This window comes from Leptospira stimsonii, assembly GCF_003545885.1.
Lineage (GTDB): Bacteria > Spirochaetota > Leptospiria > Leptospirales > Leptospiraceae > Leptospira > Leptospira stimsonii.
The window spans coordinates 1-115,343 of sequence record NZ_QHCT01000004.1 but is presented as its reverse complement, the minus strand read 5'-3'; the positions used below and the strand labels follow the sequence as shown (position 1 = coordinate 115,343).

Sequence of the window (115,343 nt, the reverse complement as noted above, 5' to 3'; positions counted from 1 at the left end):
AAATGGAACAAAGAATGAGTCCGAAAAAGGTGGGAGTTCGAAGGGGCTTGAGTTTGTTGAATAATCCGGGCACGAATAAAGAGGATTTTGTAAAAAGAGTCAGATTTCAATCGAAAAAACGTTTTCGAAAGAGCTTTCCGATTCTTGGAAAGAAATTGAGTAAGGGAAGAATTCCTAAAGTATCTCTCTTTGCTTTTCACAAAGGAAGTTCTTCTTCTATAAAAAGATAGGCTGTTAGAGAGATTGGAAAAAGGAATCGAAAAGGCGAAAGGAACGAATCAGAATCAATCGTCCATCGAATCCATATCGGTTGGGATTTTGTATGCGCCCGTTAGACTTCCGGCGTTGCTTTTGCGCATAAAACCACCCTTCCCTTTCGAGAGAGTTTCCGCAAATTCAACCGTATACCGAGTCCAAGGGATTGCTTTGAGGCGTGCGATCGGAATTTTTTTTCCTGTCCCTTCACAGATTCCGTAGGTTCCGTCTTCGATTTTGTCTAATGCGACGTCGATTTCACGGATCGTTTCGATTTCCGCTTCGGAAAGGACAGAACTCAGGGTCTCTTCGTTGATTTCTGAGGCGATATCGGCGATATCACCCATCTCTTTCAGGCCGGAAGGTTTGCTGTTATCTTCCCAGTGAGCATACTTTTCCAAGAGAGTGCTTTTCTTCTCAAGGAGGAGCTCTTTGATTTCTTGCAGAGCTTTTTTATCGTATGCGGGCGCTGGTTTTTTTGCAGTCATACCTATTTCCTGGAAATCTTAGACCTTGGTTTCCTTGTATTCGGTGTGTTTTCTGCAAAATTTGCAGAACTTTTTAGTAACCAGTTTTTCGGTTTTAGCCTTTTTATTCTTGGTGAGAAGATAAGTACTCTTTCCCTTTGAACATCCCGGTTCCTGACAAACGAGCTTGATAATTTCTCTCATGGCGCTACTGTCTCGATTTCAATAAATTCCTCATAGTAAGACGGAAAATCCCGGATTTTCAGTCCAATTCAGTTCAAAAATTTGGTCCTTTCGTCCTGAAAATGTCGTACTGGAGGTTGTATTCTGCTAGAAAAAGTGAGAGGGCTTAAAAATCAAGGAGGATTAGATTAAATTCTCGAAAAAGGCAGGAAATTTTGTTGTAAAGCAGATATCGGGTTCGAGAGGTAGTTTTTTTCCGATTTAGTTTGCTCAAATTCTCCAGTACTCAAAATAGACTTGTTTTGGAAATATTTTTCATAGTTCCCATTATGGCGGTTCTCGCCAACGTAAGTTGTTTCATTGAAAATATACGTCGCGATCATCGATTTCACAAATTGATGACGGTCTTCTATCTCGCGATCGGAGTTCAAAACGCAACGACAGCGGCGATCTGTGCTTCTACGAGCGAAGAGATGGGTATGGCTTTTTGGGTGTTCAATTGCCATTCTTTTTTTATTCTTTCTCCGGTATTGGTCGGAATGGCGAGTTTCTGTACGGGAAGAAGAATTCTAAATCGGTTTACAATTTTCGTTTTTATAGTCGCGCTTGCTTGTGATTTTTTTTGCTCTTCATTTCCACGGATGATTATCTCCGGCTTTAAATCCTTTCATTTCGGCCTCGCTCCTCTCCTTTCTCCGATTGGAGGCTCACTCGGAATCGGAATTCACGTGCTTGCGATGGGCGTATGTATCTACTTTTTTATAAAGCCCGTTCAATGGAACGTGTTCTTTGAAAAACGGTTCTTCGTGGGAGTTTTTCTTTTTTGGTGGCTCGCGTTATTTACGAATTTTGTTCCTCTGTTTGGAATCGACATTCCTCCCTTACATCCCGTCGCAGACTCGGCGCTTTCCGTGGTTCTTTCGGTCTACTTGAATCGATATAACGTTGGAAAAACGAGTTTGTTAAGAATTGCGGCGAATATTCTGATTTCGATCGCGATCGGAGTTACGATCGGAATGTTCTTCTGGTCCGTTTTTAAATTCCTCCCCTTTCGCGAAATTTACGTAACCGCGATTTCTTCGCTTAGCGCGTGTTCGTTTATGGCGTTTCTTTTTTTCCATTCTTACAAGAGCGAAGAAATTCCTACGATTGTCCAGAGTTTGAATCTAGATGGTTACGGACTTTCCAAACAGGAGATTCGGATTTGTGAACTCTTAGAAGCGGGTCACAGTCGCACGTTCATCCAACTCATCCTGAACGTTTCCAACGGGACCCTGAGAAATCATTTGAAGAACATCTATGCAAAGGTATTACCCGAATCGAAATCCACTTCCAAGGATCAGTTGCAAAGACTGACCATTTTTCTATCAAAACGGAAGGAAAACAACTTCTCTCCTCGTTAATGCGAACGACGTCGTGTTGATTTCAAAACGAGAAGATGGAATGTTCCGTTTTGAACATTCGGGCGAGTTTTGATAGGACTGACTTTTATATCTTATCCGATCCGGAATGGCAGAAAACACAGTTTCTTTTTTCCGATCGCGATTCGTTGTTTGATTGCGTTCTTACGATTCGTAAAACGACATCGTTCGAAGAAAGAAAACTTCTTGAATTCGTTTGCGGATTCGTTTTCGTTTTATCTTCGATTCCGACGGATCGTTTTTTGGTTTCGGGGACGCCTGCGTTCGCACTCAATCCTGCAAATAGCAGTAAGACCGCGATTTGGCTCTTTCTAACCATAGACTTCTTTCAATACCCTTTGCTTATTATAACCGTTTTATAGCTCGGTTTCCCACCCCAGCTGTCATAGATGATTATTTTCTTCTATGACATTTGTCATGTTTTCGAATTTATAAAGATGGAATTCGGAAGGTTTGCGACTTTGATCCTAAATAAGGAAAAGCCGATCGGACCGATGCTTCACAGGTTCGTGGTACTGTGGATTTTCCGTTTTGAAATTTTCGGGGGAAATCCTATCCGGAGGAGCTTTTTGGTTTTGAACGTCTAAGAAGCGTCAAATTAAAGTTAGACGCCATTTCAATAAAAATAAAATTTGAAAAGAAGATTCCATGGACTCGACGACCTACTCGTGTCGAACGGAATATTATTTCATCAAGAACTACCCTCTCCGATTGGGATCCGTTTTTGAGCCAAGGACAAACAACCACGCAGGATTGATACCAAGATGTTAGGAAAAAAAACGATTTCAGAGTTTAAGATTCAAATTCCCGAAGAAGAAATCCAATTTCTCAAAAACCGTTTGAAACAAACTCGTTTTGGTCCGCCGATCGATTCATCGAATTGGTCCGATGGCACGGACGCAGATTATCTGAAGGAATTGATTCGAGACTGGGGTACGAGGTATGATTGGCGCTCCCGCGAAATTCTACTCAATCGTTTCGATCATTTTCTCGCCGAGATCGAAGGAGCGAAAATTCATTTTATCCATGCGAAAGGAAAGGGTAAGAATCCGATTCCCCTTTTGCTCTTACAAGGATGGCCGAGTAGCTTTATTCAGATGTTGGATATCATTCCACTTCTTACCGAGGCGCGAGATGACGATACCCCAAGTTTCGACGTCGTCGCCGCATCCCTTCCCGGGTATTTATTCTCCGAAATTCCTTCAAAGCACGGAATGAGTTTTTCATTCATCGCCGATTTGATGCAGAAGTTAATGGTAGAAACATTGGGTTATAAAAAATATGCGGCTCGAGGTTCCGATCAAGGCGCTCTTGTGCAACAACAACTGGGTTTGAAGTATCCGGAGAATCTGATCGGGTTGCATCGAACGGGAATTACCCCATTCATAAATCCCTTGCCGGCGGATTTATCAGAAGAAGAAATTCAATACCAACAGAAGGTTGCGTCCTGGGCAAAGTCAGAAACCGCGTATGCAAGCCTGCAGGCGCTTAGACCGGAAACGATCACGCCCGCTCTTGCGGATTCTCCGATTGCTTTGGCGAGCTGGGTGATCGAAAAATTCCAAAGGTGGGGAGATTGTAACGGCGATCTGGATCGGCATTTTGGAAGAGACAAGTTATTGGATAATCTTTCTCTTCACTGGTTCTATGGAGCGGGCGCCGCTTCGGTCCGATTGTATCGGGAAGTGCTTCGGAATCCGGGCTTAAACGGTAAACTGAACGTTCCCACTGCGATCATCATGCCGCTTCGAGACGGAATCGCGGTGCCTTTTCCGAAAAGCTGGGCGGAACGTTTTTACAACGTCCAACGTTGGACCGTTTTGGAAAAAGGAGGTCATTTTTCGGAATGGGAAGTTCCGGAAACGATTGCGGAAGACATTCGATCGTTTTTTAAATCGCTTACGGAAAAAAGATAAATGGTTTTTGATAATTCATTTGTTCGTCCTAAGTTTTCGAAAGAAGAATGCATCGAAATTCTTTTTTAGAAGAACGTAAACTTTCCGTTCTCTTGCGGAAGAATAAGAATTTATGTTCGTTGGAAGTTAGAATATTTCAAAGAGCCTATTGAGACGATCCGGACTTTTGTTAAGCGAAGTCGTTTAATTTTAGGAATGTTTGTTGATTCCGGATTCTTTCGCTCAAAGAGGGCGAAGAATTCTTACTCAAAAATTTGGAGCAAACCGGTTCAATTGCAATCGGAGTAAAGAATATTCCGATTCTTTGCCTTCGATTCGATGGTAATCGATCGAGTCAGAGAAATTTCGCCTAACGCTGGAATCGTGGATTTGTCACAAAGCCAGCTGATGACATTTCCTTGAATGGATAGATTTCCGCATCCTCCGATAAATGTTTGATTCTTCCAAGCCATCACGTTTAGATTCCGGAACGAAATCTTTTCCGGTATTCCGTCCGGATAATGCGTTATGCTGATCTTAAAAGAATTTTCTCCCTGAAATAGATAATTCCATTCGTATTCGGGAGAGGTTTTGTCCTCATTCAAATTGACGTCGATTGTTTCCGGGACGGATGCCAACTCGAGTTGAAATGAAACGTCGTTTGTATTCTCATGAACGTTTCCCGATATCAAATCCAGATGACCGATTTCGTTGTTGGGAATATTCAAGAATCCGGCTTTGACGTCCCCGCTCGGGTCTGTAAAGCCGAACGGATTCTTATATGTTTGGGAAACACAGGGAAGGCTGGCCGTCGTGAGAAATAGATACGTTAGATAGTTGTCTCGGATTGGATCGTCTACTTGACTTTGGGAACACCTGGAAAAAATTAAGATGAGTAATAAACAGGAAAGAAATTTTTTCAACGTCAATGACTCCATGGGCAAATCGGAAAACCGGACCCGGACTGATAGGCACATGTGATTCCTCTTTGCAGGGAGCCGTTTTTTATATTTTGTGTTAAACTAATAAGGCTCTGATTGAAATTCAAATCGGTAAAACAGTTGGCTGTGGTCGTCGGTATCAAGGCGAGTTCCGCTTCAAGGCTGTTCAGTTGAACCAATTCCTCCGAGTTTAAGACTCGTGAAAAATTTCCAGGAACAAATTCCGAAGTTTCCAATCCGAGTTCCTTACAGCTAATTTGATTGGTAAATCGGAACTGAGATTCCACATTTGCTCCGTTCAGTCCTAACTGATCCTTGAACAACATCGAAGCCGGCGGAACCAAATTGGAATACTTTACAAAAAGTGGAGTTGCTCCGGTCGTGCAATTTGCAAAATTGATATTGATAAACGTAAGATCGTCTCTTCTATTTTGTAAAGTGGTCGCCGTTGCGATGTTATTGAAAAAGGTCAGATTGCAAGATTCGGCCGTTGTCTCATAACAAGTTGTCACTTTTCCGCTCGGGATTTGATTTGTTACCAAACAAGCTTTGAGAGTGGGAACTGCTACGCCGGAATTCGGCTGGAGTTGCCGATCCACAATCGCCAAAAGAAGATTCGGGTTGGATGCGTTTTCCCGAATACACTGAAACAGGAATATACTTAGCCATAACCCGAACTTGAGTAGATTGGTTTGAATTCTTACCAGCATTTTCCAGTGAAGAGACAAATGAGAAGGAGAAGATCAATTTCTGAAGGTACAATTACAACTTCGTCAGTTCCATGTTCTCCATCTGGGAGCGTTATTACAGTGTCATCTCCTGGGATGGAAACAGCTCCGTTGTATTTTGGAGGACCGTTTTTGAGAGAATTGTGCCAATCTAGTTCGATGACCTTGGCGGATAAGGCGGAAGCCCACACCGTATAGCCCAAGTAGTTCAAATGTCCGACCGGGTCTTGGTACAACCAAGGATTGGCGACCCAACACTGGCCGAACTCAAAACAATCTTTTTGTCGAATGAATAAGTGATACATCGGAAGAAAATGAACCTTGCCCTTGCTTACGTTCATTTCATTTGTTAGTTGTTCCAGAGGACCTTGGGTTAAAAACATACCAATGCTGGAGATCATACTGATATTATTTTTTATCGTATGAAGCCAGATCCAATACCACTCGTCTTTTCCCGTCGGAGATATTCCGCTGTTTTTAATTTGTGAGTGTAATACATTTAGCTCATCCAATCCCGTCTGGATCTCAATCGTACTCAATGCTTCATTGTACGCCTGCTTGATTCCGACGATGGCCTGTGCGAAATCGCCTTGTAGTTTATCCAAATCGATCGGCATATAGAGTAACGCCAACCAACCGAATGGAGGCAGTAGCGTGAGTATAGCTTTTTGTGTATCGTCGTGGAGAGCCGTTGCTTGGCTATCGTGAAGTTGGTTCATATACGATGTGAAATTGTAACCGGGTTGGACGGCACCCACATTGAAATATTGAGAATAATTTCCTAAGGTCGGGCTATACGATAGATTGGGAAAATTTCCCATTACGAGTACATCTTTATCCCTTCTCGGGTGCCTTAATTGAAATAGAATTGCTTTCGTATTGTAAATTACCCGATCAACTACAGAGGGAAATTTCCAAGGCATAAAGGTCAGCATCAAAGAGTTATGCCAGAAATCGTTTCCTCCGATTTCGAATGCAACGTTGGGTGCTGTTTTGAAGTTGAAACGTTTTACATCGCTCTCCGCACATTTCGTAATTAAATTGTAAACGCTATTTGTGGTATATCCGCCGATCGCTAAATTTTGTACATTCCATTCTATACCGAAATTCATCAGAGTTAAAAATTTATCCCAACCAAAATAACCGTAGGCACCTTCATTTACAAAATCACCTAAACTATCCCCGTACATCGTTAGGAAGGTTTTATTGGGTTCAAAGGATTCCGGATTGTTATCATCGAATTGCGTATTACAGTTTGTAACTTTAACAAGATGGTCGTAAGTATGGTTTTCATCCGGGAACCAAAATGTAATGCTATTCTTATCTGCAAGAAGGGTATTACTATAAATAAGAATAAAAAGAGAAATTTTAAATGTGACTGAGTTAAAAGTATTCTTTTTCATATAATTTCCTTTTTTAGTGCGCATTCAAGGAATCAGCTAGGGAAGGTGTTGTAAATGTTATAGTTCCGGATCCAGATACGGCGGTTAGCTTCGTGAAAAAGTTGGATCTTTGCTTAGGCAACGGCGGCGTTTCTAAATCAATGAACACCGTTTCTAATTGTCCTGAAAGATTTGAATCATTATTTGCTGCGAATTCAATTGGACTATTGCCACATTTAGGAGTTACCAACTTAATTTCTTGTCCTGGATTTTCTTGAATAGTGAAGGTGAAAAATCTTGTTGAACTGGAATTTTTATCTTTTGGAGTAGATAGTCTTGCCCGATTATCAAAAATATAAGTATCCCCTGCTTTCATAAATCGTGTATAAGTTCCCGGTTCTAAAATCGGAATCTGGTCAGTCGGTGGACAGAACTGATTGAAGTCGAGATCGGGAACTACGAAAAACAAAGTATAAAATATGAACTGGTCGTTATTGATGCCATTGGTTTTTCCTTTATTCGAATTTTCGAATTCTCCATTGCAATGAAAAGCGAGCCAGCAGGTAAAGGTTAGGACCATCATTTTTTTTAACATAGTGTTTCTCCGTGATTTTCGTCTTTAAGATTGAATGAACTCATAGTGGTCTTTGATTATAAATTTTCTGTTTAAAGTAGATTTTCATGATTTGCGAATATAGCCTGCTTCTTTATTTTTCAATGTGCGTTGAGTGGATCAGGTGCGGTTGGTGTTGTGAAAGATATTGTTCCAGAGCCGGATATAGCGGTGAGCTTAGTAAAAAAGCCAGTTCGCTTTTGAGGAAGCGGAGGAGTCATTAAATCAATGTAGACTGTTTCCATTTGACCGGGCTGTCCTGAATCATTATATGCGCCGTATTCTGTCTGGCTATTCCCGCAAGATGGTGTTTTTAGTTTAATCTCCTGTCCTGGGTTTTCCTGGATGACAAAAGTGAAATACCTTCTTTCGCCCGCTGGAGCTGACTGTTGAAATCTTGCACGATTATCAAAAATAAATGTATCTCCTGCTTGCATAAATCGTGTATGAGTTCCTGGTTCTAAAATGGGGATCTGGTCGGTCGGTGGACAGAATTGATTGAAGTCGAGATTGGGAACGACAAAGAACAAAGAATACGTTAACAGAAAATTGTTATCCAATCCGTTCGTTGTTCCTTTATTCGAATTTTCGAATTCTCCATTACAATGAAAAGCGAGCCAACAGGCAAAGGTTAGGGTTATCATTTTTTTTAACGTTGGGTTCTCCATGATTTTCATATTTAATTGGTATTTCGTTTTCAATTTATCAATAATACTGCTATATCCGCTTTTAGTTTTCATACTTGTTATTTTCATAAAAGATATCTAATGTGGTGGATCTTGTGCAAGAGGTGTTGTAATCGTAAAAGTTCCGGAACCTGAAATCGCCTTAATCTTTGTAAAAAAACCGTTTCGATTTTGAGCAAGTGGCGGTATTTTTAAGTCTATGTAAACATTTTCTAACTGTCCAGAAAGACCTGAATCATCGTAGGCACCATATTCATTCGCACTTGTTCCACAAACGGGGCTAACCAGTTTGATTTCTTGACCAGGGGATTCTTGAATGGCGAAGGAAAAAAATGCGGAAAAACCTCGAGCAACATTTGGATTGCCGCCCGCATTCAATCTTGCCCGATTATCAAAAATAAACGTATCCCCTGCTTGCATAAATCGTGTATGCGTCCCCGGTTCTAAAATGGGGATTTGTTCGGTCGGTGGACAGAATTGATTGAAGTCGAGATTGGGAACTACAAAGAAAAAAGAATACGTTAACAGAAAATTGTTATCCAATCCGTTTGTTGTCCCTTTATTCGAATTTTCGAATTCTCCATTGCAATGAGCTGTGAATAAACAGATCAATCCGAGTAAACCAAGAATCCGTATCATATCGACGTAACACCTCGTTTGACCAATTCTTCGTTTACTTTTTGCCGGATTGAGACGGCCTTCTCTCTTGACATGAGTAAGAAGGAAGTTGGAATTCCGTTTGGCGTATTCCCATAATCCATCATAAATCGAATCATCACAAGACTGAGTGTAAAATTCTCGCGCACCTTGATGAGTTCGGGAACGGTCATTGTTTTGAGATCCCCCGCGATTCTTCCGTAAAACGCGTCTGCGGCTTGACTTTCTGTTTGAAGGATCTGCTGTTCGGTTCCATACGTTGGCACCGGGTAAGACTCTCCTTTGAGTTCCGCTTCGACCTTCGCTTCCAACTCTGTGTCGCTTAACGGTCGATTGAATAGAACGTCTCTGGATGCCATTGAAGATTCCTTTACAAACTTCTGATCCAATTGACCGTTTTCGTTCATCATTTTAAAAGTCTCCTCGATTGCGGCTCTTTCGTTGTCAGAAATTGCGGGTAGAGTGGCAAGAGGTGATCCCGGAGGTGGAGTCGGAATTCCGAGATCTGCGGGCGTATATGGAGTGACACCCGCGGCAAAAAGGGCCGGTAATTTTCCGGAACTCGGTTTTATACAAGCCGAAGAAAGAACGGAGAACATGAGTAAAAACGTATATAGTAAAAAATGAATGGTCTTTTTGGCCATAGATTTCACCAGCATTTCCCAGTAAGGAGGCAAATTAGAATTAGCAAATCGATTGGGACCGGTGTCGGGTCGACGGCATGAGGCGGTATGTCCGTAACGATGTCGTCGGTATCTCCTGGTGGCGTGTAGGCCACTCCTCCGTTACGTGGGATCGTATCCTCATCCCACCCTAATTCTAAAATCTTATTGGATAATCTCTGTGACCATATTACATACCCAAGCATGTTCACGTGTCCCGGTAGGAAATCTCTGTATAAAGGTGGATGTCCTACAAAACAGCTGAAGTAAATATTGCAATCGTCCGGATGTAAAAAGTCGTTATATAACGGTAAGAAATGGACATAGTTTCCCCCTTTTCTGTTCGGAACGATTTTTGTCGGGTGAGATCTATTTTTGCTATACTCGTTCTCTTGTTGAACAACCGCTTCCACAAAGGGTTGTATCATTCCCAAGGCAATGCTTAGTATCGTCGTCGGACTTTTGGATTCGATATACAACCAGCGAACATACCAATCCGCGGCTGAGCTTTGATATTGTTGAAAGACAGGCAACTTCGGATCGTGGGCTTGCGAAGGATCATAAGGTTTAGAATAGAGCGATTCCAGATATTCTCCCGTGTTTTCCACAAAGTCGGTCCACCGGGCGTCCAAAGACGTTTGGTCTTTTAGATAAAAATCATCTAACAGCTTTTTTCCCATATTGAAATAATCGCCCATATGCCCCATGCTAGGGCTCCAAGAAAGGGTGGGAAAATTTCCCATCAACAGCACGTCTTTATCCACTTGTGGATGACGTAATAAGCGGATGATTCCTCTTACGTTCTCAGCGACTTGTTCGGGAATTCCTTTTACGATTGCGGTTTCTGGTTTATTCGGATCCGGAAACGGATTTGGATAGGAAAACAATTTCCACGGCATGATCGCTAACGGTATCGATACAAAGAATACGTCGTTCCCACCGGCCTCAAAGGCAACGTGATTGGAAGTTAGAAATGAGTTTCGAGCATCGATTTGTAAACAGCGACTGATTGCTTCGTAGATGCTTACCGTAGTCCAGCCACCGACCGCGAAGTTTTGGATCCGCCATTGCACTTCCGGATGGTGGTAATTGAGGTATTCGCTCCAACCGTAAATTCCATATCCAAAGAGATCGACAAAATCACCGAGGCTATCTCCAAAGAAAGTAACAAAGGGCAAAGGTCTATCTGGATAAATTGGGTTCGTTGCGAAATGTGAATTTGTATTACAAGTATTGACTGGATCAAGTAGACTTATTGCTCTCGGAAAATCCTCTGCCAAATTAAGGGTCGGCATCGTTAAAAAAGCGAGACAACCTAAACTAAAAAAAATATTCTTCATTTTGATTCCTAATAGATTTATTGTGGCCCAGGTGGGATTGTGATCGTAACGTTTCCGGATCCAGTTGTTGCCTTAATTGTTGTCACTACCCCGCCTTCTGAACTTTGGGAACCGAAAAAAATATTAAATATTTCTAATTGACCGGCAAGGCCAGAATCCGGATTGAAATTCGAATTCATAGTATAGATTGGTTGTGGATTCGAAAAAATGAAATTCACCATACAGCCTTGAATGGACAATTTTACTTCTTGTCCAATGGATTCTTGCAATTGAATTCTGAACGTGTTGTGATTTGGTTTTGCCAAAAGTCTGGTTTTAAAATCGAACCAAAATTCTTCCCCCTGATTCAAGTGCACGGTTGTTGTTCCTGTATCCAAAAGCTTGTAAGGCGGACAATTGTATCTATAGTAGTAGAATTCCGTGGCCATAATGGTCGCGAGTAAGTTGCTCGTTTCGGTCTCATTCTTTTGTTCCTTTGCGTATCCGCAGTGAACTATCAGTATGACTGAAATTCCCATCTTGAGGATTTTTTGGATGTGTTTGGTTTTCATTTTAGCTCTCCCGAAATAAATTAAAAATAATTACAGCGGCCCGTTAGGAATTGTGATCGTAACGTATCCAGAACCAGAAACAGACTTAATAGTCGTTACCCCCTGACCTTCAGGACTTTGTGCAAAAGTGAGATTGAAAGTTTCCGTTTGTCCAGTGAGTCCCGAATCGGCATTGAAGTTGGGATTCATTGGAAAGGTTGATTTTGGATCCGTAAGAATATGGTTAATGAAGCAGTTCCTGATTGAAAGTTTTACATCTTGTCCTATTGCTTCCTGAACCCGAATTTGATACGTTTTGATTATCACTGGCCCTTCAATTCTGGCTTTAAAATCGAACCAGAATTCTTCCCCCTGATCCAAGTGCACGGTTGTTGTTCCTGCATCCAAAAGCTTGTAAGGCGGACAGTTGTATCTATAGTAGTAGAATTCCGTAGCCATGATGGTCGCGAGTAAGTTGCTCGTTTCTGTCTCGTTCTTTTGTTCCTTTGCGTATCCGCAGTGAGATAGGGTGAAAAAGGACAAGAAGAAATAAAATGAAACTTTCGCGCCACTTATCATATCTGAGTCACCCCTCTTTTAATGAGCTCGAGATTTACTTTTTGTCGTAAGGCGACGGCCTTATCTCTCGCCATGAGCAAAAATTCCTGAGGGAGCCCTGCAGGATCATTGTAATCCATTTGGATTCTTGTAATCGCGAGTGTCATGGTAAGTTGTTTGCGAACGTTAATGAGCTCTTGATTGGTGAGTGTTGGAAACTGTGCTTGGATCTTTGTATAAAAATCGTCTGCAAGTTTAGATTCTCTTTGGAATAGATGTTCTTTAGGAGGAGCGGATTTCGGAGTGTAAGAAGTTCCGTTAATTGCATTTTCAATCTTCGCGTCAAGTTCTTGGTCGTTGATTGGAACATAGCGAATGCTTTCCCAAGCGGCGATCGAAGATTTTTGAAAATATTCCTGCGACAAATACCCCATTTCATTCATGGCACGAAGAGTCTCTTCGATTGTGGCTCTTTCGTTGTCAGAAATTGCGGGCAGTGTGGCAAGAGGTGATCCCGGAGGTGGAGTCGGAATTCCGAGATCTGCGGGCGTATATGGAGTGACACCCGCGGCGAACAAGTTCGGCAATTTTCCGGAACTCGGTTTGATACAAGCAGTCGAGAGGATAAAAAATATTAAACAAATTGTATATTTAAAAATGAGAATGTGTTTGAATCGAGTCGGTTTCATTTGGTTTTCCTTAAAAATTTTGTGTGATTCCGAATTGGAAGGATGAGATTCCGGAAAGAGAGGCTTTTGGGTCGATCCAATCGGATACCGATTTGATTTCTCTGCCGGGAATTCTTAGATCTTGATAATGATCGTTTCTTCCGAAGCGAACATAAGCCTTGATCGTCGTAAACGTAAAAAAACCGAGGGTGATTCCGGCTAACGTTTGATATCTTGTGTTTGCGTTTTGAAAGGCCGCTTTCTCGTGTCCGTTGAATCCGGAGTATGAATTTTTTAGAGCGTTATTTTGTTGGACCGCATCCGCATACGCCGCCGTGGTGAGAAGTAAAAGCGCCACTTTGATCCAGCGCGTATAAGAATCTTCCCATTGTCCGTTTGTGGAATTCGGATCTTGTGGAAACCCTTTCCATTGTGTTTCAGAGGACGCGTGAAAATAAAGAATGGATTCCCATGCGCTTCCCATCGAGGAAGAATTTTGAATTTTACGAGCGTATTCTTCCGAAACGAAATCGAGAACTTGATTCTTGGAAATTTTTTTACCGATCCTTGCATTTCGAATAAAATAAGAATCGGAGAGATCACTTACGTCTCCTTGGATTCCCGGCCCTTCCTTCAGGAGAAGAATTCCAGTTCTAAAAGGAGAATTCGGAAGAACTTCCGCGGAAATCGGAATTGAAAATGAGATCAGGATTGCCGCGATCCAAAAAGCAATTTTCAAAACCATTGGACGGCCTCCGCATCCACTTTGGTTTGAACGATCTCTGTTCCTCTTTTCTCATTAAAAAGAATCCAAGATTTTCCCCCGCTTTTTCGGACTTGGTACGAGAGAAAACGAATCTTTCTTCCTTTTAAGAATCCGGGTGGATGAGGGAGAATTTCCGCCGAAGAAATCCATTCTTTTGTTATTTCGTTTTTTGGGACGGAATTCCTCTCCGCTTCCCTTTCAGAGGAATGGTTTGGGGCTTGCGGGATTTTTCTAAAAACAAAGAAGAGATTTAATGTGATGGAAAGAAGGAGAAGCGTTAGGAGAAACATCTCCTTTTTATTAAATTTTGGAAAAGAAGCCATAGTTTTACTATCTTTTATACTCTCCAGACAACAGTTTGAAGACATTGTTTTTAAAAAAAGAGATTTATTTCACACTTTCCTCTAAAATATCCGTTGTTTGATCATTGGATTTGTTTTATAAACAAAGTAGGAAAGATCGGAAAAATTTGTTTTTAAAGAATTCGGAATGGAACGCTTATAGTTCGCTGAAACGTTCTTAGTTTTTCTGACAAAAAGATTTCTTCAAAAAAGTTTTTGAAAACGGACTGAAAGTCCTTTGCGTTTAGAATTACGGCGGAGCTAAATTGGAAATTGTCTTCGGTTCATTTTGTTAAGCGAAGTCGTTCTTAGATTCATTCTGATCGATCCGTTCGCTTTTTTTAAGGATGAAATTTGAATGGTTCCATCCGTTCGATTTCCAATAGAAATAAATTCTTTATTGAGAATTCGATTTCGAAAGTGTTGGGTCGTCATTGGAGGCGGTTGGAACTTGGATCATTTTTCTCCGTCGGATCTTCTCCAAAAAGCCGCCAAAATACTTCCGAGGAGCGAATGCACCAAGCTGGAAATCGCGGCTGGGATGGCGACTAACGGATCCGGAAAATTATTCCGGGAAAGAACAACTCCGAGTCCGGAATTTTGCATTCCGACTTCGATGGAAATCGTTCTCGCCGTTTTTCGATTTCGGATTAATAACCAGGAAAGAACGTAACCGAAGAAGAATCCGGATGCGTGCAAGCTCACAACTCCCAGAATCAAAATCCCTGCCGACTGGATAATTTTTTCTCTTCCCGCTCCCAAGATCGAGGACACGATCATTGTGATCAGGATCACAGCAATCAAAGGAGATACGATCTGAATTTTTTTCGAAAACTTGGGTATATAAGAATTCAATAATACTCCCAATGCTACGGGAAGGATCACCACTTGAAACGTATCGAAGAACAATCCTCCCGCGGATGCTTGTACGCCCTGCCCGATCAAGAGCAAGGTAAGAATGGGAGTCATAAAGACGGAAAGAATCGTGGAAGACGCGGTCATCGAAACCGAAAGCGCCAGATCTCCTTTGGCGAGATACGTGATCACGTTAGACGCCACCCCACCCGGGCAACAGGACACGACAATGAGCCCGGTCGCGAGCGGGGTCGGTAGATCGAGAAGAATTCCGATTCCCCATCCGGAAAGGGGCATCACGGTGTATTGTAAAATCACTCCTGCAAAAACCGGAATCGGCGTTTTGAAAACGTCTTTGAAGTCTTGCGGTAAAAGTGTGATTCCCATTCCGAGCATCGTTACACCGAGACCGTAAGTGATCCAAGGACCCGTGAACCAGGTAAACCACTGCGGATAAAAAAAGGAAAGAATCGAACCGCTCAGAACCCAGACCGGAAACAAAAGAGTTCCGATCTCGCTGATTTTTTGAAATTTGTTTGTTGCCAATGGATTTTTAACTTCCTAAGGATGATTCTTTGTTTCGTTTTCTAAACGTGAGGGAAGAATTTCTTTTGCTTTTTCAATCTTAGAATTCACCACAAGGAACCGAACGATTTATTGTAATAGCTCCTACAATTTCCGGGAGACAGTCCTTTGAAACGGTTTGAAAATTCTCAAACGAACGTTCTTCTTTCCATCTTTTCTCTGAAAAGTTCTCGATTGAATCGTTCCACGAGCCGCCCCTTTCGAACTTGTCCCTGCAACCTCGAAGAGAATCTTCAGAGAAAGGAAATGGAACAGAGGAGCTCCTACAAAATCCATCGAAGTGATCCGTTTCTCACGTTCCGGCCGATTCTTCCTTGCGAGATTTTGTAAGAGTTCCCACAACTTTTCTTTCGAAAAAAATGCCGACTCACAATACGGAATCCGAATTCCTCGGAAGATCTTCGTAAGAGTTTCCACTTTTCGAAACTCGAAAAAACGTTCCGTTCTTTCCTTTAGGAGAAATTAGCGATCAATTCTACAACACGATCCAGTTGGTCTTTTCGATTGTAGATATGAGGGGAAAAACGAACCTTCCCGAGACGAAGGGCGCACATCACACCATTCTTCTTGAGATAGGAAACAAGATCCTCCATCGAAATTCCTTCCTTATATCCGACTACGATTCCGGTTCTGTAATCCGGGAAATGATCGAGTTCAATCTGGAATCCGATTCCTTTCATTCCTTCCGAAAGATAATCGGCGAGTTCGTAGATTCTTTCCATCACCGTATGAAAGCCGATTTTCTGAAGCATCTCAAGCGTGGATTGAAAGTAAACCCAATCCAGAAAGTTCCCGCTCGAGATTTCATACCGATCCGCTCCCGGTTTGAGTTCCGAGCGATAAGGCAAATAAACCTCGTCGTTAATAACGGAGCCGGTTCCTTTGAAAGGAAATGCTAACGTATCGATCTTATCTTGTTGGATGTACAACATTCCGAGTCCTAACGGACCAAGAAGCCATTTCCAGGCGGGAAAGGCTATGTATTTCAGTTTCATCTTTCTTACGTCGATCGGAACCATGCCGACTCCCTGTGCTCCGTCGAGAACGAAGTCGATTCCTTTCGAATCCAAGAAGTTTCCGATTTCCTCCAAAGGAAACGGCATTCCCGTGCACCAGTGAACGGCGGAAAGAGAAACGATTTTCGTTTGAGAAGAAACCGCGGCCTTGAGATTGTCCAGAAATTGATCCGGAGTATTTGCCATCGGAATGGTTCCGATATTTACTCCTTTTTCTTTCCAGTGTTCCCAAGGATAGATATTGCTCGGATATTCGTTTTCTAAAAGAAGAATTTCATCTCCTGCCTTGAGACGAAATCCGAGCGAAAGAAAGTTCATTCCTTCGTTCGTGTTGTGTATAACGCAAAGTTCTTCCGGATCGCAGTGGATCAGTCCGGCCACGATCTTTCGAATCGAATGTTTTACGTTTCCGTATTTTCGAACATCGGTCAATACGCCTTTTTTGGCGTAACCTTCCAAATATTCTTGAACCGTCTGAATCGTCTCTGAATTGCAAGGAGTGGTTCCGCAATTGTTCAACCAGATCATTTCCTGATTCACAGGATAAAGATCTTGGATTTCCTTCCAATCTGTAATCGCGGCGGACTGCATTCTTATCGTTTACCTTTTTTTCTTTGCCTTCGCAGAAGTTTTCTTTTTCGGCGCTAACTTTTTCTTGGGAGCCGCTTTTTTGGGAACGGATTTCTTCACCGTTTTTTTCGGTTTTGCCGCCGCTTTTTTGACGGCAGATTTTTTCTTCGGCGCGGCCTTCTTCGCTACGGGTTTGCTCGCTGATTTTTTAGGAGCTGGCGCTACCGCTTTTTTTGCGGTTGGAGTCGGAGCCGGTTTTGCCGTAGGCGCGGGTTTTGCAACGGGAGCCTTCGTTTTTTTCGGAGCCGAAGAACTCTTCGTCGGTTTTGTCTCCGCCTTGGCTACTTCCTCGGCTTGTTCGTCCCAGAAAAACGTTCCTTGTCCGGAGCCGGATTGATCGAGTCCGTTCAATTCCGTTTCCAGAAGGGATTGGTAGTTGTTATTGTAATCTTTCAATTTGGTGAAGAGAGACTTGATGTTCACGTCCTCGAACTTGTTTGCAAGTTTCTCATAAAAGGAAACACTATTCTCCGCTTCCCGAATCGCGAGTTCGAGCGCCTCGTGTGCGTCCTTACTTCCCGGTCCAGAAATGGTTCTTTCCACCTTGTTCATCATTCTCTGAAGAGTGGAATCGTGAAACTTATGAATCGCGGTGAGTTGTTTTAAATTCGGAAGTTCGGAACCTTCGGCTTGTTCGTACAATTCCGTAATGAATTTGATATGATCGTCGACTTCTTCTGCGAGTCTTTCAAAAAGCTCTTTTGTGTTTCCGGGAGGAAGTTTTTCGTAAGTGCTCATGTAAAACTCGAAGTAATCCTTTTCGTGTTGGATCGCGGCGGCTACCGCTTCTAAAAATGTCGTTTCTTTTAAGGGTTTAATATTCATAATAAAGATTCTCCCGATATCTTTGCTATCTTAGTTATGTTACAGACTGAATCAATAATTATTTAATTTTCTTCCACGGATTCATAGATCAGAAATTGCGCCGCATAATATGTTAGCATAATCCAAACTCCAATCCAAGGAATCGGAAGCGACAAGAACTTTCCCATTGCAATCAAGCTGTCCGAACCGATGAAGATCAAAGAACCGAAGAAGGATTTCCAATATTCGGGCTTTGGACATTCTCTGGAAGAAGCCCTCCAACCCATCACGCAGATCGCGCTGACATAGACCGCGACCGGCACGTATAAGGCCCCGTTCATTCCGGGAAGAATCCAAGTGTAGAATAAAATTCCGAATATAAGATAAGGAATCAACCGTACGATGTGTACCGGATTTCCGACCGAAAATCCAATCGAATACAAAACTTGTGCGACGAGGAAGGAGCCGAGTCCGAAAACAAAGTAGTTTCCGGGAAGAGCCAAGAACGTATCCCCAAAAAGCGAGAAGATCAAACCGATGAAGATGTATTTTCCGGAGCGATCTTTCCAGTTTCCTTCGAAGAGAGAGAAAAAAATTAAGATAAGAATCGGAACAATTTTTGTTCCCAGCTTGAGTGCGATTTCTCCCGGCGCAAAGTAGATTGCGAGCAAATGTGCGAGGGAAGCAACGGAGAATAACAGTAAAATCATCTGAACCTTCTTCTTGGGAATTGGGATTGTAATTTTGTACAGAGCCTGGATTCTGTCATCCAGAATCGGGAAAAACAAGAGGGATAAATGAACCAAGTAAACTCCGGAGAATTGACGCTGATTGGAATCTTTACGGTGGTTTTAGGACTTCTCATCTATCTCGATCTCTTTGTTCTCAACAAACGAGCCCATAAAATTCCTCTCCGAGAATCGGTTTATTGGTCTCTTTTCTGGTTCAGTCTCGCGATTTCGTTTAGCATTCTGATCTACGTTATGGATCACGGCCCGAACGATCCGGATGCGGGAAAAACAAAAGCCCTCGAATTCATCACCGGTTATCTTTTAGAATACTCTCTTTCCGTGGACAATCTCTTCGTCTTTATCATGGTCTTTCAGAAGTTCCGGATCACTCCTCAGTATCAACCTCTGATTTTAAAATGGGGAATCATCGGAGCTTTGATCTTTCGAGCCTTTATGATTTTTGTCGGCGCGGAACTCATTTCCGTTTTCAGTTGGATCCTATATCTTTTCGGAATTCTTCTTCTTTACACCGCCGTGAAGATGTATGTTCATAAGGAAGAAGAGGAAGACTTTCATCCCGAATCTTCTCCGATCATCAAGTTTGCGAAGAAGTTTCTTCCGATGACACACGCGCATCACCCGGAAAAGTTCGTAGTCAAGGAACACGGAAACTATCTTTTTACTTCCACCTTCATCACGTTGCTCGTCGTCGAGTTCAGCGATATCATGTTCGCCTTGGATTCGATCCCGGCGATCTTTTCGATCACGACCGACGCGTTTATCGTATATACTTCGAATATCTTTGCGATCCTCGGACTTCGTTCCCTCTACTTTATGCTTTCGGGTGTGATGGAACTGTTCGTGTTTCTCAAAAAAGGAGTGAGTGTCTTGCTCGCTTTCGTAGGAGTAAAACTTCTTCTTCCTCTTTTTTCACCTTACGTTTTCGGATACGAGGTTCATATCCCGATCCTTGTGTCCTTAGGAGTGATCGTAGGAACTCTTACACTTTCGATTTTGGCGTCCGTTCCCCACTACCTCAAAACCAAAAAGGGAAATTGAGAATGGGTTTTTGACTTTACACCAGGGTTTTGCAAGGTTCCCTAGAAAGAGAACTTTGTAGGGCCTTTTCAAAAAAGAGAAACATTCAAAATGGCAAACGAGAAATTATTTACCGACTTCCCCCCGGTCACTCGGGAAGCGTGGATGGCGGTCATCCAAAAAGATCTCAAGGGCGCGGACTTTGAGAAAAAACTGGTTTGGGAAACTACGGAAGGATTTAAGATCCAACCCGTTTATACAAAGGAAGATATCGCAGACAAACAATGGCTGACATCTAATCTTCCGGGGACGTTTCCTTTCGCGAGATCCACAAGAAAGCTCGTTCAAGACTGGAGCATCCGTCAGGACTTTGATTCTTCTTCCATCGCCGAGGCGAATCGTCTCGCAAAAGACGCCGCGAAAAACGGCGTGACCGCAATCGGATTTATCATCGAAAACAAAACTTCTCCGCAAAGAGGAATCCCGGTAAATTCTTCCAAGGATTTGGAAGCTCTGATCGACGGACTTCCTTTCGATCAAGTCACTCTTCATTTTATCGCGGAAGAAAGATCTCCTGAAATTTTCTCTTGGCTTCCGAAAGGAAAGGTTCTCGTAGGCGGACTCGGCTATGACCCGTTTCGGATTCTTCTCAAACACGGAAGATCGGGAAAACATTCGATTTCCGCGCTCAAGGAAATCTTAGAATCATTCGCTTCTTCTTGGCCGCATTTCCGAGGACTCAGCGTTGATTCTTCCAGCTTTCGAGACGCGGGTTCCACGATCTCCGAAGAATTGGCCTTCACGTTATCCGCTGGAGCGGAGTATGTACAACAACTTCGAGAAGCGGGAATGTCCGTGGATACGATCGCGTCTCAGATGATTTTTGAATTCTCCATCGGTCCCGATTACTTTTTGGAGATCGCAAAGTTTCGCGCCGCGAGAATTTTGTGGGCGGAGATTCTCAAAGAATTCGAACCCAAAGAAGAATCGTCTCTGCACGCGTTTTTATCGGCCCACACTTGTCGCTACAACTACAGCGCCTACGATCCAAACGTAAACATGCTTCGTGCGACGACGGAAGCTATGTCCGCCGCGATCGGCGGATGCGAAGTGATCAACGTTTCTCCGTACGATAGTATATTAAAAACTTCTGATTCTTTTTCTCTGAGAATCGCGAGAAACATCCAGCTCCTCATGAAACACGAATCGCACGTGGACAAAGTGGTAGATCCTTCCGCGGGTTCGTATTATCTCGAATCCCTCACCGATTCGATCACAAAAAAGGCTTGGGAAATTTTCTGCGAGATCGAATCCGCCGGCGGATTCTTAGAAGCCGTAAAAAAAGGAATCGTCCAAAAGAAAATCTCCGAATCCAGAAAGAAGAAGGAAGACAATCTCGCGATCCGAAAAGAAATTCTTCTTGGAACCAATCAGTATCCAAATGGAGAAGATAGAATTTCCGTAAGCGAACTCAACGTTCACGGACTTTCGGGAACGATCGAATCGGTCCCGGGAGAACTTACCTGCGAAGTGATTCCCGAATTCAGAGCCGGAGCCGGAATCGAAGAGATTCGTATCAAGACCGAAGGTTTCGCAAAGAAGAACGGAAAAACTCCGACTGTACTTTTGCTTCCGATGGGAGACTTGAAGATGAAAAAGGCAAGAGCCATCTTCTCCCAAAACTTTCTTGCCTGCGCCGGTTATAAGGTGGTCGATCCGGGAAGTTATGCGACACCGGAAGAAGCTTTGCAAGGTTTAAAGGAACACAACGCGGACGTCGTCGTCTTTTGCACCAGTGACGAAGAGGTTTCGGGACTTGTGGATTCTGTCTTCTCCGTTCTCAAAAAACAGAACTCAAATCTTTTAGGAATCGTAGCCGGGAATCCGGTGGAACAAATCGATTCCATTAAATCCAAAGGAATCGAATTGTTTATCCACGTAAAATCCCAACATTTAGAAACTCTGAAAACCATTCAGAAAAGGCTGGGCATCCAATGAAACGTCCGAGTTTTGATCCAAAACGTTATGCGTCACAGGGAAAGAAAACCGTTTCCAAATCCGACTGGGAAAAGTCAGCTCTTGACGAGTTAGGCTTAGGTTCCATCGATCCGAAGATCTGGAACACTCCCGAAAAGATTCCCGTAAAACCGGTTTATACTGCGGAAGATCTCGCGGGGATGGAACACCTCGACTATGGAGCGGGAATTCCTCCCTACTTACGCGGACCCTATTCCACGATGTATGTCCAACAACCTTGGACGATCCGTCAATACGCCGGTTTTTCCACAGCGGAAGAATCCAACGCATTCTATCGTAGAAACTTAGCGGCCGGACAAAAAGGTCTTTCGGTCGCATTCGACTTGGCGACTCACAGAGGATACGACTCCGATCACGAACGTGTGGTCGGCGACGTCGGTAAGGCCGGAGTTGCGATCGATTCGATCTTAGACATGAAGATTCTCTTTGATCAGATTCCTCTGGATCAGATGTCGGTTTCGATGACGATGAACGGGGCTGTGGTTCCTATATTAGCGTTTTATATTGTAGCCGCGGAAGAACAAGGTGTGAGCGCGGATAAACTTTCCGGAACGATTCAGAACGACATTCTAAAGGAATTCATGGTTCGGAATACGTATATCTATCCGCCTCTTCCTTCGATGAAGATCATCGCCGATATTTTTAAATACACTTCGGACTTTATGCCCAAGTTCAACTCGATCTCGATTTCGGGTTATCACATGCAGGAAGCCGGAGCGACAGCCGATATCGAACTCGCCTACACTCTCGCAGACGGACTCGAATATCTTCGAACCGGAATCAAAGCGGGAATGGACGTGGATACATTCGCTCCTCGGCTTTCCTTTTTCTGGGCGATCGGAATGAATCACTTTATGGAAATCGCAAAGATGAGAGCCGGACGTCTACTCTGGGCGAAACTCGTAAAACAATTCAATCCAAAAAACCAAAAATCTCTCGCGCTCAGAACTCACTGTCAGACATCCGGTTGGAGTTTGACCGAACAGGATCCGTTTAACAACGTCGCGAGGACTTGTATCGAGGCCTTGGCGGCCGCGCTCGGACATACGCAGTCTCTTCACACGAACGCCCTCGACGAAGCGATCGCGCTTCCGACGGACTTCTCCGCGAGAATCGCCAGAAACACGCAGATCTTTTTGCAGGAAGAAACGAACATTCACCGCGTCGTCGATCCTTGGGGAGGTTCCTACTACGTAGAATCTCTCACTCATTCTCTCGCTCACCGCGCTTGGGAACTCATCGAAGAAGTCGAAAAGTTAGGCGGAATCGCGAAGGCGATCGAAACCGGAATTCCTAAGATGAGAATCGAAGAGGCCGCCGCGCGCAAACAAGCCAAGATCGACTCCGGAAGAGACGTGATCGTCGGAGTCAATCGTTACAAGGCGGTCGAGGAAAAACCCTTAGACATATTAGATATCGATAATACTGCCGTGAGAGAATCTCAGCTCCGAAGACTCGCGGAGTTAAAGAAGAATCGAAACGGAGCCGACGTGACCGCCGCTCTCGACGCGATCACAAAATGCGCCGGCGGTGGAGAAGGAAATCTTCTCGCATTGGCGGTGGACGCCGCCCGCAAACGTGCGACCCTCGGGGAAATCTCCTATGCTATGGAAAAAGTTTTCGGAAGATACCAAGCAACGATCCGTTCGATCTCGGGAGTTTATTCTTCCGAAATCGAAGACGATCCGGATTTCAAAAGGGCCAAAGAACTTTCGGATAAGTTCGCGACCCTCGAAGGAAGACGTCCTAGAATCATGGTCGCGAAGATGGGTCAGGACGGACACGATCGAGGTGCGAAAGTCATCTCCACGAGTTTTGCGGATATGGGATTCGACGTCGATATAGGGCCTCTCTTCCAAACACCGGCGGAAGCGGCGAAACAAGCCGTAGAAAACGACGTACACATTTTAGGAGTTTCGAGTTTGGCGGCGGGTCACAAAACTCTCGTACCACAAGTCATCGGAGAATTGAAAAAACTCGGAAGAGAAGACATCATGGTCATCGCCGGCGGAGTGATTCCGCAACAGGATTACGATACTCTATACAAAGCGGGAGTGACTGGAATCTTCGGACCGGGAACCAAAATCTCCAAAGCGGCCGCGGATATCTTAGAACTTCTCATTAAAGATTTAGAATCTTCTAAAGTAAACGTTTAGGAAGAATCTTTTTTGAGCGGGTTAGAATCATCGGGAGTTTCTTCCGGCGGAGTCCGATCCACCGGAATCCGCAGAAAAGCCCTTCCTTCTGCGGAAGAATTTGTAAAAGGAATTCTTTCCGGAGACAAGATGATTCTTGCCCGAGCGATCACGCTTGTGGAAAGTTCTCTCCCCGCTCACAAAGAACTCGCTGAAAAAATCATCGACGCTTGTCTTCCCAATTCCGGAAAATCGGTTCGAATCGGGATCACAGGAATTCCCGGAGTCGGAAAAAGTACGTTCATCGAAGCTTTCGGAATGCACGTGATCTCGCAGGGGAAAAAACTTGCGGTCCTGACTATCGATCCTTCAAGTCAGATTTCCGGAGGAAGTATTCTCGGAGATAAAACGAGAATGTTCGAGTTGTCCAAAAACCAATCCGCATTCATACGCCCTTCTCCTTCCGGAGATTCTTTGGGCGGGGTCGCAAGAAAAACTCGAGAGACGATCTATCTCTGCGAAGCCGCAGGCTTTGATACGATCTTTGTCGAAACCGTCGGAGTCGGACAATCCGAAACGGCCGTGCATTCCATGGTGGATTTGTTTTTACTTCTTTTGATCGCGGGTGCGGGCGACGAGCTCCAAGGGATCAAAAGAGGAATTATGGAAATGGCGGATCTTTTCGCCGTGACCAAAGCCGACGGGGACAACAAGACAAGAGCCGAACTGACCCGCGTAGAAACACAATCCGCGATTCATTTTTTTCCTTCCAATGAGAACGGTTGGACCCCGAAGGTGCTTTCCTGTTCCGCTGTGACTAAGGAAGGAATCTCGGAAATCTGGACACAAATATTAGAATATGAGAAAACTCTAAAGTCCAACGGATTTTTTGAAACCCGAAGAACCGATCAGGCGAAATATTGGCTGGAAGAAACCGTGTCCGAACATTTGATGGGAGACTTTTATGCCCGAATGAAGGACCTCTATCAGGATATGGAAGACAAGGTCAGTCAACACAAGATCAGTTCCTTCCAGGCCGCGGAAAAATTAATTCAAGAATATAGAAAAAGAAATCATAATTAGCCTTTGCGGACCTTTCTTGCATCGGAATTGTTCCCCAAAATCTCCTCGAATCGAGTTTGAATTTTCTTTTTTCGAACCATATTTTTTCTAGAAACGAAACTTTTTTTCTATGATCTTGTCATTCTTTCCTAAAAATGCAGATTACAATGATTGAAGGAAATCGGTTCGTAATTTTCGGTTGAGAATTTATTCTTGCTCCTATATCTGACAGATAGTATCTGGTAGATATATTATCCGATTGGAAGATTCCACAAAAAAAAGGTCTTTCAGAGGATGCTGAATTTACCCCGTTGCAGGCAGGTATCATGAGATCGTTTCAGATTTTCGCTTTTATTCTTTGTTCATTCATTCTTACAAATTGCGCCACTTCCTCGGCGGGACTGGCGACCAGTAATATTCCCGTAGCGGATCGCAAATACAAGGTGATCGGTCCGGTGGAAGGCCACAAAAGTTGGAACACGTTCGACATGGCGATCGTAGGCATTCCACTTTCCGAGCCTCCGATCGACAAACTCGTCAATTCAATGTTAACGGAAAAAGAAGCCGATGCACTCATCAACATTCGGTATTGGACGGACAAATACATTCTTCTTTTTATTACCGTAAACAGACTCCATATCAACGCAGAAGCGATCAAATTCGAGGATCAACTCAATGATCAATCCGGTAAAAAGAGAACTAAATAAGAAGATCATTCGTTTTTTCGGAAACGGAATCTTTTCCACTCTTCTTCTTGCCGCTCTTGCAAATTGTATGGGAGCGACCCTTTTTTCTCCCGGCGGTCGAGTTCGTTCTCCGGGGTTGTATGATTCGGCGACGATCATAAGAACTTCCGGCTACGACGTTTTGGAAGAATCCATCGGAGAATCCTCCACGTTTTTCGTCTTCGGTATGATCCCGATTACCAATCCCATCAGCATAGATTATGCGTTGAGCCAAGCGGTTCAAAAGGTTCCCGGCGGAAGAAGTATCGTAAACATCAAAGTTTGGCACGAAACACACGTTATGTTTCCTTTAGGAACGGTTTCCGTTTTGAAAGTCAAAGGGAGCGTGATCGGAAATCGGGAAGAAGCCGAAAAACTAAAGCTCGAACAACAGAAGAAAGATCTGGAAGTCGGGAAGGATCCAGCTTCGACGAGAGCGGAATCGGACTCCTCTTCTTCCGGAGGAATTTCCGTCGGAGGTAAGAAGTCTTCGGATTCTTCCCAAGATTCCGGAGGGATTTCCGTAGGAGGAAAAAAATCCTCAAACCCTCCTCAGGAATCGGGTGGAATTTCGGTCGGCGGTAAGAAGAATTAGTATGTTAGAATATAATAAAAAACAAAAATTCAGAACATTCTTAACTGCGTGTGTTATCGGCGCGATTTTATTCTCTCAAAATTGCGTTCGGCCTGAGGTGGTTCATCCGAACGATTCACAAAGCCAAATCTATGCCGCCGCGAGTTATTTGGCCAACAAGTGTGGAACTCCGATCCCGGTCCCCTTTCCTATCATCGTGGAGGACGTTCAACAAAAGAATTTGGATCTTTGTAGCATCGCGATTACCAGATCGGAATGCCCTTTTGTTTCTTATCCGTTCGCCTGCGTGTTGCTTTACGTGGACAAACCTCTCGATGATATTCCTTGGTATCTCAACTTTCAAGAGACGTTCGTTAAAACTAAATTATAGAAAGGCAGATGATGAAACTCATTCGAAACTTATTAGTCATTCTTCTTGCTTTTCCCGCCGGGGAACTTTTCGCCGAAGTTTCCTTTCGTGCCCGTATTTATTCTCGAAGTAAGAATTCCGGGGAATCGAATGTAAGCGTTCGTGTTTCGGAGACCAAAAAATTCTACCAAACGGATTCGGAAGGTTACTTCGAAGCGGTCGTTCCTTCTTCGGGAACTTATACGTTTCGTATCTTGAGAGATACGGGAATGCAGGAGATTCGTCAAGAGGTCGGAGAATCTTCGGATACGGTTTTGATTTACACCGATCCGGCTTCCGTTTCCGGAGGCGTAACGAAGGGCGGAATCAACGTCACCGGTGAACGGGAAAAACAACTCATGTCCCGGACCAAACTTCGCTTTGAAGAAATCAAACGGATGCCCGGAACTTTCGGAGAACCTTTGCGTTCTATCGAAACGATTCCCGGAGTCGTTCCCGTTTCCGCTTTCGGAGGCGGTGCGAGCAACTACGTGTTCCGAGGCGCCGATCCGAATACGAACCTTTATCTCTACGACGATCTTCCGATTCTTTATCCGTTTCACTTCGACGGTTTGACCGCGACGATCAACGGGAATTTGATCAAGTCCATGGACGTTTATACGGGTGTTCTTCCTTCTAATTTTAACAACGCACTCGGTGGGGTGATCGAAATCGAATCTCCAGATAAGGTCCAGAAGACTTCCGGAAATTTTTTGACTTCGCTCTGGGCGGCTTCCGCAAATTATCAAACCACTTTTGCGGGCGGGAAAGGTTACGTCCTCGGCGCGGTAAAGGTTGGTTATATCGACAAGACGTTTGAAACGTTAGGCAATCTTTCCGGAGGTAGTCTTCTTCCGGACGGAGTTCGTTTGCCGCGTTATACGGATTCTCAAGTGAAGATGGTCTATAACTTCAACGATCAGCATCAGATCTCATTCTATTCTTTGACCGCAAAAGACGACTTCTCCTTAAATCCTCCGGCGAAACCTCAGAACGATCCTACCAAGGATCAATTGGCCGCGTTTGCGGGTGGAAATCTTTCGGCGGGTCAGGGTTATCGAACACAAGCATTCCGTTATACCTGGAGAGCTTCCGAAAAATTCACGAATCGAATCACGTTCATCAGTTATGATCCGTTCGCGGACGTGAACGTTTCTCTCGGGTCGATCAAAGGGAAACAGAGAGCCACGGGCGCTTACAACAGCATTCGACAAGACGCATATTGGGATCCGAATAAATATTTCTCGGCGGAGTTCGGCTCCGAGGTTCGTTTTCTCAATTACAAAACAACGGGTACTACGATCCAACAAACCGATCCGAACAATCCGGATCCGAACCCGTACGATACGGCGAGTCCCGATTTTAGAACCGTTCCCGATACCAATCGTGTACGCAGTAAAAATTTCAACGCTTACACTACGATGAAATTTAAGTTCGGCGGATTGCTCATCGAACCCGGTGCAAGATACGATTATATTCCTTATATTAAGAATGGGGCCTTGGGTCCAAGAGCGCAGATCTCCTACAAATTCGAGGGACTCGGGAAAGGAACTACGATCTTCGGCGGAGGAGGAGAACACTATAACTTCCCTCTGAGCACTCAATTTTCCGAGCAGAGTGGGAACCCACATTTGAAATTTCAGAAGGCGGTGAAATACGGCGGAGGGATCGATCAACAGGTCACTTCCGATTGGCAGGTCAAAGGAGAGGTTTTTAAACAAGAATTCTCCAACTTGATCGTAACCGATCCGTATATTACGGAAATCATAGGAACCAATCCGGATCAGTACGGAAAAATCACACAACCGTACATTCTCAATAAACCTTTGAATTATTCCAATAACGGAAGTGGTCGTTCCCACGGTTATGAATTTGTGGTTCGTAAAACAGCGGCGCCCGGAACGAGAGATTGGTTCGGTTGGATCTCTTACACTTGGTCTCAAACATTCAGAAATCCTAATCTTTATAAGCCGGACGGTTTGCTCGCCCCCGTTGTGACCGGACCGGAGCAGAGGTTGCTCGCTCAATCGTATCATAACTCGAAGGAAACGTTATACGATTACGATCGGACTCATATCATCAACGTTGTTTTCGGTTGGAGATTCAGCCAAGAATGGCAGTTCGGAGCACGTTGGTCGTATTTGACCTCCACTCCGATTACTCCGATTACGGGAGACGACGGAGGCGCGTTTTCCAATCCGGCGAACGGTCAGATCATTTGGGTTCCTCAGTCCGCAAACAATCCGTATCTTGCGGATTATACGAACACGAAACGTCTCGCCGATTATCATCGTTTGGACATTCGTTTCGACCGATTCTTAAATTACGAATGGGGTTACGTGAATACGTTCTTTGAAGTGATCAACGTATACATGAGACAAAACGTTTCCGGAGAAAATTTTGACGTTACGCGGCCTTTCTCCGCGACGAACCCGAAACCGAGTCAAACATTCGGAACTCTGACATTGCCCGGTGGAACCGTGATTCCATTCTTCAATATCGGGATCGAGGTGAAGTTCTGATGAATCAGAAGAATCGATTATCGCATTGGAAAGAATCGATCGCGAATTTGATCGTGATTCTTTTTGTTTTGCATTGGGTTTGGAACTGTAACAACCTACCGAATGACGACGACAGTTTCAATCGTGACAACGAGAAGAGAGTGATTCTTCAATACTTACTCCTACCTCCTACGGATCCGATTCAATCCTGTGTTTCTTCTTTGCAGGCGGCAAAGACTTGCCTTGACCAGGCACCCGATCTGCCCACCCCTCTTTCCGAAGCAGGAATCGTCACGTTGTTTAGCGGGAGTGCAACTCTCGGGACGTATCAGAATTATTGCACTTCTTTGGTGAACTCGGCGACATTCGTAAAATTTACGGCTCGAGCGAAGGCTTGTCTTATGGACTGCAATCGGTCTTATTGGACAAATCGAAATTCTGCGGGAACCTGTAACCAGAGCGGTCTGTCTCAGATAACGGGACTTTCCACAGGAACGTTTTCTTGTACAAAAACCTGCGTGAGCATTTCAGGCGAATAAACGATCGAAAACTGAGTGACTTCGTCGCCAGATTTAAAAAATAAAGATATTAGAGGATCCACATCATGACCATGTTTTTAGTTGAATACGGCGAAACTTTCATTTTTATTATTATGTTGATTGCAAGTATCGTCGCCCTCGCAGTAGGAACGGAAAGAATTCTCATCTTTCGTAAGAATCTAAAAAATACGGACGCAATTCTTCCGGTTCTTACCTCCGAAATTAGAAACGGAAACTTGGATTCGGTCAAATCTCTCGCGGCGGAAAATCCGGGAAATATCTACGCTAAATTCTCCCAATTCTCCGTCGAAAACTTCAGCGCTGGCCACGAAGGTCTTTCCGAACTTCAGGAAGGAAGAATCATAGGAGAAAGAATCGAACTGGAAAATCATCTTTCGATTCTAAATACTTTGGGAAACAACGCCCCTTTTATCGGTCTCTTAGGTACGGTCTTAGGTGTGATCAAGGCATTTTACGGTTTGGGAACGTTAGGAAGTACAGGAGCCGAGTTCGTGATGAGAAGTATTTCGACGGCGCTTCTTGCGACAGCCGCCGGTTTAGGAGTTGCGATTCCGGTTGTAATGGCCAATAACTATTTTACTCGTAAGCTGAAAGTCATTCAGGCCAATTTGGAAATTCTTTCCAGAGAATTTCTTGCAAGCCTTTCTCGTAAAAAGTAATTCAAGGAGATCGGGACTATGGCAGGAACTACTCCATCCGGCGACGGAGATGAAATAGGCAATATCAATATCACTCCCATGGTGGATGTGATCTTGGTGCTCTTGGTTATTTTTATGGTAACCGCGAACTTTTTAAAAAAAGAATCCATCAATATCAATCTTCCGAAGGTCGCGGCCGCGGACCCGAACGTGGCACAATCCGTACAGGTCGCTTTGACCAAGGACGGTAAAATTCTTTTGGAAGGAGCGGATACTTCGATCGAAAGGTTGAAAGCTCAGTTGGAACGGGATTCTAAGATCAGACCGAATATGCGTCTGACTCTTTCCGCGGATTCTTCTTTGCCTTACGGTAAGATCGCGGAAACGATGGGAGTGATTCGAAGAGCGGGCGTCACAAAAATCGCCCTTTCGGTTAAACGTTAGGCGAAATAGGAAATCAGAATGGTAAGCGTTCCCGAAATCAAACAGAAGATCCTCAAGTTTGGTCTATTCAAATTTTGTCTGATCGCGTCTTTTGTTTTGCATACGGTCACGATCGGCGCCTATTTTATCGCGACCTATATTCCGGACTCGGAAATTTCATCCGATGATTTGGAAGCTCAGGACGTGGAAGTCGATTTGGAAGAAATTCCTCCGGAATTGATCGGTGGAACCTCTTCTCCCGCCCCCGTTGAAAAACAAGAATGGGTAGAAGGTTCCAATCAAAACGCGGACGATCCGATCGACGAAGATTTGAATCCGAACGCTCTTTCCGGAAACGGAACCGATAAGGACGGATATTTATTTTCGTATAACGGCGACAAAACGCCGACTCCGATCATCGACTTTGATCTGAGGGATTTTTTTCCGGCCCAGGCGAAGTCGGCAGGAATCGTATCCAAACAAGTCGTCGTTATCGTTCAGATCGACGAACAAGGTAATCTTCAAGGAGCGAAGGTCGCCTCGGGGAAAGCCGGGTTTGGATTCGACGAGGCCGCGATAAAGATCGTAAAGATGGCTCGTTGGAGTCCGGGTTACGTGCAAGGACGTCCTACAAGAATGTCTCATAGAGTTCCGATTTCGTTTAATCTCGAGGACTGAAATTCTTATATTCTCGCCGTCTTTTTTCGTTTCTTTTCGTCAAAAAATTATAGATTGATTTTCCATCCATTCCTCACCAAATCTATTTCCGTTTCGATCATCGTCGCTTGTTTGTATTTCGTTTTAGCAGAGAATCCGTTTGTAATCGGAGACTCGCAAAGTTCCGTTTCCGTTTTTAAGGTGGATCGGGAAATACCGAAGTTTAGAATCCGAAACGAAAAAGAAGATTTTTTTACGGAAGAGAATTTACAAAACGGGAAATATCTTATTTACTTTGGATACGGAGATTGTAGATCGATTTGTAGAACTGGAATCTCAAAATTGAATCATCTCCTTTCCATGCGCGAATTTTCCTCTTGGAGTTTGGTGTTGGTCAGTTTGGATCCTGAGAAGGATCGAGTGCAGGAATCTTGGTTGAGGAAATACGTTTCTCACTGGGAAAAATCCCCGATTCTACTCTTACCGGAAAATCGGGAAGAATCCAGAAAAATCGCCAAACGGTTCCAGCTTATCGTAAACGAAGAATTCTCCGGGGAGATCTTTCATCAAAATTCGCTTTATATCACGGACACGAAAGGAAAGATCCGCGTCGTTATTCCCGATATGTCCGAGTTTTCCGAAAAAACGTTTCAAACCGTGAACGTCGCGATCGATTAGAGGTTGATAAACTATGTCGAAAAATAAAAAGCAAAACTCAAAAGTCTCTTCCGCACCGGAGGAAATGGTTACCTTTGGAATCTCGCCTCAACAGAAGGCGTTTGAAAAGTTACGAACCGAAATGAAGTCCGCGGACCGTTTTATTTGGATTCTACTTTTGGCGCATATTCCCGCGGCTGTTCTGTTCTCCATCGGTTTTGGAACCTGGAAGTTCGCCTTGTATTCTTCGCTTGTATTGGGAATAGCGGGAACCTTGAATTACATTTCCTTTCGAGGAACTCTTTTTAGCAGAATTTTGAATGCCTTATTGCTTATGATCTTTTCCGGAATCTTCATCCAATCGGAATTGGGAAGAATCGAAATGCACTTCCATATATTCGGAGCTCTCGCGTTTCTGCTCATCTATAAGGATTGGAAGGTGATCGTACCCGCCGCCGGTTATATCGCGGTCCATCATGGAATTCTAAACTACTGTCAAGAGTTCGGATTAAAATGGAACGAAACCCCGATCGTCATTTTTAACACCGGCGCAGGATTGGAAGTCGTCCTTGTGCATGCAATATTTGTAATATTTGAATCCGGAATTCTTATCTATTACTCGGTTCTACTAAAAGGAGAATTTTTAAATTACTGGGAAACTTTCTATTCGAAAGAAGAATTCCACTCCGCCAATCTTGTCATTCAGAAGTCGGTTCAAGCTAAGGTGGATTTTTTGAGGGAGAATATGGCTTCCATGGCCAATAGCGCTCTCAGCGTGGTTAAAAACTCGGACGAGCAGATTTCTAACATCGGCTTGATCGACGCCGCTATGGACAATGCCTTGGGAAATTTGGATCGGGTATCCAGAGCCTCCGAGATTCAATCCGAATCTCATAAAGAATTTTCCAATCTCTACTCGACTTTCGAGGAAAAATTTCAAGTTCTCGAGGATGAGATTCAGAACAGCAAAAAAATCTTGGATAAGGCCGGACAACATACGAGACAAAGTGAAGAATCTTTGCAGAGGATGGACGACTCGATTCGGAAAGTTTCGGCAAGTTATCAGGAGATGTCGCAGAGACTTAGAGTGATCAACGACATCGCAGAGAAAGTGAATCTTCTTTCTCTCAACGCTTCCATCGAAGCCGCCCGAGCCGGCGATCAAGGAAGGGGATTTGCGGTTGTCGCCGATGAAATTTCCAAACTCGCAGATCAAACTGCGAAGACTATCAAGGAGATTCACGGTTTGATTCTTACCGGCAATGAAGCGATGGATAAGAATACGGAGATCGTTCAACATGGAACACAAACCGTTTCCAAAGTAATCGAAGACGTGAACGAAATTATGAAAGTAACGGAATCGTTTTTTGAAACCTTAAAGGATCAGACGAAGGTCAGAGAAAGATTGAGCGGTATTTTTGATCGAGTGATTCGAAACGCGGGAGAATTGGAAGTGGTCATCAAAGAACAATCCGGGGTCATTCAGGAAGTCAAACAAACTTCCGTCTCGATCGTAGGAGCGACGCAGTTCATTCACAAACTGGCGATCGAATCTTCGGAGATCGCAAAAACTTGCGAGGAAGTTTCCGGAGATTTAGGACAAGAAGCCGAACTATTTAAAAATTAAAAAATTCTTGCGGATCGGATTCCGAGACCTATACTGCACCCTTGATCGTAATTAGACTACAGATGGAGACAAAGATGAAATTCAAAGGATCTGCTTTTATCGCTTTTCTTTTTTTAACCTTACCGCTTTTACCACTTTCCACTCCCCCGACTCTCGAAAACCAAATTAGAAATTCGGATTATATCGCGCTCACTCGGATTACAAATGTTCACGAGAAAAAAATTTCCGATACGACCGTTTCCGTAACCGCAACGGTTGAAATCTTAAAACCCTGGAAGGGAGGGGAAAAATTGCCGACGAAATTCGAGATCGGATTTATGATTTTTCCCGAATTGCTGGGTAAGTGGTTGAAGGCCGCTCCTCCTGAGGGAGACTATATTCTATTCTTAATTCAGAAAACGGTAAAAGACAGCAAAGGAAACGAATCCAAGCTGATCGCTTTGTACGAGCCGCATCCGTTCGCGTTCAAAGAATATGCGAGAGAAACGGAAGATCAGATCAAAGAAATCATTCAATCTCAAAAAGGGAATTAGACTAAGTATATGAGAATTTCAAAATATTCTTTAATCACCTTCATTCTTCTTGTTTCGGTCCAGACTTCCGTTTTCTCTCAACCTTCTCTTCGTTCTTTGGGAATGAAACAGGAATCTTCCGAACTCCTTTCTTCTTTAAAGGATACGAACCCGTATGGGATATCCCACAGAGGACTTTCCTCCAAGGTGGATCTTTCCGATTCGATGCCGCCTGTCGGAAATCAGGGCGAACAAGGAAGTTGTGTCGCTTGGTCAACCGCTTACGCGACAAAAAGTTTTCAGGAATATATCGAAAGAAAAGGTTCTAAGGATTGGTCTTTGCGAACTCAGGACGGAAGCCCGAATTATACGAAAATATTCTCGCCGGCTTTTATCTACAATCAAATCAACGGCGGAAGGGACAACGGTTCTCTGATCTCCGACGCGATGAGGGTCATGGTGGAAATGGGTGCGGCTCCTTGGGATCAAATGCCCTACAATCCGGCCGATTATCGAGCGCGACCTTCTCAGGCCGCAATCGCCGCCGCTTCTCGTTTTAAGGCGAAAGAATTTCTAAGAGTCAAAACCACCGATCTTTCGGAAGTAAAAGCCCAACTCGCGGAAGGAAAACCGGTCGTAGCGGGTATATTAGTATATGAGAATTTCTTTAACTTAAAGGGTAGTACAATTTACAAGGAAGGGGTCGGTAAAACCTACGGCGGGCACGCGATCGCGCTCGTCGGTTATGACGATTCCAAAAACGCAGTGAAGTTTATCAATTCTTGGGGAAAGGATTGGGGCGATCAAGGATACGGATATATCGACTATCGCTGGTTTACAAAAATTTGCCAGGGTGCGTTTGTGATGCTGGATCAAGTGGAGGCAGTTACCGACCAAGGGAAACCCGATTCCGCAACTCCGGATCCTGCTACGGTTTCAGGCGATACCAATAACAATCCGGTTCCTCCTTCTACGATTACCGCTTCGCAAGGAAGTTTTAGCGATAAGGTTACGATCAACTGGGAAGTTGTTCCGGGTGCGGTCGGATACGAAGTGCATAGAAAGGCTCCCGGAGATTCCGGTTTTTCCAAGATCGGTCTTTCTGCGACCAATAGTTTTAGCGACGACGGAGTTCAACCGAATCTCGCGTATAGATACAAAATTCTTACGTTAACCGATACATCGGCATCCGATCTTTCTCCCGGAGAAGTGATCGGCTTTGCAAAGACGGAAGAATTAAAACCGCCTCCGAAAGTCTTAGGACTCAAGGCGACACAAGGCCAGTATGATAATAAAGTAGAATTGGCCTGGGAACCAGCGGATGCCTCTGCGGAATACCAAGTCTTTAAGTATAACAAAACGCAGAAGAGATACAATCCGATCGGAAATTCGAAACTGAATAGTTATACGGATACGACCGCGGCAAAAAAAGGGATCGTTGAAATCTACGTAGTTTCCGCAAAACTCAACGGTAAAACCGGCGAACCTTCCGACGCGGCAAGCGGGTTTACTTCACAACCGAAAACGCCTCCCGCAAAACCTCTCGGTTTAGTGGCGACGAGAGGAGCGTATCAGAGTAAGATCGAACTCAGATGGAAAAAAGTATCCGGAGCTTCGAAATATCTCGTATTTCGTTACGTGAAATCCGGCTGGATCGGCGGTGGCGCTTGGGAAAAAATTTCCGAAACGGGTGCGGAAGAATTCGTAGATGAAAATCTTCCTGCACGTTATGCGTATTATTCTGTCACCGCGGTGAATGAGGAAGGTAAGAACGGTCCCTTCTCCAGTTTTGCTTACGGATTTACGGATCCGAACAAACAAAGAGGAGTGAAACTTTCAGCCCCTGAAAACGTAAAAGGTGTGTTGGACGTAAAGAATTCCAAAATATCTCTCACCTGGGATAAAGTAAAAGAGGCTTCGGAATATTATATTTTTCGCAAGAAGAGAGGGGAATCCTCATGGACGTTCCTCGGATCGTCTGGAGATAAGAATTCGTATGTAGCGGATATTCCTGCAAAGGAAACTCTATTTTTGTATTCCGTTACTTCTAAATCGGATCTTGGTGGAGAAAGTAGCAACTCCCTTCCCGCGTCTGCGGTTCTTTCCACTGCGGTCGTTGCACCGAAAAAAAGAACGTTTGGGGGAGATTCTACGCTTGAAAAGTTCAAGGGTCCTTGGACTGCGATGGCTTGGGACGGAAACAACGGAGTCAGTCAAGTTCTGTTGGAAATCGAAAGCCAGGACAACGTAAACTACGTAGTGAAGTTCAATAAGAAGAAAATCTTCGAAGGAAAATACGTAGAAGAATCTCCGATCATAGACAAGGACGGAAAATTTAAGATCGAGATCGAAAAATCCGGAGACGCGCTTTCCGTTACGATGAAAGATCAAACGATCGTAAATCAGAAATCGAATCTTTCCTTCTTAAAAGAATAAGGAAGAATCAAGATCTACAAGGATGTAAAGCCGAAGACCAATCTACGTCGGCCTTACATCCTTGTTGTAAGTTCTTTGCATTTTCAGAGTGAAGATTCATTGCTATATCAGTTTTTTCGATTGTAAATCGGTTTTCGCGCGAAGTTTTCCTCCTCCCTACCCTTGAGGCCGAGATCGAACATCGGAAATCGATCGCAAAATCAGAAATTCGATGATCGGAGTTTTTGCTAAATCAATTTGTCCTTCGATTTGCAAGTCTCTCACTTTAAAATTCCCCAAGTTATGCGCTCATTCCTTTGCACGTTTCTCAGTTAAATTCGAGGTCGCCTTGGTCGAGAGTTTTCTGAGGGAATAGGCAATCCGTTCGTTCTTTGTTCCTTCCGGAAAAATGGTCAATCATTGCTTGCGTTTTTCGATGGAAGGAGGATAAACAGATTTATGAGAAAAGTTGTTTTTGCGATCAATATTTCTACGGACGGATATTGCGGTCACACGGACATGAACGCTGACGAAGACGTGCATAAGTACTTTGCCAATCTAATGCTAACCGCGGGTCAAATTCTTTATGGAAGAATTACGTATCAGTTGATGATCCCGTTTTGGCCGGAAATCGCCAGAGACCAATCCATGTCCAAAACAACTAACGAATTCGCTCTGGCCTTCGATTCGGTCGAGAAGATCTTATTCTCCAGAACTTTAAAACACGTTGAGGATAGAAATAGCAGATTGGCACGGGAGGACATCGCAGATGAAGTGATCGCGTTGAAGCGGCAACCGGGGAAAGATATATTCGTGGGAAGTTTGAGTATCGCTTCCCAACTTTCGGCGCTTCATCTGATTGATGAATATCGTTTCGTAGTTCATCCTGTTCTTGTCGGGAAAGGACCTCGGTTATTTGATGCCGTAAAATTACAAGAGAGTATTCAGTTGGACTTTCTCGGTTCGGAAACTTTTAAATCCGGTACCATCGCGCTTCATTACAAAAGACGTCAGTGAAGTAATTTTTTTCTTTCGATTTGTTTGTGGTTCCTCCATTGAATGTGACGCGTGGTTTCGTTTTCCTTAGGTAGCTCAAAGGATTGCGCGCTCGTTCCAGTTAAGCATTAGTTTCTCTCTATCAAGTTTGGTTTTTGATGTGATGCTCGCGCCGAAATTACATGTACCTTGAATTGCCAATGTGACTTTCGATGTCGGATTCGTGTACTTATTTTGCAATTCGTTTCAGATGTGAGGTGCATCCCAATTCTTTCTCAAGTTACGAACAATTTGCCGATGTGAGTGTTGGAATGTCTGCTCCTTTGGGTTGTGAGCAAAAATGAGGAAGGAATTTTTTTACGAAATCAAACCCAATTCTTTTGAAAGTTTAAAGATATTTCCTTTCGCCTTCAATTTCAAAAGGAGTTCTTCCGAGTTGAGAATCTTATTCACGACCGATTCCGGAAGATCTTGCATTTCCTCGTAGATTTCCTTGTATTCTTCGATCGAAATTTTTGTACAGAAAAGATTGGCTTGGAAGTAATAGACCTGGTGTGCGATGAGGAAGTTGAGAGAATCGATGTCTTCCAAAGCTTCCGCGGTGATAATCGCTTCTCTGTTATCCGAAAGTCTTCTACAATAATCGATAAACGCGAGGTTGTCTAAGAATTTCGTGAGATCCTGATCCGCCTTGAATTTAAAACTGATCGGATCGAGTTTGAATTCTTTGATCATTTCTCCGAGATCCAAAACGATCTGGTGACTCTGACTTTTAACTCCGAAATCATCCGCGGCGAAGCTGATCCCGAAATTCCAAAAACGTTTACAAACACTTTTGAGCGTGATCTCCGCTTCTTCGTATGGTTTTTCGATCAGCTCCATCCTCACGAGAGCCGGACTTAGATTTTGATTGAGAAGAAGGTTGTGAAACCGGGTTACCTTCTCATCCGTGTCGAACGTATCGATGAGAGTCTGTGGAGAAATGTTGAACTTTAAAAGTCCCGGCGCACCGTTACAACACATCGTTAGTTTTTCCAAGATCAGAAGTTCGATCCGATTTAAGTCCTGATCGTGAGGAATATCCCGAATTAGGTCCGCATAACCGGCGTAAGCTTCTCCGCCCACAAAAACCTCCCCGCCCTTCATCGAATACGTGTGAAGTTTGTGGTTGTAGTGGATGATCGGCTGGATTACCGCGTCCGCTTTTTCGCCCGCGAAGTAATCGTTGACTCGATTGAGATACGTCCAACTCCAACGAATGAGATTGTCTTTTAGGTTCTTGAGGGAAGAAACTTCCAGTTCGTGAAAGATTTCATCCACGTAAGAGATATAATTGCACTGGGTTCTCGCGATTCCGAAATCGAAGTTCATCGAACCGTTTTTGATCGAAACTTCTCGGAATCTTCCCAACACGGAATCAAAGTTTAAAAATCCGTTGGATCCGCTGATTTGAACCGGAGCGACTCCGATCAGAAGATTCTTCTTATCCCCGTAACAATAATAAGAATAGTGATTCTCCGCGCCGGGATGAAGTTCCGAAATTTTGATCGGAACCAATTGGAGAAAATCCAAAAAGGAAAGGGATTTGATGTCTTGGAATCTTAGAAGAACGATCGGTTTTCCGCGATTCTCATTGATAAAGACGTTCTTGAATTGTTCAATCTCGCCTTCATCAAAGGAGCGGATCTTCGGACTTTTAGAAGTTGTCATTTCAGCCTTTGTTTGCAAAAGATCCGTCCGTTTCCGGACTCGAGTCCATCATAACAGTTGAGATATTTAGAACCATCGATTCATCGTTCTAATAAAAAGATTCGATGGAGGATTCTCTTTGTAAAGCCTAAAAGGAATATTTTCCGGATTCAAAGTTGGTGATTTTTAATTCCGAAATTCTCTTCACCGTAGAACTCGTGTTTTCAATAATGACCTCACCCTTTACGTCGATTTTCCGATCAAAGAGGACTTCACCTTTTACGATCAGTGAAGTGCAGTGCACTAAAGAAGGTATTTCCGGGAACAATCGATTGAAGTCCTGTATTTTCTTGTAGTATTGTTCATCCAATGTAATCAATACTTCACCTAAGCCTGACTTTTTCCTTTCGTCTGACATCGTGATCGAATAATCGTCTAATAGCTGATATGCGTCCGATCTCCTTACGAGGTAGTCTTCGCATTTTTTTACAGGGGCAAATCGATCTCTCGGAATGATGATTCCCTTGATACGCGTAAAATTTCGTATCGCAGATCCCATCGCGGTTTCCAACTGAAGCACTTCCTTTCCGTCGATCTTCTTCGGATTCACGATTAGGGAGAGTTCGAAGTTTCCTTGGAGGAGTCTTTCCTTAAGTGCTACGAGATTGATCCAGAGATTGTTCGTCGAAAAACTTCTAAACTTTCCCAATCCTTCGAACTCGTGCATGTGTTCACCAGGAACCTGCGCCGTTTCTAAAAGTTGATAATTCTCCGGTTTTCCGTTTAAAATTCTTCTGTAAATCGCCCCACCCTTTTTGTCCGCCAGGGTCTTCGGAGTCATTTCCATACAGAACTCGAGATTTTCTCTCAGAAGATATTCGAGAATTCCCGGATGAACCGTCGCTCCCAGATTGTCACCGTTGGAAACAAAGGCCACTTTATAACCGTCTTCGATAAGAGTATCCAAAAGACCGGTTTCCAAAAGGGAAATCCAGATGTCTCCGTGCCCCGGAGGACACCATTCTTCGTCCGGATTCTTGCATGTAATCGGCGTTAGGTTTTCTTTCAAAAGACGAGGAACCTTGTGTTGCAAAAAGGAAGTCGCAAATTTTTGTTTGAATCCGATTCGTTTCAATTCGGCTTGGCTCTCTTCCTGAGTGTTAAAGCTGTCCATGAGTATCAGAGGAACGGACACGTTATACTTCTTTAAAATGACCTCGGATTGTTTCGCGATGATCTCCAAAAAAGACATTCCATTTTTGAGTTCGATCAATGACTTTGGACCGGAAAGTCCCATCGAAGTTCCGAGTCCGCCGTTCAATTTGATGACGACTAGATTTTTTAAGATCTCGGGTGAGGGAGAAGTTTGTTTTTCGATTTCTTCGAGTGTGATTTCGTCCTTTTGAGGGTCCAAATCCCCGACTTCTTCCCAACGAACCATCCCGGTTTCTCCGTTGCGAACCTGGTCCACTTTCTTAAGAAAATCCTGGATGAACGTTTCGGACATTCCTTCCGCGAGCATTTTTTGCCGGATTTGTTCTTCCGATTTTGATTTTAACGAATCCATCGCACCACCGATTTGCTATTGTATTGTTCGTCGAACTCGGTAAACTCGATTGAATATTTTTCCGTCGGGTGCGTCGGTTCGTAAATGAGTTTGGCTCGGATCTCTCTTCCTTTACCGGGAATTTCCTTCGGGACTTCTTCGTTTTCCGTGTAGAGAGGAAGAAAAACCAGATATGTATAAATATAAACGATTCGTTCCGGAGTTTTTCTATAAACCAGAACTCCTTTGCCCGTTAGATCCTTTTTAAGAATTTTCGTATAAGGAACCGGGAACCATTTTCCCCAGGTCTCTTTGAAATTTTTCTCCATGCCCGCGTGAGTCGGTATATTTGAATAGACAGCCGAAGGAAGGATGAAAAAAATCCCAAGGAAAACAATTAGCTTCTTTGTATTCATGAAAGACTCTGACAGTCTTGTCTTTTCACCCCATAACTTCAAGCCATTCTCATGAAAAAAATCATTTCCTTTTTTAGAACCTTCTTCTATTTCCTTTCCGAAATTTTAGAATTTATCCTTTCTGTAATCTCGTCTTTGATTCCTTCGGGAAAAGATCCGAATCTTTCCAGAGGCGATATTTATATCGTTACCGGTTTTCTTTCCGGTCCTTTGTTCTATCGTAAACTTTGCAAAGCCTTGGAGGCGAAAGGTTATCAACCGAGAATTTTGAAAATCCCTGCCTTCTTTTTAAACACAAAAAAAACGGTGGAAGTTTTGGCGAAACAGATGGATCAGATTCCGGCTAAGTCCGTTTTGATTGCGCACAATACCGGAGGGCTTCTTACACTTTTACTTCCGGACCGAAGCCGACAAAAGATAAGAGGTCTCGTGACTTTAGGAACACCGTTTCGCGGAAGTTATCTCTTTTCGATTTTTCCCGTTTCCGGTTTGCGTTACGGATCTCCGTATTTGCAGGAACTTTTTAAGACCTTCCTCTTTATGGATCGATTTCATCCTCTTTCTCCCATGAAAGAATTTATTTTTCTCCCTGCTTCGTCTTCGATCTACGGCGAGGAACGGGATCTTTGGTTTGATATTCCCGGCAATTACAACCAAGTTCGAAAAAGTGAGAACATTCGAACGATACTGGAATTTCTCGTCTTTCATTATCCAAGCGACGTCGCAAAAGAATCCGAACGGGTGGCGATGGCCGCTCTTCATGAAAAACTGATTTCTCAAAAAAAGCCGCAGATTGCGATCAAAAAGAAACGTGTAACAGCTCCTACAACGAAAAAGAGAACGTCCGCTTCTCCCAAAAAGAAGTCAAAGGTGATTCCTAAAAAAGCCGTCCAAAAGAAAACAAAACGATAAGCGATTTTCTTTCCGAGGATATCGAACGCGGTTTTACGATCTTGCACGGATCCGAACCACAAGGTCGCGATGTTCATTTTCGTAAAAAGGAAAAAGAGAGGAAAGGAACGATTCTAAAAACGAAATCATTTTTTTTTCGAGACGGGAATCGATTCCATCATTTGCAAGAGAACCATTTTGGATTTTGAAAATTCATTATGTAAACCCGGAAATAACATTACGGAGTTTCCGAATCACTGCCGATCGAGTGGGAGTTCGTCTAACGTTGACCGTTTACGGTTGGTGGAGGATTCGGTACTGATCATAGAGAGCGTCGTTCGAATCGAAAACGCCCTCGCCTATCGCCAGAATTTCTCCGGATTGTAAGGAGACGACTCGAAGCTGAAGAACAAAGGTCTGATCGTTGAATTGAACGGAACCGAGGAGAACCAAATCTACTCCGGAAAGTTTTCCGATTTCCAAAGATTTATCCGAAAGTACGAGCCCGGATTTTTGAAAGGTCTGTTCGTCGATCAATCGACTCAATTGGGATTTTTCGACAAGAATCAATTTGCCCGGCTCGTTCATTTGGGTAAGAAGTTGTCCGGAGATATTGGATCCAAGATTGGTGACGGAACCGTTTTCGTTTAACAAAGGAAGGATCGCGAGTTTTAGAGCATTCTTTCGATCCGGCAAAGAAGATTCTCTGTTGGTTTGAATTTGTCTTTTCAATGAAGAGGAAAGTTCCTCTAAAACGACCGGAAGCTCCTTCGGAAGATTTCGTTTCCCTCCGCGACCGGAACCCGCACAACTCGAGAAACAAAAAAAGAATAAGAATATGATAAAAATGGAATGTTTCATTCGAAATATTTGACCAAGGTCACCCGATTTCCCGTTGAATTGAACTTCACTACGTCGAAAGTGGAAAGAGCAAACGCGATCCCTCTGGTTTGCAGAGAAGCGGTTTCGTCCGTCTTTGTGATCGCGTTTCTCACGGTTTTTGCGTGGTTAAAACCTTTCCCTTCGTCCGTAATTCTATAACCTACTTTCTGTCTGGAAAGAAAATATTCCACGAGAATTTTTTTATCCCTGTAATACGGATCGTTCTGACGAGTTAGAATGAATTGAAAATAATTTCCTGATTTTAAGGCTTTTGCCTTGTCCTCGTTTGAAATATTCAAATTTCCGTGTTCGATCGCGTTGATGAGCATTTCCCGAAGACTCGTACGAATCGAAAGTGCGATCGTAGGATCGGTGAAACGGACCAAATTGAAGGTCAGCCTTTGACTCAAAAGCTCCGCGTTCTGAAGATAATTGTTTACGGAGAATACGATTCTTTCCTCGTCCAAAAATCTTCCCATGAGATCCTGATCGGGTTCGTAAGCCCTCCCCAAAATTTCTCGTCCGGATTCGTGTTCGAGAATCTGAAGACGAACCTGGAGTTCTTTCGGTTCTTTGAGATACTTTTGTAAGAAGTCCGCTCGAAAATAAACCGGTTTTCTCGTGTTCGAAAGTTCCTCCATTCTTTCCATTACATACAATTTTTTGAATGCGTCTTCCAGTCCGCCGGTGTTATACATCAATTCAAGAAAATTCTTTCCGATTACGTCTGCAGGTTTGAAACCGAGAAAAGTGGAAACGGCCTTGTTCGTTCCGGTGATGTTTCCGTTAGAGTCCAAATTAAAAAGAAAGTCCTCTTCTCCTTCGTATAAATTCTTATATTGAATCGCGGATTGTTCGTGACGAAGTTTGAGAAGATTCAGGTTTGTGGCTTGTGTTTCCAAACTCAAAGAAAGTTGTTTGATTCGATCCGCGAGTCCCAAAGAAAGAAGAGCGACTTCGATCGCGGAACCGATCTGAAGTCCCCACTGGGTAAAAAAATTATCCGGAAAAATTCCGAAAGCTTTCATCGCATATAAAAAACTTCCGAAAATAAGAACCGCCCAAGCAGTCAAGAAGAATCGTGCCGGTCTGTGCCCCTTCCATACACACTGAAGACTGTTGATCAAAAGAAGAAACAGCGTAAGGAGAAGAACGATCAAACTGGAAACGACACTAAACGTATAACTGAAGAAGCTAAGAGATCCGATACAGCCGAAAATGCAGATCGCAATCAAAGGATAATAGAATTTATCCGTAATCGGAGTGATTTTAGAAGATTCTAAAAAAGATTTTCCGAAGAGACAGGCCGCGAGAAACGCACAAAACATAAAGAAGGGAAGGCAAATGTTTCCCCATTCGGGGCTATTCGGCCAGAGGAATTCATAGGACAATCCGTTCAGAGTCAGTTGAAAGAGAACATCAAAAAAAATGAATATACTATAATAGAGATAACTTTTATCCCTGGTGGTGATCAGAAGAAAAAGATTGTAAACGAACATCACGATCATCGCCCCGTAATAAAAACCGAGGGTCGCGTATTCTTTCGCAGTCTGTTCCAAATATTCCGTCCTCGAATAAGCGGATAAAGGAATGATGATGGAACTTTTGGATTGAATCCGGATAAAGTAATCGGTTTTGGAAAGAGGAGGTTCGCTGAGTTGAAAGGGAAAGTTTCGATTCTCCGCCAAACGTGTAGCAAACGGAAGTTCGTCGCCGGTAACGACCAAGGGCAAAGCCCCGTTTCTGGAAGAATACAATTGGATCGAATCGATTAAGCTATATCCGTATTGGAGAACCCAATTTCGAGTACCTCGTTCCCTATTGGCGATCGGAACCCGAATCCAAATCGCGGCTTCCGAATATCCGAGGCTGTTATTAAAAAGAGGAATGGACTTTCCGGACCGAAATACGTTTTGAATTTCGGGAAAGGAAAGTTTACCGGTTTTGTCTTCGTAAAAAGTGAGAAAGGGCTGAAGATCGACGTCTTCCATAATCACAGTGGGTTCGAATTCGGAAGAATCCGAATCTTCCGCGAGGATGGAAACAACTCCGGAAAAAGCCAAAACAAAACAGAGTATGGCTTTGTATTTCCGGAGTAGATCGTTCACAGAAATCCTTTGATGACTCGAAATAGATCCGCGGTGACGATAAAGGTTCCGATGCTACTTCCGATTTGAGGAAGCATAAAGACAAGAAAAATGCGGATCACGTTATTCTTCCAATACCCTTTCCAGTGTTCGGAATCCTGCGCGATTCTTTCAAAATCTTCCACGAGAGGTTTCCGCAACCAAGACTCGGACAACGCCGCGACCCAACCAGGTTTGATGACAGGGTTGAAATTCCCGACGGGAGCGGCCAAAAACGCAAGAATGACGGACAGAGGATGAGCGAGCGCGATGATGGCGCCTAACGCGGCGAGTCCGCCCTTGACCAAAATCCAACGAAGTACGAATTCTTGTCCTTGTTGTCTTCCTCCGAAATAAAAAACGGTGAGAATCAAACCTAAGAAAATTCCGGGAACAATCAAACCCTTCCAACGATCCCAAGCCGTTTTTTGCGGAAGATGATCGAGACTGGAAATGTCCTTGTCTTCGTAAACGTGATTCATGATTCCTTGCAAGTGACCTGCTCCCACGACGGCGAAAACCTTCTTTCCGTCGACTGAGGCTTCTCTGATTCTTTGCGCGAGATAAGAATCCCGTTCGTCGATGATTACGTTTTTGATCGATTCGTATCGTTTTGGAAGTTGGGAAAATAGATCCTTCAGAACGTCGTCCGATTTCATCTCTTCGATTTTTTCTTCGGAGATGTCTTCCTTCACAAAGAGAGACGTAAGCAATGCAGAGAGCAAAACCATACGATTGAAAAGTCCGATGTTCCACCAAGCACGTTTGAGAGTTGTGGAAACTTCTCGATCGATCGGAACGATTTTTGCGCCGGTTTTTTCGCCTTCCGCGATCGCCATTCTCATCTCGTCACCGGGACGAATGGAACCTTTGCCCAGTTTTTTTTGAAACGCGGAAAGGATAAGGCTGGAAAGAAGAAGATACATCTTTCTTTCTTTAAAAACTTTGAATATATCGAGTTTCTTCCAGTGTTCGGAATCTTTTACCGAACGCATTCTGGAATTGCAGAGTTCCACGCAAATCGTGTCCGGCTTTTCTTCACGAATGATTCTTTGTACTTCGTCTATGCTCTTTTGACTGATATGTGCCGTGCCAAGAATTGTTACGGACGTTTTACCGAGTTTAAACGATTCGATCGGTTCCGAGGTCGTATTCTTTTTTTTCGTCTCGGTTTTTGTATTATCTTTGAGTGCTTGTTTTGCCATTCCAAAAGCAGTGTATGAAACCCGGATCGTCGCGTAAAATGAAATTCTGCTCGATTTGTATCCGAATTCTTCTCCGATTCCGAAACTCGAATTGGCAACGAATTCATTTGAAAATTCCTATTAGAAAAATGGAAAAGAGAATCGTTGCTTGTATAAAAAGTGCGACTTTTCGAATTGTGGTAATCTCTCTTTTCGAACGTCTCAAAAAAGTATTGAAGAATTCGGGACGTTACCATATTGTCTTGGATACTCTTTTAGAACGAGATATCACCCGGATAACTGGATACAAATGCTGGCAAAAGGAACGAAGGTAGTCAATGTTGGAATCGCTGACCTGCAAGGCGGGCAGTCTCCTGAAATTCTAAGAACGACTCTTGGATCCTGTATCGGAGTCGTGTTTTACGCTCCTGAAAAGAAGGTAGGTGCGATGGCGCACTTTATGCTTTCGAAAGATCCCGGTGGAAAAGATTCGCAGAAGAATCCGTTCAAATACGCGGAAACCGCGATCCCTTTGCTGATCAAAAAAATGGCCGAGTTAGGTTGTAATCCAAGGGAATACGGCGGACGTCTTTTCGGAGGCGCTTCGATGTTCAAAGGGGTCCAGTCCAGTTTTCTCCAGAATATCGGAGAACAGAATATTTTGACCGCACGCGCCCTATTGGAACAAAACAAAATTCCTTTGATCGTGGAAGATGTCGGAGGTAACGACGGAAGAACCATCAGCTTGTATTTGGACGACGGACGTGTCCTTTTAAAGAAAGCGGGTTTTGAAAAGTACCTCTACAAGGTCAGGTAAAAAAAGATGAAAGAAAAAATAGATCAACTCTTTTTAAACGACGCCCAACTTCCCAGAATCTCCTCCGTAGTTACGAAAGTAATGCAGATGGTACAAAAGCAGGATGTTTCGATTCCCGATCTCGCAAAAGAAATTTCGAATGATCCCGGCTTGACCGCGGAAGTGATCAAACTTTCCAATTCGGCTTACTATCGCGCGGCAAAACCGATCAAAACGGTTCAAGAATCTCTGATGACTCTTGGAATCAAGACGGTAAAGGATATCATTCTTCTGACCGCTTCCAAAGGAATTCTCAAAAAAGAGTTGAAAGGATACCAAGTAGAAGCCGAAGACAATTGGATTCATTCTCTCACGGTCGCGGAACTTTCCAAACGAATCTGCGAACAAAAGAAACTCAAGATCGGAACGGATCTCGCGTTTACGGGTGGACTTTTGCACAACATAGGCAAGGTCATCCTGGCCGACTTTTTTCCGGCAGTACTGATCACACTTCGAGAAGAATTAAAAAATCACACTTCTTCGTTTTCGGAGTTGGAGAAAAAACATTTCGGATATTCGCACGAAGAGGCCGGGGCTAAACTATTAGCGAAATGGAATTTTCCGAAAGAACTCGTACACGTTGCGGAGAACTACACTCATCCGGAAGACGAAAAGGATTATCCCGAGTTGGTATCGGTCGTTCATGTCGCTCACACGATCTCGATTGCGGCCGGTGTGGGAATCGACATTGCAGGTTTGTCGACTCCGATTTCCAATAAAGCTTTGCAGATTTTAGGAATTACCGATTCTGACTTACAGATGTATTATACGGTTCTACCGGAGATACAGAAACATATCCGTGAGTTAATCCAGGCTTGAAAAAAAATTTCGCTTTGATCGGCCCGAGGGGGGTCGGCAAATCTAAAATCTCCCGTAAATTATCTAAGATCACAGGAATGCCCGTAATTTCGACGGATATGATTGCCGTTTATGAAATCGGAGGGATTTCCATTCCGGAATTTATCCAAAGAAATAATGGAAATTGGAAGTCGTTTCGTGATCTTGAATTTCGAATTTTAGAAAGGCTAAAAAACGCCAGCGGAATCATCCTGGATTGCGGGGGCGGAATTCTTTTCGATTTGGATTTGAAAGGAAACGAAATCCTAAGTGAGAGAAAAACGGAACTCCTCAAGTCCATTGCGACCGTAGTCGGTCTTTCCCGTTCCACCGAAGTTTTGGTAGAAAAAATTCAAAACGACCCGACTCGGCCGGCCCTCAGCGCCGTCGCCTCGTATCGAAACATCTTAGAATCTCGACTTCCTCACTACGAAAGCGTGTCCGATCACTATCTATCAATAGATGATTTGAAGGTCGAAGAGATTTGCGACAGAATTCTTCAGAAAATTGACTTTTGAATTGACACAATTTGGAAATATTTGATTTCTTTTTTTCAAAGCTACAAAAAAGAATAGAAATCTGTGGAATGACGCCTAACGGGTCGAGCACGGATTTGGCAGGAAAGAAGAGATGTCAGAATTGGAACTTCCGAAAAAGAATAAACATTCGATTGAAAGACTCAGCAAAATCATTCGCCAGAGAAATTATAAGAAGGCAACTGCCTATACGTATCTCAAATACAACGTAGACTTCTTGAATTTTGCGGATAAACCGGCGGAGAAAATCACTCTGAAGGATCTCAATCGTTATATGGATCATCTGAAAAAGAAGAGGGTTTCTTCCTCAACGATCCAGATCAATGTCAGTTCCCTCAAGATGTTCTTTGAAGACGTGATGAAAATGGATCTTTTCCGCGACTTTCAGAGACCGGTTCGAGAGTATAACAATCCGAATGCGATCACTTTTAAAGAAATGCAGAATATTCTAAAATCTGCATCTTCCAATGCAAAACACGAACTGATGTGCGGTCTCGTATATTTCGGGGGTCTTCGAGTCGGAGAATTGATTTCGCTGAAGTGGAATCATCTGGATCTAAAACGCAAGTGGATTCAGATCAAATCGAGCGTTCTTTCGCAATCGAGGACCGTCGAAATTCCCACGGAACTTCTAACTCTGATTAAAAAATATGAAAAGGAAGCCTTGGTTTCTGCGAATTCGTATCTGTTCCCTGGAAAGAGTTTAGGATCACATACCACCTCCAGAAACGTGGAAAGAATCATTTCCGAAATCGGTAGAAACGCAGGCATTGCAAGTCCGGTGACGGTCTTTACACTCAGACACAGTCGAGCCCTTCATCTGATCGCCGACGGTTCTCCCCTGGCTCAGGTGAAAGATTTTCTCGGTCACAAAACCTTGGCAAGCACCGAGTCGTACATTCCTGTGAAGAAAAATCTACGCGCCGCCGTTCGAGAAAAATCGAAACAAGACGCACTTCGGAATATTCGGAAAAAGTTTAAGACCGGTTAAAGTGAGGATTTTCAATCGGCGATTTCAACCATGTTTTCGCTTGTGGAAAGGATTGTTAAGAACCTTGGTCTACTTTATTTAAGAAGAATTTGCATTGATTGATTCTATACAATTCCGGGTCGAATACAAATGATCTTTGGCGGAGGGTCAAACCAGTTGAGAAGATCGATGAAGTCCCCTTTCTTTCGTCAGAATTCTAATTTCCGTTTGCTTTAGACTTTTGAAACGAGTTCCTGTCTTTTCTTTCGAATTTCCCTTCTTTTCAAAAGAAGACTTTGAATTCTTTGATGTCGTTCTTTCGTAAGCGGCATCAAAAGAAAGATCAGAGCGCCGAGGATGAAGAAACTTCCTACAACGGGACCGAAAAGAATCGAAAGACGAAAACCCAGTTCCGGGATTTGATCGACGGAACCTTCCTGATAACCGATTCCACTCAAAAGAATTCCGCCGAAACCTAAGCCGAGCGCCCTCGCCACTTTCGTCGCCATCTTCCAGAGCCCAAAGAACCAACCTTCTCTCTTTTCTCCGATCTTGAGCTCGTCGTAGTCGACGATATCCGCTACGAGAGAATCAAAGAGCAGGACGGCACCGGCAAAAAATCCTCCGAATACCGCGGCGAATAAGATCGGAAGGATTCCTCTTTCCGGGAAGAGAGGATAAACCACGAAAGTCATGATTCCCAAAAGAAGGACTCCCCAAAACGCGGGCCATTTTTTTCCGTATCGATTGGAAAGGTAGACCCAAAGAAGAATGGATAAAATCAGACAAACGACAAACGGAAGAAGAATCATCAATCCGATTTCCGCTTCCGTTAAACGAATTCTATATTTATAATATAGATTTACGATCGAAGAATTGAAGGTTCTTCCGAAGGTCGCGATGATAAATGCGAGAATCAAAGGTAAAAAATAACGATTTTTAAAAACGGATGTGATCTGAACGAACCAAGTATGTCCGATGGAAACCTCGGTTTTTCGATTCGGATTCTGCGGTAGCCTTGATTCCTCCACTTTGTCCCTTCCCGAAGTCGAAAAAAACGCAATGAGGGATGTCAGAACCAGAATGCCCGCGATCGTGAGAGAAGTGTAATTTCTGGTGACCAAAAGCCGAGAGACTTCGTTTTCGTTCGGAAACAAAGCCGAATAAAAGGAAGGAAGAATCAAAACGAGAATAAATCCTATATTACTAAAAAAGAATCTCCATCCGAAGATTCTCGTTCTTTCGGTCGGAGCGAATGTCATTTCTCCTCCGAGTGCGATATGCGGAACGGCGAGAATCGTCATCGATGTGTTCACCAAAAGATAAACGAAAAATAGAAAGAAGAATTTCTGTGTCTGTGTTTCCAAGGACGGAGGAGAAAACATAAGATAGATGGAAATCGCAAGAAGAATTCCTCCGCTCAAAATGTAAGGTCTTCTCTTTCCGAGTTTCGTTCTTGTATGATCGGAAAGATAACCCATCAAAGGGTCCGAGATCGCGTCCCAGAGAACGGCGACCGCGAGCGCCAATCCAGCGAGCGAAGCCCTGAGGCCGACCGCCGTGACGAAAAATTCCAAAAGATAGATTTGCGCGAGTACTTCGACGGCGGTGATTCCGATTTCCGCCACCGCGTATCCCGCCATGACTCGCACGGGAATTGATTTTATTTTTTCCATGAAAACAGTCCGGGAAGAATTCTTCACCTAACGCACAGTTTACGAACCATTCTAAAACAACGGTCCGCGCATTTCGGAAATCGGAGAACTTTTGTCTCCGCTAAGAAATTCTAACTTCCCTTATCCTTTTTTGTAAGTTGACTGTTTCTTTAGACCTTTTTTTCGAAGCATTGGCCCGAGGAAGCCGCTTATTCCGGGAAATACGTTCGCGATTTTTGCAAGAACTCCTCTGCTTCCCGGAATCAAAACTTCCAGCGGTTTTTTGGAAAGAACGCGTCCAAGGATAATCCGAGATACCTCATCCGCAGTTAGAACCTTATCTCCGGAAAACGTCATGGACGCTTGTTCATAGTCCTTTTGGAGATCCAACATCGGCGTCTTGATCGCGTCCGGGCAGACGACGGTTACAAAAACATTCTTCTCTTTGAGTTCTTGGGCGACCGCCAAGGAAAATCCTCGAACCGCAAATTTAGAAGTGGAATAAAGCGCGATCCCCGTGATCGGCGCCACTCCCGCGAGAGAAGCGATATTGACGATATGACCCGCTTTGACTGCGACCATTCGTACCGCGGCTTCCCTGGTTCCATACATCACACCTTTGGCATTGATGTCCATGTGACGATCGATTTGAGCCGCTGGAACTTCGTAGATATAACCGGGAAGAAGATATCCTGCGACGTTTAAGAGAGCGTCGATTTTTCCCCACTTTTTATACGCAAGATCCATGACTTTTTTCCAATCGGATGGAGAAGTGACGTCTAACTTGGAAACGAGAACCCTTTCTTTTTCATTCTTCCATTGGGCTGAGAATTTTTTGAGTTCCTTCTCGTTGATATCCGTGATGAGAATCGAATGCCCGGCCGCGAAAGCGTCTTCTGCGAGTTTTTTTCCAAGCCCGCCCGCGCAACCTGTGATGAATAAAATCATATTCGTTTTTCCTTATGTTACGGGCGAACCGAAGGACAATTGTCCGAAACTAAACGTCGGAGACGTTCCCGGAAACAGCCAATAACTCGTCATTTCTGAAGAAGGCATCACGTTGTAAAAGTCCGGATTTCTAAGGGAAACTCCCGCCATCTCCTTTTCTTGAACCATCGAAATATATTGGTCCAGTCCGATCTCGAGCGTATTTCCGTTTAGAATGACTTCCATCCCGGTAGCCTTTGCGAATTTTTTGACGCCCGGAATTCGAGATTTTAAAGGAGAATAACTGTCCGCACTGACGCCGTTTTCACTGGAGACAAAAATTCCCTCGGGAGTATGAGCTACAAGAGAATGGTTTCCATATGTGTGACCCGGAGTTCGAATGAGAGCAACACCTTGTCCTAATTCTACGTCCCCGTCTAATACGACGATCCGATCACTCGCGACTCCTCCCGTTCCGTTCGGACAATACCAATCGGATTGAGGAGGAAGAAGTCCTTGGACGGATTCCCATTCTTCCCGCATCACCAAAAGTTTTGCATTCGGGAAGTATCCCTTTTCTCCGTTCGCACCCAACCATTTCCGGATGTCTTGTGTATGAAGGTGATCGTAGGAAATGTAGTCCACTTTTTCCGGAGAAATTCCTGCGTCCTGAAGACATTCTTCCACGGTGTTTAAGATCGGAGCGATGATCTTTTTTCCGATGGATTGAAACGGTCCGAAACTTTCCGCGAGTCTTTTGAAAAAAGGAGTTTCCGCGTTTCCGTCCAGATCGGAAGGAGAAAACAAAAGAGTTTTGATTCCTTCTCCCGTGCGATACTGAATGATGAACAATCGATTTAGAATGTGCATGTAGGGAGTCGGAAGGCTGTAAGCGTTCAAGAGCGCATAACGTGTAGGATACGGAACTCGAACCAGATCGTAAGATCTGTAGAAAACGACTTGAGAGCCCGAAAGCATCTTTTCTCGAAATTTCCGCGCGCGTTTGCGAACGTCTTCGAGTCTGTCCACGGGAAAAGGAAGATTTCTCGAACCGACGAAGTCCGTGATCGGTTTGATGGAAGAATCCTTTTTTGGTTTTGACTTGGGAGCTGTTTTGGATGCGGATGCTTTTGCCATCTCTTTTGTTTCCTCGATATCGAAATGTATCTTAATTCTTCAAAAAATGAAAGTCGATCAGAACGGTTTGTAGAGAACGATGTAGGACACGAGAAGTCCTAATAATGGAAAACCGAACCAGAACACTTTCGCGAGAGACGGTTTTTTATAAACTGCCGTGAGAAGACCGCCGTAAGCAAGCCAGATCGCAAACTTCGCGATCACCCAACCCGGCCAAGGCCAGAGGATTCCGAGTCTCGCGAGCATTCCAAAACCGCCGAGTAAGATCAGAAAGAGACCGATTCCGTGGGTGATTCCGACGAATTTTCGATTGGAGAATTCTTTGTTTCCTCCGTTCAAAACGTGCATGGTGACTCCTCCCAATGCGGTAAAGAGAAGAAGAATCCCGAAGATATGGATCATTTTATAGACGGTGTAGGGTATCATTTGTACCAGGTTTCCTTTGCAATCTGTAAATTATCAGAAGCCAATCTTCCGGGAAGAATTGGCTTTGGCAACGATTGTTTGGGCGGGATGAAATTTCCGACTAGAAAAGAATCGGAATTACGGATTATTTTTCAAGAAGATGTTGAACGCCGATCCAATTTCCGAGCGGAGGAATGGCAATGTATTCCTGACAACGTTTCCGGTAAAGAATCGAGACGATATCTTCGGGATACACTTTGAGCGCTTGTTCGAAATTAATGAGCGCTTCTTGAAAGTCCGCCACTTTGTAGAGAATGATTCCTCTTGTGATCAGAGGTAAGGTTGTGTCCTTGAGTTTGCGGATATGCGGAGCGTCGGCTTCGTAGACTTCATAGATGATGATCGGATCGGTCTTTCCTTTGACCACGACGGAATCGATTTCACGGATCGCAAGTCCGTCGGCGATCGTCATCGAAGAAAGTGTATTCTTTGTGATGAGAATATCAGCGCGATAGAGGTTGGTCAAACTTTCCAAACGAGAAGCAACGTTGACCGTATCTCCGATCACGGTAGTATCGAGTCTGGAACGACTTCCCACGGTTCCGAGCATGAGATTTCCGGTGTTGATCCCGATTCCTATCTTAAGACCTTTGAAATGAGAAGAATCTTTTGCTTCCGCGTTGATCGCCTGCACTCTTTTTTTCATTTCGATCGCGGCAAGAATCGCTTTATCAGCGGACGTCTTTCCGTGAAGACTTACGTTCATCGCTTCTCCTTCTCCCGAAAAAAGGGCGAGAATCCCATCTCCCATAAACTTATCCACAAAACCTTCGTGTTTTTGAATGACCGGTTCCATACTCGCGAGGTAGTCGTTGATGAACTTGAAATTTTCTTCCGGAGTCATCTGTTCGGAGATCGTCGTAAACGAACGAATGTCGGTAAAAAGAACGCTCATCTCTTTGAGAACGGAATCTCCTAGGTTGACTTCGACCGCAGAATCCTTTCCAAGAACGTTTAAGAATTGAACCGGAACAAAACGGAAGAACGCATTCTTCTGTCTCGCGAGTTCTAACTTTTGCTGACTGAGTTCGATGTTCAGATCTTCGGATTGACGATATAAGGAGATAAATCGATTCGCAAGAATCGTTGTAAGAGCTACTACAAAGAAAAAATACGCGAAGTGGGTAAATCGAAACCCCGATTGAAAAAACATAGAATCGATCACGTCGTAGACGGCGATAAACACGACGGTGAATATACTCGCGGCCATAACGGTCGCGTCTTTCTTTCTCAGATAAACCGCTTTTCCCATAAAATAGAGGAGATAAACGAGAGTCGGAAGAATCGAAAATTGCCAGATTCTTAGACTTGTCATTGTAAAACGGAACGGTTCGAGAAGAGTTACGATCGCGATTCCTAGATTGAAAACGAAAAAACCGAAAAGAATTCTCGAGAACTTGGCTCTTCCGTAAAAATAATCCTGCATAAACAATAAGAACAAAGGCGCGAGCAAGGTCACGGACGCATATTCAATTCTTGTAATCCACGTGGTATCATGAATCGCTTCAAAAGCAAAAGTTGTACGAGAAAGGGAATAGACCGCCATAAAGACGCTGAAAAAGCCGAAATAAAGCGTATAACGGTCCTCCCTCCTTTTTACGAAGATGAGAAGATGATATAAACCGAAGAAAATATAAATCGTATTGAGACAAAGGTTGACGAGCGAGGAAATTTCACCGGAAAGATTTTGTTCCGCCGTGATGGAATAGTCACCGTCTATGTAAAAGCCGAGATCCAAATTTTTCGAAAGCGCGGTTGCGGGAGAATCTCCGATCAAACGAAAAGTGAGAACGTTTTCCCCTTTTTTTAAAAGACTCGAATCGATGGGCAATCGAAAGTTGCGAATCGTCCTTCGTACGAGCATTTCTTTTTTTGCAGGATCCAGGTGAATTTCTCTACTCAAAGAATATCCGTTCAGAAAAATTTCCCAGTTTTCACCGATTGATTCTAAATAAAGAAAAATAGGTTTGTAGATTTTGGTTTCTTGAAGATCACCTTCTAAAAAGAAACGGGTTTGCAGAGTATATTCTTTGAGACCTTCCCCGATCGGAACTTCGAAGATCTCATTCATGACGATCGGAAACGAAGTGATTTTTTTTACGGTTTCGGAAGAAGAATCGAGTCCGTCGAGATTCTTATTCTGAAAACCTTCAACAGCGAACCAAGTCTGCGCGCGGAGATCGATTGGTTTCCAATTTTCTTGAGTTTCAGATGAGAGTATGGCAGGAAGAAATGCAAAGAGGAAGAATAGAATCGTTTTCAAAGTTGGTTTTTCCGTTTAGAGAAATCGTTGTTTCTCGGTGAAGTATAGGGATTAGAAGTTTAGATTGTTGAATTTTCAACATTTTTATTCCGGATTCGATTCAATTCTTAGGTTCGATTTTGAAAAGCGGTTGCAAGTCTTTCGATTCGCATAAGATTTCAATATCCGGATCTCCGGAGTGAAATAATTTGATGAGGAAATTTGAATGTCAGACCCAACATTAGGAACGTCTCTTCCCGCAATCAGTTTGGAAAGTAGCGAAGGGAAGAGTGTAAAACTTCCCGAGGACATCGCAGGTTCTTGGACCCTACTCTATTTTTATCCGAAAGACGATACCCCGGGATGTACAAAACAAGCCTGCAGTTATAGAGATAATATTGGAGAATTTAAGAAGATCGGAGCGAAGGTCTACGGCGTAAGCTTGGACGACCTCGGATCGCATGAGAATTTTATTCAAAAGTATTCTTTAAACTTTCCTCTGTTATCCGATCCCAATCATTCTTTGAGCGAAGCGCTGGGAGTTTATGGAGATCAAGAATGGAAAGGAAGAGTTTTTAAAGGTCTTTCTCGGGATTCTTTTTTGATTTCTCCGGATGGGAAAATACAAAAGGTTTGGAGAAAAGTTGACCCGACGACCACGGTAGAAGAAACTCTCCAGGAGATTTCCAAAGCAAGCGGTAAATGATTGTCTAAACTTCGCTTTTCTGTTCAAGAATATCAACTCACAGGACACTATCTTCAAGTAGAATTGGAGATTGTGTCTCCCGAAAAAGAAACCGTTCTTTCCCTTCCTGTCTGGTCTCCCGGATCGTATATGGTGCGGGATTATTCCAGACATCTCCATAAAATAGAAGCCTTTGTTTCCGGGAAGAACGGAAAGTCTCTGGAAATCAATCCGATCGGATTGGATTCCTGGAGCGTAGTTTCGGACGGAGAATCGTTTCGAATTCGTTACGTAGTCTATGGTTTCGACTACTCGGTGCGTTCCAATTATTTCACCACGGAATTCTGTCTTTTACATCCGCCCGCATTGTTTCTTTATCCTAAGAATCTTGAAATTTCCGAAATCACATTAGAAATATCGAATTCTCTTCCTTTTGAATTTTGCCATTCCGGTTTATCCGGAAAAGGCAAGAAAAGATCCGCCGCGTCCTTGGACGAATGGATGGATTCTCCGATCTTGTTGTCCAATCGTCCGGCGATTTCCTTCACCTCCGGAGAATGTGAACATGAGATCGTTCTTGAAGGAGAATTGTCTAAATCCGTTCAGAAAAATCTGATCCGTGACCTTCGGAAGATTACGGAGGAACAAATCCGCTCTTTCGGTGGAGCACCTAATTCGCGTTATCTGTTTGTTCTGATTCTTTCGGAAGGGGCATACGGCGGTCTGGAACATCTAAATTCTTCCGTAAATATGTACGATCCACTGAAGGCGTTGAGTAAGGACGGTTATCTCAAACTTTTAGAACTTCTTTCTCATGAATACTTTCATCTTTGGAACGTAAAAAGGATTCGTCCGATCGCGCTCGGCCCTTTCGATTATCAGAAACCGAATCTGACACGGGAACTCTGGATTGCAGAAGGAATCACTTCTTTCTATGACGCTTACTTTTTGGTGAAGACGAAACATTTAAACGCGGAGAACTATCTCGCGAAGGTGATGGAGGATCTTCAGAGTCTGGAAAAATCGGAAGGAGAATCCTGGATGAGTTTGGAAGATTCTTCTTATACCGCTTGGACCAAATTCTACAATCGTCCGAACGATCCGAATGCGGGAAATACCGGAATTTCGTATTATGTGAAAGGAGGGATTCTCGCGCTCGCGATGGACCTTTATCTTCTTTCGGAAACTTCCGGCAAAAAGTCACTTTTGGACGCGATGAGAGAAGTTTATCAATTCTTTCATATTGGGAAGAATCGAGGGTTTACAAAATCTGAATTCTTTGAAGCGGCCAAACGAAATACAGGAGTCGATCTAAAGTTGGAATTCGGAGTATATCTGGAGAAACCGGTCGTGATTCCGATCGAAAGATATTTCCACAAAATCGGTGTTATACGAGTGGATTCGAATCCCGGCGTGGAGCTCGGTTTTGGAACGAGAGAAGAAAGAGGGAATCTTGTCATCAGTAAGATTGATTGGAAGATTCTGGATCCTTCCGTCGATTTAAGTCAGGGAGACGAATGGATTTCGTTGAACGGAAATCGGATTCATTCGGGAAATCGAAAAGATCTTTTGAAACAATTCAAGTCCGGTGATAAGATCGAACTTTTGATCGCGAGGAAGGGAAAAATTCTTAAGAGGAAGATGAAACTCTCGAAACGTTTTCAGACGAGTCAGTTTAAGTTCGAGGAGCATCCTTCCGAAGAACAGAAACGTTTGAGAGATCATTTTTTCGATCTAAGTTGATTGTGTTTCTGTAAAGGGAAAAAGTTTGGTGGCTGGCTAAGTCCTTTTTTGTTCCGTTTTTTTTCAAAAGGTTAGGGATCGCAAGATTGTCGAACGTTTCCTTCGAGAAAGATCAGATCATTTTTGATGACCTTTCTTCTACGATTTTGGGATTTGTTTTTTTCCGGATGTCCTTTCTAAAATATTCTTTTTGGTTATCGTAAAAATCTCTTCAAAAAATTTTAAATTCTTTTGAATTCTTTTTCTAAATTTGACCCTATGATGCGCGAGATTGGAACCGGAGAAAGTGTATGGAAACTCTTTCGTTTAGTTCTGACAGAAAAATTGAGTCTGCGTTGATCGAGGGTTCTTTGGGTACGGATTCGATCTTAATTCCGCTTTCCTATTGGGACGCGCTCAGTCTGGAAGAAAAGAATGCTCTTCGGAGAAAACTCCCCTACTTACTACGGAGATATACGAAGTATCTGAGTTGTTTAAGGCGTTTGCATTGGAGGGCTGGGAAGATTCAGTACAATCGGGGCGTCGGGAAAATGAAGAAGATGAGTATTCGGGTCAATACTGGTGCCTGGGCTGTTTTAGGAGCATTGGCGGCGGCACACGGGGTTTCGAGATGTTATCTTTTTAATTATATGCTTTGGTTGGACGACGTTGGAGTTGGAGATTCTATCGTGGATACAATGAACCAGGGAGTTCCTAGGTTTCACGAGGTTTACAGAATGATCTGGACCCTCGATTTACGACAAAATCTCATTTCCAGGGAGTTAGAAATCGAACCAAACCCGCTTTTCGGACGATACACCTTCGAATTTGAAAGAACCCCGACCTAGGAATCATAAAACTCTTCGTAGTCTCCTACGCTTTCTATAAAAAACTTGCCGAGACACAAAGACTCTAAGGACCCTTTCATTCCTTCAAACCGCAGTGATTCCACCGTCGGCCGCCCAGTTTGCGCCATTGATATAACCGGAATCCGGACTCAACAAAAAAAGAATCACTCTTGCAATTTCCAATGGATCCGCAATTTTTCTCGAAGGTGTCATCTCCAAAATTTTCTTCCTATGATCGTCCACTTGGTCTTCCTGAATTCCCATCTTTGTTTCGATATAACCGGGGCTGATTGCGTTGATCGAAATACCGAGTGGTCCCCACTCATCGGCTAAGGATCGAACAAAGCCTATGAGAGCGTGTTTAGAAGAAGAATAGGCGACCGAGTTCGCAGATCCCTTAAGAGACAAAGAAGATGCGACGAACAAGAGTCTTCCTAAATTCAAATTTATGAATATAGGGAGAATCCACTTCGTGATCTGGAACGCGGACCGAATGTTGATCGAAAAAATTCGATCCCATTCTTCCTCGCTCACTTCTGTAATCTTGTGATACGGGCCGCCGTATCCGGCACAATGAATGAAGCCGTAAGGAGTTAGATTTTCAGACGAAACATATTCTTTCCATTTTTCCAGAGAAGAATAGAGTTCACTATCCTGAGTCAGATCGGTGGGAAGAAAGAATTCTCCATCCAATAGATTCTCCGGATATTTTAAATCAAGATTCGTAACAGAGTAACCCTCGGAAACGAGTAACGAGACGATCGCCCTTCCCAATCCGCCGCTCCCTCCGGTGAGAATTACGTTCTTTTTATTTTCGGATTCTTTCTTTGTTACAGACACTCTTCTTGAATCTCCATTCTAACTTCTATCCCGTATTTCTGGATGACAGAGATCGGCACAAGGAATTCTCTGTTTCTCATGGAAAAACTTTTCGAAAGAGTCAATCATATCCTCGAAGCCCTCCCTTACATCACAAAATATTCGGGCAAGACGGTCGTGATCAAATACGGCGGCGCCGCGATGGCGAAAGCCGATTTGAAAGAATCTTTTGCGAAAGACATCGTTCTTTTAAAATATGTCGGAATTCACCCCGTGATCGTACACGGAGGCGGACCCGAAATCAATCGTCTTCTTGAGAGTCTAAAGATTCCGACTGAGTTCGTTCACGGACATAGAGTGACCGATTCGCAAACCATGGACGTGGTGGAAATGGTTCTCACTGGAAAGGTGAACAAACAAATCGTCTCTATGATCAATGCACAAGGCGGGAACGCAGTGGGAATTTCCGGAAAGGACGGGAATCTTGCCAAGGCAACAAAAACCCCGATCGAGATCGAGCTGGAAGGTCAAGAGAAACAACTCTTCGACGTGGGACTTGTAGGAAAGATAGAAATGATCAATCCCGAGATTCTCCTCAATCTTCAAAAAGAAGGATTCATTCCTGTGATATCGCCCGTGGCTGAATCCGCCACGGGCGATAGTCTCAACATCAACGCCGACACGTTTGCGGGAGAAGTCGCAGGCGCACTCAAAGCGGAGAAGTTGATTCTTCTTACGGATACGGAAGGAATTCTGATCGACGGAAAACTTGCGACCGGACTCAACCGAGGAAAGGTGAAGGACTATATTCGAAAAGGTGAAATTTCCGGCGGAATGATCCCCAAGGTCGAATGTTGTCTCACTGCGATCGATCAAGGAGTCAGAAGAACTCATATCATCGACGGAAGAGTTCCTCATTCTATTTTGATTGAAATTTTTACGGACCAAGGAATCGGTTCTCTGATCGAGTAACCCCTTTTTGTTCGCCGTTTTTGAAGAAGAATTTTTTGAGAGAATGTTTTCCCCGGATCAGAATCGGATCTCTTGATTCTTCTTGAGAAAATAGAAAAGAAAAAAATCCGTTCAAGACGAATCGAAATTTTTCTGAAGAATCAAAAATTTGAAAAACTGAGATTTATTTTGCAATTTTGGTTCTCTTGAATTGTTAATGAAACTCCTTGACAGGGAAATCTTTCTTGTGTCCAATGATTCAATTCTTCCTTTAGAATGGTCCGTTAACCCCCTTTATGAGTGAAAGGCAATTATCCTTATCCCTAATCTCCGATATTACGGCGAGAATCAACTCGACCGACGACCTGGAAGAACTCCTCGGGATCATCATAGAAACTACAAAGGACGTCCTCAATTCGGAAGGATGTTCTCTTCTTCTTTACGATCGCGATGAAGACTGTCTTGTCTTCAACGTTGCCAAAGGAACGAAGGGAGAATCCCTCGCAACTCTGAAAGTCCCCAGAGGAAAGGGAATTGCGGGGATGGTTTTGGAAACACTGGAACCGGTGATCGTAAACGACGCGGCAAACGATTCTAGAATTTATAGAAACATAGACGAAACGGTCGGATTCGTAACAAAGAATTTGATCTGTGTTCCAATGAGTACCCAAGGAGAAATCCAAGGGGTTTTGGAAGCGGTGAATTCCTTGGGGCGAGAAGAATTCACCAATAAGGACATTAAGGTTCTTCAATATCTTTCCGATCTCGCGGCGATTGCGATTCGGAATCGAAGACTCATCCGCGATTTGAAAAGTCGGGCAAATGAATTGGATTGTCTCTTTCAACTCAGTCAGGCGATCTCGAACATCGCTGAGATGGATCAATTCTTAAATCTCACCGTTCATTCGATTTCGGAAGTGATGGGCGCGGAACGAGTTTCCCTGATTTTTTTCAATCCGAAGAGCGGAAAATACGAACTCAAAAAAAGCATCGGTTTTAGTCTCGAAGAAGAGGAACATTTCATCAACGAGAAGGAAGGGGTGATCAGTAAGATCTTAGAAACCGGTGCGCCGATCCTCGTACAAAATGCGACCGCTCTCGCGGAAGAATGGATCCGCCCCGAACGATACAAGACGAAGTCCTTCATTTCGGTTCCGATCCGACAAGACGGAAAGATCATCGGAATTCTCAACGCCGCAGATAAAACATCGGGAAACAGCTTCGACAACGCGGATCAAAACATTCTGAGTACGATTTCGAATCAGATCGCGGAAGCTTATAATTCTCTTCTTTCCAAGGATCAAAAGGAAAAGCTCAATTCGATCCGAAGAGATATGCAGATCGCGTCTCAGATCCAAGTGAATTCTTTGCCGAACATTCCCAAAAAAATCCAAGGATTGGAATTAGAGACGAGTTATATCGCTTCCAAAGAAATCGGCGGAGACTTTTACGATCTCATCTATCACAATCCGGACGAAGTGAGCGTTCTCATCGCGGATGTTTCCGGAAAGGGAATCGCCGCGGCACTCTTTATGGAATTTTCGAAGACGATCATCTCTGGAGAAGTTTCCAGAAATTCTTCGACGAGCATCAGTTTGATGAGCGCGAATCGAATCATCCAAGAGAAGTCCGGTTACTTTATGTTTGTCACTGTGATGCTCGCAAGGATCAACATGGCGAAAAGAAGAATCCGATTCTCCAGCGCCGGGCACAACGAACAACTTCTCTACAAAGCGAAAGACAAAAAGGTGACGAGCCTTTCCGGGAAAGGAATGCCGCTTGGGATCAAAGAATCCGAAATCGACGAACACGAAATCGATTACGCGCCCGGAGATCTACTCATCCTCTATACCGACGGAGTGAGCGAGGCGATGAACGAATCGAACGAGATGTACGGACTTGAAAATCTTACGAAGCTCATCGAAAGAAACGGAGAAATGCCGCTCGGCGCGCTCAAAGAATTGATCATCGATACAACGGACGCGTTTCGTGGAGACGCGGATCCGCACGACGACTACACCCTCTTTATGGTTCGTCTTCCTTAAAATAAGATTCTTTGCAAAAAGCAAAGACTGACTTCGAACAAAAATTTTTTTCTTACGATATCGAAATCATCCGATCCGGAAGTTCGCTTTGAACAGGGAAAGTAATACCCGGAGGAAAGTTTGGGCGTCTCCTTCCGATTCCCATCGGAAGGACCGCGCTAGGTCCGGGTTCGTCGCGAAGCGACTCATCCCTCGCTCGCCTAATTATTAAAAGAAAAATAATATTCTAATATTCGCTCGGGACGCGAACGCGCCCTCCCCATCGCTGACGCATCCACTTTTCCCAAAAGGAACGTTTCGAAAACCTCGGAAGAGAAAAGAAGTGTATATTAGTAAATGCGAATCGATCTGTGTGAGCTCCTACAAATTAGTTCTCGTAGACTTTTTCGAAATTCGAATGGTCCTTTTGCCTTCTTTAATTTGTGTGAGTTCCTACGTTTTTCAAACTCCGAAGGTGCGTCATTCTTTCTAAGTTTGGCGAAACGCAACCGGAAAAGAATTGAAGACGGCGACCCCGAGGATGTCATTTCGCCAACATATGCGCCGGTTGTCCCGTGGAAGCGAGGAGCGATCTCCAGAGCGTACTTCGATCCGGTTGTAAGACCTTTCTTTCTTGAATCGCGACCGAGATCGGAAGGTGTGTGAAAACGTTGTTCCACATTCCTACAACCATATCGGTTTTGCCGGCCATGGCCGCGTGCACCGCATTCTGAGCCAAAAAACCGCAGAAGACCGAGTCTTCCGGGTTGGCGGGAATCGAACGGATGATATAACTCGGATCGATGTATTTGATATTCACGGGGATATTTTCTTTTTTGAAAAAGTCGGTCATCGTGTCCTTGAGAAAGATTCCGATGTCCTTGAGTTTGAGATTCCCCGAAGGATCTCTTTCCCCCGTGGTTTCAAAAAAATGTTGCCCCGCTCCTTCGGCGGCGATGATCACGGCGTGGCCCTTTTTTTGGATTCTTTTTTTGAGCTCATCTAAGAAGGCTCCGTTTCCGTGGAGATCGAAGTTGACTTCGGGAATCAGGCAGTAGTTTACGTTTCGTGAAGCAAGGGCCGCGTTCACCGCGATAAAACCGGAGTGCCTTCCCATAAGTTTCACAAGACCGATTCCGTTAGGCGCTCCTTTTGCCTCGACGTGGGCACATTCCACCGCTTCCATCGCTTTGGAAAACGCAGTAGAAAAACCGAATGTCTTTTGGACGTAGTTGATATCGTTGTCTATGGTTTTCGGAATTCCAATGACCGAAATTTCTTCTCCTCGTTTTGCGATCTCGTCCACGATCTCCCGAGCTCCTCGAAGGGTTCCGTCCCCTCCGATGCAAAAGAGAACCTTGACGCCGTAGAGGCTGAGATAGTCGACCATATCGACCGGAGATTGATTCCCTCGTGAAGAACCGAGCATAGAACCCCCTTCTTCTACGATATGTGCCACGCGCTCCGGAGTGAGTTCGATCGGTTTATGAGAATATTTTTTGACAAGGCCCTGGTAGCCGAAAGGAAACCCGAGAATCCGAGAAACTCCGTAACGGTAAAAAAGTTCCATGACGATTCCTCGGATCACGTCATTGATTCCTGGGCAGAGGCCGCCGCACGTTACGATCCCTGCGGTCACTTCTTTGGGGCGGAAAAAAATTTTTTCGCGAGGACCGGCTTGTTCAAAAAAATCGGGACCACTTTCAATGTAAGAATTCCAATCTTCCTTGGATTGAAAAACGGTTCTAAACAACAGCCTGGAAGAATCGCTAGTATAGTATTCATAATCCGCAGGACTCGGCACGGTACACTCGCCGAAATTTTTTATCTTTGTTTCCATTCTTACCCTCGCGTTGATTTTTAAGGAATTCCGGGAAAAATCATCTCATTTTGCAATTTTATACTGACAGCTCTGTTCTATTTCTATAGTCTTACAAAGAGAACGTGCATGAACGAAAAAAAGTCCCTCATTCTATCTTCTTTTTTGTTCCTCTTTGGGGTTTCCGTTTTTTCCGTGGAGGATCCCTATTTTAGTCCGTTCGAACCGTATCATCTTTCCCGTGATTTCGATCTCAATCGTCAGAAATATCTGCAAGTGATTGCGATACCCTACAAGGACCCGATGGAACTCAAATTGGGACCGGACTCACAAACCTTTCAAGAGACAAAATCCCCGTCCCCGATTTTTACAGTAACCCCCGGTCTTTCCTTTTCGGGAATGTTTCAACCGTTTTTATTTTCCGTGGTTCCGAGTGGGAACGTAAATTTCCTTCCCGTTTCCGAAACCGTATTCGTGAATGAAGTTCCGAGTCGATCGGGAAAACTTCTTTCCGGCGCTTTTTCCGAAAAACGGACGATGGATCGAATTACGGATTCCAGAAATCAGATACAAGGTTTTGGAATGCAAAACTGGAATTCCAATCCACTTCAAAATGGAAGCAGTTCCGGCGTGATGTTTCTTTATATGAAACGTCATGCGGGATTGGAAATGGATTTTAACGCGAGAATGATCGGAAACCAAGCCGGTCTCGCAGTCTTAGAATCCGCAAAGTCCACAATCGCTTTCAACTACTCCGTTTTCCCAGAAATCGGAGAAAGTTCTAAGATGAATTTCTTTGTTCAATTTTCGAGCGTAAAACGCTTTCAGGATCGAAACGGAGTTTTTTCTTTGAGCGATCCGCAGACAAACAACGCTCGTGGTCTGAAATCTTATGAATACTATCTCAATCCGGGAATTTCTTTTTCTTCCAGAAACCTAAGCTTGGAAGGAATGGTGAGAGTCCCGGTTCCGACTGCGGCTCAACTTCAATCCGGAGAACAACATCTCTGGATGCAAGAAGTTCAGGGCTTACTCGGAATCAAATATAGCTTTTCCGAAACTTCTCCTAAGTAAATCCACTTTTGAGAGAATCCGCCGTGCGCTTACGTGGTTTGGATCGTTCTATCTTTGTAGGAGCTTCTACATTTTTGGAAATGGACGGGTTCACTGTAGCATGAATTCTTTGTAAGAGTTCTTACAATCCTCAAAACCGATTCTTATACTTACCCTTTTGTTTGTTTTGATTTCCAACTTTTTGGGCATTGTCAGGTGGTGAGTTATGATCAGATGAGAATGGTTTTTTCACTGCTCGTAAGAGCTCCTACACTGGAGGATAACGGAACCGTTTTGCTCATAAACGGGTTTTCTTTTTCGGTGGATCGATCGTTCGTGAAACGTTTTCGTATTTTAAAATCAATTCTTTTGTAATAGCTCCTACAATCAAAACCACTGGAAAACGGTTTTTCCTCCATTTCATACCTTTCTTATTGTTCGGAAGAACTTTGAAACAGATTGAACCGTTTAGAAAAGTGTAAGAGCTCCTACACAAATCACACAGAAGGATTGGCCATCACCGAAATGGAACAGATGTCTCGAAGCTTTACTCTACAATTCCCTGTTTTTTTAGAGAGAATACCAAATCCATCTTGCTGATGAGATGTTTGGCTCTCCCAAAACGGATCATCGTTCTTGGATCCGGATTCTCCGTAGAATCGAAAACTTCCAAACAGGTTTCGATTACGGGACAGGAATTGTCCGTACATCCGATTTCCGTAAGTTTCAGAATTTCGTTTCCTTCGAGATGAAGCGGTCCTTGGAGCCAAGAGATCAAAGTCGGATGAAACGAAAATTCTTCGTTTGCCTTTCGGGTCTCCGAAAAAACGGGACCGTGGTTGTGCACCGAAGAATGATTGGGAACTGCCGGTTTCATATTCTTCTAGTTAGACGAAACAAAATGGACTCTTCCTTTTCCATTCTTATCTCGCGATCGAAACCGCAAGCGGATCGTAGGCCAGATTCGGCGCGAGCCAACGTTCTGTCTCTTCGATCGTCATTCCTTTGCGCTTCGCATATTCTTCAATCTGATCCCGACTGATCTTTGCGACTGCGAAATATTTGGATTGTGGATGCGCAAAATACAAACCGCTTACGGAACTTGCAGGCCACATCGCGAAATGTTCCGTGAGCGTGATTCCCGTATTCTTCTCCGCTTCTAGAAGATCAAAAAGAACCCTTTTTTCGGTATGATCCGGAGACGCAGGATATCCTGCGGCCGGACGAATTCCCCTATAACGTTCTCGAATCAGATCTTCCGGAGAAAGATTTTCATCCTTTGCATATCCCCAATATTCCTTTCTCACCTTATAGTGTATGTATTCAGCGAATGCTTCTGCAAAACGGTCGCCTAACGCCTTAGCCATGATCGAATTATAATCGTCTAGATTCTTCTCGAATTCTTTTGCGAACTCTTCCACACCATGTCCGGTCGTTACAGCGAATCCTCCGATATAATCGATTCTCCCCGATTCTTTCGGCGCTACGTAGTCCGCCAAACAATAGTTAGGCTCCTTTGCATCCTCTTTTTGAATCTGTTGGCGTAGAGTATGGAATACGGTTAGCAAGTTCGAACGGAATTCGTCTTCGTAGACTTCGATATCGTCTCCTACGCTATTTGCGGGAAAAATTCCGATCACACCTTTGGTTCGGAATAATTTCTCATTCGTAATCTTCTTCATGAGTTTTTGCGCATCCGAGAAGAGTTCTCTCGCTTGTTTCCCGGTGGATTCGCTTTCTAAAATGGCCGGATATCTTCCTTTCAATTCCCAAGCCGTGAAGAAGGGGGTCCAATCGATAAATGGAATCAAAGTCTCCAGCGAAACTTCTTCGTCGAACACTTTGATTCCGGTAAACGCCGGTTTGTCGATTTGGGTCGTAGACCAATCGATCACTTCTTTGTTTTCCCTTGCTTGATCGAGGGAAACAAGTTTTCTCTCCGCTCTTGTATTGAAATAATTTTCCCTCGCCGCGAGTTGATCTTCTTTGATCTTTTGGGAATATGCTTCGTTGAGATCGGGATGAAGGAGTTGATTGACCACGTTCACTACGCGAGAAGCATCCACGACATGAACGACAGGTTGATCATAAGCGGGTGCGATCTTAACGGCAGTATGCGCGGAACTTGTCGTTGCGCCTCCGATTAAAAGTGGAACACTGAATCCGGTCCGTTTCATCTCGGATGCGACGTGAACCATCTCGTCCAAAGAAGGTGTAATCAGTCCGGAAAGGCCAATGATGCTCGCGTTATGCTTTCTTGCTTCTTCGAGAATTTTGTCAGCGGGCACCATCACTCCCAAATCGATAACCTCGTAATTGTTACATGCGAGCACTACTCCCACGATATTCTTGCCGATATCATGAACGTCCCCTTTTACGGTCGCGATTAGGAATTTTGGACGTGAAGATGTGTCTTGGTTGTTCTTTTTTTCTTCTTCCATAAAAGGTAAAAGATAGGCGACGGATTTTTTCATTACTCGCGCGCTTTTTACGACTTGAGGAAGAAACATTTTTCCCGCGCCGAAAAGCTCCCCAACGATTTTCATCCCATCCATGAGAGGGCCTTCGATGACGGTTAACGGACGTCCGTATTTAAGACGTGCTTCTTCCGTATCTTGATCGATGTATTCTACGATTCCTTTGACGAGGGCATGAGAAAGTCTTTCTTCGACGGAAGTCCCTTCTCTCCAAGTCTCCTCTTTTTTTTCTGCTTTGTCTCCGGACTTGACGCTTTCCGCAAATTCAACGAGACGTTCTGTTGCATCCGGTCTTCTGTTTAGGATTACGTCTTCAACATATACTAATAAATCTTTCGGGATTTCTTCGTAAACCGCGAGCATCCCCGCGTTCACGATCGCCATATCCATTCCCGCTTGGATCGCATAATATAAGAATACGGAATGCATCGCCTCCCTTACCGGGTTGTTTCCTCGGAAAGAAAAAGACACGTTAGATAAACCGCCGGAAACTTTCGCGCCCGGACAGAGTTTTTTGATTTCTCGGATGGCGTCGATAAAATCCATCGCATAGTTGTTGTGTTCCTCGATCCCGGTCGCAACCGTTAGAATGTTCGGATCAAAGATGATGTCGACGGGATTGAAGTCCGCCTTTGTCACGAGAAGATCGTACGCTCGTTTGCAAATCCGAACCTTTTCGTCCTTGGTTGCCGCTTGGCCTTGTTCGTCAAAAGCCATCACGATCGCGGCGGCGCCGTATCTCTGGATCTTACGAGCGTGTTCTAAGAATTTCTCCTCTCCTTCTTTCAGGGAGATCGAGTTCACAATCGGCTTTCCTTGGATACATTTCAGACCTTCTTCCAATACGGTCCATTTGGAAGAATCGATCATGAACGGAACTTTCGCGATGTCCGGTTCTCCCGCGATGAGATTTAAAAAATGTCTCATCGAAGCTTCCCCGTCTAACAAGGCTTCGTCGAAGTTGATATCGATAATATTGGCTCCGGCTTCCACTTGTTGTAAGGCTACGGAAACGGCTTCTTCGAAATTTCCTTCTATGATGAGCTTTTTAAAGCGGGGTGATCCGGTTACGTTTGTTCTTTCTCCAACGAGTAGAAACCCTTTGTCTGGAGTGATGTTCAAAGGTTCGAGTCCGGATAGTCTTGTGACTTCCGGGATTTGAGGAATGACTCGCGGTTTTTTCCCTTGAACCGCTTTTGCGGCCGCGGCAATGTGTTCCGGAGTTGTTCCGCAACAACCGCCGGCAATATTCAACCAACCGGAACTTGCAAATTCTTGAATGTATTTCCCGAATTCTTCCGGTGTTTGATCGTATCCCCCGAACGCGTTTGGAAGCCCGGCATTCGGATAACAACTGATCATACACGATGCTACTCTGGAGAGTTCTTCGATATAAGGTCTCATCTCGTCAGCGCCTAACGCGCAGTTGATTCCTACCGATAACGGCTTTGCGTGAGCGATGGAATTGTAAAACGCTTCCACGGTTTGTCCGGAAAGGGTTCTCCCGGAAGCGTCCGTGATCGTCACGGAAAGACAAACAGGAATTCTAACCTGAAGATCCTCGAAAACTTGTTCGATGGCAAAGATGGCGGCCTTTAAATTGAGGGTGTCGATATTTGTTTCCGGAAGAAGTAGATCCACTCCGGCTTCTACGAGGGCGCGAGCTTGTTCATAAAAGGTCGCCACCAAATCGTCAAAAGTAACCGCTCGGAACGCAGGATTGTTTACGTCAGGAGAAAGTGTTGCGGTCCGAGTTGTTGGCCCGATCGCTCCCGCTAAAAAACAAGGATGATTTGGATTTGACTTTTTAAACGTATCGATCGCGTTACGCGCGCATTTGACCGCGGCCTTGTTTAGGTCTGCGACTAAGAATTCGGTTTTATAGTCGCCCTGAGAAACTTGGTTGGAACTAAATGTGTTCGTTTCAAGGATGTTCGCCCCTGCTTCCAAAAATTTTACGTGAATCGCTTCGATCACATCCGGTCTTGTCAAACAAAGAAGCTCATTGTTCCCTTTGAGAGGATGAGGATGATTTTTTAAAACGTCCCCCCTGAAGTCGTCTTCTGTCAAAGGGAATCTTTGGATCATCGTTCCCATCGCTCCATCGATGACTAGGATTTGTTTTTCGAGAAGGGAAATGAGTTCTTTTGCTTTTGGGTTTGTGTAGTTCTGAGCTTTCTGAGTCATGATTTGTTTCTTTGATGTATTCTAAAAAAAATATAATTACGGTATTCTAATATTCCGAGTTGAGACAACCTTGACCTTTGAGAGGGACTTTGACGTCAATAATCGCTGGAGAATATTTCGATTTCTGGGCATTCTCCGCAATCCAGCTCTGCCAGATCGAAGGCACTTCATAATCCGGATAGATCGCTTCCACCGGACACTCCGGTCTGCATTTGTTGCAATCGATGCAGACGGAAGGTTCAATATAGAGACAATCGGTTCCTTCTCGAAAGGCTTCCACCGGACAAACCGCGGCACAGTATGTATATTTGCAATTTCTGCAAGGTTCCGTGACAACGTAGGCCATCGTTTTTCGAGAAGACCGATTTTCCGGGACCGTCTTAGATCCCGGAAAAAGTTTCGATCAATATCTATAATTCTCCGGTTTGAAAGGTCCGTTGACCGGAACTCCCAAATAGTCGGCTTGTTTCTGATTCAATTTTGTTAAACGAACTCCCAATTGTTCTAGGTGAAGAGCCGCAACTTTTTCATCCAGATGTTTTGGAAGAGTATAAACTCCCAGTTCATACTTCGTGTTATAGAGTTCGATCTGAGCCAATACTTGGTTCGTGAAAGAACAAGACATTACGAAAGAAGGGTGACCGGTTGCGCAACCCAAGTTTACAAGACGTCCTTCCGCAAGAACGATAATCGATTTACCGTCTGCAAAAGTATATTTGTCCACCTGCGGTTTGATTTCTTTTTTGGTTACGCCTTTTTCTCCGTTCAATCTGGACATTTGGATTTCGGTGTCGAAGTGTCCGATGTTACAAAGAATCGCTCCGTCTTTCATCGCTTTCATGTGTTCGAGAGTGATGATATCGTCGTTACCGGTTGCGGTTACTACGATGTCCACTTGTTCGATGATGTCTTCCACACGAAGAACTTGATATCCTTCCATAGAAGCTTGAAGAGCGCAGATAGGATCGATTTCGGTTACGATGACTCGCGCTCCGAAGTTGCGAAGCGAAGCCGCAGAACCTTTTCCAACGTCCCCAAAACCGCAAACAAGAGCGATCTTTCCAGCGAGCATAACGTCAGTCGCTCTTTTGATTCCGTCCGCGAGAGATTCACGGCATCCGTAGAGGTTGTCGAATTTCGATTTTGTAACGGAGTCATTTACGTTGAACGCAGGAACTTTCAATTCTCCTTTTTTGAGGAGTTTGTAGAGACTTTTGACGCCCGTAGTTGTTTCTTCGGAAATCCCGCGGATTTCGCTTAACAATTGAGGATATTTTTCATGAACGTAGGCGGTTAAGTCCCCACCGTCGTCCAAAATCATATTCGGTCCTTTGTCTCCGAAGAAGATGGTCTGTTCGATACACCACCAGTATTCTTCTTCACTTTCGCCTTTCCATGCAAATACGGGAACTCCCGCTTTTGCAACGGCCGCCGCCGCGTGATCCTGAGTTGAAAAGATATTACAAGAAGACCATCTCACTTCCGCTCCGAGTTCGATAAGAGTCTCGATCAGAACTGCAGTTTGAATCGTCATGTGGAGAGAACCTGCGATTCTTGCTCCGGCCAAAGGTTTTTTACCTTTGTATTCTTGTCTCAATGCCATAAGACCAGGCATTTCTTTTTCTGCCAGGATGATTTCCTGTCTTCCCCAGTCTGCGAGAGAGAGGTCTTTTACTTTATAGCTTAAACCCTTTTCCTGTGTAATTGCGGACATTTTAGTCCTCCTTTTTCGTTGCTTGAATGATTAATATTTTGAAAACGTTTCCAGTTTCGAATTCTTCATGTGCTCTTACGGTAAAGCCTGAGAACTCAAGCCAGTCTTGAAGAAGAGAATAATCAAAGCCTAACCAGAGGTCGGAGAAATTATCTCTCATAAACTCTTGGTTGTGTTTTTTAAGATCGACCAAACAGAAGGTTCCGCCCGGCTTTAGTATTTTATAAATTTCGCGTATAACTCCCGGAGGATTGGAAAGATGGTGAAGGACCATCGACGCCACTACGGCATCGGCTTGTTTGGTCGCCGAAGAAGCCACATTCTCCAGAGGGGAATGAATCAAAGATACGTGAGAATTTCCAGCAAACGCAACCTGCGCCTCTTCCACCATCTTAGGTGAAGAATCTACTCCGATCACTTGGTCCGATTTTGTGAGAAGATAGGGAATCAATCCTCCAGGGCCACATCCCAAATCGTAGATGACGGAGGAAGAATTCGGAAGATAAGAAAGAATTTTCTTACGATAGAGTGCGGGATCTAAGACGTCTTTTTGGATCGATTCCCAATCCTGAGCTACATTATTAAAATAGAATGTGTTTTTCTGATCTCTTCTGGAAAGAATCTCGGAGATCTGAATTTGATCTTCTTCTCGGAAAGGAAGTTCTTCTTTGTAAGTAAGAAGGAGATCGGTGATTTCCGAGGAAAAATCGGGAGTCTTTTTCTCTTCCGGAATTCTATAATAAACCCAGGAACCTTCTCTTTCTGGGATGAGGAAGCCTGCATCAGTAAGGATTTTGAGATGCCTGGAAACTCTGGACTGGCCCATTCTTAAAACTTCCGTGATTTCTTGGACGTTCAAGGGAGAGAGCGAGAGGATGTGAAGAATTCGCACTCTTGTCTCATCCGAGAGCGCTTTTAGGGCTGAGAGAATCTGTCTCGGGCGAGTTCCTGAATAGGCTTTGGCTTCCAAAAGCTCCATTAGGTCAGAGATATCAAGATATCTTGATATCTGCAAGCCTTTTTTTGAGGTGGAAAAGAAAATTTGGGACTGAAATCGGCTTTGGGGAAGGAGGATTTTTCTGAGGAGGGTGATTTTTGTAAGAGCTCCACCGAGTTCTTCGCGGGGGATTTCTCTACTACATTCCCAGTCCTCCAAAATAGAAAAAAGGAGGCACCGTGAAACACCGAGTCCTTGGGCAAGGAGACCGAATTCGATCCAATCTTTCTCATCCGGACGAAAATTCATTCTCTTAAGTTTTTGTCCCTTATTCTGGTAACTTATCGCTGGAAAGTTCTTTCCCAAAAACTTCTTCTTTAGAGCCGCATTTTGATATTTTTTTAGAAGCGTGCTCAATTCACGATTTAGCTGGTTCGACTTAAGCTTTCTGATTCGAATGATTCTTTCCGGAACGAGGAGTGTCACGGGCGATCCCTTTTTCTTGAGAGAGATTTCTCTTTTAGAACTATTTTCTTCTTTTGATCCCATACCAAGGACGGTTCCAGGATGAGAATCTCCGAACGCAAAAATGAGGGTTTTTTATCGTTTTTTGGGATTTTTTTCTGGGTAAGAGTTCCTACTCTTTTTCCTTCCCTTGCCCTTTTATTTTGTAATACCTCCTACAAATTCTCCGTAACAAATAGATACGACCAGTCACTTTAAATATACTTCCCTATGAGAATCAAAGCAAAAGAAGCAGATGCCAAGAGGTTGAAAATCCTAGAAACCGGGATCCATCTCCTTCGAAAGAGGAGTCCTGAGGAAGTCGGAATTCAGGAAATCGCGAACAGTTCTGGGATTCCTAAAGGATCCTTCTACAATTATTTCTTCTCCAAGGATCAGTTTCTCATAGAGTCACTCGAATTCTATACTCAGAAGGCCATTTCCTGGAATAAAGACGTCTTAGGAGCCTCGGGAGGAAACCAATCTTCGCTTTTCTTTCTTTACGAAAAGGAAGCGAGAGTTAGAAAAAAACTCCTCTCGGAAGGAATTTCCTGTTTTATCAATGTTCTGTCCCAATATTCCTCTTCTTCAAGATTCGAACTTTGAGAAAAATTAAGAACCTCCGTGGAAGACATCGCTCGAGGAATTCTCGAAGCACTTCCGTTTCCAGAATCCGAGGATCTCCTACAAAAAATCCACTACCTCGGCTCCTCCTGGAGAGGAGCTCTTCTTCTTACGAAGGCCACCGGAGATGAAATCCATCTCGATCATTTTTTAACTTATTTTCCAAAAACCCTTCTTTTAGGAGATTCGAATGAAGGCGGAAACTCTCTCTCCCATTCGTAAGAATCCTAAAACACAAATTGAGATCCGTTGGGACGAACTGGACCCAAACCAGCACGTTAATAACAAAAATTTTCAGGGTTATCTGGATGAAACTCGCATGAGAGCCATGCGAAACTGGGGATTTTCGATGGAGAATCTCCGAGCGCAATGTTTTGGCCCGATCATTCTTTCCGTTCGTATGGATATCAAACGGGAAATCTCTTATCCGGAGAATGTTCTCATCGAATCGGATCTTTTTCTCAAATCTCCTACCCGTACCTTCTTTGAACAAAGAATCATAACTCTTAGCAACCAGTCTCTTTCTTGCAAAGCGAGCACGGATTGGGTGATCCTAAATCTCAATTCCAAGAGACCTTCTTCGTTTTTGGAAGCGTTCGGTCTGAACGAAGCCGCACGTTCTGGACCTTTGTAGATTTGAAGAACCGTTTCCAAAATCTTCATGAAGGGGAAAAGAACCTCTTTAAGGAAATTCGAATGTTTTTTTGTGTGAGCTCCTACAAATTAAAGTTTTTCCAGCTTTCAAGTGATTCCGAATCGTTCTCCCCACTCGAAAGGATGTGTGAGCTCCTACGTCCTTAAAAATTTCAACCCCCCCTTCCAACCTGCTTTAGAATTTTCTAAAGTTTCGAAATGGAATCTCCTTTTTCTGAAGTTTTTTGGATTTCCTTTCGAATTTCTTTGATTTCTCTTATTTCTTTCTTATTCTCTTTTGGATTTTCCTTTTCGAATGCGATAGCGATTGTAGCGGAAATTCCTTCCTTCAGAAGGAATTGGAGCGAAAAGCGCGGTCGCGAGCCTTTTTTTAAAAGTTTTTTTTGCGAGCGAATCGCCCAAAGATCTCGTTCAATTCAATTTTTATGTTTTAGATCCGAGTCTTGGCTCACATTTTTCGCTCTTTTTCTTTTCCTTTTGGATCTTAGAATCGTTTTTTTCATTCTTACGTTAGTTCGCTTTTCAAACCCGATGGGCTTTCCCCTTTTCGAATTGGAAGGTTTCCTCTTTTCTAAAATCTTTCTTTCCAATCAAATTCCATTCTCCTAAATCAGTATTTACTGAATTGGAGGATTTTTTTGAAATCTACATTGGCCCTTCTTCTGCTTCCCTTTCTTTTTTTCTCCCTCTCCGCTTGCGCGCAATTGCAGACGCTCAAGGGGAAGATCAAAACTCCTGAGATCTCTTTTGAAAGAGTGGAGATTGCGGAAATCACTCTCGAGGATATTAAACTTCTCATTCAAACTGAAGTGAATAATCCTTATCCGATTTCCCTTCCCGCTTCCAGTCTCGACTTGGACGTGAAAATCGAAGGAACGCAGTTCAGCAAGGTGAATCTGAGTTTAGAAGCGATCTCCGGTTCCTCGAAAAAACAACTTCCGATCGAAGTGAAGCTCAAGTATTCCGATCTCGCCGCTCTCTATAAAAAAGTCCCCGGTAAAAAAGAACTCTTGATTCGTATCGAAGGAGAAGCAGGACTTCCTCTTCCTGAAAAATACAGGGTCATCGCCGGCACAGAATCGCTCAAATTCCCGTTTCAAGACGAAAGATTGATACCTGCGGTTCTTCCCAATATTGAAATCCGTAACTTCAAAATTCTCAAACCGGACGTGGCAAAGATCACCGAATCTGCTAACAGCGAAGAGATCGCAAAGAAGGCGGTTTCCTTTTTGGATGCTCTCCTTTCTCCTAAGAATAGAAAGTCTCCCGGTTCCGCAATCAATGCCGGCCTGGAAGCTCTCGATATCTCCATCGATACGGAATTTGATCTGGTTCTAAACAACAAAGCCGCTTCCGATTTGAAGTTTCAAGATCTCAACTTCGAACTCTTTCTTGAAAATGATAAATTTTTAACGGGTTCTCCAGTGAATATCGTGAACAACGGTAAAGAATCGATTCTTACCATTAAGACAAGCTTTCCTCTGAAGTCCGTCTCCAACTCGATTGCGAATGCGGTTACAAAACGAAGTTCTTCCTTTCGTCTTTCTGGCAAAGCGTCAGTCGTTTGTCCGGGTGTTTCAACGGATCCGATCGGTTTTGGTTTCTTAAAGGAAGGTAACTTTCGTTGGTAAGTATTGAATTACATCGGATGTATTTCTTTTCTAACAAATCCATCCGAGATTTTCTTTCTTCTTTCGGAAAAATGTTTTCAAGTTAACCATATTGTGATAAGAATAGTCCCTGAGTTTGGAGAGCACCAACTCTCCAGATTATGTTTAAATGAGCGTAAAAAGATATGGAAATCTACGAAAAAGAAAAACGGAAACTACTTTCAGCATCAACACCGGAGCAGTACATCGAGTTATCGATTAAGTCAAAGCTTACCGGTCCAAAAAAATCTAGTATCACTTCGGAATGGCTTACGTCAACCGGGTATACGATCGATGATATCAAGTATGCGAGGAACCGACATCCCTTCTGGAGAAAGAAGAGGAACCAAGGTTCTTACGAACGCAACAGCAAACGACTTGAACAACACAATTATTACCGAACGGATCAGAAGATTGTTTGGGATAAGGATAAGCTCGCGAAGTTCTTCGACCTCAACTTGAAAGGTATGACTGATCATGAGTTGGCGAGAAGCTTTAAGACTTCCATCCCGGCAGTGAATCACATCCGTCGCAAGTTTCGCTTTGCAAGCCAACTCTTGGAACTAGACAAACAAAAACCTGCAAAAGCGGGAATCCTGAAACTCTGCGCACACAGTGAATCCGTCTTAAAGAGATTGATTCGGGAGAAGGAAGGGAAATAAGCTTCTTTCGGAGACTTATTTTGCATGAATCCTTTCGTTTCTCGATCGAAACTTCTTTCGAAATCGCTGTTTTGCCTAACCTTCTTTCTTATTTCTTCTTGTTCTTCCGAACAGGAGAAAACGGAGGAGACGATTTCTTTTCGAGAATCGAATCGTAGTCCTTTTCAAGAAGGGAATTCTCTTTTCAAAAAAGGGGATTTTATTTCTGCGATCGAGTTTTATTCGAGAGAATTGGATGCAAATCCGGACAATCCCTCTTCTCTGAACAATCGTGGACTCGCGAAGAGCAAGTCCGGAGACGAAGAAGGGGCCATTTCTGATTATAGTCAGGCGATCGAAAGAAAACAGGATTATGCCGTCGCATACAACAACCGGGGATTTGCAAAAATCGAAATCTCCGATTACCAAGGTGCGATAGAAGATTTTACTTCGGCAATTCGTTTCAGACCGAAATATTCCAACGCGTTCAACAATCGCGCCGTTGCCAAATGGGCGGTGAAGGAAAAGAAGAATGCGTGTGAAGATTGGAAACAAGCCGAAGATTTAGGTCATCGAGAAGCGTCGAAATCGTTCGACAAATTCTGCAATTGAACCCTCCGGGAATCGCTTGCCGGGGAAAGAGGCTTTAAAAGACTAACCGAAGACTCTTTTCCCGGATTCCGGAATGCAAACAAAACTATTTATTTCCAAAAACGTAAAAACCTCTCTCTCTATGTTAGGGATTCTTTCCCTTTTGATCCCGACCCTTTTGACGGCTTCACCCGTAGATGATTTTCTCAATCCACCGAAAAAAAGAAAAACTTCGTCTTCTTCCCCGAAGTTGGAACCGGAACGTTCGCCTGGAGAACGGCAATCTCCCACTTCGGATGATTCTCCCGAAATCGTTTCCAAAAAGAATCCGAAAGAAAAGTCGGAAGCGGCCAATGTAAACGCGGTTGCTTCGAAAACGGAAGAAAAAAATCTCCCCAAGAAATCCAGAAATTCTAAAATCCAAGACAAAAAAGAGACGAAGAATTCAGATTCATCCAAAACGAAAAAGAAGAAATACGAAGACGCTCTTCCAACGGTTAAGGATGATACCCCTTCCAGTCCGAGTTATTCCATTCAAGGAATCGATTCGGCTTCCGGCGGCGGAGTTCCCGTTCTCTGTTATCATCATTTGGCCCCGGAAGGTGGTCCTATGGGCGGTTACAATCTTCACCCGAAACTTCTCGAAGAACAGTTTAAGTTTCTCAAAGCCGCAGGTTATAAACCGATTCGTTTGGATCAATTCTATGAATACATTTCCGGTAAAAAACCCTCGGATTTTCCGGAGAAACCGATTCTTCTTACGTTTGACGACGGATCCAAAACGCACTTGGAACAATTGGTCCCTCTTCTGAAAAAATACGGTTTTGTCGCTTCGATCTTTATCTACCCTACGATCATTTCTTCTGGTAAGAAGTACTACATGACCTGGGATCAACTGAAGACCGCACTGGATAGTGGAGTTCTGGATCTGGGTTCTCATACCTTATATCATCCGAAACTTCCTACGATGAGTCGTACTTTGATCCGGAAACAATTGCTCGAATCCAAACAAATCCTGGAAGCTAAAACCGGAAGAAAGGTCGTGGATCTCGCCTATCCTTTCGGTCTTTTTGATCCCCGCGTGATCGAAGAAGCAAAGGCCATTGGGTACCGAATGGCGTTTACGGTAAATCCTGGGAAGAATGTTCCTGGGACACCGGTTTATAACGTGCATAGATCCTTGGTTCCTTGGGGTCAGTCTCAATCCGCGTTCAATGCGATTCTTACGATGGCACCGCCTCCGAAAATTTCGATTTCGATTGCGGACGGTTCTTGGGTAAAAACGGGTCAAGAGTTTAAGATTCATCTTGAGGGAGTTCAAACCGAATCGGTGAGTATTAAGATCAAAAGTAAGGATGTAATCGCGGAAAACAAGGCTCCGGATTACACGGTGAGAATTCCGGACTTTGCAAAAAAATCCACATTTCTTCCTTTGATGATCCATGCAAAGACCAAGGAAGGAAAACAGATTCAATACCAATATCTTTTTATCAATCAAAAAGAATTCAAGAAACATCCGGACGGGGCATTCTAAAACCGACTTGAGTCTTATCCATGATCTCTGAAAACTTGAGTCTATGAGTTTCAGAGATCATTTTTCCTCTCATTCTTCTTCTTATTCCGAATTCAGACCCTGTTATCCAAGAGAACTCTTCGCCTATCTAAAAAGTCTCGTTCCGAACGGAAACGTCGTCTGGGACTGTGGAACCGGAAACGGGCAAGCCGCGGTTTCGCTCGCGGAATTTTTCGACAAAGTGATCGCGACCGATCCGAGCGAAAATCAAATTGCAAACGCAGAATCTCATCCTCGCGTCGAATACCGCGTCGCAAAGGCAGAGGAATCTACATTAGAAAATTCTGAAGTAGATTTGATCACCGTAGCGCAGGCATTTCACTGGTTTGATTTCGAACCCTTTTATAAGGAGGTCCTCCGCGTCGGGAAGAAAAACGGAATTCTCGCGATTTGGGGATACGGTCTACATCGAATCATTCCTGAAATCGATTCTCTCATCGATCGTCTCTACGGCGAAATCGTGGGTTCCTATTGGCCCCCGGAAAGAAGATACGTGGAAGAAGAATATAAAACGATCTCTTTCCCTTTCGAAAAAATCACACCCCCTTTCTTTAGTATGAAAGAAGAATGGACCGTGGACCAAGTCCTCGGTTATCTAAGAACCTGGTCCAGTGTTCAGAAGTATATTCAAAAAAATGAAAGTGATCCCGTGCTTCTCATCGAAGAAAATCTACGATCCGCTTGGGGAGACGAAAAAACGAGAATGGTGGAATGGCCCCTTTTCTTTCGAATCGGGAGACTTCCATCTTGATTCCTTCCAAAAAGGAAGCCTTTCGTTTTTGGTTTCAACTCGGTTGGTTGAGTTTCGGGGGACCCGCGGGTCAGATCAGCCTAATGCACAAAACCCTCGTCGAAGAAAAAAAATGGATTTCGGAGGAGAAATTTTCCCACGCCCTGAGTTATTGTATGCTTCTTCCCGGACCGGAAGCGCAACAACTCGCGACCTACTTGGGTTGGATCCTTCACGGAATTCGCGGAGGGATTCTGGCGGGTCTCTTTTTTATACTTCCTTCCTTTTTTCTATTTTGTGGAATCGGTATATTCTATTTTTATTATGGACAAGTTCCCTATGCGATTTCCTTTTTGAACGGAGTCAAACCGGCGGTTCTTGCGATCATCCTCCTCGCTTTTTCGAATCTGGCGAAAAAAAGGATTCAGTCCAACGGACAAAAATTTTGTTTCCTCCTTACGTTTCTAGGAATGTTGTTTTTTTCGATTCCCTATCCGTATCTTCTTTTATCTTCGCTTTCCTTAGGGATCCTTTCCTTTTTTACATCCAAGAAGAATTCCGAATCTTTTTCAAATTCGTCGGCATCAATCGGAACGAGCTCCGGAAGCATCGATTTGCAAACGAAGTTGGATCAAAAGAGAGAGGATTCCACTCTCATTCTTAAACAAATCAGCAAAGTCGGAAGTATCGGATTGATTCTTTGGGTTCTTCCGATCCTCGGAATTTTACTTTTTCATACGTCCGGATTTCGATTTTGGGAAGAATTGATTTTGTTTTTTACAAAGACGGCGCTTCTTACCTTCGGAGGAGCATACGCGATTCTTCCCACCGTTGCCGATTTTGCGGTCGCTAAATTCTCCTGGATTTCCAACAAAGAGATGTTAGACGGTCTTTCTTTTGGAGAGAGCACTCCGGGCCCCCTTGTGATGGTTTTGACGTTTATCGGTTTTTTGGCGGGTGCTCATCATTATGGGAACACGATCGCGGGTCTGTTCGGATTATTTATTACGGCATATTATACGTTTTTGCCTTCGTTTGTTTTTATTTTGGGCGGCGCCGGAATCGTGGAAAAAACAAAGGAATCGCAACTTTTAAAACACACCTTGAATTACGTGACTGCCTGCGTTTGTGCAGTGATTCTTTATTTGGGAATCTATTTTGCGAAATCGATTCTTTTCCAGGAAGGAACAGCGGAATTCGACTTTCGAAACGTCACCGATCATATTCTCTGGCTCCCGCTTCTTTGGACGATCGTAAGTCTTGTCTTTTTAAAATTAAAAAAGGAATATTCTATTTTTTTGATATTCTTCAGCGGCCTTTTTTTTCTGGCCGCTGATACGATTTTCTATTTGTGAGTTCTTGTATAAACTCCGTCCCAGGTTTTTTCCGGAGGATTCAGTTTATAATCTTCGCAACGTTCGATCAGATTGATGGCGGCTTTGTCCTTTGCTCCCCTTGTAATCTGAGAACTTTCTAAAAATTCTTGTGCAAGAGACCATTCTCTGTTCAAATACGCCTCGAACCCTTTTGCAAATTCCAGTGCCGACGCTTCGATTCTTTCCGAAATCTTGTCGTGTCTTCCCACTAATTCGTATAGTTTTACCGGTTCGTTCTTTCCTTTGACTCGAACCACATCTAAGAGTCTTGTGAAAAATTCATCCTTGATTTCGTGTTGAACGGATTCTCCGATGAGAATATTGACGCCGTAGTCTTTTCCCGCGGCCTCGAGTCTCGCGGCGAGATTTACAGTGTCTCCCATCATCGTATAAGCGGAAATGGAATCGGTTCCCATAAAACCGACTTTAGCGAGACCAGTGTTGAGTCCGATCCGAAAAGTCATCTCTTGCGCTTCTTGTATATAAGCCTTTCGCGCCTTCCACTCCTCGCGTAAAACGTCCAGTCTCTCCACCATTTCGACGGAAGCTCGAGCGGCTTTGAGACAATGATCTTCCACTTCCACCGGAGCATTGAATATGCCAACGATCGCATCCCCTATGTACTTATCCAAAACCCCCTCGTGTTTTTTAAGCACGATCGTCATCGCTGAAAGATATTCGTTTAACAATGATGCTAATTCGACAGAAGTTAATTTTTCGCTAATATTCGAAAATCCTGCTACATCGGAAAAAAATGCGGTGATCCTTTTTTCGCTTCCCCGTTTTAGTGCCGCAAGGTCCACCATTGCCTCGCTGACGACGACGGGATCGATCATCGTTCCCAGAATATTCTTAATTTTTTCCCTTTCTCTCAATCCGGAAACCATCGAATTGAGAGCGACCGTAAGAGTTCCCAGCTCGTCCTGCCCGCCCTGTTCGAATTGAACTTCCAGATTTCCGTGCCCCACTTCCTGAGCGTGAAAGATGATTCTTTTGATTTTCTGAACCACAAATCCGGAGATCAAGATTGCAAGAAGAATTGCGATCGCACAGATGAGCATTGCAGTCGCGATCGCGGAATTCCTGTTTTTCCGGATCATCTCCAAACCTTCGGTCCGATCCACGAGTGTTCTTGAAATTCCGGAGAGATTCGCGGAAAGAAGATTGGAACTCACTTCTTCCGAAGTCTCCGAAAGAAGCGGTTTCGAATCCAGGCTCCATAAAATTTCCTCGGCTTCTCCTCTTGAGTTTGCGATGATTCCGTCCGAGATTAGTTTTTTTAATTGAGGTGTCGGAGTTTCACTTTTACCGGAATAGATCCATTCCCGGATCGCGGCCCATCTTTCCTTTGTTAGGTTTTGTATCTTCGGATCTCTTAGATAATCCAAGTAGGCTCCGGAATTCTGACTGAATCGAAGGACGATCAAATCTTCCAAACCGGCATTCCTAATTTCGCCTAACGCATCGATCAAAAGATCCGTGTCGCTCTGAATCGGGAAAAACGTTTTTTCTTTCGGAGATTTTGTTTTGCCAGGTTTTATTTTCTGAGCGACGGCTTCTTGATTCTTCTTATCTTCCGAAAATTCGTTTCTGAATTTTTCAAACTCATTCTCCCTTTCTTGGATGAGTTTCGAATATTTAGAATAGAGGTCGTTGAAACTTTTATCCTTAAAAGGAGGAACCGGAGGTTTTTTCTCTTTGAGTTCGGATATTCTTTTTTTCAAGGGTCCTACAAGTTCAGCCACACGTTTTGCGATACTTGCGTCCTGTTGCAGATAACGTTTTGCAAAATCCGGAAGTTTGTTTCGGATCGTATTGGCTCTTTCCGTGGAACTTTGATTCCGAAAAATCGGAGAATACAAAGTCTGCAATTCCATCTTTCCAACGCTGTAAGCGTTTTCGTCGGATTCCATATCGAAATCCAACGAAAGAACTTTCGAGATCGAGTCTTTCAAATTCGCGTTGACGACTGGAAGAATTTCGTTTCCGTTGATCGGTCCGTCCGGTTTGAAAATTCTCGTGTCGAAAGACGGAGTCAGATTCTCCTTCCATTGATTGGAAAGAACGGGAAAGGTCTGAATTCTAAACTGAGACATGTTGAGCCCCAGTTCCTCAATTTTTCGATGTTGTTTCGGAAGCGCGAGTTCTAAAATGGAATGATCGAGTTGATTTCTCGCCTTTTCGATCCCGGTCTTTAAGAGTTCCATTTTTTGTTCTATGGGTAATTTTTCTTTTGCGGTCCCGCCTTCTTTTCCTCCGAGTTCGTCCCATTTTTGTTTTTGTTCATTGAGATCCGCTTCAAGGACAGCAACTTGTTGCGCCATATTGAGAAGTTTAGAATACATCGAGTCGGAAATTCCGAGACCGTTGGGATCTTTGAGAAGATATTTCGTATTCTTTTCCAGTTCGGCAATATCGTCTTTGGAAAGATAAACGGAATAGTATGTATCCTTTACGGAAGATTTTTTTTCTTTTCCAAGAACGCCGAAAAGTTTCGTCTTAAATCCGAAAAGACTGACTTGTTTTTCTTCTTGGGTGACGACCTTCGTTCTATATTTTCGAAGAGCCTGGCTTTGTCTTTTTACACGTTCCCGAAAGGATTCAACACGAATCAAACTGCTGGAAATATTTTCCAATTCCAAAACAAGACCGGAAATGTAATGCCTGGAAATCGCCGCTTCTTTTTCGTAACTCTGAGTGAGAATCTCAGTTTGCTGATTTACGTCGATCGTAGAAAGAATGAAGACCGTGAGCGCGATGAGTGCACCCGTAAAAAGGGCTAATTTCGCTCTAATACCTAAGTAAAGAATGTGAGTGAATTCGAGAACAAAGCCGAACCAGTTTTTGGCTTTTTGAAGAATGGATTGTTTCTCGAAGTCGTTCGGATTGATAGGCTCTTTATCCACGGCGCGTTATCCTTAATACAAGTATGATCTTCACCATTCTTCAAAGAACCGGCGCTTCGAGTCACGAAATAATCTTTCAGGAGAATGAATTTTATGGGCTCGGGAAATCGGAATTTCTTCTCCCTTCTTTTGGAAAAATGGGGAATCGTTTTATAAGTGGATCAGCCGATTTTGAAGGTCGAGATCGCCAAACGGGAATTTTATCCTCTTAGAAAAAAGAAATTGACTTCGTTTCAAATTCCTAATTACTCACTGCATTCTTTTCTTCACCTTACGCCGATTTTAGGGTATTCTCGAATGGAATACGTTGCAGATAAAATGACAAGTTTCATCGTGTAGAAATCGTTCGAAAAAAGTTTTTTGAGTGAATTTGTAGATTCTATCGTCTATCACTTGGAATCATTTCTATGAAAGATCCAATTCTAAAAATTCGAAACAAAATGAAAACGATCCTAGATTTAAAGTACGATTCGAAGTTTATTTTGAACTCGAAAATTCGTTTATTTTTATGTTGTTTCTTATTCTTATCCCAATCGCTTTTTGGAATTGAGCCGGCTTTTGTCATCCAGCCCGATTTTTCGAACAAAGGATCTCTTCTCAAATCCGTATTCTACGTCAGAGATCCGAACTATTCGTATCGTGCCGAAAACTTTTTCTCTGAACTCCAGAACATTCCCATTCAGGAAGTAAAAAATTCTACGCTCGGATTCGGTTATGATCCCGTTCCATATTGGCTCGTTTTCGAGATCGAAACAAAGGAAACCCTTTCGAAAGAATTCACTCTTGCGTTTCACTACCCTCATTTGGATCAGATCGATTTGTATTATCAAGGTCCGGACGGTTTGAAGGGAGAATTCAACACGGGTGATACGCTTCCTTTTTTGTCCAGGCCGATCGAGAACAGGATGTTTTTGTTTCCCCTCCCCGTGGAGAAAAAAGGGAAAACCAGGGTTGTCGTCCGAGTCTTAACGGAGGGCGCAGTCAGTCTTTCGATGACTTTGTATGAAAACAAGGCGAGAATTCGGGAAACAAAATACGACCTTGCTAAGGACGCGGCTTTTTTCGGCGCTCTCGCCGTGATGGCTTTCTTTAATCTTTTCTTATATCTGGGACTCAAGGAAAGATATTTATTATATTATTCTTTCCTAATTCTTTCGGTTCTTTTATATCAGATCATTTTACCGGGTTACGCTTTTGAATGGTTTTTTCAGAATCAACCCACTTTTATCAATCAACTTCATCTTGAATCGATTGTGTTGATGATGGTCTTTATGGCCTTGTTTCTTTCCTCCTTTTTGGAAACTAAAAAGAGTTCTACGATTTTAAACGTATTCCTAAAAATATCTCTTTGGGCCGCCTTGGTATTGGGTTTTTTGATTCCTCTTCTTCCGGGACGTTATCTGATTCCGTTCACCTCTTTGTTTCCTTTGCTTCAGATGACGGTGATCTTTTTGATTTCCTTCTTTATGGCGTTACGCGGAGACAGAAAGGCGATCATTTTTTTAACCGCTTGGTTCTTTACTCTTTCCGGAGGAATCATCTTTACGCTCAGTCGATTCGGTCTTTTTTTAAAGGAAGGACCGGCGATTCCTTTTTTACAGACCGGGATCATTCTAAGCGTTCTATTCTTATCTCTTGCTTTGTCCGAAAGGATTCGAACGATCCGAAAAGAAAAAGAAGAAATAGAAGAATACGCGGGGAAACTGGAAGAGCTTTCGTATATCGATCCTCTGACTCGAATTTTTAACAGAAGGTATTTCGACGAACAGATTCGATTGGCCTGGAGTCGTTCCGCCAGACATCATTCTCCGCTTTCTCTTTTGATGATCGACGTGGATTTTTTTAAACAATACAATGATACGTACGGACACGTTGAAGGAGATAGAGCTTTGATTTCCGTCGCTCGGGAGATTCGTGCAAGTCTCAGACGAGCCAATGATATGGTCAATCGTTATGGCGGAGAAGAATTTGCCGTGATCCTACCGGATACGCCGATCGAAGGCGCAGTCGTTGTCGCGTTGAATATTCTTGAAAAAGTAGAAGCTCTGAATATCGCTCACCTCAAAAGCCATTTTTCAAAGCTTACCGTTTCCATCGGAATTTCCTGCAATACCGAACCGACGATTCGATCGGTTCAAGATCTGATTGGAATCGCGGATAAAAATCTCTATGATGCCAAGGAATCCGGAAGGAATCATATCCAGCATTGAGATGGGAATTCTCGTTTTAATGGGAAGAATTTGGTTCGAGATTCGAGTCCCCTGTTTCGCTTTGTGTAGGAGCTATTACAAAAAAATGTAGCTCGGTGGAATAATTTATATCGTTTGTTATTTATAATTCGGCAATCCGAGAGTGCAAGTAAGAAGAATTTGTTTGTCATTCAAATTTTTTCTCGACTGAAAGGTAGGATCTCTTACAATTCTCCCCTGCTATGAAAACCAGTCAGATTCCCTCCATTCCATCCAAAACCTTATACAATGTCATGAATGCATCCGCAGAAAAATTCGCGGATTCAACGGCGCAATACTACAAACCGGACGGTAAGAATTACCAACCCAATAGTTTTAAGAATCTTTACGAAACCGTTCAACAAATCGGCTCCGGTTTGATTTCCTTGGGTCTCGAACCGGGAACTCCGATCGGACTGATCGCCGATTCGGGCGCTCGTTGGATTTGGTGTAGTATGGGAATCACGAACATAGGCTGTGTCGACGTTCCTCGAGGAACCGATTCCACCGAAGAAGATCTTCGTTATATTCTCAATCACGCGGAGTGTTCCATCGCATTTTTAGAAAATGAAACGGCTCTGAAAAAGATTCTCAATCAGAAGGAAGCGTATCCTCATCTCAAAAGAATCATTCTTTTCGACAAAAAAGGCGGAATCGCCGAAACGGGTCCTTTCGAAGTAATTTTGTTAAGCGACTTGATTGAAAAGGGAAAGGATTGGATCCAATCCAAAGGAAGAGACGAGTTCCACAAAAGAGGATCCGCTATCAAAGAATCGGATCTTGCGACGATCGTCTACACTTCCGGTACGACGGGCAAACCGAAGGGTGTGATGCTTACTCATAAGAACATCGTTTTTAACGTCGACAGCGCTCTGGAAGGAACGGATCTGAAAATCTATCCTTCCGATCGTAGTATGGCCTATCTTCCTCCGTGGCATATCGCCGAAAGATTGGTGGAAACCGTTTGTATCCGTGCCGGCGGTGCGGAGGCTTTCACTTCGATCTCTACTCTCAGTCAAGACCTGGCGGAAATCAAACCGACCCTTCTTCTTTCGGTTCCTCGAGTTTGGGAAAGTCTCTACAACAAAATTCATGATAAGGTTCGAACCTCTTCTCCCGCGCAACAGGCGTTATTCGGACTTTTCAAAGAAATCGCGATCACATACTACAAGCACATATCCAGATTGCAAGGTTTGGAATTTCATCTCACCGAACAATCCACCTTCGCTTCGCTTTGGCAAAAATTTATTTCTATGTGGGTGGTTCTGCTTCTCTGGTTGCCAAATCAGATAGCTCAACTCGCGTTTAACAAAATCAAAAGCGGCTTGGGCGGAGAATTGAGATTCGCACTTTCAGGTGCCGGTGCGCTTCCTCAATACATCGATCTTTTCTTTAACGCGATCGGAATTCCGATTTTGGAAGGTTATGGAATGACCGAGTTATCCGGAATTTCCACACGAAGAATTTTCGGTGAAATCTCAGTGGGAACCTTGGGTCGTTGTATTCCGGGAGTTCAGATCAAGTTGATGGACGAAAAAGGAAAGGAAATTACAAAACCCGGAGTCAAAGGGATCGCGTGGCACAAAGGTGATCACGTAATGAAAGGTTACTATAAAGAGCCGGAGAAAACGAAAGAAATCTTGAGTTCTGACGGATGGCTGAACTCGGGGGATCTTCTCGCATGGACCACCTCCGGAGAATTGAAATATTCAGGAAGAGCAAAGGATACGATCGTCCTTCTGGGAGGGGAGAATTTAGAACCGGAGCCGATCGAGTTTGCATTGGTTCGAAGCCAGTTCATTCACCAGGCTATGGTGGTAGGACACGACCAAAAGACGTTAGGCGCGTTGATAGTTCCGAACGAAGAGGCCTTGGAAAAATATCTGAAAGAACTTCGTTCTAAAATGTTAAGCGAAGTCAAAAATTTGAACGGAGATCAGGACGTTCTGAGCCTCTTTAAAAACGAGATCAAGTCCCTGATATCCAACGAGAACGGGTTTAAGAATTTCGAAAAGGTGTCGAGTTTTCGGATACTTGATAAGAAGTTCGAACCCGGAGACGAACTTACTCAAACGATGAAAATAAAACGAAACGTTGTCGCCGATAAGTACAAAAAAGAAATCGAAGAGATGTACAAGTAAAGGTAAACCTTTCCCTTTTCGACAATTGTAAGTCTTTTTAGAAAAGAGTAAAGTGTTTCGACTGGATAGCCCGCTTGATCCGAGGGACGGACCTGCGGGCCTTTTTGTTCTCAGAATTCGACAAAAATTTCGAGCTCCGTGTAACTCTTTTCCGGTAAAGAGCGAAGAACACGGAAGAATCTAGGAGCATCTTCTTGTCAGCATCCAATCAAACTATAAAGAGTCGAATTCTCATCTGCCTGCGAATCTTGGTCGCATTTATCTTTCTTCAAACGTTGTTTTTTAAATTTACGGGAGCGCCCGAGTCTGTGGCGATTTTTTCCAAGTTGAATGCCGAACCCTGGGGTAGAATCGGAACGGGAATTTTGGAGTTATTCGCCTCGATTCTACTTTTTGTTCCCGGCTTTGGTTGGTCAGGGGCGTTCCTCGGTGCGGGGCTTATGTTCGGCGCAATTCTTTCTCATATTTTCGTAATCGGAATCGAACAAGAAAACGACGGAGGTTTTTTATTCTTCCTCGCGCTGACAAGCTCAACGATTTGTCTTCTTCTTCTCTGGATGGAAAGAGAAAAGCTAACGGAGATTGTACGAAAACGGATACAAAAATAAGCTTTCCTATTCTTAAGCCCTCCCTAACCTTTCTCCAAATCAAGGAGGAATTTTCATGGGAGAAGAACAGGCAAAAATTCACGCGCTGAATAAGATCGTTTCCATCATAGATGAAAAGGCTTCCATCTATAAGAACGAAAGAAAGTCCATGCCGAACGCAAGGGCAATCGCGGAAAAGAAGTTGATCTTGGATTTGATCGACGACGGGATGAAATTGGCGAAAACGATTCAGCCCAAACCCGTCGATCTTATAAAAGATTTGGAAACTCTCAACAAACAGTTTATGAATTTATAATAGACAAATTTTAGAATGTTTGAAGTTGAAAGACTTTCCGACATTCTAAAATCGCATTTTTTGAAAGATAAGAATTCATTTTTTCGAACAGTTCTTTGAGCTCGTCTCCGTAACGAATCAAAAAAGAATCGTTTGTTAAGGCGAGTTCCAATTCGTTTGCCGCAGTCAATTCGCAAAGATCCGCCGTTTCCTTCTGTGTTAGAACCCTCGTTTCTTTCGTTTTCCAATTTCTATGTTCGATTGTTTCTCGTTTCCCGAATTGGGAATAAAAATATCCCCTGTCACAGGTCCCATAAAGGAAGACTAACGTCTCCGAATCCTCTCCAATGATTTCTACGATTTCCTTTCTGGCCTCCGTTCCGATCAAAGAATTTTGATAAGCGAAGGTCCCGTAAACCGAATGGTAGAGCCCGGCATTACAAAGGATTTCGGAAGAACCCCAGTCCGATAGAATTCGATAGGTGCCCAGGAGATGCGAGAAAAGATCTCCGTGTATGTGCTCGAATTTCTCCGCGCTCAATGTTCGGAGTCGATCCAAAAGAACATCGTCAGAACGATTCATTGGAAACTCATTTCTAATGGGGCGATTGAAATCACTTTGTCGCGTTCTGGCCGTAGTGAAAAAGAAAAATGGAGATCAGCGCGGAAAGAATCGAAAGATAATGAAATAGATTGATCTTCTCCGAAAAAACGATCACTCCCACAAAGATAGAGGTCGTGAGAATCGATAGGACGGCGTATAAAATGTAATACGAAGCTCCAAAACGGCTGTAGAGAAGATAAAATCCGACGAATGTAAAATACAATCCTACTCCGCTGATTACAAAGTAGATCCAATTTTGCGAAAGGTATTCTTTTAAAGTTTCGGGTTTGTAAAAGAAAATGGAGAAGGTCAATAGTATAAGACAGACGACGAGGGTCGGTATCAGAAAGAGAAACGGAGCGGAAATCGCGGTCGATTTTTTTTGACCGTATGCAAAGAACGCGTTACCGATCGCGGCGATCAATGCGAATAAAAATGGATAAAGCGTTGTGTTGAATTTCATTCTATGGAATCTCCAAAAGCTCTGTTTTTCCATAAATCTATCTTAGAATTTTAGAAGAAGCATAATTCTCCCTTTTACTCGAGGACTTGATGGAAGATCCATCTACTACAACAAATAAGGAATGACTTTGCAAACCGGTCTTTCTTAAAAGCAAGAAAAATCGCAAAGCTGTTTTACAAAGAATTTCGATATTTCGTTAAAAAGAGGTTATGCGCAGGCAAGAGCGCAACGAATTCCATCCATTGCGGCGGACACGATTCCACCTGCGTAACCCGCACCTTCTCCACAAGGAAATAAACCTTGAATTCTTATATGTTGTAAGGTTTCCGGATTTCTCGGAATACTCACGGGCGAAGAGGTTCTGGTTTCGGGCGCGTGTACGACTGCTTCGTTCGTAAGATAACCGCGCATAGATTTATCAAATTCTTTGAATGCGATTTGCAAGGATCGAAAGATAAAATCGGGAAGTACATTCTTTAATTCCACCGATTTGATTCCCGGTGTATAGGAAGTCTTCGGAAGATCAACCGAGAGTTTATCGTTTACAAAATCTGAAAGTCTTTGCGCGGGAGCGGTTTGACTTTTTCCACCCGCGATCCAGGCGCTGTGTTCGATCGATCTTTGGAATTCCATAGCGGCTAACGCGCCGTATTTTGCAAAGGTTTTGAAATCTTCCTGTTTTAATTCGACTACGATTCCGGAATTCGCGGAAGGTCTGGCTCTTTTGGAGGAAGACCACCCGTTCGTAACGATCTCCTCTGGTTTAGTCGCGCACGCGGCGACGACTCCGCCCGGACACATACAAAAAGAATAGACCCCTCTTCCGTTGACTTGTTTAACGATGCTGTAAGGAGAAGGAGGAAGATAAGGACTGCGGGTTTCGCAACTGTACTGAATCGAATCAATTAAGGATTGCTGATGTTCTACTCTTACCCCGACCGCGAGAAGTTTGAGTTCGATTTCGATTTTTTTACGGTCTAAAAGTTCGAAGATGTCTCTTGCGGAATGTCCCGTGGCAAGAATTACTTTTTTTGCATATATTCTTTCTCCGTTTTTCGTTTCCACTCCGGTGATCTGATTTCCGTTTAGCAAAAAGTCCGTTACCCTTTGGTTAAAATGAACTTCTCCACCCCTCTCAATGATCTTTTCACGGATATTTCGAACGATCTTCGGAAGTTTGTTCGTTCCGATATGAGGATGCGCCTCGATCAAAATGTCTCGACTTGCACCGAACCCGACGAGTAACTCCAGAATTTCACGGACGTTTCCTCTTTTTTTGGATCTTGTATAAAGTTTACCGTCAGAATAAGTTCCGGCTCCACCTTCACCAAAACAATAATTCGAATCTTCGTTTACGTTGTGATGAATATTCACTTCTCGAAGATCAAGAGGACGACTTTTTACGTCCTTTCCTCTTTCGAGAAGGATCGGTTTTTTGCCGGATAGGATCAACTGAAGGGAAGCGAAAAGTCCCGCAGGACCGGCGCCGATCACGATCACCTCTTCCGCGTTCGCTACGTTCGGATAATCAGGAAGAAGAATCGGTTTCTCCACGAAGTCCTCATGGATAAAAACCAAAACTTTGAGATTGACATAGATCGTTTTTTGTCTCGCGTCGATCGATCGATTTACGATTTCGATATGACGGATTTCTTTTGAATCGATTTTGAGAGTTTTAGAAACAAACGCCCGAAGTTCTTCTTCCCGCCCCGCTACTTCCGGAGCAACACGAAGTTGCAGTTCTTGTATCATATTCGGAATCAGACTTCTCTTTGCAAAGAGTTTGATTCCGACACATGCGAGTCAATCCTTTTCCAATTCGACAAAGGCGGAGATCTTAGTTCGATTCTTACTTTGTTTCGGAAGGTAAGGAAGGAAGAACAATCAGAAGCAGACAAGCGATCGCGTGTAGGAATCCAACAAAAGAACTCAAAGCCAAAAGTCCGTAGTTCAAAAAAGGCGCGATCAGTGCGGTGCCTCCGGCGGAAATCGAAATGATGGAAAGAAGAATCAAGGAAGATCCCCGGTTGTCATCTCCGTTCGACGCGATGATTCCTTTGAGAAAACCGTTCGGACCTCGAAGACCGAGTCCAAAATTCATGATCGGAAAGATCAGAAGAATGGTGATCGGATGATTCTCACCCAAAAAAGAAAAAAGGATCAGTAAAAGGGAAGATAAAAGACAAAGCCCGGTCCCGATCGAGATGAGATGTTCCGAATTTATTTTACGATTGAGATAAGAGGAAGAAAGAACGGCACCGATGATAAAGAAGACGACGCCGATCGTCTGCATCTGTGCAAACTTATGAATATCCGAGTTCATCGTTTTTACGATCACAACGGGAGCACCGAAAACAAAAACAAGAAGACCGCCCAAATTGAGCGCCTGGCTCAATGAATATCTTTGAAAAACGGGCGATAAAAGAAGATTACGATAAGAGCCCGGTTTGATCGGAGACAGAGGTTTCGCAGGACCGTTCAATCGAATCATTAAAAAAACAAGCGCGAGCAGAAATGCGAGAATCGATGTTACGAAAAATGAATATTTCCAAGTGCCGATACTCAGAAACCAAACGCCTACAACGGGAGCAAGGGCGGGAACAAGAGATTCAACGCTACCCAAAAGTCCTAGGGCTTTTGCCGCGCCTTTTTCGTCGAAAAGATCTTTGATGATTCCCGGAGCAAGGACAGCCGCCGCCGAGGAAGAAAGGCCTTGGAAGAATCTAAAGCCGATCAACAAATCTAAATTAGGCGAAAGAGTACAGAGAAAGGAAGTAAAAGAATAACACGCAAGCGAGAAAAGAAGAAGCGAGGAGGCACCGATACGAGAAGCGATGTTTCCGAAAAGTATCATCCCAAAGGCGGTTCCGGCGACAAAAGAAGCGATTACAAACTGGGAACGGGTCTGATCCCCTCCCAAAACTTCCGGAAGTTTCGGAATACTTGGAAGAACCAGATCGATCCCGGAAAGTCCGAGGACCGTTCCAAAACCGAGGAGGACGCAGATGAGAAGCGGATTCTTATTTTCTTTGAACATGGAAACATTTCCTATAGGTTGAAAGGAGAATGATTTCCAAGAATGAAAAACTCTCTGTAAAATCAATCAATTCGTTTTAGAAAATTCGCTTCAGATCTACAATATTATAAAATAGTTGTATTCGGCTCCGAAGCGGCGCTCACTTTCTTCGAATCATGGGTCCGAAGTTCGATACATGCGCGCTGAAGATGATTTATGCCTTATTCTTTATCCCAGCCTTCGGATGTTCTCGAAGACCGTTCTGCCACCAATGCAGAGCCGCTGTAAGAAACGTTTCCTCGCGATATCCCCGGAAATTTCGATCTGGTTCAAACCGAAACGTTTACACAACGCGAAAATGATCTTTCCGTTTCGGTTCGAAAAAGTCCGGTGTTAGATCATCTGCTTTCATAGGAAAGAACGCCTCCTTACACAAACGAAGTGGAAGAGTTTAATCTTTTTCGTGCACCGAAACGATTCGTCTTACTTCCACGCTGTTTCCGGCACCGCCTAAGATAGGACATTCCTTGGCGATCGATACAGCATCTTCAAAATTATCCGCTAAGATCGTGATAAAACCCGCAAGGGATTCTTTGATTTCCACAAAGGGGCCGTCTCTGATCACTTGATTGGGTTTGATTACCTTGCCATCCGTGGAAAGCCCGGTGCCTCCGAGAAATCTTTTTCTCAACACGATCCCTTCCACCCAATCTTGATACTGTTTCCTATAAACTTCGAGCTGTTGCGGCGTCGGTTGCGCATCTTTCGAGATCAAATCCAATCGCATCAAGATTAAGTATTCAGCCATATTGTAAACCTCAGATTTAGTAAGAATATTTTCGATTTAAAAATGCGAAGTGTTCGTGAAAACCCGTTCCTTTCAGCTCTCTGTTGAATGGATATCCAATGAGAATTCGGAAAGGGGACGTCGAACGGAGAAAAAAAAGAAGCAGGAAGAATTGTGGTTTCCATTTCGACGGGGACCGAATCAAAATCGGAGACTTCCATACTCGCCCATTTTTCGAATGTTTTAGCGGGGTCAAAATTCTTAAAATAAGAATCTTCGTAGATCTGCATCGAATAGAAGTCGGCTCCGATTCGATTTCGGATTTCACTCTTCCTTGTCATAAAATTCTTCCAGAGTTCTTGGGTCTTATTTTCCGAGAGGGACAAGAGAACTCTCATCCCGATAAGTTTTTTTTAGGGTAACGTTTCGATACGAAATTGCATTTTTTTAAAATCATTCTCCGACAAAGGATTTCAAGATTGAATTTGTAAGAATTCGATTCTCGATTAAAAAACTAAAATCTGTCGTCGATTTCGATCCATTTGTATCGCGATTCTTCTCCTACTTCTTTCTGACAGGCACTTTGTGTTTGTAGCAGATCTCAGAGAATCGGTCCGATCAAACTTTAGAAATCGGGAATTCCTTGTAGAAGCTCCTACGAATGAATCCGGTATTTCAGAAGTTTCGCTTTTTGTAATAGCTCCTACTTTTTTCGATTTCGGGGAATCTTCGAAATCGACCGCGAAAAGACAAAACCTTCAAGGATCGATATCAAAGCCTAAAAAATATCTAAAAATATATTCAACTGCATGGTTTAGTATTTGACAATAAATTTAAATCCTATTTATTCAACTAAATGGTTGAATTGCTGAAAAAGGAAGAAAAGCTCGATCGAGTTTTTGCCGCTCTGGCGGATCATACAAGACGTCGAATGCTCGAACGTCTTCGGAAAGGATCTCTAACGATTTCGGAACTCGCGGAACCGTTCTCCATGTCGTTTGCCGGAGTCGCCAAACATATCGACGTCTTGAATAGCGCAGGTTTGGTTCGCAAGGTAAAAGCCCAGGAAGACGGAAGAAGTTTTAGACTCGAGCTTCAAAGTAAGGCAGTATCGGAAGCCTTTGCTTGGCTCACCTATCATCAAGAATTCTGGACAAACAAGCTGGATCGACTGGAAGCGTTTATGGAAGAAGAGGAATTAAAAAATGATAAACCCCGTTCTAAAAGTAGAAAAAAAAATTAACGCGGATCGGACCAGGCTCTTTCGTGCCTGGCTTGACACGGAAAACTTTTCACGATGGTTTTTGAGCGGAGATCCAATCGTTGAATCCGTTTCGATAGATCCTCGACCCGGCGGAAAGTTTCGAATCGATATGTCTCTCAATGGAAAAATATTTCCACACGAAGGAGAATATCAAACGATCGAAGAGCCGACGAAGCTGGTGTTTACCTGGCGTTCCCATGCAACGGGAGGAAGGGATACTCTGGTCACGGTTACTTTTACCGCGTTGCCGACGACTAGGATCGAAAGTTCTTCCGGCACGAATCAAAGGCCGCAGACACTTGTGACATTGATCCATGAACGTCTTGCAAACGAAAAGGAAATTCAATCCCACGATTACGGATGGACTCATATTCTCGACGCCTATTCGGAATGGTTCGACGAGAAGGGTTAAGATAACGATTTTATCGGCGATGCCGAGAATAAAAATTCAAGGAATGAGGAAGGATAAAAAAAGATGAACGGGATATATCACAAAATCGGAATACGTTCCGGCGCTGAGGAAGTGATTCAGGCATTGACGACTCAAGCTGGTCTTGCAGGTTGGTGGACGAAAGAAGTCGAAGGACCATTTTCGGGAGGAAAGTCAGAGGCAGGAGAATCGATTCGTTTTAGTTTCGGGCATAAGGCCGATATGGAGATGAAAGTGAAAGAACTCGCTCCACAACGGGTTCTCTGGGAATGCACTTCCGGACCGGAAGATTGGATCGGTTCTCATATCGATTTTAAATTGAACGCAAGCAAGGCTCCGGATGGAGCGGGATTGACGATCATTCATTTTCGACATCAAGACTGGAAGAAAGAAAGCGAATTCACCGCACATTGTAGTATGAAATGGGCGACTTTCTTACTCAGTTTAAAGAATCTTGTGGAAATGGGACAAGGTCAGCCTGCTCCGGATGATTTGAAAATCGACGACCTGAACTGACCCAAAAGGAAACTTACGTCAAAGATAGACTAACGTGCTCGGAAAAAACTCAGTGCCGTTCGTTTCTTGCAAATGGGAACGGACGCACTTTGTGGCCGGAGGCGGCCGTCTATTTTAATAACTGCAAACCCGTTTCCAAATCAGAAACGAAGATTACTCTTCCGTTTTGATTGCTTTCATAGATAAAGTCCCGAAAACTTTTGGAATCATACTGGGAAAAATCTCCTAAAACAATCATTCTCAATTTGTAGTTCGTAATCTTTTGCAGAATTTCGCCGGCAAATCCGGATTTTAGATCATAGAATTTTTGATGAAAATTCTTTTCGGAAAATACGATCGTTTCCGAAGCGGAGGAAAAAACGGTTTCCAAAAAGGAATTCGGATCCTCCAAACAAATCTCATCTTCATTAAAAAGTGTGAATGTAATGTTTCCGATTTTCATTTCCTTCATTGGTTATTCCTTGTATTCGTTTTCTAACCATTGATTTGAAATCTTTTCTAAAAGCGATCCAATTCGGATGTAATTCGAATGGTGAAGAGTTACAAATTTCCCTTAAATTGGTTACTGATTCTTGGATTGAATAGAGAGTTTTCTATGTAAATTGTCAAAATAAATTGAATTCTACTTTCGGTTTTGCCTCAAAGTTTCTTTCAAACGGAACTCCCAAAAGCGGAATCAAAAATAAGAAATCATTCTTCGAATGAACGTTAGCTGATAGCTCAATCATCGAGCCCTTTCCCATCCAGAATTCGTTTTATACATTTTTCCACTCTCGATTCACGAGTTTTAGATTGTTTTGGGGAGGAAAAATGAAGAAGATAGGCCCTTTGTCGTCCCGGCGTCAGAGAATCGAAAGCGGATTTTAGGTTAGGAACATGGTCCAATTGGCGAAGAAATTCTTCCGGGAATTCGAATTCTTTGGTTTTCTTAAACGTTACTTTTAATCCCGCCTTCTCGATTTCGATCGCTTCTTTGATATAGGCTTTCAAAATCGATTTCGCTTTAACGATTTCCTGAACATCGGTAAAGCGAATCTGGCGGGCCGCCTGTGTATTCTTCGTTTGCTGGATAAGAATTTTGTTCGGATCTTTTAACAAGGCTCCTTTGAAAAAAAGAAGCGCACAATATTCCTTGAAAACGTGTATCAAGACTATATTATTATCTTGGAATGTATAACAAGGGGCGCCCCATTTCAATCCTTCAGTCAACTTGGTATCGAGAACGATCTTTCTTAACTTCTCCAATTCGTTTTTCCATGTTTTCGTCTTCTTGAAGTATTGATCAACTTTAGGATTCGTTCTGCTCATGAATGGAACCGTTTCCTGTTTTTATGATTTGATTTGAAATCCGTAACCTTTGAGAGAAACGGATAAGAAACATTTTCTTCTTCCGGATTTTGAGGAAGAATCGAAAACGGTCTGCGACAAGTGGAACGTAGCCCTTTGCCGATAGTCTATCTGGCTATTAGAAAGAGTCATTTGAGTATCTTGGACCTCGAAGATTCTTATGTCATGGCGACTAAGAAACATTCTCCGCTCCCTGGAATCAATCCGTCACTTCGGTTTAAAAAATAGCGTTCTCGAATCTCTTCGATTGAAACATAATGAGCCTTACGAAAACCTGCCTCCTCTGCTAATTCTAAAATTTCCGTAGGCGTGAAAAAACTGATAAACGGGGTCCCCGCCTCGCGTGTTTTTTGAATCGTAAATTCTAATGTCGGTTTATCTTGCGGTTCGAGAAGCTCGATGGGAAGCATATAGGTCGTAGCGAAACAAGATCCTGGCGACAAGTTTGCCATTTGTCGCAGAGTGGAAAGATTGGCTTCTCTGGTCAAATACATTGATACGCCAGTCGAGGCGACGATCGAGGGTTTGTTCGGATCAAATCCGGATTCAACGAGTTTGTCCCACCAAGATTGACCGCCTTCAAAATCAACGGGAACGAATTTTAGATAATCCGGAATCTTCTCGAATCCGAGTTCGTTAAGACGTTGTTCTTTCCATTTCTGCGGACCGGGTTGATCGACTTCGAAGACGGTAAGACGTGAAGCGATTTCCGGGCGACGTTGTGCAAACGTATCAAGACCGGCTCCGAGGATCACGTATTGAGTAGTTCCTAATTTTACCTGCTCTTCCACTAAGTCTTCCACGAACCTCGCACGCGCAACAATCGAAGAACGAATCCGTCTTGTTCCTTCGGGATTCATATCCGGGCGATCGCGCCAATTCTGATCACCAACGAGTTTTAGGCCTAGTTCATCCTCTAATACGTGTGGATTCGAATCAACTTGAACATGAAGTGCACGCCATAAAGCGACTCGAACTGCAGTGTGCTCCGGAGCTATCTCGTTCCTTCCCATAACTTCTTCCTTTGTTTTTTAAAAGTCATCCTAAGTTAATTGTTAATTCTGTTTCTTAATTTGAAAGTGCAAATCCTTTTTGAGAGCCGCTATCGAAGTTTGACCCGAAGTTTTGAATCTTACTATTGATCCTGAATTCTGTTCTCACAAAGGAAAGTCATTCTAAAAATCAAGGCCCTTTGAGATACGACTCTGAGCTTATTGAATCGGAGAAGCCGAAAAACGAACGGAAATCTCCTTCGATGAAAAAGAATCTAAATCCTCGAATTGTGATTTTCCTCCCGGTTTTTTTCTTAATTCCACAATGGAATTTTTTCAAAACGCGTTTATTTAAGTATTGACTTAATTAAGTATTAGATTAAATATAATAACATGAATGCTTTTGGAGCGCTGGCGGACGACACAAGAAGGGAAATAGTGAGATTGGTAGCGAAGAATGGAAATCTTAGTTCGACGGAGATAAGCCGAAGATTTAAGATGAGCGCCCCCGCGATTTCACAACATTTGAAGATCTTGAAAGAAGCTCAAGTTCTTCAAATGAGGAAGGACGCACAAAAGAGAATCTATAGCCTTAACGATTCAGGAATGAATGAAATGGAAGATTGGTTAAAGGAAATTAGAGATCTATGGAATCAACGCTTGGATAAGCTGGAAAAGTATCTTTTAAAAATGAAGAAGGAGAGGTCCCGTGGAAAAAAATAAAGTAGAAACAATCATAGAAGGCAACAAAGTCATTTACAAGAGATACTTTGACGTGTCCGTCGACTTGCTCTTCGAGGCCTGGTCGTCCCAGGAACATCTTTCCGAGTGGTGGGGTCCTGACGGTTTCACGTTAACGACAAAAAGTTTAGATTTTTCCAACGGTGGAATCTGGGACTTCGTCATGCATGGTCCGGACGGGCACGATTATAAAAACAAAATACAATTCACGGAAATTAAGAAGCCGCACTCTATTATTTATAAACATCTCGGCGACGGTGAAGGAACGAAGGACGTTGACTTCGAATCAAAGATCGTCTTTGAAGAAGCCGGAGAAGGATCCAACTTAACAATGGAACAAATCTTCCCAAGCAAAGAAGAGCTTGAAAGAGTGAACCGAAAATACGGTGCGATTGAAGGAGGGAAGCAACACATGGAGAATCTCGCTAAGTATTTGAAAAAACTCGCTTAAACACGAGTAATTCGGAGTTAGGAAGAAGACCCTTCTCATTCCACCCGAACATAAGATGAACCGATTCAAATCTCTAATCACAGACGCACGATGCCTATGTTAGAGAAAGTCTCTCTTCAGTGGAACAATCATTCTCCTCGTTTCGCTCCAGCTGATAACGGGAAACACGATATCTACTGGAACGAAATATTCTGGTAGATAATGGACTAATAGAATATAAAAGAATAAATATTTAAATAATATTAATTGACTATATTCTAATATTCTATTTCTTTATGATCCATAAAACATGGGAATCTTGTTATTTCCCAGGAAGGAGAATAGAGTGAAAAAAATTACTTTTATTTTTACCCTTTTGATTGCGACCTATGCGTTCAATTGCAAAGAAGAAGGGAAAACAACAATCGAGGACTCTAAGACGATTTTAGAGGGAATTTGGGTATTAGATAGCGGATGCCAACAAGATCCGACTCCAAATCCGATTGCTTGGTTGGTTATAAGCAATAACAGGAACATTATTGCTTGTTATAAAGCATCAGGAACCGTTACTAAAGGAATTATCATCAAAGGGCAACCAGAAGGAAATTACCGTTTCGATTGGCAACAAGGCCCTCCTTCAACTGCTCAGTATCCTGTTACACAATGGAATCTCCTCGGAGTAACTACTCAAGAGAATACAAGTTGCTATTCAAGAGTAAGAAATCCGGCCTATAATCCTCCGGCTTTTTGTAAATAATTCTTTTTGAAATCGAAGATTCTATATCTGGAGGAAAATATGTCCTTCCTTCCGATATAGAATTGTTCGTCCGGTGCTGAAGATTAAAGAAAGCAAAATCCTTTTCGACTTTGTAGCCTGCTTGCCTTAACAGACGGAAATTCTGCATACTATGCGATAGATCTATCAGCGGTCCATCGAAATGTTACTAATTTAGGAATGATTCATCGTTTAAATTCATTTTGTTTGGACTTTGATATCGAAGATTTTTGCGAATCATGCTCTTAATTGTCTTACTAATATATGTCTGTATCTTAAGAAAGGATTTCTCCTATTAGAAATTTCTTATTTCGAATTACTCTAGGAATTATAAATTAGAAATAATTTATTTGAGAATTTACTTCGCCGGTGCAATGACAAAAAACCTACGCCGTCCGTAGAGACTATGACTTTTCTCTCTTACTTTACCTTAAACTCATCAGACTCGGACTTAAAAAGATCAGATTTATAAATTGGCTTTCATCCGGATTTATCTTTTTCGTTCTAACATCGATGGAGGCTCCATAAAGTTTTATTGATTCCTTTTCAATTAAATCCTTGCCGAAAGAATTTATAAATTTATCAAATCCTCTTTCAGCGTTGATTTCGAACCGCCATTGAAGGTAAAAAGAACAAGGTACTCCCGCAGGACCTTTCGGGAAAATGTCCACAAACGGTTTTCCATTTTCTTTTGCCGGACGGATCGATTCACTTCATCCGCATTCTTTTTATACTAAATTCATTTTACTTTGAGTATCTAAGATTCGATTCTTCAGCGCCTCTCTTACTAAAAACAAATTACACACTGGCGAATTGCGCCTTTCGTTTCGGAGAAAGCAAGAGTCACTCCTCCTTACCCAAACTAATTCCCAAATTCCAATTTCGGAAATGTGAAATGGATTCTCTGATTGAGAGCAATGAGGCGTATAACTTTTGTTAAACGCCATTTAGCTCATTGTCTGTAATGTCTTTTCCTTCACAGTTTGGCCGAACTAAGCGCAAACGATGTGAGCGTAGCCTGTAAATTTTGTTCGCCATTGGTGTTAATTGAGGACGTCAATTGTTCAGTTGAATCCAGAATGATTCTTAACTTAGCAATTGAAATTTCGGTGTTGATGACTATTCATTTTTCCATTTAAAGAACAGGCTTTCCGTTTAATAAAGTCAGTATCGACTTGAAAGAAATGGCGATGACTTTCTGAGTGGTAAGTGTATTTCTCATCTATTTTAATAAGAAGGAGAATGACGCGAAAGCGATCTTTGTTTCGAAAATGGAAGCTGAGCGGTTCGCCGGAATTTGAACTCTTATTTTGTAAGGGACCTTCGAATGAATTTTTATAGACTATGGCCGAAGAACGGTTTCGAGTGGGTCAATGCAGTGAACCCGGATGACTACGAATATTTTCATGAGTTGAGAGGAGAACCTTTTGCCGGAGAGTGGAAGCCTATTGAGGTGCGAAGAGTAAAAGCGGACGAAAATAAGCCGGCACGCATATCGGACTTTCCCTGGCTTGGGGGCCACGCACTTATTCTACGTGACTCAGCAATTCGGGCACTTTCAACATTTCTTCTTAAGGATGGAGAGTTGCTGTCACTTGTATGTGACGACGGTACTCCGTTGTACATATTTAATTCCCGTCTTGTGGATGCGCTAAATTACGATCTTTCCTCGGTAACATATTTTCCCGGGACGAATAGAATCATGCATTTAGCCGATGTTGTGTTGATTGAAGAACGTTTGCAGACGGTGGATATTTTTCGTCTCCCTCATCGAGCAAGCCCGACCTTCGTGAGCCAGGCAGTGCGAGAGGCCGTAGTTGCGGCAGATTTAAAGGGGTTAGATTTTGAAGAGTGTTTGGTGCTAAATAGAAGTTAACTAGAAATTTCTTGACTCTTTTTTGAAGAATAGTAAGTACATGGAGACGCGCGGAATACGAAGTCGTAACGTCTTTCAGATTAAACTTAGAAACAAAAATTTCAAATTTATTTAAGTAAAATTAAATTAATTAGGCTTATATAACAATGGATGAATTTGTGGAAACTTTCAACACCTGGAACGAGATTGCAGATTTGTATGAAGAGAAATTTATGGATTTTCCTCTTTATAACGAAACGTATGATTTTTTTTGTAAAGAATTGCCTGAAAATTCTCGCGTTTTAGAATTAGGATGCGGTCCCGGAAATATCGCAAAATATATTGTCGAAAAACGGAATGATTTGATTCTTGAGGGAATAGATATAGCCTATAATATGATCAATTTGGCGAAGAAAAATAATCCTTCCTGTACTTTTTCAGTAGGAGATATTAGAAAATATGAATCTCAACACAATAAATTTAGTGGAATTATTTGCGGTTTTTGTTTACCTTATCTATCAATATTAGAAATAAAAACTCTTATACCGAAATTAAACGAATCTTTAGAAACAAATGGACTTCTATATTTAAGCTTCGTAGAAGGCGATCCAAATCATTCTGGCATAAAGAAAGGAAAGGATAACAGAATTCTTTACTTTTATTATCATGATTTAGAGACGATTTCTAATTTACACTTCGCCAACAATTTTAAAATAGAAAAGATTTTCCAAATTGATTATAAAAATAATGATAATAGCCTAGATAATCATATCGTAGTTATTTCTAAGAGCATTAAATAGAGTCGATAACCTCCTAAATATTTCGCACATTTACAAATTAAAGAGAAGGCTCTCTTTGCCGATTGAGTTTGCGATGAGCCAATTCAAAAAAAAACCCAAAATAAGGGAGAAGAAAACGCGCACTTGAAAGTAATCCAAGTGGATGATACCCAGCTCGGGGAAAGACTTGAGCGAACTCGTAAGAGGTTCAGTGGAAGAAACCCTGAACGCTCTCTTAGATGAGGAAGCAGATAAACTCTGCAAGGCCTCGAGGTTGTTTAACATATTGCCTTGAGAAACGTCTGGAATTACTGCCCGGGAATTTCGCATAACGAAAGAGACATCTCGACGTAACGTCCCGGCGCGACTGGCCGCGAGAAGTCGTAGTTAGGCGAAGTGCCCTTATTTATCTAAACCTGTAACCAGTTTAAGCCCTACTTCAACTTCATCTAATTTATTTAATTTGAGTTTTCCTGCTTTGTTAAGAAATCTTTCTTTGTCTAAAGTCACAATTTGAGAGACATTTACGACTGAGTCTTTTGATAAATTTGAATCTTTCTTGCTAATTAGAACGTTACCCGGTGCTTCCGAAAGATTCAGATTTGATGTAATTGCGATAGAAACTATTGTATTAATATTACTTTGATTAAAAGAATCATCCTGAATTATGAGAACAGGACGTTTAAACCCAGGTTCACTTCCAAAAGGAATTCCCAAATCCACCCACCAGATTTCACCACGAATCATTTTTTAAACTCTTGCGAAGCGATTCAACGGATAAATCAGTAATATTATTTTTAGTTTCTTTGGACTTGTTCTTGTAAATTTGATTCAATTTCTCAGTTACAGATTCCTTACTATGAGATTGAATAAATTCTTCTAATGCTTTTGCAAATAGTTGGCTACGTGGAATTCCAAGTTTTTTGGCTGTTTTCTCAGCAGTTTTAAATAGCTCATCAGGAATTGAAATTGCCGTTTTCATATTCTTGGTATAACTTTGGTCATACCAATGTCAACTTTAAAATAGACTGATTTTGGGTCGAAATTTAGAAAATAAGCCGACATATTGTCTTTTGGTTTCCTTCTTCAATATCAAGCTAAACTTAGGGCATTTCGCATAACGACAGAGACTTCTCGACCTTTGCGGTCCTGGAGCGTTTGTGCGCTAAGGGGTCGCGAACTTCTATTTCTGAGAATCTCTTCTTTTACTATTTAACCAAGTTCGCGAAGCGATGTGTCCAAGACCGAAGTGAGTCCCGAACGGAAACCGTGAGTGGCGAACGAAGCGGCAAGCGTAGGTTTCTCGACGTTTGCGGTTCTGAAGCGCGCTAAACGCGCGGAAGAATTGGCGCGAGGCTTGAGCTACCTTAGTCTCGTCCCGCAAGCCGAGTTACAAAGCAAATGTGCCGAAGGCCAAGCGAGGGTTGCGATAGCAATCCCGAAGCGACGCGAGAAGCCGAAGTTATACGCCGTTGCTAAACAACTAAATAGAAAGTTCTTTTTGAAGTTCTACTTCTTTTTTAAGAACTTTGTTAATGATAGAATTTAAGTCTTTACCTTTAGAAGAGGCAATTTTGGAAAAATATTCCTCGATATCATTATCAAGATATATCGGCAAATGAATATTTTTTTTGTCTTCTATAAAGAAGACGCCTTTTTTACCTTTAGAGAAGTCGTAATGTTTTTTCATTTCTTAATCTTTGCCTATTCTTTGGAGGTATTCTTTTTCTTCCAATTTATCAGCTTTTCTGGCGGAAATTATTCTTAACTTTTCTTCTTCATTATTCGTTTTGTCCACAAAAACAACTACGATTATAGTAAAATTTTCAATTTTTCCAAGAACAAGCCACCTTTCCTCATTTTCTGAATGGTTTTCATCGGAAATGTAGATTGCATCTTTATCTAAAAAGACCTTAGAGGCTTGTTTAAATGATATTTGATGCTTTTTAAGATTCGAAGCGTTTTTCTTTTCATCCCATTCAAAAAGCATTTAGATTAGAATTATTTTAGATGAAGCAGTAGTAAATCAGAATATTTTAGCCATTTTCTTTTTGGAATTAAAAGATTTTAATTTCATGGCGCCTAACGAAAGAGGCTTCTCGACGTTCGCGGTTCTGGAGCGCGCTAAACGCGCGAAAGAATTGGAACGAGGTTCGAGCGACCTTAGTCGCGGCTCGCGAACCGAGTTACAAAGCGAATGTGGCTTTAGCCCGGAGTGAGCGCGAGCAGGAACCGTGAGTCGCGAACGCAGTGAGAAGCCGAAGTTAGGCGAAGTAATCGCCTTAGATCAAAGCTAAAGCCAATTTTCTAACTTTAGCTTTGGAATCCTTTTAAATTCTTTCTCATTATTGGTAACTAAAATTCCATTGGAGCTTAGAACAACGGATGCAATTACTAAGTCATTTGGACCAATAGGGATTCCTTGAATTTCTAAATCACTTCGAACTTCAGCATAAATTTCGGATTCTATATCATTAAATCCGATAATTTCAAATGGATCGAGAAAACTTAAAACAACTTCCCTATTCTTCTTTTTACCGTTGCTTTTCAAGGCACCTAAAAGTAACTCTGCCTTTACAATCGAAGGTATTTTAATACGATTTGGATTTAACTTCCTAATATTCTTCTCAATATTTTCGCTTTTACCTTTTAAGAAATAAATACAAGTATTCGTATCTAGAAAATAATTCACAATTCTTCCCTTTTCGTATCAGAGGCAAATTTTAACCTTTTAGGTTCAGAAAACGATTCGTCTTGAATTGAGCCAAAAAGGTTAAAATACTCTTCAGGCCAACTCTTATCGAAAGAGCTTTGTATTTTCACTCTAACCCACTGGGAAATAGAAATCTTTTCTTTCTTAGCGGCGGTTTCTATCTTTTTTAAAGTATCTTGATCGAGATATAATGAGACTTGAGGCATATAGCTTATTCTCCTTATTGCAAGTATAAGCGCAAGTATATCCTTTGTCAAGACAGTAAAAGAACAAAAGCAGGTCTGAAATTTACCTTTTAAGGCTAAACTAAGCGATTATTGCGTCTAACGAAAGAGGCTTCTCGACGTTTGCGGTCCTGGAGCGCGCTAAACGCGCGAAAGGATTGTCACTCGGTTTGAGTGAGCCTTAGTGAACGGCTCGCAAACCGAAGTGACAAAGCAAATGTGCCGAAGGCCAAGCAAGGGTTGCGGAGCAATCCCGAAGCGCCGCGAGAAGCCGCAGTTAGACGACGTATTGCATTATCCTAAAGGAAGCGAAGAATTCCTAAAATGATCTTTTGGATATATGGATTTGTGAATAGCGTCCTCAGAAGTACCCGCCTTCAATAAAATCAACATCACTAAGAATATCTCTAATGTTCTATCAATTGAAGGTGATTTTTCGAAGTCCACAAGGTCGATTGCGTCCTCCGGCAATCTATGCGTATAGTAATTTCGAGTATCAACAACACGAGATACAAATTTTTGAGAATCAGTTGCAATCCATTTACTTAAAGACCAAGGCAAATCATTCATTAATTGCATCAGTCTGTTTCGTAATGATATTTCATTTCCATATTTTAAGCGACCGCGCAGAGCATCTTTTAAACTCAAAGGGATATCGGATGAAAGATGTGAAACTGCTTGTTGCAAAATTGGCAGGTGATTTTGTTTATACTTTTCTTGTTCTATATAATACTGGCTACTTGAATAAACTATTCTATGAAAATTCTCTATTGCTTGTAGAATATAGAGAAACTTTTGTTCCTTTGTTGGAAATTGGCTTATGAAAAAAAGTGAATTGATGATTTCTGCAAAGGCTGGCTTCTCCGAAATTAATAACCAGAAATTATTAATCCATTCAGGGAAATTTCCTTTAACATTATCATATTTAATAATGAAATAATAATTTATTGCTTCCTCTTGTATTGCTTGAATAGGATTTCTCAATAATTTAACCTCTTTGCCCTCTTCCGTAAATAAATTTATTTGGTTAAACCCTATTGGACAAAAACTTGATATCGAAAATATTTTACACAACGTTTCTGCCGCAGAAACGATTTTCCTAAACGAACATTTTTCCTTAAAACTACTGTATGCGATCAAAGGCAAAGAATAAGATATCGACTTGTATTCCTGTAGCGACAAATTCGGGAATGGCCGAAACTCTAAAGTAAACTTATCATTTACATTCACAATAGGTATTTCTACTTTTCGCGCCGTTACTTTTAAACTTAGATCTTCTTCAATCTCTGGTAGCAAAGGGCTATGCCCGAACCATTCATCGATACTTTTCGATGTAAAATTTGATTTCTTGAATATTTCTATGTTTTCATCAAATATATGAATGCCTAATAGTATCCACTCAGGAAAACAATGAAGATTAACATTTAAATTCATCGAATTATGATCATTCGAATTAAATATTGAATATTTACCAATGATAACTTTTACATTAATTAAAGTAATCGGTTCACCTTGCTCATTAGTAGCATGTAAAATATAATAAATCTCTTTCATTGAGTTTAAATCATCTCGGCTCCAATTTATTCCAAACAAGTTGATTTGATGAGTTTTATCATAGAACTCAAAAGTTGCGGAAAGTTTTCGTTCGGGATTTTCAATGAACCAACATTGACCTTTAATAGTTTTATTATTCATAGAGTTAAAATGCAATATGTCGTCTAACGAAAGAGGCTTCTCGACGTTCGCGTTCCCGAAGCGCTTGTGCGCAAAGGGATTGACGGAGGCTTGAGCGAACCTTAGTGAGCGGTCACAAGCCGAACGTCAAAGCGAATGTGGCTTTAGCCCGCAGTGAGTCCGAGCGGGAACCGTGAGTGACGAACGAAGCGAGAAGTCGAAGTTAGACGAAGTGCAAGCAAGGTCTCCAAATGATGACGTTCAATCTTCAAGTGATGGAATAATTAAAATACTAGACTTCCATTGTTCCGGAAAGAGATAAAAAAAATTCTTACCTAAAAGGACAAATTCAATTAGTAGTGTTTTGGTCGGGTCAGGGAATTCACCAATTACAGCAAATGTCATCTCATCATTTGGATTTATCTGCAAATTTCCATTTAACCCTTGTATATATTTGCTTGTAAGGAAATTGTTTTCATACTCATGTCGCTTCGTGCCCAATACTTTCATTTCCACAGATGTCCCCGCAATCAGATCTGAAGAAATTGGAGTATTAAAAGCTTTGGCATCGTAAATTTTTATAAAATTAGTCTTACTCGTTACTTCTGCATGAAGGTAGATTAATCGCTTACCATCGTTAAGCCTCGATTTACAATCAAGTTTGATTCCGATTCCAGTATAGAAAACCCCACTTACAAATTGATAAGTAAAGAATACTAACGCACCAAAAATTCCAATTATTTTTAAATAAGTATCAATGATGTTCGAATTAATTTTTGTTAACTCGAAAGCAAAATGTTGAAAAACCCATAAAAAAACAAGAAAAGACAGAATTACCAAGGTTAATGAGATAAAGTTTCGAAAATGAATTTTACCTTTGAAAAAATAATACGAATAAACGAGACAAACAATAAGAAATCCAATACTTAGAATATTAACAAAAATCATAAGGACCTCCTCTATTATTTAAATAGAAATTTTTCATATAAAGGTTCATAGTTTTGCGAGCATTTCGTCTAACGAAAGAGGCTTCTCGACGTTGCGTCCGCAAGCGCTTGTGCGCGACGCGGTTGGCACGAGGTTCGAGCGACCTTAGTCGCGGCTCGCGAACCGAAGTGACAAAGCAATGTGGCGGAGCCCGTAGTGAGCGCGAGCGGGAACCGTGAGTCGCGAACGCAGTGAGAAGCCGAAGTTAGGCGACGTTTTTGCCGAAGCACTAACAAATTACGCCAAGGATGGCGTTTTTAGTTTTTAATTCCTAAAATATTTAATGCTTTAGAATTGTTTTTAAGAATGAACAACATTCTCTGAGCTGGACCTTGCGGAATGTTTTTTCCCGATTCCCAAGCTTCAATTGTTTTAGCAGAGACACCTAATGCTTGAGCGAAAGTATTTTGAGTAAGATGTAAATTGGTCCTGATATTTCTAATTTCTTTACCTTTAAATGTTGGTAATTTCTGAATCTCAATAATCTGCGCTTTTACACCAGGAACTTTTTTACCTTTCGTGTATTCAATTGCTTCATTAAGTCCTTTAGAAAGACTATTAAATAGTTTGCTACTTTCTTTTTTCATGTCGTTCTCTCTTCGATTGAATTAATTCTTTTAGAGAAGTTACTAAATCCGCTAAGATCGTAAGTTCTTTCTTTGAAAGATTTTCTTTATCGTTCTTTTCAAGAAGTGTTATTAAAAATAATACTGAGAATTCTTCAATATCCAAATAAAAGACTCGAATTCCACCACTCTTACCGATTCCTTTCTTTTTCCATCGTATCTTTCTTATTCCGTTAGAACCTTTAATTACAGGACCGTATTTTGGATTTTCTAAAAGAAACTCTTGAAGTTCTTTTAACTCTTCATCTTCAAGTCCGGCTTTCTTCCAAAATAGATCGAAATCTGGAAGGTGAATGAATATTCTCTTCAATAAATCAATTAACCCTATTTAATAGGGTATTGTCAATCTCTAAATCCTTACAAAATCTTGGTTTAAATCGCCGCATGGACGCGGCGAAAGTAATCGGAGAAGCCTTGGCAAAAATGTTCGCCTAACGACAGAAGCTTGCCGACGTTGCGTCCCCGGAGCGCCTTTGCGCGAAAGGGTCGCGAACTTCTATTTCTGAAGATCCTTTCTATTACTACTTAGCCAAGTTCGCGAAGCGATGTGTCGAAGACCGAAGTGAGTCCCGAACGGGAACCGTGAGTGGCGAACGAAGCGGCAAGCGTTAGTTAGCCGCTGTTTGCCCAATCAATATCAAATTGCATCGCGGGGACTGCTGGGGGCCCAAGAAACATTGATTACAGAAATAGTAACTTTTAAACTTTAAAGTTTTTCCTGGAAGGAAAGACCAATACAGAAAAGCAATAACACTTCTTTCTTAATTTCTGGATTAGAATCAAATTAGTCTAGTAGAGAAGAACAAATCCGGAATTTCCCCTTGCCCCGCTTCGTCCCCGCGCCTTTTTCCGTCATCTCCCGGGCAAATGGCGGCTAACGAAAGAGGCTTCTCGACGTTTGCGTTCCCGAAGCGCTTGTGCGCGAAGGGATTTAAACTCAACTTGAGTGAGCCTTAGCGAACGTCTCGCAAGTTGAGTTTAAAAGCAAATGTGCCGAAGGCCGAAGTGAGTCCGAGCGGGAACCGTGAGTGACGAACGGAGCGAGAAGTCGAAGTTAGGCGACGTACCGTTTTTATAACAAAATATCTAACAGTGAAATAGTTAAATTTAGAATCATTTCTGCATCGTCAATATTATAATCTGCAGGTGCCTCGTGGACGTGTTCATTTCTTTCTGATCGTAGTCCGTGCAAAAAGTGATAATGGGGTTTTCTAATTAATTTCTCACTGTAAAGTTTTTCTATCGCTTCATTAAACGAAACAGAGTTATATTTCTTTTGTAGTATGTATTCGAGTGCCGTTGAACTCAATATAACTGTCGCTCTCGGCATATCATATAAAAATGCTGTTTGAGCTTCACGCATTAGTGATTGAAGAATTTTATCTTTAATTAAAATCTGACTCTTCTTAATTACTCGAATCTTTAAATTCTTTTTTCGAACCTCCTTAAGAAAGTTCTGAAATTGAAAATATTTCTCTCGGCTACTTAGAAATTCAAAAAAGTGATTTCTAAGCGAAAGATAATGGTTAAATTCTTCTTGATAGCTATTAAATTGTTGAAGTTTAATCTTTTCTTCATTTTTGGGTTGGGCCATTGCAACGCCAATCAATCCCCCTAATGCCATCAAGAGAATATTTTCACCTGTTTTATCTTGCGCCATAGAAATCCAGAATCCGTCTAAAACGACAATTCAGAATTGGTTTTCTCAATATTTAACAATACTTGAATTTGCGCATTGTAGTCTCTGTCAAGATCTGTTAGCAATTTCTTAGTTGTTACTTCCAAGTCGTGGTCTCGTTCCAAAGTTTCAATTTGATCCTGACTATAGCCATAATCCGGAGCATTTTGTATCAGTTGAGATAGATTAAAAATATATGAATTAATATTTTTCGGTCCATATAAATTAGAACTTATTATGTTACCTACAGTCGTTAATGTATTCAAATACAAAGAAAGAAGTTTACTTCTGTCTTCATCATTAATCGGTCTACGAAGTAATCTTTCCCGAATAATAGCTGAGGTATGATTAATATCTCCCCTGTCTACTACTGCTTGTCTAATTTCAGGTGTTGCTTTCTCAAAAAGCTGAAAATTGTATAAAAAACCGATGACTTCATTCAATCGGTCCATTATATTAACCAAAAAAGTTATATTTATCATTTTTCTCTCCTAATAATAAATTCGGTATGTCGCCTAACGAAAGAGACTTCTCGACGTTCGCGTTCCCGAAGCGCCTGTGCGCGAAGGGATTGACGGAGGCTTGAGCGAACCTTAGTGAGCGATTACAAGCCGAACGGCAAAGCGAATGTGGCGTAGCCCGAAGTGAGTCCGAGCGGGAACCGCGAGTGACGAACGAAGCGAGAAGCCGAAGTTATGCGCCGTAGAAACTTATAGCTATACAAAAACTGCATAAAGATAAAATCTCGTTTTATTCGATCGAAATATTTCTTAGCTTATTAATAATAATTTTCTTCCTTTGCTCTATAAAATTTTCATAATTATCAAAAGAATAATCATTGATAATTGGGATCGAATGCCTTTCCTTAAAAAAAGCATCTCTTGTAAGAGACCACTGATCCCAAGATGTTGAATTTTTTGAGAGATTCTCAGAATTAGTTAATAGCTGAAGATTTAATATGGTATTGAAAGTTTTAAGGTAATTATTAATTTTTAGCTCAGAATATCCCCTTTTTTTCAATTTAGTTTTAGTAAATTCTGACTTAGGAAAAATATGATCTTCATGATAAACATTATCTTTCCAATCTCTGTCTGGATACAGCAGAGATAAAACTAAATATGAATATTTAGTTTTATAGTTTATCTGAGTAATATTCTCCAGTTCGATATCGGAGAAAGAAGGCTCTTGAACCAGAGCTTTGTTTAATGCTTTGTAAGGAAAAGTTACGATATTTTGATTAGATAAAACTACTTCTCTAACTTTTCTTAAAATCGAATCAGAAGAGCTTCCAAAGCTTCCTTTGATTAAACTGAGAATAAGCCATTTCTGAATAATATTTTGCATTTTTACATCCAAAATATTTGTGGATAAATGATAGTTTAATTTATTGTTTTTGCTGATATAAAGAGCAATAGGCAATAAAACTCCTGAAGAAGTTAGATTATTTCTAGAAAAGCCAAATTTCGAAACAAGATGGATAGTCTGATTAATTGTACTTTTAATATTTTCCCAATTCTTTTCAATCTTTTCCAAGTTCGCCTTGGTAAAGTTTTTCACTTTATACTGAATCAATAATTCTTCTGTGAGAAATAATGATCCCTTTAATACAAAATCTTTATCAAAATTATATCCATCCCCGATCGAGTTAATATCATCTGTGAAATTATACAATTCATCGCGAGCGTTAAGCTCACTCCATTTAGCTGTAGCCGTCGAAAGAAGTATATCGGAGTAATCTAATTTTTTTCCGCCAGTATTAGCTCTAATAAAGACTTCAACAACCTTGTCATAATCTTGAGATTTTTCCTCATAAAAGTTTATGAGCTTATATGTATGAATTCTCGAGTGGAGTTGGCCTATCAATTTTTTAGCATTGGTTTTCTTGCTATCACCAAAGGTCATTAATAAACTATCTATATCATTTTTTGCATCTTCCGCATCAAGAAAATCCAGTATTCTACCTACAGGATACCAGAGCTCATTATTATCTCCAGCTTCATTTTCGCGAAATTGAAATTGGTAAGTTAGTTCATCGGGGTTTTCCTCATCTCTTTTAGGTTCCTTAAGAATATTCAGATATAAAAATTCTTTTCGCTTTCTATAATAGAAGTATGTATATGAACCTTTTAACCCAATGAATAATGATGTTAATCTCTGCTGACCATCTAAAACAAGAAAAATATCCTTATTAATTCCGGACAAGTCAGCTTCTTGATTATGTGGATTCTCAAAGTCAAAGTCAGTGATAAATCTGTATGTAATCCAATCCTTTTTATTTTCTTCCTTTATCTTCCAAAAAAGGAAAGAGCTAATTGGATAATCGCTCATTATTGAGTCAAAGAGCCTTTCTATCATTGCAATATCCCAAACATATTCTCGTTGAATCGCTGGCAAATACAGGTCCCGATTTATATTCTCAATTACAATATCTCTTATACATTTTGATTCGTAAGTCATAATTAACCTCTTGGTAGATATCTGTTTTGTATTTGATTGAAATAAGTGCGATTATACAAGTTTCTATGGCGCATAACGAAAGAGGCTTCTCGACGTTGCGTCCGCAAGCGCTTGTGCGCGACGCGGTTGGCACGAGGTTCGAGGCGCCTTAGCGCCGACTCGCGAACCGAAGTGACAAAGCAATGTGCCGAAGGCCGGAGTGAGCGCGAGCGGGAACCGTGAGTCGCGAACGCAGTGAGAAGCCGTAGTTATGCGACGTGCACTGTGTTTACTATTTTTCCTGCAGTCCAAAGTAAAAAATCCAGTTTCTTTGCATTGGATATTTTACCAAATTTTTCATATTTATCATCAAATTCATTCAATAGTCCATAGGAAGTGTCTCTATCAAAAAAGAATGAATAAAAATCATTTAAGTCATTATAAAATTTATTGTAAATATGAGCCTTTTTATTCCAATCTCTCTCTTGATAAGGTGGTTTAAAGGAAAATACTTTTGCAACTCGACTATCATAAATAGGCTTATTATTATCTAATGTGTGCATCAATTTCGTTATAAATGAAAATTGAAAACTTTCAGATTTATCAAAAGATTCAATTATATCTTCAAGACATGGAACTTGTTGATAATCACGATACTTTTCCATGGTTCTAAAATAATTTTCCTTAAAATCTTGTGATATTTTCGCAGCATTCAACCCATAAAAGGAACTAAACATAAATCTAAACACATGATTTTCAGATATATTTGAATTTTTAAATGCATCCTTTATAAAGTTGTAAACTATAATTGATTCAATATTTATATTATTGAATACTTTTTCGCGATTAAAATAAAGCTTCGAGAATATATCTGTAAAATCTGATTTCATATTAAATCATTATTCGTCATATGAAGGCAAAAAGCGACCAATTTTAGCTTTGAGTTCAAACTAAAATCTATCCTTTAATTTTATAAATAAAAAAGTCGATCTAAATCTGTATAAAAATTTGACCTAAGTGCATGTCGCATAACGAAAGAGACTTCTCGACGTTGCGGCCGCAAGCGCTTGTGCGCGACGCGGTTGGAACGAGGTTCGAGCGCCCTTAGGCGCGTCTCGCGAACCGAAGTGACAAAGCAATGTGGCTTTAGCCCGGAGTGAGTCCGAGCGGGAACCGTGAGTGACGAACGGAGCGAGAAGTCGAAGTTAGGCGACGTTATGAATTTGCTCTAA

The 115,343-nt window shown here is 42.7% G+C and carries 112 protein-coding genes and 3 pseudogenes (1 of these 115 running past the window's edge); 51 read left to right on the top strand and 64 right to left on the bottom strand.

The annotated features are described in order from the left end of the window. The 3 genes from DLM75_RS14950 to rpmG all read right to left on the bottom strand — a co-directional run. Positions 1 to 73, bottom strand: the 5' end (the start) of a protein-coding gene (locus tag DLM75_RS14950; protein ID WP_118969312.1) for a hypothetical protein. Its footprint begins 1,991 nt before the window's first position; only the first 73 of its 2,064 coding nucleotides appear in the window; its start codon is at positions 71 to 73; its stop codon lies beyond the left edge, outside the window. Between the two features lie 211 nt (positions 74 to 284). Next, positions 285 to 743 (bottom strand): TraR/DksA family transcriptional regulator, encoded by a 459-nt coding sequence (locus DLM75_RS14945; protein ID WP_118969311.1) that lies wholly within the window; start codon positions 741 to 743, stop codon positions 285 to 287. Between the two features lie 18 nt (positions 744 to 761). Continuing rightward, positions 762 to 926, bottom strand: coding sequence for a 50S ribosomal protein L33 (rpmG, locus tag DLM75_RS14940; RefSeq protein ID WP_001206796.1), 165 nt, complete (start codon positions 924 to 926; stop codon positions 762 to 764). Positions 927 to 1,303: 377 nt separating this feature from the next. Between rpmG and DLM75_RS14935 the strand changes: the two genes are divergently transcribed. The 3 genes from DLM75_RS14935 to DLM75_RS14925 all read left to right on the top strand — a co-directional run bounded on the left by DLM75_RS14935 (position 1,304) and on the right by DLM75_RS14925 (position 4,242). Then, on the top strand, positions 1,304 to 2,308 hold the full coding sequence (locus DLM75_RS14935; RefSeq protein WP_241547944.1) for a helix-turn-helix transcriptional regulator: 1,005 nt from the start codon (positions 1,304 to 1,306) through the stop codon (positions 2,306 to 2,308). 35 nt (positions 2,309 to 2,343) lie between these two features. Further along, positions 2,344 to 2,688 (top strand): hypothetical protein, encoded by a 345-nt coding sequence (locus DLM75_RS14930; RefSeq protein ID WP_118969310.1) that lies wholly within the window; start codon positions 2,344 to 2,346, stop codon positions 2,686 to 2,688. 402 nt (positions 2,689 to 3,090) lie between these two features. Next, positions 3,091 to 4,242, top strand: a complete 1,152-nt coding sequence (locus tag DLM75_RS14925) for an epoxide hydrolase family protein (protein ID WP_118969309.1) — start codon at positions 3,091 to 3,093, stop codon at positions 4,240 to 4,242. A gap of 269 nt (positions 4,243 to 4,511) precedes the next feature. Here DLM75_RS14925 and DLM75_RS14920 read toward each other — a convergent pair whose 3' ends face one another. The 17 genes and pseudogenes from DLM75_RS14920 to DLM75_RS14830 form a co-directional block, all read right to left on the bottom strand. Continuing rightward, on the bottom strand, positions 4,512 to 5,159 hold the full coding sequence (locus tag DLM75_RS14920; RefSeq protein ID WP_118969308.1) for a hypothetical protein: 648 nt from the start codon (positions 5,157 to 5,159) through the stop codon (positions 4,512 to 4,514). Then, positions 5,147 to 5,872 (bottom strand): LA_1694 family PerA/PerB upregulated protein, encoded by a 726-nt coding sequence (locus DLM75_RS14915; RefSeq protein WP_118969307.1) that lies wholly within the window; start codon positions 5,870 to 5,872, stop codon positions 5,147 to 5,149. The genes DLM75_RS14920 and DLM75_RS14915 overlap by 13 nt, the downstream gene beginning before the upstream one ends. After that, entirely contained in the window at positions 5,863 to 7,293 is a 1,431-nt protein-coding gene (locus tag DLM75_RS14910) for an LIC10707 family hydrolase (protein ID WP_118969306.1), read from the bottom strand. Before DLM75_RS14910 ends, DLM75_RS14915 begins: the two co-directional genes overlap by 10 nt. A 13-nt stretch (positions 7,294 to 7,306) precedes the next feature. After that, entirely contained in the window at positions 7,307 to 7,867 is a 561-nt protein-coding gene (locus DLM75_RS14905; RefSeq protein ID WP_118969305.1) for an LIC_10705 family lipoprotein, read from the bottom strand. A gap of 119 nt (positions 7,868 to 7,986) precedes the next feature. Then, positions 7,987 to 8,553, bottom strand: a complete 567-nt coding sequence (locus tag DLM75_RS14900) for an LIC_10705 family lipoprotein (protein WP_118969607.1) — start codon at positions 8,551 to 8,553, stop codon at positions 7,987 to 7,989. Between the two features lie 96 nt (positions 8,554 to 8,649). Continuing rightward, the gene (locus tag DLM75_RS14895) at positions 8,650 to 9,210 is read right to left on the bottom strand and encodes an LIC_10705 family lipoprotein (RefSeq protein ID WP_118969304.1); all 561 of its coding nucleotides are present in this window, start codon (positions 9,208 to 9,210) and stop codon (positions 8,650 to 8,652) included. Further along, a pseudogene (locus DLM75_RS14890) lies at positions 9,207 to 9,806 on the bottom strand (hypothetical protein); the annotation flags it as partial. The gene DLM75_RS14895 and the pseudogene DLM75_RS14890, both read right to left, overlap by 4 nt. A gap of 71 nt (positions 9,807 to 9,877) precedes the next feature. Next, a complete protein-coding gene (locus DLM75_RS14885) occupies positions 9,878 to 11,068 on the bottom strand; it encodes an SGNH/GDSL hydrolase family protein (RefSeq protein ID WP_147456643.1) in 1,191 nt (396 codons plus the stop codon). Positions 11,069 to 11,247: 179 nt separating this feature from the next. Then, positions 11,248 to 11,781 carry a hypothetical protein gene (locus tag DLM75_RS14880; protein ID WP_118969301.1) on the bottom strand — a complete coding sequence of 178 codons (534 nt, stop codon included), beginning with the start codon at positions 11,779 to 11,781 and terminating at the stop codon, positions 11,248 to 11,250. 30 nt (positions 11,782 to 11,811) lie between these two features. Continuing rightward, positions 11,812 to 12,339 (bottom strand): hypothetical protein, encoded by a 528-nt coding sequence (locus tag DLM75_RS14875; RefSeq protein ID WP_118969300.1) that lies wholly within the window; start codon positions 12,337 to 12,339, stop codon positions 11,812 to 11,814. Then, positions 12,336 to 13,007, bottom strand: a complete 672-nt coding sequence (locus DLM75_RS14870; RefSeq protein WP_167731766.1) for a hypothetical protein — start codon at positions 13,005 to 13,007, stop codon at positions 12,336 to 12,338. The genes DLM75_RS14875 and DLM75_RS14870 overlap by 4 nt, the downstream gene beginning before the upstream one ends. 10 nt (positions 13,008 to 13,017) lie before the next feature. Continuing rightward, complete coding sequence (locus tag DLM75_RS14860; RefSeq protein WP_118969299.1) at positions 13,018 to 13,731, bottom strand: hypothetical protein; 714 nt, start codon at positions 13,729 to 13,731, stop codon at positions 13,018 to 13,020. After that, positions 13,722 to 14,075: a hypothetical protein gene (locus DLM75_RS14855; protein ID WP_118969298.1), complete on the bottom strand. Its 354-nt coding sequence runs from the start codon at positions 14,073 to 14,075 to the stop codon at positions 13,722 to 13,724. The genes DLM75_RS14860 and DLM75_RS14855 overlap by 10 nt, the downstream gene beginning before the upstream one ends. A 474-nt stretch (positions 14,076 to 14,549) precedes the next feature. Continuing rightward, positions 14,550 to 15,494 carry a bile acid:sodium symporter family protein gene (locus tag DLM75_RS14850; RefSeq protein ID WP_118969297.1) on the bottom strand — a complete coding sequence of 315 codons (945 nt, stop codon included), beginning with the start codon at positions 15,492 to 15,494 and terminating at the stop codon, positions 14,550 to 14,552. A 491-nt stretch (positions 15,495 to 15,985) separates the two neighbouring features. Then, positions 15,986 to 17,140, bottom strand: a complete 1,155-nt coding sequence (locus DLM75_RS14840) for an aminotransferase class V-fold PLP-dependent enzyme (RefSeq protein ID WP_118969295.1) — start codon at positions 17,138 to 17,140, stop codon at positions 15,986 to 15,988. A gap of 9 nt (positions 17,141 to 17,149) precedes the next feature. Beyond that, positions 17,150 to 18,004, bottom strand: coding sequence for a ferritin-like domain-containing protein (locus tag DLM75_RS14835; RefSeq protein ID WP_118969294.1), 855 nt, complete (start codon positions 18,002 to 18,004; stop codon positions 17,150 to 17,152). Positions 18,005 to 18,066: 62 nt separating this feature from the next. Further along, positions 18,067 to 18,693: a lysoplasmalogenase gene (locus DLM75_RS14830; RefSeq protein ID WP_118969604.1), complete on the bottom strand. Its 627-nt coding sequence runs from the start codon at positions 18,691 to 18,693 to the stop codon at positions 18,067 to 18,069. 87 nt (positions 18,694 to 18,780) lie between these two features. Here DLM75_RS14830 and DLM75_RS14825 point away from each other — a divergent pair, with 87 nt between their 5' ends. From DLM75_RS14825 to DLM75_RS14745, 17 genes are all read left to right on the top strand, one after another. Beyond that, a complete protein-coding gene (locus tag DLM75_RS14825; RefSeq protein WP_118969293.1) occupies positions 18,781 to 19,773 on the top strand; it encodes a TerC family protein in 993 nt (330 codons plus the stop codon). Between the two features lie 90 nt (positions 19,774 to 19,863). Then, a complete protein-coding gene (locus DLM75_RS14820; protein ID WP_118969292.1) occupies positions 19,864 to 21,750 on the top strand; it encodes a methylmalonyl-CoA mutase family protein in 1,887 nt (628 codons plus the stop codon). Then, the gene (gene scpA / locus DLM75_RS14815) at positions 21,747 to 23,945 is read left to right on the top strand and encodes a methylmalonyl-CoA mutase (RefSeq protein ID WP_118969291.1); all 2,199 of its coding nucleotides are present in this window, start codon (positions 21,747 to 21,749) and stop codon (positions 23,943 to 23,945) included. Before DLM75_RS14820 ends, scpA begins: the two co-directional genes overlap by 4 nt. Before the next feature lie 12 nt (positions 23,946 to 23,957). Continuing rightward, positions 23,958 to 25,007 carry a methylmalonyl Co-A mutase-associated GTPase MeaB gene (gene meaB, locus DLM75_RS14810; protein WP_118969290.1) on the top strand — a complete coding sequence of 350 codons (1,050 nt, stop codon included), beginning with the start codon at positions 23,958 to 23,960 and terminating at the stop codon, positions 25,005 to 25,007. Between the two features lie 305 nt (positions 25,008 to 25,312). Beyond that, positions 25,313 to 25,693 (top strand): LIC20211 family lipoprotein, encoded by a 381-nt coding sequence (locus DLM75_RS14805; protein ID WP_118969289.1) that lies wholly within the window; start codon positions 25,313 to 25,315, stop codon positions 25,691 to 25,693. After that, complete coding sequence (locus DLM75_RS14800) at positions 25,662 to 26,306, top strand: hypothetical protein (protein ID WP_118969288.1); 645 nt, start codon at positions 25,662 to 25,664, stop codon at positions 26,304 to 26,306. The genes DLM75_RS14805 and DLM75_RS14800 overlap by 32 nt, the downstream gene beginning before the upstream one ends. Before the next feature lies 1 nt (position 26,307). Beyond that, positions 26,308 to 26,676: a hypothetical protein gene (locus DLM75_RS14795; RefSeq protein WP_118969287.1), complete on the top strand. Its 369-nt coding sequence runs from the start codon at positions 26,308 to 26,310 to the stop codon at positions 26,674 to 26,676. Positions 26,677 to 26,687: 11 nt separating this feature from the next. Beyond that, positions 26,688 to 29,216 carry a TonB-dependent receptor plug domain-containing protein gene (locus tag DLM75_RS14790; protein WP_118969603.1) on the top strand — a complete coding sequence of 843 codons (2,529 nt, stop codon included), beginning with the start codon at positions 26,688 to 26,690 and terminating at the stop codon, positions 29,214 to 29,216. Further along, the gene (locus DLM75_RS14785; RefSeq protein ID WP_118969286.1) at positions 29,216 to 29,734 is read left to right on the top strand and encodes a hypothetical protein; all 519 of its coding nucleotides are present in this window, start codon (positions 29,216 to 29,218) and stop codon (positions 29,732 to 29,734) included. Before DLM75_RS14790 ends, DLM75_RS14785 begins: the two co-directional genes overlap by 1 nt. A gap of 65 nt (positions 29,735 to 29,799) precedes the next feature. Further along, positions 29,800 to 30,414: a MotA/TolQ/ExbB proton channel family protein gene (locus tag DLM75_RS14780; RefSeq protein ID WP_118969285.1), complete on the top strand. Its 615-nt coding sequence runs from the start codon at positions 29,800 to 29,802 to the stop codon at positions 30,412 to 30,414. Positions 30,415 to 30,432: 18 nt separating this feature from the next. Next, the gene (locus DLM75_RS14775; protein ID WP_118969284.1) at positions 30,433 to 30,837 is read left to right on the top strand and encodes an ExbD/TolR family protein; all 405 of its coding nucleotides are present in this window, start codon (positions 30,433 to 30,435) and stop codon (positions 30,835 to 30,837) included. Positions 30,838 to 30,855: 18 nt separating this feature from the next. Beyond that, positions 30,856 to 31,494: an energy transducer TonB gene (locus tag DLM75_RS14770; protein ID WP_118969283.1), complete on the top strand. Its 639-nt coding sequence runs from the start codon at positions 30,856 to 30,858 to the stop codon at positions 31,492 to 31,494. A 54-nt stretch (positions 31,495 to 31,548) separates the two neighbouring features. Further along, positions 31,549 to 32,151 (top strand): SCO family protein, encoded by a 603-nt coding sequence (locus tag DLM75_RS14765; protein WP_158586479.1) that lies wholly within the window; start codon positions 31,549 to 31,551, stop codon positions 32,149 to 32,151. 13 nt (positions 32,152 to 32,164) lie between these two features. Further along, positions 32,165 to 33,757, top strand: a complete 1,593-nt coding sequence (locus DLM75_RS14760) for a methyl-accepting chemotaxis protein (protein WP_118969281.1) — start codon at positions 32,165 to 32,167, stop codon at positions 33,755 to 33,757. 74 nt (positions 33,758 to 33,831) lie between these two features. Next, positions 33,832 to 34,290 (top strand): LIC_20196 family exoprotein, encoded by a 459-nt coding sequence (locus DLM75_RS14755; protein WP_174715092.1) that lies wholly within the window; start codon positions 33,832 to 33,834, stop codon positions 34,288 to 34,290. 9 nt (positions 34,291 to 34,299) lie between these two features. After that, the gene (locus DLM75_RS14750) at positions 34,300 to 36,705 is read left to right on the top strand and encodes a C1 family peptidase (protein WP_118969280.1); all 2,406 of its coding nucleotides are present in this window, start codon (positions 34,300 to 34,302) and stop codon (positions 36,703 to 36,705) included. A 438-nt stretch (positions 36,706 to 37,143) separates the two neighbouring features. Next, a complete protein-coding gene (locus tag DLM75_RS14745; RefSeq protein WP_118969279.1) occupies positions 37,144 to 37,701 on the top strand; it encodes a dihydrofolate reductase family protein in 558 nt (185 codons plus the stop codon). A gap of 336 nt (positions 37,702 to 38,037) precedes the next feature. On the opposite strand, the gene DLM75_RS14740 is transcribed toward DLM75_RS14745, so the two are convergent. From DLM75_RS14740 to DLM75_RS14730, 3 genes are all read right to left on the bottom strand, one after another. After that, on the bottom strand, positions 38,038 to 39,390 hold the full coding sequence (locus DLM75_RS14740) for an EAL domain-containing protein (protein ID WP_118969278.1): 1,353 nt from the start codon (positions 39,388 to 39,390) through the stop codon (positions 38,038 to 38,040). 127 nt (positions 39,391 to 39,517) lie between these two features. Beyond that, entirely contained in the window at positions 39,518 to 40,936 is a 1,419-nt protein-coding gene (locus tag DLM75_RS14735) for a UTP--glucose-1-phosphate uridylyltransferase (protein WP_118969277.1), read from the bottom strand. Then, entirely contained in the window at positions 40,924 to 41,331 is a 408-nt protein-coding gene (locus DLM75_RS14730) for a hypothetical protein (RefSeq protein ID WP_118969276.1), read from the bottom strand. The genes DLM75_RS14735 and DLM75_RS14730 overlap by 13 nt, the downstream gene beginning before the upstream one ends. Before the next feature lie 51 nt (positions 41,332 to 41,382). Between DLM75_RS14730 and DLM75_RS14725 the strand changes: the two genes are divergently transcribed. Further along, positions 41,383 to 42,243: a lipase family protein gene (locus tag DLM75_RS14725; RefSeq protein ID WP_241547943.1), complete on the top strand. Its 861-nt coding sequence runs from the start codon at positions 41,383 to 41,385 to the stop codon at positions 42,241 to 42,243. Positions 42,244 to 42,516: 273 nt separating this feature from the next. Here the strand turns inward: DLM75_RS14725 and DLM75_RS14720 are convergent, their stop codons facing one another. From DLM75_RS14720 to DLM75_RS14710, 3 genes are read right to left on the bottom strand one after another with little or no spacing between them, the layout of a single operon-like run. Then, positions 42,517 to 43,083 (bottom strand): FlgO family outer membrane protein, encoded by a 567-nt coding sequence (locus DLM75_RS14720; protein ID WP_118969275.1) that lies wholly within the window; start codon positions 43,081 to 43,083, stop codon positions 42,517 to 42,519. Continuing rightward, positions 43,080 to 45,212: a 7TM diverse intracellular signaling domain-containing protein gene (locus DLM75_RS14715; protein ID WP_118969274.1), complete on the bottom strand. Its 2,133-nt coding sequence runs from the start codon at positions 45,210 to 45,212 to the stop codon at positions 43,080 to 43,082. Before DLM75_RS14715 ends, DLM75_RS14720 begins: the two co-directional genes overlap by 4 nt. Continuing rightward, the gene (locus DLM75_RS14710; RefSeq protein ID WP_118969273.1) at positions 45,209 to 46,435 is read right to left on the bottom strand and encodes a TraB/GumN family protein; all 1,227 of its coding nucleotides are present in this window, start codon (positions 46,433 to 46,435) and stop codon (positions 45,209 to 45,211) included. Before DLM75_RS14710 ends, DLM75_RS14715 begins: the two co-directional genes overlap by 4 nt. A gap of 289 nt (positions 46,436 to 46,724) precedes the next feature. Between DLM75_RS14710 and DLM75_RS14700 the strand changes: the two genes are divergently transcribed. The 4 genes from DLM75_RS14700 to DLM75_RS14685 all read left to right on the top strand — a co-directional run bounded on the left by DLM75_RS14700 (position 46,725) and on the right by DLM75_RS14685 (position 49,634). After that, positions 46,725 to 47,231 (top strand): chemotaxis protein CheD, encoded by a 507-nt coding sequence (locus tag DLM75_RS14700; RefSeq protein WP_118969271.1) that lies wholly within the window; start codon positions 46,725 to 46,727, stop codon positions 47,229 to 47,231. A 6-nt stretch (positions 47,232 to 47,237) separates the two neighbouring features. Continuing rightward, positions 47,238 to 48,089: an HDOD domain-containing protein gene (locus DLM75_RS14695; protein ID WP_118969270.1), complete on the top strand. Its 852-nt coding sequence runs from the start codon at positions 47,238 to 47,240 to the stop codon at positions 48,087 to 48,089. Then, complete coding sequence (locus DLM75_RS14690; protein ID WP_118969269.1) at positions 48,086 to 48,625, top strand: shikimate kinase; 540 nt, start codon at positions 48,086 to 48,088, stop codon at positions 48,623 to 48,625. The genes DLM75_RS14695 and DLM75_RS14690 overlap by 4 nt, the downstream gene beginning before the upstream one ends. 112 nt (positions 48,626 to 48,737) lie before the next feature. Beyond that, entirely contained in the window at positions 48,738 to 49,634 is an 897-nt protein-coding gene (locus tag DLM75_RS14685) for a tyrosine-type recombinase/integrase (RefSeq protein ID WP_118969268.1), read from the top strand. Between the two features lie 212 nt (positions 49,635 to 49,846). Here DLM75_RS14685 and DLM75_RS14680 read toward each other — a convergent pair whose 3' ends face one another. The 5 genes from DLM75_RS14680 to DLM75_RS14660 form a co-directional block, all read right to left on the bottom strand. Further along, positions 49,847 to 51,289, bottom strand: coding sequence for an MFS transporter (locus tag DLM75_RS14680; RefSeq protein ID WP_241547942.1), 1,443 nt, complete (start codon positions 51,287 to 51,289; stop codon positions 49,847 to 49,849). A 120-nt stretch (positions 51,290 to 51,409) separates the two neighbouring features. Next, on the bottom strand, positions 51,410 to 52,216 hold the full coding sequence (locus tag DLM75_RS14675; protein ID WP_118969266.1) for an SDR family NAD(P)-dependent oxidoreductase: 807 nt from the start codon (positions 52,214 to 52,216) through the stop codon (positions 51,410 to 51,412). Positions 52,217 to 52,228: 12 nt separating this feature from the next. After that, positions 52,229 to 53,332 carry an MBL fold metallo-hydrolase gene (locus DLM75_RS14670; RefSeq protein ID WP_118969265.1) on the bottom strand — a complete coding sequence of 368 codons (1,104 nt, stop codon included), beginning with the start codon at positions 53,330 to 53,332 and terminating at the stop codon, positions 52,229 to 52,231. 57 nt (positions 53,333 to 53,389) lie between these two features. Beyond that, entirely contained in the window at positions 53,390 to 53,758 is a 369-nt protein-coding gene (locus DLM75_RS14665; protein ID WP_118969264.1) for a hypothetical protein, read from the bottom strand. Between the two features lie 124 nt (positions 53,759 to 53,882). Then, entirely contained in the window at positions 53,883 to 56,060 is a 2,178-nt protein-coding gene (locus DLM75_RS14660; protein WP_118969263.1) for an adenylate/guanylate cyclase domain-containing protein, read from the bottom strand. 205 nt (positions 56,061 to 56,265) lie between these two features. On the opposite strand from DLM75_RS14660, the gene DLM75_RS14655 reads away from it, so the two are divergent. The 3 genes from DLM75_RS14655 (at position 56,266) to DLM75_RS14645 (ending at position 59,294) form a co-directional block, all read left to right on the top strand. After that, positions 56,266 to 56,745 carry a peroxiredoxin gene (locus DLM75_RS14655; protein WP_118969262.1) on the top strand — a complete coding sequence of 160 codons (480 nt, stop codon included), beginning with the start codon at positions 56,266 to 56,268 and terminating at the stop codon, positions 56,743 to 56,745. Next, positions 56,746 to 58,467, top strand: coding sequence for a M61 family metallopeptidase (locus DLM75_RS14650; protein WP_118969261.1), 1,722 nt, complete (start codon positions 56,746 to 56,748; stop codon positions 58,465 to 58,467). It abuts the gene before it with no gap. 290 nt (positions 58,468 to 58,757) lie between these two features. Continuing rightward, positions 58,758 to 59,294: a DUF1564 domain-containing protein gene (locus DLM75_RS14645; protein WP_118969260.1), complete on the top strand. Its 537-nt coding sequence runs from the start codon at positions 58,758 to 58,760 to the stop codon at positions 59,292 to 59,294. Between the two features lie 84 nt (positions 59,295 to 59,378). Here the strand turns inward: DLM75_RS14645 and DLM75_RS14640 are convergent, their stop codons facing one another. Beyond that, on the bottom strand, positions 59,379 to 60,134 hold the full coding sequence (locus DLM75_RS14640; protein ID WP_118969259.1) for an SDR family NAD(P)-dependent oxidoreductase: 756 nt from the start codon (positions 60,132 to 60,134) through the stop codon (positions 59,379 to 59,381). Positions 60,135 to 60,212: 78 nt separating this feature from the next. Here DLM75_RS14640 and argB point away from each other — a divergent pair, with 78 nt between their 5' ends. Beyond that, on the top strand, positions 60,213 to 61,085 hold the full coding sequence (gene argB, locus DLM75_RS14635) for an acetylglutamate kinase (protein WP_118969258.1): 873 nt from the start codon (positions 60,213 to 60,215) through the stop codon (positions 61,083 to 61,085). Positions 61,086 to 61,360: 275 nt separating this feature from the next. Continuing rightward, on the top strand, positions 61,361 to 63,109 hold the full coding sequence (locus DLM75_RS14630; RefSeq protein ID WP_118969257.1) for a SpoIIE family protein phosphatase: 1,749 nt from the start codon (positions 61,361 to 61,363) through the stop codon (positions 63,107 to 63,109). A gap of 523 nt (positions 63,110 to 63,632) precedes the next feature. On the opposite strand, the gene DLM75_RS14625 is transcribed toward DLM75_RS14630, so the two are convergent. Beyond that, positions 63,633 to 64,928: an ATP-dependent 6-phosphofructokinase gene (locus DLM75_RS14625; protein WP_118969256.1), complete on the bottom strand. Its 1,296-nt coding sequence runs from the start codon at positions 64,926 to 64,928 to the stop codon at positions 63,633 to 63,635. Between the two features lie 108 nt (positions 64,929 to 65,036). Between DLM75_RS14625 and DLM75_RS14620 the strand changes: the two genes are divergently transcribed. After that, a complete protein-coding gene (locus DLM75_RS14620; RefSeq protein ID WP_118969255.1) occupies positions 65,037 to 65,981 on the top strand; it encodes an LIC_20087 family outer membrane protein in 945 nt (314 codons plus the stop codon). 209 nt (positions 65,982 to 66,190) lie between these two features. Here the strand turns inward: DLM75_RS14620 and DLM75_RS14615 are convergent, their stop codons facing one another. The 7 genes and pseudogenes from DLM75_RS14615 to DLM75_RS24710 form a co-directional block, all read right to left on the bottom strand. Next, on the bottom strand, positions 66,191 to 66,379 hold the full coding sequence (locus DLM75_RS14615; protein WP_118969254.1) for a hypothetical protein: 189 nt from the start codon (positions 66,377 to 66,379) through the stop codon (positions 66,191 to 66,193). 128 nt (positions 66,380 to 66,507) lie between these two features. After that, positions 66,508 to 66,837 carry a hypothetical protein gene (locus DLM75_RS14610; RefSeq protein ID WP_118969253.1) on the bottom strand — a complete coding sequence of 110 codons (330 nt, stop codon included), beginning with the start codon at positions 66,835 to 66,837 and terminating at the stop codon, positions 66,508 to 66,510. A 46-nt stretch (positions 66,838 to 66,883) separates the two neighbouring features. Then, positions 66,884 to 70,624 carry a methionine synthase gene (metH, locus tag DLM75_RS14605; RefSeq protein ID WP_118969252.1) on the bottom strand — a complete coding sequence of 1,247 codons (3,741 nt, stop codon included), beginning with the start codon at positions 70,622 to 70,624 and terminating at the stop codon, positions 66,884 to 66,886. Positions 70,625 to 70,670: 46 nt separating this feature from the next. After that, positions 70,671 to 70,970: a ferredoxin family protein gene (locus DLM75_RS14600; RefSeq protein WP_118969251.1), complete on the bottom strand. Its 300-nt coding sequence runs from the start codon at positions 70,968 to 70,970 to the stop codon at positions 70,671 to 70,673. A gap of 57 nt (positions 70,971 to 71,027) precedes the next feature. Further along, positions 71,028 to 72,338 carry an adenosylhomocysteinase gene (gene ahcY / locus DLM75_RS14595; protein WP_118969250.1) on the bottom strand — a complete coding sequence of 437 codons (1,311 nt, stop codon included), beginning with the start codon at positions 72,336 to 72,338 and terminating at the stop codon, positions 71,028 to 71,030. Position 72,339: 1 nt separating this feature from the next. Then, positions 72,340 to 73,317, bottom strand: coding sequence for an ArsR/SmtB family transcription factor (locus DLM75_RS14590; RefSeq protein ID WP_118969600.1), 978 nt, complete (start codon positions 73,315 to 73,317; stop codon positions 72,340 to 72,342). 45 nt (positions 73,318 to 73,362) lie between these two features. Next, positions 73,363 to 73,824, bottom strand: a pseudogene (locus tag DLM75_RS24710) (DUF1564 family protein); the annotation flags it as partial. Between the two features lie 186 nt (positions 73,825 to 74,010). Here DLM75_RS24710 and DLM75_RS14580 point away from each other — a divergent pair. From DLM75_RS14580 to chrA, 8 genes and pseudogenes are all read left to right on the top strand, one after another. Then, positions 74,011 to 74,625: pseudogene (locus DLM75_RS14580) on the top strand (TetR/AcrR family transcriptional regulator). Next, positions 74,594 to 75,037: an acyl-CoA thioesterase gene (locus tag DLM75_RS14575; protein ID WP_118969249.1), complete on the top strand. Its 444-nt coding sequence runs from the start codon at positions 74,594 to 74,596 to the stop codon at positions 75,035 to 75,037. Before DLM75_RS14580 ends, DLM75_RS14575 begins: the two are co-directional and overlap by 32 nt. A 658-nt stretch (positions 75,038 to 75,695) precedes the next feature. After that, positions 75,696 to 76,688: an LEA type 2 family protein gene (locus DLM75_RS14565; protein WP_241547941.1), complete on the top strand. Its 993-nt coding sequence runs from the start codon at positions 75,696 to 75,698 to the stop codon at positions 76,686 to 76,688. Between the two features lie 164 nt (positions 76,689 to 76,852). Continuing rightward, complete coding sequence (locus DLM75_RS14560) at positions 76,853 to 77,368, top strand: LB099 family protein (RefSeq protein ID WP_118969246.1); 516 nt, start codon at positions 76,853 to 76,855, stop codon at positions 77,366 to 77,368. 24 nt (positions 77,369 to 77,392) lie between these two features. Then, the gene (locus DLM75_RS14555; RefSeq protein ID WP_118969245.1) at positions 77,393 to 77,959 is read left to right on the top strand and encodes a tetratricopeptide repeat protein; all 567 of its coding nucleotides are present in this window, start codon (positions 77,393 to 77,395) and stop codon (positions 77,957 to 77,959) included. Positions 77,960 to 78,032: 73 nt separating this feature from the next. Then, positions 78,033 to 79,472 carry a polysaccharide deacetylase family protein gene (locus DLM75_RS14550; protein WP_118969244.1) on the top strand — a complete coding sequence of 480 codons (1,440 nt, stop codon included), beginning with the start codon at positions 78,033 to 78,035 and terminating at the stop codon, positions 79,470 to 79,472. Positions 79,473 to 79,515: 43 nt separating this feature from the next. Further along, positions 79,516 to 80,262: a class I SAM-dependent methyltransferase gene (locus DLM75_RS14545; protein WP_118969243.1), complete on the top strand. Its 747-nt coding sequence runs from the start codon at positions 79,516 to 79,518 to the stop codon at positions 80,260 to 80,262. Further along, positions 80,259 to 81,596, top strand: coding sequence for a chromate efflux transporter (gene chrA / locus DLM75_RS14540; RefSeq protein WP_118969599.1), 1,338 nt, complete (start codon positions 80,259 to 80,261; stop codon positions 81,594 to 81,596). Before DLM75_RS14545 ends, chrA begins: the two co-directional genes overlap by 4 nt. Here chrA and DLM75_RS14535 read toward each other — a convergent pair. After that, positions 81,587 to 84,478 carry an adenylate/guanylate cyclase domain-containing protein gene (locus tag DLM75_RS14535; protein WP_429945483.1) on the bottom strand — a complete coding sequence of 964 codons (2,892 nt, stop codon included), beginning with the start codon at positions 84,476 to 84,478 and terminating at the stop codon, positions 81,587 to 81,589. The two genes, chrA and DLM75_RS14535, sit on opposite strands and share 10 nt — an antisense overlap. A 452-nt stretch (positions 84,479 to 84,930) precedes the next feature. On the opposite strand from DLM75_RS14535, the gene DLM75_RS14525 reads away from it, so the two are divergent. From DLM75_RS14525 to DLM75_RS14510, 4 genes are all read left to right on the top strand, one after another. After that, positions 84,931 to 86,733 (top strand): diguanylate cyclase, encoded by a 1,803-nt coding sequence (locus tag DLM75_RS14525; RefSeq protein ID WP_118969240.1) that lies wholly within the window; start codon positions 84,931 to 84,933, stop codon positions 86,731 to 86,733. A 221-nt stretch (positions 86,734 to 86,954) separates the two neighbouring features. After that, a complete protein-coding gene (locus DLM75_RS14520) occupies positions 86,955 to 88,892 on the top strand; it encodes a long-chain fatty acid--CoA ligase (protein ID WP_118969239.1) in 1,938 nt (645 codons plus the stop codon). Between the two features lie 194 nt (positions 88,893 to 89,086). Continuing rightward, entirely contained in the window at positions 89,087 to 89,500 is a 414-nt protein-coding gene (locus DLM75_RS14515; protein ID WP_118969238.1) for a DoxX family protein, read from the top strand. A 55-nt stretch (positions 89,501 to 89,555) separates the two neighbouring features. After that, a complete protein-coding gene (locus DLM75_RS14510) occupies positions 89,556 to 89,795 on the top strand; it encodes a hypothetical protein (RefSeq protein ID WP_118969237.1) in 240 nt (79 codons plus the stop codon). A gap of 10 nt (positions 89,796 to 89,805) precedes the next feature. Here DLM75_RS14510 and DLM75_RS14505 read toward each other — a convergent pair whose 3' ends face one another. The 6 genes from DLM75_RS14505 to DLM75_RS14480 all read right to left on the bottom strand — a co-directional run bounded on the left by DLM75_RS14505 (position 89,806) and on the right by DLM75_RS14480 (position 94,985). Continuing rightward, positions 89,806 to 90,357, bottom strand: coding sequence for a DUF6817 domain-containing protein (locus tag DLM75_RS14505; RefSeq protein ID WP_118969236.1), 552 nt, complete (start codon positions 90,355 to 90,357; stop codon positions 89,806 to 89,808). A gap of 31 nt (positions 90,358 to 90,388) precedes the next feature. Then, positions 90,389 to 90,841, bottom strand: coding sequence for a transporter (locus tag DLM75_RS14500; RefSeq protein WP_118969235.1), 453 nt, complete (start codon positions 90,839 to 90,841; stop codon positions 90,389 to 90,391). 207 nt (positions 90,842 to 91,048) lie between these two features. Next, positions 91,049 to 92,593: an NAD(P)/FAD-dependent oxidoreductase gene (locus DLM75_RS14495; protein WP_118969234.1), complete on the bottom strand. Its 1,545-nt coding sequence runs from the start codon at positions 92,591 to 92,593 to the stop codon at positions 91,049 to 91,051. A gap of 97 nt (positions 92,594 to 92,690) precedes the next feature. Further along, complete coding sequence (locus DLM75_RS14490) at positions 92,691 to 93,878, bottom strand: MFS transporter (protein WP_118969233.1); 1,188 nt, start codon at positions 93,876 to 93,878, stop codon at positions 92,691 to 92,693. A 430-nt stretch (positions 93,879 to 94,308) separates the two neighbouring features. After that, positions 94,309 to 94,665, bottom strand: coding sequence for a YciI family protein (locus DLM75_RS14485; protein ID WP_118969232.1), 357 nt, complete (start codon positions 94,663 to 94,665; stop codon positions 94,309 to 94,311). After that, positions 94,650 to 94,985 carry a hypothetical protein gene (locus tag DLM75_RS14480; protein ID WP_147456642.1) on the bottom strand — a complete coding sequence of 112 codons (336 nt, stop codon included), beginning with the start codon at positions 94,983 to 94,985 and terminating at the stop codon, positions 94,650 to 94,652. The genes DLM75_RS14485 and DLM75_RS14480 overlap by 16 nt, the downstream gene beginning before the upstream one ends. A 590-nt stretch (positions 94,986 to 95,575) precedes the next feature. Between DLM75_RS14480 and DLM75_RS14475 the strand changes: the two genes are divergently transcribed. The 3 genes from DLM75_RS14475 (at position 95,576) to DLM75_RS14465 (ending at position 96,854) form a co-directional block, all read left to right on the top strand. Then, positions 95,576 to 95,887, top strand: a complete 312-nt coding sequence (locus tag DLM75_RS14475) for an ArsR/SmtB family transcription factor (protein ID WP_241547939.1) — start codon at positions 95,576 to 95,578, stop codon at positions 95,885 to 95,887. Further along, positions 95,850 to 96,320 (top strand): SRPBCC family protein, encoded by a 471-nt coding sequence (locus DLM75_RS14470; protein ID WP_118969229.1) that lies wholly within the window; start codon positions 95,850 to 95,852, stop codon positions 96,318 to 96,320. The genes DLM75_RS14475 and DLM75_RS14470 overlap by 38 nt, the downstream gene beginning before the upstream one ends. A 63-nt stretch (positions 96,321 to 96,383) precedes the next feature. Continuing rightward, the gene (locus DLM75_RS14465) at positions 96,384 to 96,854 is read left to right on the top strand and encodes an SRPBCC family protein (RefSeq protein ID WP_118969228.1); all 471 of its coding nucleotides are present in this window, start codon (positions 96,384 to 96,386) and stop codon (positions 96,852 to 96,854) included. Between the two features lie 109 nt (positions 96,855 to 96,963). Here DLM75_RS14465 and DLM75_RS14460 read toward each other — a convergent pair whose 3' ends face one another. The 3 genes from DLM75_RS14460 to DLM75_RS14450 form a co-directional block, all read right to left on the bottom strand. Further along, a complete protein-coding gene (locus DLM75_RS14460) occupies positions 96,964 to 97,305 on the bottom strand; it encodes a DUF4180 domain-containing protein (RefSeq protein WP_118969227.1) in 342 nt (113 codons plus the stop codon). A gap of 269 nt (positions 97,306 to 97,574) precedes the next feature. Further along, entirely contained in the window at positions 97,575 to 98,162 is a 588-nt protein-coding gene (locus tag DLM75_RS14455; protein WP_118969226.1) for a YdeI/OmpD-associated family protein, read from the bottom strand. 197 nt (positions 98,163 to 98,359) lie between these two features. Beyond that, positions 98,360 to 99,214: a class I SAM-dependent methyltransferase gene (locus tag DLM75_RS14450; protein WP_118969225.1), complete on the bottom strand. Its 855-nt coding sequence runs from the start codon at positions 99,212 to 99,214 to the stop codon at positions 98,360 to 98,362. A gap of 372 nt (positions 99,215 to 99,586) precedes the next feature. Here DLM75_RS14450 and DLM75_RS14445 point away from each other — a divergent pair, with 372 nt between their 5' ends. The 5 genes from DLM75_RS14445 (at position 99,587) to DLM75_RS14420 (ending at position 103,794) form a co-directional block, all read left to right on the top strand. Next, positions 99,587 to 99,916: an ArsR/SmtB family transcription factor gene (locus DLM75_RS14445; RefSeq protein WP_118969224.1), complete on the top strand. Its 330-nt coding sequence runs from the start codon at positions 99,587 to 99,589 to the stop codon at positions 99,914 to 99,916. Further along, positions 99,903 to 100,385, top strand: a complete 483-nt coding sequence (locus DLM75_RS14440; protein WP_118969223.1) for an SRPBCC family protein — start codon at positions 99,903 to 99,905, stop codon at positions 100,383 to 100,385. The genes DLM75_RS14445 and DLM75_RS14440 overlap by 14 nt, the downstream gene beginning before the upstream one ends. Positions 100,386 to 100,710: 325 nt before the next feature. Further along, complete coding sequence (locus tag DLM75_RS14435) at positions 100,711 to 101,121, top strand: hypothetical protein (protein WP_118969222.1); 411 nt, start codon at positions 100,711 to 100,713, stop codon at positions 101,119 to 101,121. A 1,345-nt stretch (positions 101,122 to 102,466) separates the two neighbouring features. Beyond that, positions 102,467 to 103,015: an imm11 family protein gene (locus tag DLM75_RS14425; protein ID WP_118969220.1), complete on the top strand. Its 549-nt coding sequence runs from the start codon at positions 102,467 to 102,469 to the stop codon at positions 103,013 to 103,015. A gap of 158 nt (positions 103,016 to 103,173) precedes the next feature. After that, positions 103,174 to 103,794, top strand: coding sequence for a class I SAM-dependent DNA methyltransferase (locus DLM75_RS14420; protein WP_158586478.1), 621 nt, complete (start codon positions 103,174 to 103,176; stop codon positions 103,792 to 103,794). A 381-nt stretch (positions 103,795 to 104,175) separates the two neighbouring features. Here DLM75_RS14420 and DLM75_RS14415 read toward each other — a convergent pair whose 3' ends face one another. The 14 genes from DLM75_RS14415 to DLM75_RS14340 form a co-directional block, all read right to left on the bottom strand. Then, positions 104,176 to 104,520, bottom strand: a complete 345-nt coding sequence (locus DLM75_RS14415) for a type II toxin-antitoxin system PemK/MazF family toxin (RefSeq protein ID WP_118969218.1) — start codon at positions 104,518 to 104,520, stop codon at positions 104,176 to 104,178. Then, on the bottom strand, positions 104,507 to 104,755 hold the full coding sequence (locus DLM75_RS14410; protein WP_118969217.1) for a ChpI protein: 249 nt from the start codon (positions 104,753 to 104,755) through the stop codon (positions 104,507 to 104,509). The genes DLM75_RS14415 and DLM75_RS14410 overlap by 14 nt, the downstream gene beginning before the upstream one ends. A 501-nt stretch (positions 104,756 to 105,256) precedes the next feature. Next, positions 105,257 to 105,463, bottom strand: a complete 207-nt coding sequence (locus DLM75_RS14405) for a hypothetical protein (protein WP_020775355.1) — start codon at positions 105,461 to 105,463, stop codon at positions 105,257 to 105,259. A gap of 3 nt (positions 105,464 to 105,466) precedes the next feature. Then, positions 105,467 to 105,763 (bottom strand): BrnT family toxin, encoded by a 297-nt coding sequence (locus DLM75_RS14400; RefSeq protein ID WP_118969216.1) that lies wholly within the window; start codon positions 105,761 to 105,763, stop codon positions 105,467 to 105,469. A 303-nt stretch (positions 105,764 to 106,066) separates the two neighbouring features. Further along, positions 106,067 to 106,465, bottom strand: coding sequence for a type II toxin-antitoxin system tRNA(fMet)-specific endonuclease VapC (vapC, locus tag DLM75_RS14390; RefSeq protein WP_118969215.1), 399 nt, complete (start codon positions 106,463 to 106,465; stop codon positions 106,067 to 106,069). Next, positions 106,462 to 106,692, bottom strand: coding sequence for a ribbon-helix-helix domain-containing protein (locus tag DLM75_RS14385; protein WP_118969214.1), 231 nt, complete (start codon positions 106,690 to 106,692; stop codon positions 106,462 to 106,464). The genes vapC and DLM75_RS14385 overlap by 4 nt, the downstream gene beginning before the upstream one ends. Positions 106,693 to 107,004: 312 nt before the next feature. Next, a complete protein-coding gene (locus DLM75_RS14380; RefSeq protein WP_147456641.1) occupies positions 107,005 to 108,405 on the bottom strand; it encodes a HEPN domain-containing protein in 1,401 nt (466 codons plus the stop codon). A 240-nt stretch (positions 108,406 to 108,645) separates the two neighbouring features. Further along, positions 108,646 to 109,332 carry a hypothetical protein gene (locus DLM75_RS14375; RefSeq protein WP_118969212.1) on the bottom strand — a complete coding sequence of 229 codons (687 nt, stop codon included), beginning with the start codon at positions 109,330 to 109,332 and terminating at the stop codon, positions 108,646 to 108,648. Between the two features lie 296 nt (positions 109,333 to 109,628). Then, positions 109,629 to 109,958, bottom strand: coding sequence for a helix-turn-helix domain-containing protein (locus tag DLM75_RS14365; RefSeq protein ID WP_010577046.1), 330 nt, complete (start codon positions 109,956 to 109,958; stop codon positions 109,629 to 109,631). Further along, entirely contained in the window at positions 109,942 to 110,307 is a 366-nt protein-coding gene (locus DLM75_RS14360; protein ID WP_118969211.1) for a type II toxin-antitoxin system RelE/ParE family toxin, read from the bottom strand. Before DLM75_RS14360 ends, DLM75_RS14365 begins: the two co-directional genes overlap by 17 nt. 762 nt (positions 110,308 to 111,069) lie before the next feature. Beyond that, positions 111,070 to 111,657 (bottom strand): DUF4145 domain-containing protein, encoded by a 588-nt coding sequence (locus DLM75_RS14355; RefSeq protein WP_118969210.1) that lies wholly within the window; start codon positions 111,655 to 111,657, stop codon positions 111,070 to 111,072. A 17-nt stretch (positions 111,658 to 111,674) separates the two neighbouring features. Beyond that, the gene (locus DLM75_RS14350; RefSeq protein WP_118969209.1) at positions 111,675 to 112,157 is read right to left on the bottom strand and encodes a hypothetical protein; all 483 of its coding nucleotides are present in this window, start codon (positions 112,155 to 112,157) and stop codon (positions 111,675 to 111,677) included. Between the two features lie 268 nt (positions 112,158 to 112,425). Further along, the gene (locus DLM75_RS14345) at positions 112,426 to 114,132 is read right to left on the bottom strand and encodes a GmrSD restriction endonuclease domain-containing protein (RefSeq protein ID WP_118969208.1); all 1,707 of its coding nucleotides are present in this window, start codon (positions 114,130 to 114,132) and stop codon (positions 112,426 to 112,428) included. A gap of 248 nt (positions 114,133 to 114,380) precedes the next feature. Continuing rightward, positions 114,381 to 115,001 (bottom strand): hypothetical protein, encoded by a 621-nt coding sequence (locus DLM75_RS14340; RefSeq protein WP_118969207.1) that lies wholly within the window; start codon positions 114,999 to 115,001, stop codon positions 114,381 to 114,383. Between the last annotated feature and the right edge of the window lie 342 nt (positions 115,002 to 115,343).

Coding starts and splice junctions, on each gene's coding strand:
- DLM75_RS14700 (WP_118969271.1), top strand. CDS start 46,725: ATGCTGGCAAAAGGAACGAAGGTAGTCAATGTTGGAATCGCTGACCTG.
- DLM75_RS14405 (WP_020775355.1), bottom strand. CDS start 105,463: ATGAAAAAACATTACGACTTCTCTAAAGGTAAAAAAGGCGTCTTCTTT.
- DLM75_RS14710 (WP_118969273.1), bottom strand. CDS start 46,435: ATGGCAAAACAAGCACTCAAAGATAATACAAAAACCGAGACGAAAAAA.
- DLM75_RS14615 (WP_118969254.1), bottom strand. CDS start 66,379: ATGGAGGAAAAACCGTTTTCCAGTGGTTTTGATTGTAGGAGCTATTAC.
- DLM75_RS14475 (WP_241547939.1), top strand. CDS start 95,576: ATGCTCGAACGTCTTCGGAAAGGATCTCTAACGATTTCGGAACTCGCG.
- DLM75_RS14655 (WP_118969262.1), top strand. CDS start 56,266: ATGTCAGACCCAACATTAGGAACGTCTCTTCCCGCAATCAGTTTGGAA.
- DLM75_RS14895 (WP_118969304.1), bottom strand. CDS start 9,210: ATGATACGGATTCTTGGTTTACTCGGATTGATCTGTTTATTCACAGCT.
- DLM75_RS14855 (WP_118969298.1), bottom strand. CDS start 14,075: ATGGCTTCTTTTCCAAAATTTAATAAAAAGGAGATGTTTCTCCTAACG.
- DLM75_RS14560 (WP_118969246.1), top strand. CDS start 76,853: ATGGAAATCTACGAAAAAGAAAAACGGAAACTACTTTCAGCATCAACA.
- DLM75_RS14745 (WP_118969279.1), top strand. CDS start 37,144: ATGAGAAAAGTTGTTTTTGCGATCAATATTTCTACGGACGGATATTGC.
- DLM75_RS14790 (WP_118969603.1), top strand. CDS start 26,688: ATGAAACTCATTCGAAACTTATTAGTCATTCTTCTTGCTTTTCCCGCC.
- DLM75_RS14465 (WP_118969228.1), top strand. CDS start 96,384: ATGAACGGGATATATCACAAAATCGGAATACGTTCCGGCGCTGAGGAA.
- DLM75_RS14470 (WP_118969229.1), top strand. CDS start 95,850: ATGATAAACCCCGTTCTAAAAGTAGAAAAAAAAATTAACGCGGATCGG.
- DLM75_RS14755 (WP_174715092.1), top strand. CDS start 33,832: ATGAAATTCAAAGGATCTGCTTTTATCGCTTTTCTTTTTTTAACCTTA.
- DLM75_RS14840 (WP_118969295.1), bottom strand. CDS start 17,140: ATGCAGTCCGCCGCGATTACAGATTGGAAGGAAATCCAAGATCTTTAT.
- DLM75_RS14520 (WP_118969239.1), top strand. CDS start 86,955: ATGAAAACCAGTCAGATTCCCTCCATTCCATCCAAAACCTTATACAAT.
- DLM75_RS14820 (WP_118969292.1), top strand. CDS start 19,864: ATGGCAAACGAGAAATTATTTACCGACTTCCCCCCGGTCACTCGGGAA.
- DLM75_RS14800 (WP_118969288.1), top strand. CDS start 25,662: ATGATCAATCCGGTAAAAAGAGAACTAAATAAGAAGATCATTCGTTTT.
- DLM75_RS14410 (WP_118969217.1), bottom strand. CDS start 104,755: ATGAAAACGGCAATTTCAATTCCTGATGAGCTATTTAAAACTGCTGAG.
- DLM75_RS14525 (WP_118969240.1), top strand. CDS start 84,931: ATGAAAGATCCAATTCTAAAAATTCGAAACAAAATGAAAACGATCCTA.
- ahcY (WP_118969250.1), bottom strand. CDS start 72,338: ATGTCCGCAATTACACAGGAAAAGGGTTTAAGCTATAAAGTAAAAGAC.
- DLM75_RS14400 (WP_118969216.1), bottom strand. CDS start 105,763: ATGCTTTTTGAATGGGATGAAAAGAAAAACGCTTCGAATCTTAAAAAG.
- DLM75_RS14780 (WP_118969285.1), top strand. CDS start 29,800: ATGACCATGTTTTTAGTTGAATACGGCGAAACTTTCATTTTTATTATT.
- DLM75_RS14340 (WP_118969207.1), bottom strand. CDS start 115,001: ATGAAATCAGATTTTACAGATATATTCTCGAAGCTTTATTTTAATCGC.
- DLM75_RS14905 (WP_118969305.1), bottom strand. CDS start 7,867: ATGTTAAAAAAAATGATGGTCCTAACCTTTACCTGCTGGCTCGCTTTT.
- DLM75_RS14620 (WP_118969255.1), top strand. CDS start 65,037: ATGAACGAAAAAAAGTCCCTCATTCTATCTTCTTTTTTGTTCCTCTTT.
- DLM75_RS14910 (WP_118969306.1), bottom strand. CDS start 7,293: ATGAAAAAGAATACTTTTAACTCAGTCACATTTAAAATTTCTCTTTTT.
- DLM75_RS14610 (WP_118969253.1), bottom strand. CDS start 66,837: ATGAAACCGGCAGTTCCCAATCATTCTTCGGTGCACAACCACGGTCCC.
- DLM75_RS14490 (WP_118969233.1), bottom strand. CDS start 93,878: ATGTTCAAAGAAAATAAGAATCCGCTTCTCATCTGCGTCCTCCTCGGT.
- DLM75_RS14925 (WP_118969309.1), top strand. CDS start 3,091: ATGTTAGGAAAAAAAACGATTTCAGAGTTTAAGATTCAAATTCCCGAA.
- DLM75_RS14770 (WP_118969283.1), top strand. CDS start 30,856: ATGGTAAGCGTTCCCGAAATCAAACAGAAGATCCTCAAGTTTGGTCTA.
- DLM75_RS14680 (WP_241547942.1), bottom strand. CDS start 51,289: ATGGAAAAAATAAAATCAATTCCCGTGCGAGTCATGGCGGGATACGCG.
- DLM75_RS14835 (WP_118969294.1), bottom strand. CDS start 18,004: ATGAATATTAAACCCTTAAAAGAAACGACATTTTTAGAAGCGGTAGCC.
- DLM75_RS14425 (WP_118969220.1), top strand. CDS start 102,467: ATGAATTTTTATAGACTATGGCCGAAGAACGGTTTCGAGTGGGTCAAT.
- DLM75_RS14345 (WP_118969208.1), bottom strand. CDS start 114,132: ATGACTTACGAATCAAAATGTATAAGAGATATTGTAATTGAGAATATA.
- scpA (WP_118969291.1), top strand. CDS start 21,747: ATGAAACGTCCGAGTTTTGATCCAAAACGTTATGCGTCACAGGGAAAG.
- DLM75_RS14775 (WP_118969284.1), top strand. CDS start 30,433: ATGGCAGGAACTACTCCATCCGGCGACGGAGATGAAATAGGCAATATC.
- DLM75_RS14760 (WP_118969281.1), top strand. CDS start 32,165: ATGTCGAAAAATAAAAAGCAAAACTCAAAAGTCTCTTCCGCACCGGAG.
- DLM75_RS14375 (WP_118969212.1), bottom strand. CDS start 109,332: ATGATTTTTGTTAATATTCTAAGTATTGGATTTCTTATTGTTTGTCTC.
- DLM75_RS14740 (WP_118969278.1), bottom strand. CDS start 39,390: ATGACAACTTCTAAAAGTCCGAAGATCCGCTCCTTTGATGAAGGCGAG.
- DLM75_RS14385 (WP_118969214.1), bottom strand. CDS start 106,692: ATGCCTCAAGTCTCATTATATCTCGATCAAGATACTTTAAAAAAGATA.
- DLM75_RS14750 (WP_118969280.1), top strand. CDS start 34,300: ATGAGAATTTCAAAATATTCTTTAATCACCTTCATTCTTCTTGTTTCG.
- DLM75_RS14720 (WP_118969275.1), bottom strand. CDS start 43,083: ATGAAACATTCCATTTTTATCATATTCTTATTCTTTTTTTGTTTCTCG.
- DLM75_RS14875 (WP_118969300.1), bottom strand. CDS start 12,339: ATGATAAGTGGCGCGAAAGTTTCATTTTATTTCTTCTTGTCCTTTTTC.
- DLM75_RS14785 (WP_118969286.1), top strand. CDS start 29,216: ATGAATCAGAAGAATCGATTATCGCATTGGAAAGAATCGATCGCGAAT.
- DLM75_RS14735 (WP_118969277.1), bottom strand. CDS start 40,936: ATGGATTCGTTAAAATCAAAATCGGAAGAACAAATCCGGCAAAAAATG.
- DLM75_RS14365 (WP_010577046.1), bottom strand. CDS start 109,958: ATGAAAAAAGAAAGTAGCAAACTATTTAATAGTCTTTCTAAAGGACTT.
- DLM75_RS14480 (WP_147456642.1), bottom strand. CDS start 94,985: ATGACAAGGAAGAGTGAAATCCGAAATCGAATCGGAGCCGACTTCTAT.
- DLM75_RS14830 (WP_118969604.1), bottom strand. CDS start 18,693: ATGATTTTACTGTTATTCTCCGTTGCTTCCCTCGCACATTTGCTCGCA.
- rpmG (WP_001206796.1), bottom strand. CDS start 926: ATGAGAGAAATTATCAAGCTCGTTTGTCAGGAACCGGGATGTTCAAAG.
- DLM75_RS14450 (WP_118969225.1), bottom strand. CDS start 99,214: ATGGGAAGGAACGAGATAGCTCCGGAGCACACTGCAGTTCGAGTCGCT.
- argB (WP_118969258.1), top strand. CDS start 60,213: ATGGAAAAACTTTTCGAAAGAGTCAATCATATCCTCGAAGCCCTCCCT.
- DLM75_RS14645 (WP_118969260.1), top strand. CDS start 58,758: ATGGAAACTCTTTCGTTTAGTTCTGACAGAAAAATTGAGTCTGCGTTG.
- DLM75_RS14725 (WP_241547943.1), top strand. CDS start 41,383: ATGAAAAAAATCATTTCCTTTTTTAGAACCTTCTTCTATTTCCTTTCC.
- DLM75_RS14870 (WP_167731766.1), bottom strand. CDS start 13,007: ATGAAACCGACTCGATTCAAACACATTCTCATTTTTAAATATACAATT.
- DLM75_RS14730 (WP_118969276.1), bottom strand. CDS start 41,331: ATGAATACAAAGAAGCTAATTGTTTTCCTTGGGATTTTTTTCATCCTT.
- DLM75_RS14920 (WP_118969308.1), bottom strand. CDS start 5,159: ATGGAGTCATTGACGTTGAAAAAATTTCTTTCCTGTTTATTACTCATC.
- DLM75_RS14550 (WP_118969244.1), top strand. CDS start 78,033: ATGCAAACAAAACTATTTATTTCCAAAAACGTAAAAACCTCTCTCTCT.
- DLM75_RS14600 (WP_118969251.1), bottom strand. CDS start 70,970: ATGGCCTACGTTGTCACGGAACCTTGCAGAAATTGCAAATATACATAC.
- DLM75_RS14625 (WP_118969256.1), bottom strand. CDS start 64,928: ATGGAAACAAAGATAAAAAATTTCGGCGAGTGTACCGTGCCGAGTCCT.
- DLM75_RS14805 (WP_118969289.1), top strand. CDS start 25,313: ATGAGATCGTTTCAGATTTTCGCTTTTATTCTTTGTTCATTCATTCTT.
- DLM75_RS14455 (WP_118969226.1), bottom strand. CDS start 98,162: ATGAGCAGAACGAATCCTAAAGTTGATCAATACTTCAAGAAGACGAAA.
- DLM75_RS14510 (WP_118969237.1), top strand. CDS start 89,556: ATGGGAGAAGAACAGGCAAAAATTCACGCGCTGAATAAGATCGTTTCC.
- DLM75_RS14685 (WP_118969268.1), top strand. CDS start 48,738: ATGTCAGAATTGGAACTTCCGAAAAAGAATAAACATTCGATTGAAAGA.
- DLM75_RS14545 (WP_118969243.1), top strand. CDS start 79,516: ATGAGTTTCAGAGATCATTTTTCCTCTCATTCTTCTTCTTATTCCGAA.
- DLM75_RS14630 (WP_118969257.1), top strand. CDS start 61,361: ATGAGTGAAAGGCAATTATCCTTATCCCTAATCTCCGATATTACGGCG.
- DLM75_RS14675 (WP_118969266.1), bottom strand. CDS start 52,216: ATGATTTTATTCATCACAGGTTGCGCGGGCGGGCTTGGAAAAAAACTC.
- DLM75_RS14795 (WP_118969287.1), top strand. CDS start 26,308: ATGTTAGAATATAATAAAAAACAAAAATTCAGAACATTCTTAACTGCG.
- DLM75_RS14880 (WP_118969301.1), bottom strand. CDS start 11,781: ATGAAAACCAAACACATCCAAAAAATCCTCAAGATGGGAATTTCAGTC.
- DLM75_RS14935 (WP_241547944.1), top strand. CDS start 1,304: ATGACGGTCTTCTATCTCGCGATCGGAGTTCAAAACGCAACGACAGCG.
- DLM75_RS14350 (WP_118969209.1), bottom strand. CDS start 112,157: ATGATAAATATAACTTTTTTGGTTAATATAATGGACCGATTGAATGAA.
- DLM75_RS14495 (WP_118969234.1), bottom strand. CDS start 92,593: ATGATACAAGAACTGCAACTTCGTGTTGCTCCGGAAGTAGCGGGGCGG.
- DLM75_RS14670 (WP_118969265.1), bottom strand. CDS start 53,332: ATGGCAAAAGCATCCGCATCCAAAACAGCTCCCAAGTCAAAACCAAAA.
- DLM75_RS14500 (WP_118969235.1), bottom strand. CDS start 90,841: ATGAAATTCAACACAACGCTTTATCCATTTTTATTCGCATTGATCGCC.
- metH (WP_118969252.1), bottom strand. CDS start 70,624: ATGACTCAGAAAGCTCAGAACTACACAAACCCAAAAGCAAAAGAACTC.
- DLM75_RS14355 (WP_118969210.1), bottom strand. CDS start 111,657: ATGGCGCAAGATAAAACAGGTGAAAATATTCTCTTGATGGCATTAGGG.
- DLM75_RS14590 (WP_118969600.1), bottom strand. CDS start 73,317: ATGGAGCTTTTGGAAGCCAAAGCCTATTCAGGAACTCGCCCGAGACAG.
- DLM75_RS14505 (WP_118969236.1), bottom strand. CDS start 90,357: ATGAATCGTTCTGACGATGTTCTTTTGGATCGACTCCGAACATTGAGC.
- DLM75_RS14915 (WP_118969307.1), bottom strand. CDS start 5,872: ATGCTGGTAAGAATTCAAACCAATCTACTCAAGTTCGGGTTATGGCTA.
- DLM75_RS14415 (WP_118969218.1), bottom strand. CDS start 104,520: ATGATTCGTGGTGAAATCTGGTGGGTGGATTTGGGAATTCCTTTTGGA.
- DLM75_RS14445 (WP_118969224.1), top strand. CDS start 99,587: ATGAATGCTTTTGGAGCGCTGGCGGACGACACAAGAAGGGAAATAGTG.
- DLM75_RS14460 (WP_118969227.1), bottom strand. CDS start 97,305: ATGAAGGAAATGAAAATCGGAAACATTACATTCACACTTTTTAATGAA.
- DLM75_RS14860 (WP_118969299.1), bottom strand. CDS start 13,731: ATGGTTTTGAAAATTGCTTTTTGGATCGCGGCAATCCTGATCTCATTT.
- DLM75_RS14380 (WP_147456641.1), bottom strand. CDS start 108,405: ATGAATAATAAAACTATTAAAGGTCAATGTTGGTTCATTGAAAATCCC.
- DLM75_RS14695 (WP_118969270.1), top strand. CDS start 47,238: ATGAAAGAAAAAATAGATCAACTCTTTTTAAACGACGCCCAACTTCCC.
- DLM75_RS14930 (WP_118969310.1), top strand. CDS start 2,344: ATGGAATGTTCCGTTTTGAACATTCGGGCGAGTTTTGATAGGACTGAC.
- DLM75_RS14485 (WP_118969232.1), bottom strand. CDS start 94,665: ATGGCTGAATACTTAATCTTGATGCGATTGGATTTGATCTCGAAAGAT.
- DLM75_RS14825 (WP_118969293.1), top strand. CDS start 18,781: ATGAACCAAGTAAACTCCGGAGAATTGACGCTGATTGGAATCTTTACG.
- DLM75_RS14665 (WP_118969264.1), bottom strand. CDS start 53,758: ATGATACCCTACACCGTCTATAAAATGATCCATATCTTCGGGATTCTT.
- DLM75_RS14945 (WP_118969311.1), bottom strand. CDS start 743: ATGACTGCAAAAAAACCAGCGCCCGCATACGATAAAAAAGCTCTGCAA.
- DLM75_RS14575 (WP_118969249.1), top strand. CDS start 74,594: ATGAAGGCGGAAACTCTCTCTCCCATTCGTAAGAATCCTAAAACACAA.
- DLM75_RS14900 (WP_118969607.1), bottom strand. CDS start 8,553: ATGGAGAACCCAACGTTAAAAAAAATGATAACCCTAACCTTTGCCTGT.
- DLM75_RS14555 (WP_118969245.1), top strand. CDS start 77,393: ATGAATCCTTTCGTTTCTCGATCGAAACTTCTTTCGAAATCGCTGTTT.